Origin of the sequence: Limimaricola cinnabarinus (genome assembly GCF_047631075.1) — a bacterium.
GTDB classification, from domain to species: Bacteria; Pseudomonadota; Alphaproteobacteria; order Rhodobacterales; family Rhodobacteraceae; genus Limimaricola; species Limimaricola cinnabarinus.
Map to the genome: position 1 here is coordinate 1 of NZ_JBLHYX010000016.1, position 98308 is coordinate 98308.

Consider the following 98308-nt stretch of genomic DNA (forward strand, 5'->3'; position numbering starts at 1 on the left):
ACGAGATCCTTCGGGCGACACGGCACTTCGGACGCGCCTTCTGGAAACGCTGGACCGGCTACCACCTCCGCAGCCGTGTCGAAGCCAAGATGCGATGCCTCAAGGCTTTCGGGGAGCGCATCGCCGCGAGAGACCCCGACCGCCAGACCGCCGAAGTCCACATCCGCATCGCCCTCATGAACCGCTTCTCAGCTCTCGGCACCGCCGAGATCGTTCGCCTGGGATGACCTCATTGGGGAAAGGGGCAAATACGACTCAAGCCTGAGTTCTGCAACAACGCCATTCCGAAGATGAAACCCGTCAGTCCGTTTACGCAACAAGGCCCCCTTAATTCATTACGCCGAATCACAAATTACGCCGCGCTCCGCAAATTTTCCCAACAATCCGCCAGTTGCGCTGGTAATGTTGCCAAAATTCGGGTGATTTTCCGCCGTTCCGCCTCTTGGACCATCATGCCGCCGCCGCATCACCATCTGTCTGCCCTCGTGCTGCCCATATTCACGTCGCCGGGTGGCGCATTCGGAGCGCATTGATCTCTTAGGCATATGTACGGTTTCCGAACCGGTGCCAGTGCGGCACAACTGACCTTGCCGTTGCTCGACCATGTGCAACCCGGGCGGATTTTCGCACGTGTTTGTGAATGGCGGCGCTGCCTCGGGGCCCGAAATCCGGCGGAATTGCGGCGATTTACGGGCTGTCGCGGAGCGCGCGTCGAGGACCGCGCTTTGACCGGAATGGTGGGGGAGATAGGTTTGTTCTCAGGCGAAGTTCACGGGGTCGGCCCGGACCGGTGGCCAGGGTGACCGCGATGCGCGAAAGGGACGGGGATTCGATGATCAGAACCATGGCGATCGAAGGCGAGGTCGATGACCGCCGCGGCGAGGCGCGCCGCCCCGCGCTGGCGCGGGACCGCGCGGCCGCCATGCCGGGGGGGCAGGGAGCGATCCGCTGGAACGGGTTCTATCGTCGCCATGCCAAGCGCGGTGTCGACCTGCTGGTCACATCGCTCGTGATCCTGCCGATCACGCTCGTCGTGCTGCTGATCGCCCTCGTCGTCGCCGTCGATGGTGGCCGCCCCTTCTATTCGCAGCGCCGCGTGGGTTTGGGCGGGCGCAGTTTCACCATGTTCAAGATCCGCACCATGGTGCCCGACGCCGAGGCCGTGCTTGAACGGCACCTCGCCACGAACCCGGCGGATCGGGCCGAATGGGAGCATCATCAGAAGCTGCGCCGCGACCCGAGGATCACGCGCGTCGGCCGTGCCCTGCGTCGCAGCTCGCTCGACGAACTGCCGCAATTTTTCAACGTGCTGCTCGGCGACATGACCCTCGTGGGGCCGCGACCCTTCCTGCCCTCGCAACGGAGCTATTACCCCGGCGCCGAATATTACGCGATGCGGCCCGGCATCACCGGTTTCTGGCAGACATCGGTGCGCAACGAGGCGAGCTTCGTGCAGCGTGCCGCCTATGATCGCAGCTATTATCATGCGCTGTCGCCGCTGACCGATCTGCGGGTGCTCGGCCGGACGCTTCGGGTGGTGATGCGCGGCACGGGGCTCTGACCCTGACGCCTCGGGGCTCACTTGCCGGGAGGCCGCGACACGGGGTATCCGGTTCATGCCGGATCGTCGCCACCCGGCCGCCATCGCCTTGCCCCCTCAATGCGGCAGGGTGCGAAGCGAAACGCTGAACGGGGCCTCCATGCCGAACGTCGTCGCCTCGATCGCCCTGCTGATCTGGCCCCTGGTCACGCTCGCGCTGTTCAGCCGGCTCAGCCCCGGGCGCGCGCTGTTGGCCAGCCTGCTGGCGGGTTACCTGCTGCTGCCGCCTTTGCCCGCCGAATTCGACCCGCCGCTTCTGCCCTCGCTCAACAAGGACACGATCCCCAGCCTGTCGGTATTGTTCGCGGCGCTGGCGCTGGGCCGTGTCCGCCTGTCGGAGCTGGTGCCGCGCCACCCGCTGATACGGATTGCACTGGTCGCGTTCCTGCTGTCGCCTCTGATGACGGTGCTCAGCAACGACGATGCGCTGCGATACGGGCCAAGGCAGCTACCGGCGCTGCGACTGGCCGAGGTGCCGGGGCTGGTGATCCTGCAGGCTTTGCTCGTGACGCCTTTTCTGCTGGCGCGGGTGTTCTTGCGCGAGGCCCGCGATCACCGGCTCTTGCTTTGGGCGATGGTGCTGGGCGCGCTGGCCTACACCCTGCCGATCCTGATCGAGATCCGCCTCAGCCCGCAGATCAACATCTGGGTCTATGGCTATTTTCAGCACAGTTTTAGCCAGATGGTGCGCGGTGACGGCTTTCGGCCCATCGTGTTCCTCTATCACGGGCTCTGGGTCGCGATCTTCGTGGCAATGGCCGTACTCGCCGCCACGGGCCTCGCGCGGCAAGCGCGCGGCCGTGAGGCGGTTGGGCTCTGGGCCGTGACGGCGGGGCTCGGTGTCGTGCTGGTCCTGTGCAAGTCCCTCGCCGCGCTGCTCTATACCCTCGTGCTGGTGCCGGTTCTGGCGCTGACGCCGCGCCGGGTGCAGCTGTTCGGCGCGGCGGCGATGGCGGCGCTGGCGCTGGGTTATCCGCTGCTCAAGGGGGCGGAGCTGGTGCCGCAGGACGCGATCCTCGCCTGGGCCGAAAATGTCGATCCCGATCGGGCGCGGTCGATGGGGTTTCGCTTCGACAACGAGGACGTATTGCTCGAACGGGCTTGGGAACGGCCGGTCTTCGGCTGGGGCATCTGGGGCCGCAACCAGATCTACGATCCGCAAAGCGGGCGCGAACTGACCGTCACCGACGGGCGCTGGCTAGTGGTGATCGGCACCTTCGGCTGGGTCGGTTTCCTCGCTGAATTCAGCCTGCTCGCCTTTCCGGTGTTGCTTTTGTGGTCCCGCTCCGGACGCGCGCCACCGGCCCCCGTCAGCGTGACGCTGGCGGTGATCCTCGGGATGAATCTCGTCGATCTTCTGCCCAACGCGACGCTGACGCCACTGACTTTCCTCGGGGCGGGGGCGGTGCTTGGGCTGACGGAGATGCGCGGTGCGCGTCTCGAACGCTCCCGCCAGAGCGGTGGGCCGGCCATGGACACGGCCCCAATTCGGACGGTGCTGTGAGCTGGGCGGTGCGCCCCCTCGGCCTGCGCCCCCTCGCTCTGGCGCTGATGCTCGTACTCTTGTCGGCCTTGTCCCGTCCGGCCGGGGCCGCGCCGGTGCTGGGGATGAACCTCGCCGGCATCTCCGACTGGTCGACCGAGCAGCCGTTTCTCGACCTGATGAAGACCTCGCGCCCATGGATCGGTCATCTGCCCGGCCGCTGGGGTGGGGTGGAGGCCGAGACGTTGCAGGTCGAAGGCCATGTCGATGCCGGCGGCCACCTGCTGTCGCTCCCCGAGGCGGTCGATCGCGTCGGCACGCTGATCCTGACCGATCAGCCCGAGGCCGCGATCTCGCTGGCCGGGCGCTACGTGTTGCGCCACGCCGGGAGCGGCCGGATCGCGGTCGGCGGGCGCGGGCGCGAGGTGTCGCGCGCGCGCGGCGAGATTCGCTTCGATTATGTCCCCGGTCCCGGGGCGGTGGAGATCGACGTCACCGGAATCGACCCTGCCGATCCGCTGCGCGACATCACCGTGGTGCGCGAGGACCGCCTGCCGCATGCCGCCGCGGGGGCGCTGTTCAACCCCGACTGGCTCGCGCGGGTCTCTGGGCTGCGGCTCTTGCGCTTCATGGATTGGATGGAGACCAACGGCGCGGAGGCACGGCGCTGGTCCGAGAGGCCGCGCGAGGGCGATCAACGCTGGACCGAAGGCGTTCCCGCCGAAGTGCTCGCCCGGCTCTCGAACGAGATCGGCGCCGATCCCTGGGTGACGCTGCCGCATCTGGCCGAGGATGATTACGTGCGCGGCTTTGCCAGACTGATGCGCGACACGCTCGATCCGCGGCTCAGGGTTCATGCGGAGTGGTCGAACGAGCTGTGGAACTTCGGCTTCGAACAGGCGCGCTGGGCCGAGGCGCAGGCCCGCGCGCTGTGGGGCGATGCGGCGACAGAGGATGCGTGGATGCAGTTCGCCGGGCTGCGCGCGGCGCAGGTGGCCGACCTCTGGGCCGAGACCTTCGGTGCGCAGGCCGGGACGCGGCTGGTGCGGGTGATCGGGGTGCAGACCGACTGGCCCGGCCTCGAGACAGCCGCGCTCGAGGCACCGCTCGCCGTGGCGCGGGGCGCGCGGCCCCCGGCCGAGAGCTTCGATGCCTATGCGGTGACCGGCTATGTCGGGCACGACGTCGCCAGCGACGACAATCTGGAGGCGCTGCGCCGCGACATCGCGCGGGGCCGGGCGGAGGAGCGTGCGCTTGAGACGCTGCGCGCCGACGCCGCCGATCTGGTCGATCGACTCTGGCCGCATCACGCGCGGGTCGCGGCGCGGCACGGGCTACGGCTGGTGATGTATGAGGGCGGGCCGCACATGGTCGCGGGCGCGGCGGGGCGCGAGGACGAGGCGATCACCGGGTTTCTCACGACAATGTCGCATGCGCCGCAGGTTGCCAAAATCGTCGGGACGTTGTTCGACGGGTGGGCCGGGGTCGGCGGCACGCAGGCCACCGCCTATCTCGACATCGCCGCCCCCTCGCGCTGGGGCAGCTGGGGCGCGCTGCGCCATCTCGACGACGCCACGCCGCGTTGGGATGCGCTGATGCGCTACAACGAGACGGGGCCGGATTGGGAACGCCGTGCGCCGGGCAGCTTCGATGACGGCGTGACCCTTGGGGGGGGTGAGGCCGCCGAGCGGTTGGTGGGTACGCCGGAGGAGGATCTGCTCTTGGGCGGCGGCGGTGACGACGAGATCCATGCCGGCCCCGGCGACCGGGTCGATGGCGGGCCGGGCCATGACCGCGCGGTGCTGCCCGAGGCGCTGCGCGGCGCGGCGATCGTGCCTGAGGGCGACCGGATCGCCATCGGCACGGGTGCCGCGCGGCTGCTGCTGGCCGGTATCGAGGAAATCGCCTATGGCACCGATGACCGGGCCCTGAACGTGACGGAGACGCTTCGATGACAGGGCCAAGGCCGATGCAGATCCTGATCCCCGCCAGCAACGAGGCCGCTCTGATCGACGGCTGCCTTTCCGCGCTGCTTGTCGCCCTGACCCCCACGGGTGCGACGTCAAAGCAGGTGCCGGTCGGTGTCACCGTCATCGCCAATGGCTGCCGTGACGCCACGGCCGCCCGCGCCCGCGCCTTCGGAGAGGCCTTCGCGCGCAAGGGGTGGTCGCTGCGGGTGATCGAGCTGGCGCAGGGCTCCAAGATCGCGGCGCTCAACGCCGGGGAGGCGGATCTGCCGTCAGAGGCGATCCGGGTCTACCTCGATGCCGATGTCACCGTGTCGCCGCGACTGCTTGGCGGGCTGCACGCCGCGCTCGACGGGCCTGCGCCGCTCTACGCCGGGGGACGGCCCCGCATCACCGGGCGGGGGGGTGTCGCGCGCGCCTATGCGCGGCTCTGGGCGCGGCTGCCCTTCATGACCCATGGCGTTCCGGGATGCGGCGTCTTCGCGGTGAACCCGGCGGGCCGCGCCCGCTGGGGCCGGTTTCCCGATCTCATCTCGGATGACGGCTTCGTGCGGCTGCAATTCGCCCCGCAGGAGCGGATCGCCGTGCCGGAACCCTATGACTGGCCGGTGGCCGAGGGGCTGGCGGCGCTGGTGCGGGTACGCGGGCGGCAGGATGCCGGAATGCGCGAGATCGCGCGCCTGCACCCCGAACTGCTCGCGCGCGAGGGCAAGCCGCCCTTGGGCGCGCGCGGTGCCGCGCGGCTGGCCCTGCGCGATCCTTTGGGGTTCGCCGTCTACGGGACCGTGGCGCTGGGCGTGAGGTTGAGGCCCGCGCCCGACAGCTGGAGCCGCGGCCGATGACGGCGGCGCTGATGGGACGGCTGCGGTCCGACGGGATCGGCAGCAGGGCGCTGCGCTCGGCCGGGATCACCATCGCGGGCTTCGGTATGAGCCAGGTTCTGCGGCTCGGCTCGAACCTGCTGCTGACGCGGCTGCTGTTTCCCGAGGCCTTCGGCGTCATGGCCATCGTCATGGTCGTGATGATGGGGCTCAACATGTTCTCCGACGTGGGCATCACACCCGCGATCATGCAAAGCCGTCGCGGCGACGATCCGGCCTTTCTCGACACCGCCTGGACGATCCAGATCTGCCGGGGCTTCGGGCTCTGGCTCGTGGCGCTGGCGCTCGCGGGGCCGGCGGCGGTCTGGTACGATGAGCCTATGCTGACGCAATACCTGTCGGTGGCGGCCTTCTCGCTGGTTCTCAACGGGTTCAACCCGACCCGGCTCGAGACGGCGCATCGGCATCTGCGCGCGGGCCGCGTCACGCTGATCGAGCTCGGCACCCAAGCCACGCAGCTCGTCTTCGGACTGGCGCTGGCCTGGGCCTGGGGGTCGATCTGGGCGCTCGTGGTGTCGGGCCTCTTGGGGGCGCTGGCGCAGCTCGTCTATCTCAACCTCTTCCTGCCAGGGCACCGCAACCGGCCGCGTTGCGAACCCGAGGCCGCGCGCGAGCTAGTGCAGTTCGGCAAATGGATCTTCCTGTCCACGGTCGCGGGCTTTGCCGCGGGCCAGAGCGACCGGCTGCTGATCGGCGGCTACCTGTCGATGTCGGATTTCGGGGTCTACAACATCGGCCTGTTCCTCGCGACATTCCCGATTATGCTGGGCCAGATGGTAACGCGCCGGGTGCTGATCCCGGTCTATCGCGACAGCCCGCCCTTCGAAAGCCGGGCCAATTTCGTCCGTCTGCGGCGGCTGCGGTTGCTGGCCACGTCGGGGCTGCTGGCGGCAACGGCGGCGCTGGGGCTCATGGGCGACTGGCTCATTGGCATCATGTATGACGGTCGCTACGCGGCGGCGGGCGGCGTGGTGGTGCTGGTCACAGTGCTGCAGATCCCGGTGCTGATCGGGTTGACCTACGATCAGGCCGTGCTGGCCTCCGGGCGCGCGCGCAACTTCTTCGCGCTTCAAGCTTCCCGCGCGGCGCTCACGGTGGCGGGGCTCGCGCTCGGGCTTGCTTGGGGTGGGCTGCTGGGGGGGATACTGGGGCAGGGGGTGGCGCAGCTGCTGGCGTATCCGATCCTCATCGTGGTCGCGCGGCGCGAAAGGGCATGGGACCCCTTGCACGATCTCGTGTTCGCGGGCGCGGGGCTCCTTGTCACGGCGACCTGTCTGGCTATGAACTGGTCCGCGCTGATGATGCTCGGGGCCATCGGACCGGGTTGATCGTGTTGCAGCAGTGCCGGGCCGGGGCCGAAAAACCGCCGCATTCCCCGGTTACTATGAAGGGCGGTGCGAGGCAGGCAGGGGGCGTCATGACAGGGCCAAGCGAGCTTGGGGCAGGCGATATCGCCATCGTCGGCATGGCGGTGGACCTTCCCGGTGCGCCCGACCTCGACGCCTTTTGGGCCATGCTGTCCGAAGGGCGCACGGCGATCCGTCGCCTGACGCCCGAAGAGCTGACGCGCGCCGGCGTGCCCGAGGATCTCGCGCGCAGGCCCGACTACGTGCCTTACGGCGCGCCGCTCCAGGGTCACGACCTGTTCGACGCGGGGTTCTTCGGACTGACGCCCAAGGACGCGGCGATCATGGACCCCCAGCATCGCCGCTTCATCCGCGCGGCATGGGGCGCCTTCGAAAACGCGGGCCATCTGCCCGAGAGCTTCGATGGTGCCATCGGGGTCTATGCCGGTTGCGGACCCAATGACTACTACATGCGCAACCTGATGGGGCATGCCGGGCTGGTCGAGGAGACCGGTGCCTTCCTGCTGCGCCACACCGGCAACGACAAGGATTTCCTCGCCACGCGGCTGAGCCACATGCTCGACCTCACCGGCCCCGCGATCTCGGTGCAGACCGCCTGCTCGACCTCCCTCGTGGCGGTGCACATGGCGGTGCAGGCGCTGCTGACCGGCGATTGCGACATGGCGCTCGCGGGGGGTGCCACCATCGAACAGCCGCAGGGGCAGGGCTATGCGTGGCGCGAGGGCGAGATCCTCGCGCGTGACGGCATGTGCCGCGCCTTCGATCATCGCGCCGGCGGCACGGTGTTCGGCTCGGGCGCCGCCGCGGTGGTGCTGCGGCGGCTCGAGGATGCGCTGGCTGCGGGGGATCACGTCTGGGCGGTGATCCGCGGCACGGCGATCAACAATGACGGCGCGCGCAAGGCGAGCTATCTGGCCCCATCGGTCGAGGGGCAGGCCGCGGCGGTGGCATCGGCGCTGCGCATGGCCGGCGTCGGGGCCGAGAGCGTCGGTTTCGTCGAATGCCACGGCACCGGCACCGCGCTGGGCGACCCGATCGAGGTCGCGGCCCTGACCCGCGCCTTCCGCGAGACCACGCAGGCGCGGGGGTTCTGCCGGATCGGATCGGTCAAGACCGGCATCGGTCACACCGATACCGCCGCGGGCGCCGCCTCGCTGATCAAGGCGGCGCTGGCGCTGCACCACCGCACGATCCCCGGCACACCCGGCTTCGAGGCCCCGAACCCGGCGATCGCGTTCGAGGGATCGCCTTTCGATGTCGCCGCGACCACAGCGCCCTGGCCACATGGGTCCACGCCGCGGCGCGCCGGGGTGAACTCGCTCGGGGTCGGCGGCACCAACGCCCATGCGGTGCTCGAGGAGACCCCCGCGCGCGACGTCGCCGAAGCCGACTGGCCGTTCGAGATGGTCCGGGTCTCGGGCCGCTCGCGCGCCGCTCTCGACGCCAATGCCGCCGCTCTTGCCGCCCATCTGCGGTCGCATCCGGAGGTGCCGCTCGCCGACATCGCTTATACGCTGGCCCAAGGCCGCCGCGCCCAGCCGCATCGCCGGGTGCTTCTGGCCGAAAGCCATGCCGAGGCCGCCGATCTGCTCGATGGGTATGACCCGTGCCGCGTCGCCACGCTTCAGGCCCAGCGCGACCCCGAGGTGGTGTTCCTGTTTCCGGGCGGCGGCGCGCAACAGCCCGGCATGGGCCGCGATCTCTACGAGACCGAGCCCGTGTTCCGCGACTGGATCGACCACGGCTTTGCCGCGATGGGGGTCGCCGGAAAGAAGCTGCGCGCCCTCTGGAGCCCGGCACCGGAGGACGAGGCGGACGCGGCCGCGAAACTGCGCCGCCCCTCGCTGCAGTTGCCCCTTCTGCTGATCATCGAGCATGCGTTGGCGCAGCTCTGGATCGGCTGGGGCGTGCGGCCCGCGCGGCTAATCGGGCATTCGATGGGCGAGAACGCCGCCGCGGTGCTGGCGGGGATCATGTCCTTCGAGGACGCGCTCGGGCTGGTGCGGTTGCGCGGCGAATTGTTCGAGCAGACCGCGCCCGGTGCGATGCTTTCGGTGGGGATGCCCGCCGATGCGCTGCGCGCCGAATTGGGCCGAGATCTCAACCTCGCGGCGATCAACGCGCCCGAACTCTGCGTCGCCTCCGGCCCGGTCGAGGCGGTCGAGGCGCTGGCCGAGCGTCTCGCCGCGCGCGGCATCGACAGCCGCCGCATTCCGATAGAGGTCGCCGCGCATAGCCGCCTGCTCGATCCGATCCTGCCGCGCTTTCTGGCGCATCTGCAAGACCTTCGCCTGTCACCGCCACGGATCCCGGTGGTGTCGAGCCGTAGCGGCCACGAATTGAGCGCCGCCGAGGCCACCGATCCGGGCTACTGGGCCGGGCATCTGCGCCATACGGTCGATTTCGATGCGGCGCTGCATGGGCTCGGGGCGGGGGCGCGGATCTTCGTGGAGATGGGACCGGGCACCAGTCTCGGTTCCTTTGCGACGCAGCAGCCCGGCATCGGACCGGGCCGGTCTCTGGCGGGGTTGCGGCCCGCAGCCGATCCGAACGACGACGACCGGCACATGATCATGGCGCTCGGACGGCTCTGGGCCATGGGCGGGCGGTTCGACGAGGCGCAGCTCTCGGGGGCAGGTCGCCGCAAGGTGCCGCTGCCGGGAACGGTTTTTGAGGAGTCGCGCCATTTCATCGCCCCTCCCCCTCGCCGCGCCGCCGATCCGGCCCTGCTCGCTCCGCCCGAGCGCGAGGCGGACATCGCGCGCTGGGCCTGGCGGCCCGACTGGCCACGCCGCTATCCCGAAGGGACGTTCGAGGCCGGAGGCGATCTCGCGGCGCAGCCCGACGGAACCTGGCTCGTATTCCGCGACGCGATGGGGCTCGGGACCGCGCTGGTGGCGCGCCTGCGCGCGGCGGGCCATGCCGTGGCCACCGTGACCCCCGGCCCGCGCGAGGCGCAGACCGGCCCGGCGGACTGGACCATCCGGCCCGAGGCGGGCGAGGCGGCTCATGCATGGCTGCTGGAACAGTTGGCCGAGGCCGATCTGCTGCCCGAGCGCGCGATCCATCTGTGGACCGTGACCGCCGCCAGAGAGGCGCAGGCGGCGCATCACCTGCAAGCGATGCTCGATCGCGGCTATCACAGCATCATGCATCTGGCGCGCGGCTGGCACGCGGCGCAGGGCGACCGGCCGCTGCGGCTTCTGGCGGTGAGCAGCGAGGCCCATGCAGTGCAACCGAAGGACCGGCCCGATCCGGCCAAGGCGACGCTTGACGGACCGGCCATGGTGATCCCGCGCGAGCTGCCCGGCATCGGCCTATCGCGGCTCGACCTCGCCGCGCCGCGCCGCGCCGGCCGCGCCGCGCAGGTCGAGGCGGTTCTGGAAGAGGCGCTTTCGCCACCCGATCCCGTGCCCGTGGCGTGGCGCGACGGGGTGCGGCGTCAGCGCGGCGTGCGGCGCGCGTCGCTTCCCACCGCGCCGGACCTGCCGCTGCGCCGGGGCGGGCCGGTCCTGATCACCGGGGGTCTTGGCGGCATCGGCCTGACGCTGGCCGAAACCCTGATCCGCGACTGGGGCGCCGCGGTGGCGCTGGTCTCGCGCCGGGCTCTGCCGCCGCGTGCCGACTGGCCGGGCCTCGTCGCCGCCGGTGGCGAGGGCGGGTCCCTGCCGGTGCTGCGCGCGTTGTTGCGGCTCGAGGCTCTGGGGGGGCGGGTCATGGTGCTGCGCACCGATGTGACCGACCCTGACCGGATGCGCGATGCCGTCGCCGCCGCCGAGGCCGAACTCGGTCCGCTCAGCGGCGTGATCCATGCCGCCGGACGGCTCTACGACGCGCCGGTGCTGGGCCGCGATCCGCGCGCCGCCGAGGCGGTGATCGCGCCCAAGCTGCGCGGCCTGATGGTGCTCGACGCGCTATTCCCCGACGGGCGGCTCGATTGGATGGCGCTTTGCGCGTCAAGTTCGGGCTGGACCACCCCCGCGGGGCAGGCCGATTACGTCGCCGCCAACGCGGCGCTCGACGCCTATGCATGGTCGCGCAAGGGCGGGGCCACGCGGGTGGTGGCGATCGACTGGGGCATCTGGTCGAACACCGGCATGGCGGCCTCGACGGAGGGCGACGAAGCCGAGGAAGCAGAGGGGCAGGGCACCGAGCTGTCGCTGCCGATGCTCGATCGACGCTCCCAAGACGGCGCTACCGACGAAGCGGCGCTCTTCACCGCCCGCTGGTCCCCCGACGGGCGCTGGTTTCTCGACCAGCACCGCACGCGGGCGGGCGATGCGCTGCTGCCCGGCACAGGCTATGCCGAGATGATGGCCGAGATGATGGCCGAGATCGCCGGGCCGAACGGCTTCGTGCCGTTCACGCTGCACGATCTGCGTTTTCTCGCGCCGCTGCATACCCCCGATGGCGGCACGACCCGTGTGCGGGCGCGGCTGGGGTCGGGTACGCCCTTCGGTCCGGTGGAGATCGAAGCCGCGCCGCCGGGCGCGGGTTTCGCGCCTGTCTCGACCTGTCGCCTCGGCTCCGCCCCCTTGGCGGCCCCGCCATTCGACCCGCAAGGCCTCATGGCCCGGCTGCCAGCGCCTGTGCCGCTGGTGTTGCCGCAGGCCGCGCATCTCGATTTCGGTGCGCAATGGCAGGTGACCGGCGAAAGCCGACAGGGGGCGGGTGAGGGTCTGGCTCGGCTGCGCCTGCCCGCCGGCGCGCAGGGCGGCCTTGTGCTGCATCCCGGGTTACTCGACATCGCCACGGGCTGGGCCATCGGCTTGATCGAGGGATACGACCCGGTCCACCTGTGGGTGCCCGCAGGCTATGCGGAGCTGCGGATTCATGCGCCTCTGCCCTCCGAGATCCTGAGCCATGCGCGGCTCGTGCGGCAGCAGAAAGGGGTCGCTTGGTTCGATCTGGTACTCTGCTCGCCCAAGGGTCAAGTCTGTGTCGAGGTCTCGGGTTTCGAGCTGCGCCGCCTGCCGCAGGGTATGGCGTTCAGCGCGCCCCCGCGCGGGACCGGGCAGGAGGGCCCGCCCGCCACCGCGCAACAGGCACTGCTCCGGGAGACGCGCCGTCACGGCATTCGCCGTACTGAGGGTGGGGCCGCCTTTCTCGCCGCGATGGGGGCGGGCCTGCCGCAGGTCGCGATGACGGCGCAGCCGCTGCCCGACCTGATTGCCGCGGCCGCCGCGATCCGCCCCGCCGCCCCGGTGGAAGCGACGCCCGCGGCCCCCGCCGAAGGGTTCGAGACCGCGACAGAGGCCTGGCTTGCCGGGCAATGGACCGCGCTGCTCGGTGTCGAAGGGGTCGGACCCGACGACAGCTTCTTCGATCTCGGGGGGCATTCGCTGATCGCGTTGCGGCTCTTCGCGGCGATCCGTCGCGAAACCGGCACGGCGCTGCCGATCTCGGTCCTGTTCGAACGGCCGACGATCCGCAGCCTCGCGGCGCGGCTAGACGCGAACCCCCCCGCAGGGGGCTCCGCGCCGCCGCCGAAGACGCCCTCCGAGCAGAACGCGCCCCATCTCGGTTCCACCGGTGACGAACCGGTGCATCTCGTGCCACTAAGCGTCGGGGGCGCGGCGACGCCGCTCTTCATCGCGGCGGGCATGTTCGGCAATGTCATGAACCTGCGCCATCTGGCCGGGCATCTCGGCCGCGACCGGCCGGTCTGGGGGCTTCAGGCGCGGGGGCTGGCGGGTGGCGCGGCGCCGCACCAAGGCTTCGACGAGGCCGCGCGCGATAATCTCGCCGAGATGCGCCGCGTGCATCCGGGCGGGCCCTGGATGCTCGCGGGGTATTCCGGCGGCGGGCTCATCGCACTCGAAATGGCGCGGCAGCTCACGCAGGCCGGGGAGAAGGTGGCGAACCTGATGCTGCTCGACACGCCGCTGCCGGTGCGTCCGGCGCTGACCCGGCGCGACCGGCTGGCGATACAGGCGATCGAGTTGCGCCGGGCCGGGCCGGGCTATCCGCTGCTCTGGCTCAAGCGGCGGCTGCGCTGGGAGATCGACCGCCGCCGCTATGGCCGCGCCGCGGCGCAGCCGACGGCGAACCCGGTGGACATCGTGATGGAAACCGCCTTCTACACGGCCTGCGCCACTTATGACCTGCGCCGCTGGTCAGGGCCGATGACGCTGTTCCGCCCGCCCCTCGAAGGGCGCTGGCGCCTTGCGAGCGGGCGGCTTGTCAATGAGGATCGGCATTACGTGTTCGAGGACAATGGCTGGCGCGCTTGGGCTCCTGCCATGGAGGTGGTCGAGGTGCCGGGCGATCACATCAGCATGGTGGAAAACCTCGAGGCCGAGACGCTGGCGGCGCGGATGCTGGCCCGGATCGAGGCGTTCGAAGCCGGGGTCGGGACGACGGAACTTCATGCCGCGGAGTGAACACGCATGAGCAGCCTGCTGACGGTGATCCTGAACTGGCGCACGCCGGAAATGACGCTGCGCGCCACCCAAAGCGCCCTCGCGGCGATGCAGGGCATCGAGGGCGGCATCGTGATCGTCGACAATGATTCCGGCGACGGCTCGGAGGCGATGCTGCGCGCGGCGGTGAAGGCGCAGGGCTGGGCGCCGCGCGTGCGGGTGATGCAGTCGGGGCACAATGGTGGCTTTGGCGCAGGCAACAACGTGGGCATCCGGGCCGGGCTGCCGGGCGGCGAGCGCGCGGATTTCGTCTATGTTTTGAACTCCGACGCTTTTCCGGCACGGACCGCGATCACGGCCCTTCTGGCGCATATGCAGGCGCATCCCGCTGCCGGTCTCGCCGGAAGCCTGATCGAGGATCTCGACGGGACGGAGCACATGGCGGCCTTCCGGTTTCCGTCGCTTCTCTCCGAGATCGAGGGGCCGATGCGCTTTGGTCCGGTGACTCGGCTGCTGTCGGACCACAGCGTCTGGATGGAGACGCCGGACCGGACGGGACCGGTCGATTGGGTGATCGGGGCGAGCCTGATGATCCGAGGCGAACTGCTCGACGCGATCGGCGGCTTCGACGAGACCTTCTTTCTCTATTTCGAGGAAACAGACCTGTGCCGCCGCGCCCGGCAGGCCGGGTCCGAGACGCATTTCGTGCGGGAGAGCGTGGTGCAGCACATCGGTTCGGTCTCGACCGGCATGGGCGAATGGCGCCGCGTGCCCGATTACTGGTACGCCTCGCGCCGCCACTACTTCCGCAAGCATTACGGCGCGCTGGGTGCTGTCACGGCGACGGCGCTGCACATGGGGGCGGGCGGGCTGCACCGGCTGCGCTGCCTCGTCATGCGCCGCGCGCCGGGCGATCCGCCGCGCTTTCTGCGCGATATGGCGCGCTTCGAGCTGCGCCAGTACCGGCCATCGCGCCCGGCGCGCCGCCCCAAGGGCCACACGGCATGAGCGTGACGCTCGCCTTGATCGGCGACACCGCGCTGACGCTCGAGGCGGCACGCATGGCGCAGGAGGCGGGGCTGCGGCTGTCGCTGGTCGTCACCCGCTTTGCCCCGTTGCGCGCGCTTGCCGCCGAACAGGGCATCGCGCTGCTCGAACCCGAACAGCTGTCTGAACGGCTGTCCGACCTGCCCGGTGGGATCGACTGGCTCGTCAGCGCGGGCAATCTCGACCTGCTGCCCGCCGACCTGCTGGGGCGGTTCACGCGCGGGGCAATCAACTTCCACGACGGACCGCTGCCCGACCGGGCGGGACGCAACGCGCCAGTCTGGGCGCTGCTCGACGGGGCGCGCCGGCATGCCGTGACATGGCATCTGATGACGCCCGAGGTCGATGCGGGCGACATTCTCGTGCAGCGCGGGTTCGACATTCCGCCGGAGACGACCGCGCATGGCCTCAACGCGCTGTGCTTCGCCGCCGCGATCGACAGCCTGCCCGACCTGTTCGAGCAACTCCGAAGCGGGCTGCGCCGCCGTCCGCAGACGGGTGGGCCCGGACGATGCCACTTCGCCGCCGACCGGCCACCGGCAGATGCGCTGATCGACGGGCGCGGGATGATGGCGGCGGCCTTGCGGCTGGTGCGCGCGCTTGATCACGGGGCGCATCCCAACCCGATGTGCTGCCCCAAGATCGCGGGCCCGCGCGGCCCCGTGCTGGTGACACGGGCCGACGCGCTGGAGGCGGCTCAGGCGTCCGAGATGTCCTCCAAGCCGCCGGGCACGTTGCGGGCGGTGTCGCCCGAGGCCATCGACTTGGTGTTCGAAGACGGGGTGCTGCGCCTGTCCGGCCTGCGCCGTCCCGATGGCTCGGCCTGCCCGCCGGAAGCTCTGCCCGCGGCCGGAGCGCGGCTGCCAGAGACCGGCGCGGCCGACGCTCTGACGCGGCGCATGGCGCAGACGGCGCGCGCCGAGCCCGCTTGGCGATCCCTGCTCGAGACGCTGCGGCCGGTTCGGCTCGTGGGGCTGACCGGCGGGACCGGGCCGCAAGGCGGCGGGCCTGACGGCCCGGGCGACAGCCGCGCCCTCAGGCCCGGATACGCGCCCGAACGCCGCATCGCCGCATGGGCGCTTCTGGCGGCGCGTCTGGCGGTTGGCGTGACCGACATCGCCCTCATGCTGCCGCGCGAGGCCGAACCCGTGGCCGGGCATCTGTCGGATTGGGTGCCGCTGCGCGTGAAGACTGATCCGCAAGAGGATCTGGCGGCGCTGGCGACCCGGATCGGCGCGCGTTGCGCAAAGCTGCGGGAGCAGGGCGGTTTTGCCGCCGATCTGCCCGCCCGGCTGGGGACCGCACCCCCCGCGATGCCTGCCCTGGCGCTGGGGTCCGCCTGTCCCGAAGGGGCCATGATCGCGCTCGACCCCGAGGCCGGACGGCTCATCGCCGCGCCTACGGGGCTGATGCCCGGCGCACTCGATCTTCTGGCGAAGCGTCTCGACGCCCTCCTTGAGGCCGATGCGGCGCGGCCCGGCACGGCCCTGTCGGACCTTCCCGCGCTCGGCGCCGCCGAGCGGCATCTCGTGGTCGAAGCGTGGAACGCCACGGACGGCCCGATCCCCGAGGGCACCATCGACGCCGCCATCGCGCACCGAGCCGTGCGCGACCCCGACGCCACCGCCCTGATCTGGGGCGAAGAGCGCCTGAGCCATGCCGAGCTTGACGCCCGTGCCAACCGCATGGCGCGGGTGTTGTGCGAAATGGGTGTCGGACCGGGTCAGCGCGTGGGCCTGCATCTGCGCCGCTCGGCGGGCATGATGGTCGCGGCCCTCGCGGTGCTCAAGGCCGGCGCGGCCTATGTGCCGCTCGACCCGTCCTATCCACCGGAACGGCTGGCGCTCTATCTCGAAGACAGCGGCGCAAGCCTCGTGATCAGCGACGGTGGGGGACCGGCGGGGGACGCACCTGTGATGCGGCTGGACGATCCGCGCATCGCCCGCGCATCGCCTGCGCCTCTCGCCCCGCGCGCCGCGCCAGAGGATCTGGCCTATCTGATCTTCACCTCGGGCTCGACCGGCCGCCCCAAGGGGGTGATGATCGAGCATCGCCACGTAATGAACTTCTTCGCGGCGATGGATGCACGGGTGCCGCATGCCCCCGGCGACGTGCTGCTGGCGGTAACGTCGATCTCCTTCGACATCTCGGTGCTCGAGCTGTTCTGGACCCTGTCGCGCGGGCTGACGGTGGTGATCCAAGGCGAGGCCGAGCGCCTGCTCACCTCCTCGGGCGCGCAGGCAACCGAGGCGGGCCCCTCGCTCAGCCTGTTCTACTGGGGTCACGAAGACAGCGACACGGGCGATTACCGTCTGCTGACAGAGGGCGCGCGCTTTGCCGATGCGCATGGCTTCGAGGCGGTCTGGACGCCCGAGCGGCATTTCCACGGCTTCGGCGCGGCCTATCCCAACCCGGCCGTGACCGGGGCCGCCATCGCCGCCGTCACCTCGCGCGTGGCGATCCGGGCGGGAAGCTGCGTCGCGCCGCTGCATCATCCGGCGCGCATCGCCGAGGATTGGGCCATGGTCGACCGGCTATCGGGCGGACGCGCGGGGCTGGCGATGGCGGCGGGCTGGCAGCCGGACGATTTCGTGCTGCGCCCCGAAAACGCGCCGCCCGACAACCGCGCCGCGCTGCGCGACGGCATCGACGCGGTGCGCAGGCTCTGGCGTGGCGAGGCCGTGGCGTTCCCGCGCGCCGATGGCAGCCTGCAGCAGGTGATGACACGGCCCCGCCCGGTGAGCGCGGAGCTGCCATTATGGCTCACCGTCGCGGGCAATCCCGAGAGCTGGCGCGAGGCGGGGCGCATCGGGGCCAACGTGCTGACCCATCTTCTGGGGCAAAGCATCGAGGATCTGCGCGCCCGCATCGCCGATTGGCGCGCGGCGCTGGTCGAGGCGGGGCACGATCCGGCGGCGTTCCGGGTGACGGTGATGCTGCACGCCTATCTCGACGAGAGCCGCGAGGTCGCGCGCGAGGTCGCGCGCGGGCCGATGAAGGCCTATCTGCGCTCCGCCGCCGGCCTCATCGCCGATCACGCGGCGGCCTTTCCCGCGTTCGGGCGCGACGCCGAGGGGGCGGTCGACCCCGACGCGCTGACCCCCGAGGAGATGGAGGCGGTGCTCGACCACGCCTTCGAGCGGTATTTCGAGGCGCAGGGCCTTTTCGGCACGATCGACGACGGCGCGGCGCGGCTCGCGGAACTGCGCGCGGCGGGGGCTGACGAGATTGCCTGCCTGATCGATTTCGGCATCGCGCCCGAACAGGTGCTGGCGGGGCTGCCGCGCTTGGCGGCGCTGATCGATGCGCTGCCGGTCGCCCCCGCCACCCCCGCCGCGGATGACGCCTCGATCGCGGCGCAGATCCTGCGCCACGGCGTGACGCATCTGCAATGCACCCCCTCGATGGCGCGGATGCTGGTGGCCGACGAGGTCAGCCGCAAGGCGTTGGGCGGGCTGTCGCGGCTCATGTTGGGCGGAGAGGCCCTGCCTGCCGCGCTGGCCGAGGATCTGCGCGCCGCCGGTGTCGGCCATCTCGAGAACATGTACGGCCCGACCGAGACCACGATCTGGTCGACCACCCGGACGGTGACGTCTCACACCTCGGCGTCGGTGATCGGCACGCCGATCCTCAACACCCGCACCTATGTGCTCGACGATGCGATGACGCCGCTTCCGGTGGGGGCCGAGGGCGAGCTGTGGATCGGCGGGGCAGGGGTGGCGCGCGGCTACTGGGCGCGGCCGGTGATGACGGCTGAGCGGTTTCTCCCCGATCCATTCCGGCAAGGCGAGCGGATCTACCGCACCGGCGATCTCGCGCGCTGGCGTGCGGATGGCACGCTCGAATACATCGGCCGCGCCGACGGGCAGGTGAAGCTGCGCGGCCACCGGATCGAGCTGGGCGAGATCGAAGCGGCGCTCGACGCGGTGTCGGGCCTCGGGCCTTGCGTTGTCACGCGGCGCGAGGACAATCCCGGCGACGCGCGGCTCGTGGCCTATCTCGAAACCGAAGCCCCGATCGACGAGGCGGCGCTGCGCGCGGCGCTGTCGGCGCGGCTGCCCGCGATCATGGTGCCCGCCCGGATCGTCGCGTTGTCGCGCTTTCCGCTGACCCCCAACCGCAAGACCGACCGCGCGGCGATGCCGCCGCCGCCCGTGCGGCGCGGCGCGTCGGTCATGGCCCCGCGTGCCGAACCCGCTCCGGCGGCCCCCGTGGTTCCCGCCGGGGCTAGGGCCGGGGCCGGGACTGTGGCACCGGCCATCGTGGCGATCTGGCGCGAGCTTCTGGGTGCGCGGGAAATCGGTCCGGATGACAGCTTCTTCGATCTCGGCGGACACTCGCTCCTCGCGGTGCGCGCCCATCGCGAGATCCGCGACCGGCTCGGCGTCGCGGGGCTGCAGATCGCGGACATCTTCGGCTTGCCGCGCTTGTCCGACCTTGCGGGGCGGATCGAGACCGAACTGAGACCGGAATCGGCGTCGGGGCCAGCCCCCGTGGTGCCGCCTGCCGCCGCCGGGCAGCGCGACGAGATCATGGCGCGCCGACGCGCCCTGCGGGCCCGGCGCGCTGGCCATGTCTGAGTTATCGGCCCGGATCGAGGCGCTATGCGGGCCGGGCGTGGCGGCCTGCGCGGTGCGGGTGGGGCAGGGCGGGCCGCTCGCGGCGGTAGAGCGCCCGGCCATGGCGCGCGCCGTTCCCGCGCGCCGCGCCGAGTTCGCCGCCGGGCGCGACGCGGCGCGCGGGGCGATGCACAGGCTGGGCCTGCCTGCCTGCGCCATCCCCATGCGGCCCGACCGGTCGCCGCTCTGGCCCCATGGGCTCTCCGGCAGCATCAGCCATGACGCGACCCTCGCCGTCGCGGCGGTGCGCCGCGGCGGCAGGGCGCTCGGCATCGACATCGCGTCCGCGACACCGCTAGAGTCCGCGATTTGGGACGAGATCGCCGATGCGGACGAGATTGGCCAGCCTGTGCCGGGGTTCGATCCGGGCCGTGTCGCCGGGCTGGTTTTTGCCGCCAAGGAGGCCGCCTACAAGGCGCAGTTTCCTGCGACAGGCCGCGTGCTGGGGTTCGACGCCATGCGGATCGAAATTGCCGGGAACGACATCGCGGCTCGGTTGCGGCAGACCGTCGGGCCCTATGCGGTAGGCACTGTGCTGCGTGGACGCTGGGCCGTTATCGGCGCGCGTCTTGTCGTGGCGATCGACGCGCCGGACGTCCCTTGCGCCACCGGTCCCGGTTTCAAGCCGCGCAACACTGAGTTGCCTGCCTCGACCGGCATGGTCAGCCGGTCCGGGATGCGCTAGATTATGGCGTGGGCGTGGCGGCAATGGGACCGGCGCGGATGGCGGCGGCCACCGGCGCGCAACGGGAGTCGTTGATGGAATATCTTTCCTCGCTGCGCGATCTGCGCGGGGCGCTGCGCCGCCGGGCTTGGGCCATCATGCTGGTCTGCGCGCTCGGGATTCCCTTCGTGCTGTGGTTCGCCCTGACCCGGCCACCCTCCTTCGAGGCGACGGCGGTGATCCAGATCGAGACGCCGCTGGTCGACGCGGGCGGCGACGCCGCCGCGATCGCGGACACGCAGCTCGACCTGATCGAGCAGAAGATCATGGCGCGCGACCGGCTTCTGGCGCTGGCCGAGAGGTTCGGCCTGTTTGCCGAATTGCCGCCCTCCGAACGGCTGGCCCAGATGCGTGACGCGATCGAAATTACCAAGCTGGTCGATCCGGCGCTGGCCTGGCGGCCCGAAACCGTGCCGTCGGGGCTGTCGATCACCGTCGAGGTCGGTGAGCGGCAGGTCGCCGCCGATCTCGCCAACGCGCTTCTCGACGAAATCGTCACGGCGGCGCATAGCCGCCGCGAGGGGCGCACCGAACGCACGCTGGCCTTCTTCGAGGCCGAGGAGTCGCGCCTTGAAGGCGAGCTGTCCGCCTTGGAGGCCGAGTTCGCGCGGTTTCAGGAGGAGAACTTCCAGTCGCTCCCCTCCAGCGTGGCGGTGCAGCGCGATCAACTGTCCCGGCTCGTGGCCCAGCGGATCGACCTCGAACAGCAGGTCATCGCCTTCGAGACCAGCTCGGACAGACTGCGCGACGACGAGACGGCGCGGCGCCGCTCCCTGCTCGAACAGCAGCGGCAGCTGATCTCCGATAACATCCAGAGCATCGAGGCCGCGCTTGCCGCAGCGCCCGAGACCGAGCGGCGCTACAACGAGTTCGCGCGCCGTCGCGATCAGCTTCAGCAGGCGCTGGCGGCGGTGACGGACCGGCGCACGGAGGCAGCGATGGCACAGCTTCTCGAAAGCCGTGACGAGACCACGCGTTTCGAGATCCTCGAAGAGGCGGTACCGCCCGATTACGCCTCCTCGTCATCGCGCAGCAAGATCGCGGCGGCGGGCGGGCTGGGCGTGCTGCTTGCGGCGCTGGCTCTGGCGCTGTCGCTCGAAGTGGTGAACCCGCAAATCCGCACCGCGGCGCAGCTCGAGAGAGCCTTGGGCGTGCGCGCGGTGGTGGTGATCCCCGAGATCGACCGTCGACAGGCGCGCCGTCGGGCGCGGCAGGCGCGACGCCGCGAGGCACAGACCTTTTCGCGCCAGTGGGAGCGGGTGCGGCGGTTGCGCGGCTTCTGGCGGCGGCCCGCCGCCTGACCTGAACGTTCGGCCGAAAAGCCGGCCCCGCCTCGATCAAAGAATTCAGCCGGTGCCCGTGGCGCGTTCTTCCTCGGCGCGATTGAGCACCATTCCCAAGATCGGCTTGTCGTCGCCGATGCGGCGCACGGCCTCGCGGATCTGCTCGGCGCTGTTGCGCCCGCCGCCCACCACCATCAGCACGCAGTCGTAGCGGTCGCGAAATGCGGTGACATCGTCGTGGTTCAGTGCCGGGGGCAGGTCGAACAGCACCGCGTCGGGCGCCAGCTCCTCCTGCATCTGGTCCAGAACCATGCCGGCCTTGGGGTCCTGCAGAAGCTCGGCGGGATAAGTCTCGGCCCGGTCGTTGAGCCCGACCGCGAGGCCGCCGATGCCGAGCAGGTTCTGCCCGACCCGCTGCAGCTGCGTGCCGCTCGACGTGACGCCGCGCATCCAGTCGGAAATGGGGCCGGGGGCGGTCAGGCCCAGCACCTCCGCCAAGCCCGGCGCGCGCATGTCGAGATCGAGCAGTACGGTGCGCCGGTTCTCGTAGCGCGACAGCGCTATGGCGAGGTTGGCGGCGGTGAAGGTCTTGCCACAGCCGCGCGTGGGCGAGGTGATCGCCACCCGCTTCCAGCCATGTTCGTCGAGCGCCTGCAGCAGCCGCGTGCGCAGCAGGTCGAAGGCGGCATGGGCGGGGTCGCGGCGGCTTGCCGTGATGACGAGGTTGCTCTCGAGCGCCGCCTCGTCGACCGGGACGCGCCGCAGGCTGCCCCACAAATCGTGTAACTGCGGCAGCAGCACCTCTTCGTTGCCGAGCACGGCGGCGCGCAACGCGCGGGTCGTGGAATCGGGCTGCACGGGCTCAGGGGTCTGCTCGGTTCGTTGATCGGGCCCGGCCTTTTCTGGGCCTGGGGCCTTGGTCTGCGGCTCCAGCGCAGAGACCCGGTCGAGAATCGCGGCGCGGGCCCCCGCGTCGAGGCGTCTGCGCCCGTCCCGTCTGCTGCGTTCGCTCATTTCCGCTCGTCCCGTCACACGCTCGATCAAGGCGAGGATAGCCCGGAAAGCGGGGCGAGAATAAGCCCCGATCGCAGCCCTTCCGAGCCGGGCGTCACTTGTACTCGATCAGCCGCATCTCACGGCGGCGCAGGCGGCGCAGGCGATAGGTGATCATGCCTTGAGCGTTGGGCAGCTTGGACAAGGTCAGCAGCGCCGCCAGACCCGCCGCCCGTCGCGCGGGCTGCCCCTCGCCGCGCAGGCGGCGCGCGCTGCGCGCCCAGCTTGCGCCGTAGAGCAGCGCCACTGCCGATGGCAGGGCGGGGCCAAGCGCGATCCCGCCCAGGATCGCCCCGATCGGCAGCGCCATGCCCCAGAGCCGGACCCGGCGCCGTTCGCCTGCGAAATGGCCGGGGTGACGGTCGCCCACCTCGGCAAAGCCATGCCCCGCGCGGACCGAACGCCGCCACCATTGGTCCAGACGGGTCATCGCGATGTCATGGCGGGTCATGGCGCGCGGCAGACGGTGCACCCGCAGGCCGGCGGCGCGCATCCGCAGGCAAAGATCCTCGTCCTCCGAGCAGATGATCGCCCCGTCGAAGCCGTCCAAGGCGTCGAATTGCGCAGCCCGCAGCATCATATCACCGCCGCAGGCCGCGATGTCGCCCGGCGGCCGGTGCCACTCCCATTCGGCCATGGCGTTGTAAAGCGTGGCCTCCGGCGCAGTTTCGGTGCGCCAGCCGGTAACGATGCCGATGCCGGGATCGGCGGTCAACGCCGCCGCCCCGGCATCGAGCCAGCAGGGTTCGAGCGCGCAATCTCCGTCGATGAACTGCACCATGTCGGGCAGGCCCGCCTTCTTCAGGGCCGCGAACCCCGCATTGCGGGCCCGCGCGGCGGTGAAGGGGGCGTCGGTGTCCAGCTTGACGATCTCGGCGTCCGCGGCGCGCGCGATGGCGAGGCTGTCATCGGTCGAACCCGAATCGACATAGACGACGCGCGCGCCCGAGCCTTCGAGCGAGGCCAGGCATTGCGCCAGCCGCGCACCTTCATTGCGGCCGATGGCGACGACGCCGATCCGCGCGCTCATGCGGCGGGCTCGGGGCGGATCGGCCCGCCGGAGCCGTGTCGCAGCAAGGTGAGCATCCGTCTGGCCTCCAGTTTCACGTCGAACTGCGCGATCACCATCGCGCGGCCCTGCGCCCCCATCTGCGCGCGCCGCGTCGCGTCACCCGCAAGCGCCGCGATCGCCTCTGCCAGCGGGGCTTCGGCCCCCGGCGGTACCAAGAGGCCCGACCGTTCGTGCTCGACCAGTTCGGCCACGCCGCCGACCCGCGTGGCGATCACCGGCCGGGCCGCCGCCATCGCCTCCATCAACACCACCGGCACGCCTTCGGCAAAGGAGGGCAGCACCAGAATGCCGGTTTCCTTGAGCATCCGTGCCACCTCGGCCTGACCCCGATAGCCGTGAAACCGCACCGCGTCGGCAAGGCCGAGGTCGCGCGCCAGCGCCTCGAGCGCGCCACGCGCCTCGCCGTCGCCGATCAGGTCGAGGCCGAGGGCGGGGCGCGTCGCGCGCGCCTGCGCCAGCGCGTGCAACAGCACGGCCACGCCCTTGACCGCCGAAAGGCGTCCCACGAAAAGCAGCCGGTCGTCGGGCGTGGACCGGGCCTTGGCATAGAGCGCGGGATCGACACCGCAATGCACCACGTGCAGCTTGTGCCAATGCGCGGGGTCCGAGAACAGCATCGCCTGCGATCGCGCGAAATCCGAGATGCAGGCGACGAAGCTGGCGCGGGCGATCTTTTCGCCCAAGGCCCAATGCTCGGGCGCGAAGAAGATGTCGGGGCCGTGCAGGGTGAAGCTGTGCGGCAGGTCCGCGATCTCGGCGGCGAGCATCGCGACCGTGCCCGACGACTTGGCGATGTGGTTGTGAAGATGGGTGATGCCGCGCGCCTTCATCCGATGCGCCAGCACCAGCGCCTCGCCGAAATAGACAAGGTTGTAGATGCGGCCCCTCAGGCCCTTGGGAGCCGTGCGCCACGCCAGCGCCAGCGCGCGGGCGAAGCGGTGCGGATGGCGCAGCGCCGAGAGTTTGGCACAGGTCATGCGCCACGGGTGGAGCGCGGTCTCCAGAAGGTGGAAGGTGGCGGCGGCCTCGGCGCGCTGCTCGGGGCCGACATGGTGCGACGGGTCGGTGCGCCGCACCGAGGCGGTCTCGACCGTCACGCCCAGCGCGCGCAGCGCTGCCACCTCGCGCTGGATGAAGGTGTCGGTGGCGCGGGGGTATTCGCCGGTAAGCCACATCACCGGGCCGGGCGCGCTCATGCCGCGCCCCGCGCAGCCGCCATCGCCGCCTCGAACCCGGCTTCGGCCCGAAAGCCCAGCGCATGGGCGCGGGCGTTGGCATAGCGCAGCGGCATCAGCCGGGCGCGCAGGGTCTCGCGGCGCAGCAGGCCGGGCAGGCGGGGTCCGAGCGGCGTCAGCAGTCCGGCGGCCGCGTCGAAGCCGCGCCAGTCCAACGGCAGGCCGCGCCGGCCCAGCGCCGTAAGATAGCGCGCCCGGTCGGGCCGGTCGTCGTCGAGAGCGTGGATCACCTCGACCGCCTCCGTCTGCGGCCTCGTCGCGGCGAGCACGAGGATCTGCGCCGCATGCGGCAGCCAGCAGAGCGGCAACTCGCCCGCGTGGCGCGGTCCGAAGGTCAGCGGTCCGAGCGAGAGGCCCATATGCCCGTTCCACAGCCGTCCCGGCCCGAAGATCGCGCCGGGCCGCACGATCCGCAGCGGCACGCCGTGGCGCGCGGATATCTTACGCGCATCGCGCTCCTGCGCGATCTTGGCGCGGGCATAGGCATCACGCGCCTCGGGGCGCGGCTCCGTTGGCGTGGTTTCGTCCACGAGATCGAAGGGCGCGAGAGCGTCGGTTCCCAGCACCGAGATCGAGCCGACCAGCACCAGCCGCGTCCCGGCCTGCGCGGCCTGCTCCAGCAGTGCAGCGCTCGGGGCCACGGTGTTGCGCATCTGCGCCGCGTCGTCGCCCTCCAGCCGCGCCGCCGCGTGGATCACGGCCCCGACCCCGTCGAGAGGGGGAATGTTTCGCGCGAGGTCGGCGCGGACCACCTCGATGCCGGGATCGGCGGCCCAGCCGGTCGGGGCCGCGCCGCGCAGGATCGCGCGCACCGGATGGCCCTCCGCCCGCGCACGGTCCACCACGGCCCGGCCCAGAAACCCGGTCGCGCCGGTGATGGCGATCACATCGCCCAAGGCATCGGCTCCATCGGGTCGCAGCGCGTCGTCATCTCGCGCACGGCTCCTTCCTGTATGGCCAAGGTCACCTCGGTCAGGTGCAGCGCATAGGCCCCCGAAAGGCGGCTTTCGCGGCCCTGCGCGATCGCATCGAGCATCTCGGCCGGGCCCAGCGCGAAATCCATCCGCGCGGCGCCGCGCCGACCGGGCTTGGGTTGAGGCGCGCCCTTGAGCGAAACGTCGCGGGCCAGCGGGCTTTCGAGCAGGCGGCGACGCAGGCGCATCCGGCGGCGGTAGCGCACGGGGGCGTGGTTGTCCCAAGCGCGGGCGACCTCGATCACGCCTTCATCCGCGATCACCCGCAGCCGGTGGTCGTGCGGGGCCGCGATCGAGCAGGTGAGCCGCGCCACGGGGCCGGTTTCGAAGAACAGCGCCGCCACCGAGAAATCCGGCGCCGCATGGCGTACCCCCGGCTTGTCTGGGATCACTTCGGCCGCTGCCGACACCACCCGCGCCACGGGGCCGAAATGCGCGATCAGCCATGACAGCCAGTAGCCCGCATGTTCGAGCGTGCAGCCGGTCGCGAATTCGTCCTCGGCGGGCCATGGCGCGCCGCTTTCGCTGATCCAGTCCTGATAGGGGGCCTGCGGGATGAAGCCGTCGTCGAGCTCGGCGTAGATCAGCCGCGGCGCGCCTCCCAGGCTCATGCGCAGCGCCCGCCCCAGCCCTTGCGCCGATTGCGACAGTACCGAGGAGGGGGCGGTGGCGAGTTGCAGGCCCCGCGCGCGGGCGAGGTCGTGCAGCTCGCGCGCGGTCTCCATGTCGGTGACCATCGGCTTTTCCGACCAGACATGGCGGCTTGCCCGCAGGCAGCCGCGGGTGATCGGGGCATGGCTGCGGGGGTTGGTGAGGTTGAGAACCAGCCCGTCATGCGGCAGGGCCGCGCAGGCGGCCGCCGCGTCAGGCAGCGGCGTCACGCCCCAATGCGCGCAGAATGCGGCCTGCCGCGCGGGGTCACGGTCATGGGCGCCCACCACCCGGATGTCGGGGTGGGCCTTGAGGCTGCGCATATAGAGATCGGCGACATAGCCGCATCCGATCACCGTGACATCTTTCATCGTGGCGCGGCTCCGTCCGGTCAATGAGACACCCGACCGCTTCCGGTCCGGCGCCGAGTGGTACAAAAGGGACGTGGCGGCAATGCGGCGGCCACGAGGTTCTTGGGGCATGGCTATTCCAGCCCGCGGCTCTCGCCAAGGGGCCGGTGCGACACGGGGAACGGAGAATGGAGTTCGATCACGGAGCGGGCCGGGTGCGGGTCAACATGACCGATCGCGCGGCGCTCATCGCCGAAGTGGCGGCGCGGCTGCGACAAAGGAAGGGCTTCGCGCTGGCGACGCTCAATCTCGATCACCTCGTGAAGCTGCGTCACGACGCAGGGTTCCGCGCCGCCTATGAGGCGCAGGATCTGGTGACCGCCGACGGCAACCCGGTGGTCTGGCTGTCGCGGCTGGCGGGCCGCGAGGTGGCGCTTCTGCCCGGCTCCGACCTCGTCGTGCCGCTGGCGCGCGAGGCGGCGGCGCAGGGCGTGGCGCTGGCCTTCATCGGCGGCACCGAGAACAGCCTCGCGCGCGCGGCCCATGCCCTGGAACGGCTCGTGCCGGGGCTTCGGGTCGTGGCGCGGATCGCGCCGCCGATGGGCTTCGACCCCGATGGCGCCGAGGCGCGCGCTGCCCTCGACGCCGTGGCCGAGAGCGGCACGGGCCTCGTCTTCCTCGCGCTGGGCGCGCCCAAGCAGGAGCGGCTCGCCGCGCGGGGCCGGGCTCTGCAGCCCGAGCTGGGCTTCGTGTCGATCGGCGCGGGGCTCGATTTCCTAGCGGGTACGCAGCAGCGTGCGCCGCGCCTCGTGCGCAGGCTGGCGCTCGAATGGCTGTGGCGTGCGGGTTCGGACCCTAGGCGTCTCGCCGGGCGCTACGCGCGCTGCGCCGCGATCCTGCCGGGCCATGCGCTTCGGGCGTGGCGGATGCGGAGCTGATCGGTTCGCGGGATCGCCCCCGTGCAACCGGCCTGTGCAACCGCCCGGTGCAGCTGACCTGTGCAGTGACGCGCCAAGATCGCGGGGTGGGCGGGGTTTCGCGGAGGGCGGGCCACGGCTATCTTCGCCGCGATCCCCAGCAAAGGCGCCCAAGATGCCCCCCATCGTGTCGGTCCGTGACCTGACCAAGACCTATTCGGGCGGATTCACCGCCCTCGACCACGTGTCGCTCGATATCGAGGAAGGCGAGATCATCGCGCTGCTCGGCCCCAACGGTGCCGGCAAGACCACGCTGATCTCCACCGTCTGCGGCATCACCATGCCATCTGGCGGCACGGTCGAGGTGGGCGGCCACGACGTGGTGCGCGACTGGCGCCGCGCCCGCGACATGATCGGCCTCGTGCCGCAGGAAATCTCGCTCGAACCATTTTCGACCGTTTGGAACAACGTGCGCTTTACTCGCGGGCTGTTCGACCGTCCCCGCGACGATGCCTATCTGGAGCGGCTGCTGCGCGACCTGTCGCTGTGGGAAAAGCGCGACGCCAAGGTGATGGAGCTGTCGGGCGGCATGAAGCGCCGGGTGCTGATCGCCAAGGCGCTGAGCCATGGCCCCCGCGTGCTGTTCCTCGACGAGCCGACGGCGGGCGTCGACGTGGAACTGCGCCGCGACATGTGGCGCGTGGTCGCGCGGCTGCGCGAGGAGGGGGTAACCATCATCCTCACCACGCATTACATCGAGGAGGCCGAAGCCATCGCCGACCGGATCGGCGTCATCTCCAAGGGCCGGATCATGCTGGTCGAGCGCACCGAGGACCTGATGGCCCGTCTCGGGCGCAAGGAACTTCGGATCGAGCTGACCGAACCCGTCTCGGAGTTGCCCGAATCGCTCAGGCGCGAGGGCCTTGTGCGGGCCGAGGACGGATCGGCCTTGATCTACACCTACGACACCCGCGCCGAGCGCACCGGCATCACCGCGCTTCTGGCCGATATCCACGCGGCTGGGCTGCAACTGGCGGACCTCTCCACCAGCAATTCCAGTCTCGAGGAGATCTTCGTCGATCTCGTGAAGGAGGACGCGGCATGAATCTCGGCGCCATATCCGCGATCTACAAGGCCGAGATGGCCCGCTTCTTCCGCACCCTGCTGCAGAGCTTCATCTCGCCCGTCATCTCGACCTCGCTCTACTTCGTGGTCTTCGGCTCGGCCATCGGCAGCCGCATGGATCAGGTCGAGGGGGTGGATTACGCCGCCTTCATCATCCCGGGACTGATCATGCTCTCGGTGATGACGCAGGCCACCTCGAATGCCAGCTTCGCGATCTATTTCCCGAAGTTCATCGGCACGATGTACGAATACCTCTCCGCACCGATCAGCTTTCTGGAGGTGACGCTCGGCTTCGTCGGGGCGGCGGCGACCAAGGCGCTGTTCATCGGCCTCGTGATTCTGGGCACCTCGTTCCTCTTCGTGGATTTCACGATACTGCACCCTCTGGCAATGCTGTCCTTCCTGCTGCTGACCTGCATCAGCTTCTCGCTTCTGGGCTTCATCATCGGCATCTGGGCCAAGAACTTCGAGCAGTTGCAGCTGATCCCGCTGCTGGTCATCACGCCGCTGGTGTTCTTGGGCGGCAGCTTCTACTCGATTTCGATGCTGCCTCCGGCATGGCAGATCGTCACCCGGTTCAACCCTGTGGTGTATCTGATCTCGGGCTTCCGCTGGTCCTTCTTCGGGCAGGCCGACGTGTCGATCGGCGTGAGCCTCGCCGCGATCAGCCTGTTCACGGCGATCTGCCTCGGGATCATCTGGCTCATCTTCCGCACCGGCTGGCGCATCCGCTCCTGACCTTGTGATGGGATCGTGCGGGGCCTAGATGTCAGCCATGATGAATTGGCTGCCGTTCCGCCCCAAGGGCCCCGTCGTTTCGGTCATCCGCCTGCAGGGCGCCATCGGCGCGGGCGGCCGCGGTCTCGATGATGCGGGCACCGCCGCGATGATCGAAAGAGCATTCAAGCGCGGCAAGCCCGCCGCCGTCGCCATCGAGATCAACTCGCCCGGCGGCTCGCCGGTGCAATCGGCGCTGATCGCCGCGCGCATCCGGCGGCTGTCGGAGGAAAAGAGCGTGCCCGTCATCGCCTTCGTCGAGGACGTGGCGGCGTCGGGCGGCTACTGGCTGGCCAGCGCCGCCGACGAGATCTTCGTCGATCGTGGCTCGATCATGGGCTCGATCGGCGTGATCTCGGCGGGCTTCGGCGCGCATGAATTCCTTGAGCGCCATGGCGTCGAGCGCCGCGTGCACACCGCCGGGAAATCCAAGAGTTTCCTCGACCCGTTCCGTCCCCAGAACCCGGAAGACGTGGCGCGGCTCGAACGCTGGCTCGGCGAGATGCATGACTACTTCATCGATCATGTGAAGAGCCGGCGCGGCGCGAAGCTCACCGACGACCCGGATCTTTTCACCGGAGAGATCTGGATCGGCACGCGCGCGGTCGAAAAGGGCCTCGCCGACGGGATCGGGCATCTGGTGCCGGTGCTCGAGGCGCGTTTCGGCGACAAGATGCGCCTGCGACGCTATGCCAAGCGCCGGCCGCTCCTGAGCCGCATCGGCGCGGCTCTGGCGGGCGAGACGATGGGCGCCATCGAAGAGCGCGCAAGCTTCGCCCGCTTCGGTCTTTGAGATGCTGATCAAGATCGTCACCCTGTTTCTGGTAGGCATGATCGTGCTTGCCATGTTCGGAAAATTGCGGCTTCCCAAGCCGGGCGGACCCAAGGGGCTGCTCGGCCGGGGCCGCTGCGTCGCCTGCGGGCGACCGAGGATAGGCAAGGGGCCTTGCCCCTGCGGAAAGGACAAGATCTGATGGACTGGCTGATGGTGGCGGCGGGGCTCGTGCTCCTCGTCTTCGCGGGGGATGCGCTGGTGAAGGGGGCGGTGAACCTCGCTCTGCGCCTGGGGATACCGGCGCTGATCGTGTCGCTCACGGTCGTGGCTTTCGGCACCTCCGCGCCTGAGCTTCTGGTCTCCATCGACGCGATCCTCAAGGGCACGCCGGGCCTCGCGCTGGGCAATGTCGTGGGCTCCAACGTCGCCAACGTGCTTCTGGTCCTCGGCATCCCGGCGCTGATCACCACGCTGCACGCCAGCGGCGGCTCCGACACGCGGTCTAGCTTTTTGCAGATGATGGCGGCCACGGCGCTGTTCATGGCGCTGGCCTTCACCGGGGTGCTGAGCTGGGGCGCGGGGCTGGTGCTGCTGGCGGCGCTGACGGCGATGCTGCTTTATGCCGCGCGGGTGGCGCACAAGCACCGCAACGGCGGCACGACGGAAGAAGAGGTCGAGGGCGCGGACCCGAAGATGCGCGGCTGGAAGGTCGCGGCCTATCTTCTGGCCGGTGTCATCGGCCTGCCCGTGGGGGCCGATCTTCTGGTAACCGGCGCGGTATCGATCGCCGAGACCTTCGGCATTTCCGACACCGCGATCGGCCTGACCCTCGTCGCCATCGGCACCTCGCTGCCCGAGCTGGCCACCACCGTCATGGCCGCCATCCGGCGCGAGGCCGACGTGGCGATGGGCAACGTGATCGGCTCCAACATGTTCAACCTGCTGGGCATCATCGGCGTGGCGAGCCTCGTCGGGCCGATCCCGGTGGCCTCCGACGTCATGGGCTTCGATCTTTGGGTGATGCTGGCGGCCTCGCTGCTGCTGGTGCCCTTCGTCTATATGGGGCGCGACGTGACGCGCGGCTGGGGCGTGGTGCTGACCGCGCTCTATGTCGGCTACGGCGCGATGGTGCTGGTATGAGGGCGCGTGCGCTCGTCACCGGTGCCGGCGCGCGGCTGGGCCGCGCCATGGCGCTCGATCTGGGCCGTCGCGGCTTTGACGTGATCGTCCATTACAACACCTCGCAGGACCCGGCCGAAGAGGTTGTGGCCGAGATCCGCGCCATGGGCCGCGAGGCCCATGCCCTTGGTGCGGACCTGCTCGATGAGGCCGCGGTGCAGGGGCTCATTCCGCGCGCGGTCGAGGCTCTGGGCGGGCCGATCACCTGCCTCGTCAACTCGGCCTCGATCTTCGAGTATGACAGCATCGAGAGCGGCACCCGCGAGAGCTGGGACCGCGCCATGGAAAGCAACCTGCGCGCCCCCGTGGTGCTGACGCAAAAGGTGGCCGAAGGCATCACAGCGCCCGCCCATGACGCGCGTGGCGAGCCCGTGGCGCAGGGGCTCGTGGTCAACATCATCGACCAGAGGGTGCGCAAGCTCACGCCCGATTTCATGTCCTACACCATCGCCAAGATGGGGCTGTGGGCCTTTACCCGCACGGCGGCGCAGGCGCTGGCGCCACGGCTTCGGGTCAACGCCATCGGCCCCGGCCCGACGCTGCAGGGCGCGAACCAGTCCGACGCGCATTACGCGGCCCAGCGCGCCAACACGGTGCTGGAGCGCGGCTCCAACCCCGAGGATATCTGCGCGGCGCTGGGCTATTTCCTCGACGCGCCCGGCGTCACGGGGCAGCTTCTATGCGTCGATGGCGGCCAGCATCTAGGCTGGCAGACCCCGGATATCCAAGGCCACAACTGATTCCGCGCGCAGCCTCGGGCACCGGCTCATCCACTCGATTGTCCACCGGGGCTGTGCGCAATCTGTCCCGGAGGAGCGCCGGGATGAAATCTTTGCGATCCGAGGCGGTTTGCGTAGGGAAAACAGGGGGATGGGATGTGCCTAAAAGGCGGGCAAACTTATCAACCCGCTGACTATCCACAAGAAATCCCTGCCGTCCCGGCCCTGCCCACATCCTTATCCCCAGAAACAGTGGACAGCTTTGCATGAGGCGCGGGGATAACTAGATTGCAGGGCCAGCGCCTGATCCCGATATGGACCGCATGACCGACACCCAGACCGCCACGCCCGATGCCCCTCTCACCGGCCACGAGCTGATCCGTTCGCAGCTGCGGCTGATCGACGGTTCGCCGGGGGTCTACCGGATGCTCGATGCCGAAAGCCGGGTGCTCTATGTCGGCAAGGCGCGCAACCTGCGCGCTCGTGTGTCGAGCTATGCCCGGCCCACGGGCCATTCGGGCCGGATCGCGCGGATGATCCGCGAAACCGCGTCGATGATGTTCCTCACCACGCGGACCGAGACCGAGGCGCTGCTTCTGGAGCAGAACCTCATCAAGCAACTCAAGCCGCGCTACAACGTGCTTTTGCGCGACGACAAGTCCTTCCCGAACATCCACATCTCGGCGCATGATTTCCCGCAGATCGGCAAGCATCGCGGCGCCCGCAAGGGCGAGGGGCAGTTCTTCGGTCCCTTCGCCAGCGCGGGCGCCGTGAACCGCACGCTGAACCAGCTGCAGCGCGCGTTCCTGCTGCGCAACTGCACGGATTCGGTGTTCGAGGGCCGCACGCGCCCCTGTCTGCTGCACCAGATCAAGCGCTGTTCGGCGCCCTGCACCGGCGAGATCAGCCGCGAGGATTATGCGCGCTCGGTCGAGGACGCGGTGCGTTTTCTGTCGGGCAAGTCGACGCAGGTGCAGGAGGTGCTGGGCCGCCAGATGGCCGAGGCCAGCGAGGCGATGGAGTTCGAACGCGCCGCCGCCTTGCGCGACCGGATCCGGGCGCTGACGCAGGTGCAGACCGCGCAGGGCATCAATCCGCGGAGCGTCTCCGAGGCCGACGTGATCGCGCTCCATGTCGAGGGTGGGCAGGCCTGCGTGCAGGTCTTCTTCATCCGCGGTAACCAGAACTGGGGCAACCGCGACTATTATCCGCGCGTTTCGGGCGAGGAGGACCCCTCCGAGGTCATGCAGGCCTTCGTGGGCCAGTTCTACTCCGACCGAGAACCGCCGCGTCAGTTGATCCTGAGCCACGGGCTCGACGATCCCGAGCTGATGGCCACGGCGCTGTCGGACAAACTCGGTCGCAAGGTCGAGGTGATCGTGCCCCAGCGCGGCGAAAAGGCCGAGCTGGTCGAGGGCGCGCAGCGCAACGCACGCGAGAGCCTGGCCCGCAAGATGAGCGAGACGGCAACCCAAGGACGGCTGCTGCGCGGTCTGGCCGAAGCCTTCGGCCTCGACGAGGCCCCGCGCCGGATCGAAGTCTACGACAACTCCCACATCATGGGCACCGACGCGGTGGGCGGGATGATCGTCGCGGGGCCCGAGGGCTTCGAGAAGAGCCAGTACCGCAAGTTCAACATCAAGGGCACCGAGATCACGCCGGGCGACGATTTTGGCATGATGAAGGAGGTGCTGACGCGCCGCTTCTCGCGGCTCCTCAAGGAGGATCCGAACCGCGAGAGCCCGTCCTGGCCCGATCTTCTGCTCATCGATGGCGGTGCGGGGCAGGTGAGCGCGGTGCAGGAGATTCTCGACGAACTGGGCGTCGACGACGTGGCGATGATCGGCGTCGCCAAGGGCGTCGACCGCGATCACGGCAAGGAGGAGTTCCACCGCACCGGCCTGCGGCCCTTTGCACTGCCCAGAAACGACCCGGTGCTCTACTTCGTGCAGCGCCTGCGGGACGAGGCGCACCGTTTTGCCATCGGCACCCACCGCGCCAAGCGGTCCAAAGCCGTGGGCGCGACGCCGCTCGACGAGATCGCGGGCGTGGGTGCCACGCGCAAACGCGCCCTTCTGGCACATTTCGGCTCGGCCAAGGCGGTGAGCCGCGCCAACCTTGCCGATCTCAAGGCCGTGCAGGGGATTTCCGAAAGCCTCGCCGAAAAGATCTACGGTCACTTCCACGAACACGGCTGAGGCCGGGCGGGCCACTTTGCTCTGAAAACACTCCCGCCCGAGGCGGACCGCCGGTCGATGCGGGGTGGGCAGGGCGCAGGGTGGACGCTGGCTCTGGCAAGACCGGGGGCGCCGCGCTATCTCTGGTGCATGACATGGACCTTGCCCAACATCCTCACCGTTCTTCGCCTCCTCGCCGCTCCCGGCGTCGCAGTGATGTTTTTGTTCTTTGCCCGACCATGGGCCGACTGGTTCGCGCTGGTGCTTTTCGTCACCGCCGCCGTGACCGATTTTCTCGACGGCTACCTCGCCCGCGCCTGGAAACAGGAATCGAAGTTCGGCGCGATGCTCGATCCGATCGCCGACAAGGCGATGGTGATCATCGCGCTTCTGGTCATTACCGGTTTCTCGGGCATGAATCCGTGGATCCTGTTGCCCGCCACGCTGATCCTGTTCCGCGAGGTCTTCGTTTCGGGTCTGCGCGAGTTCCTCGGAGCCAAGGCGGGGCTGTTGAAGGTGACCAAGCTCGCCAAGTGGAAGACCACGGCGCAGATGGTCGCCATCGCCGTGTTGTTTTCCACCGGGGCCTTCGAGCATTACTTCGTCATGGAGAGCTTCGGCATGGATGAGACCATGATCGATTCGGTTCTGTCGGGTGGCACGCCGGACGAGGTCGGACTTGTCTGGAAATACTGGGGAATGATCATAAGCTGGTGGGCGGGGATCGTGCTTTTGTGGATCGCGGCGGTGCTGACCCTGATGACCGGGTGGGATTATTTCGCCAAGGCGCTGCCGTTCCTGCGCGAGGCGCCTGCACCTGCGCCGGGCCGGAGCCGTGCGCCATGATCGACATCGTCTATTTTGCCTGGGTGCGCGAGCGCATCGGCCTGCCCCGCGAGCGGATCGAGACCGAAGCCGCCACCGTTGCCGATCTGGTCGAGGAGCTGTGCGCCCGCGAGGAGCGTTATGCTGCGGCGTTCTCGGATGTCGCGGCTTTGCGCGTGGCGCTCGATCAGGAACTGTCGGAGTTCGACGCGCCCCTCGCGGGCGTGCGCGAGGTCGCGTTCTTTCCGCCGATGACCGGGGGCTGAGATGCAGATTCGCGTGCAGGAAGGGCCGTTCGACGCGGGCGCCGAACTCGACGCCTTCAGCCATGGCCGTCACGAGGTCGGTGCGGTGGTGAGCTTTACCGGCATCGTGCGCGACCCCGAGGGCGGGCTGATCCGGATGGAGATCGAGCATTATCCCGGCATGACCGAATCCGCGATCACCGCGATTGCCGAGACGGCCAAGGCGCGCTGGGGTCTTGCCGATCTCCTGGTGATCCACCGTCACGGCGCGCTGCCATTGGGTCAGCCGATCATGATGGTGGCCACCGCGGCCGCGCATCGCCGCGCCGCCTTCGAGGCGGCCGAATACCTGATGGACTACCTCAAGTCGCGCGCCCCCTTCTGGAAGAAGGAGGTGACGCGGTCAGGCGCGCATTGGGTCGAGGCGACACCCGAGGACGAGGACGCGCTATTGCGTTGGTAGGGGCATTCACCTCGTCTTAGGGCGGGTGGCGCATGGTTGCGCGATCACCCTCAGACAGGGGTTTTCATGCCGCCCGAGCCTGATCAACCGACCGATCCCTTTGCCCATGCCCAGGCCCTCGACCTCGCCGATGCCCCCCGCCTCGTGCGCGAAGCCTTGGCCGAGCGGCGCACCGAACTGGCCTATCAGCCTGTCATCGTGACCAGAACCGGTGACATCGCCTTTCACGAGGGGCTGATCCGACTGCGCGATCATGCCGGGCGGCGGCTCCCGGCGCGACACTTCCTGCCCGGCGTGGAGGACACGGCGCTGGGCCGCGATCTCGATCGCGCCTCATTGCGCGAAGGGCTCGAGGCGCTGCGCCGCAACCCCGCGCTCAGGCTTTCGATCAACATGTCGGCCCGATCGATCGGCGACGGGCGTTGGCGGCGCGCGCTCGAGGACGGGCTGGCGCGCGGACCCGGCATCGGGGAGCGACTGATCCTCGAAATCTCCGAAACCTCGGCGATGACGCTGCCCGAGGTGGTCTGCCGCTTCATGGCCGAGATGCGGCCGCGCGGGGTGGGATTCGCGCTCGATGAATTCGGTGCAGGACAGACCGCGTTCCGGTACCTGCGCGACTTTCTATTCGACCTCGTCAAGATCGATGCGCATTTCGTACGCGGCATCGATGAAGATCCCGACAACCAGGTGCTCTGCGGCGCGCTCGTCGCCGTGGCACGGCAGTTCGGCATGGCGCATGTCGCCTGCGGGATCGAGACCGAGGCCGAGGCGAAGACGCTCGCCGGGCTCGGTGTGAATTGCCTGCAGGGCTATCTCTGGGGCCGCCCCGCCCGTGCGCCCGGACCAGCCGCCCGAATGCCGTTGCCCTGACGGCAAAGGCTGGTAGGCTCACCCCCGATCCGGGGTTCCGGCGCGTGCCGCCCCCTTTGTCAGGGAGAGTTTCATGACCAATGTCGTTATCGCCTCGGCCGCCCGCACCGCGGTGGGCAGCTTCGGCGGCGCCTTCGCCAACACCCCCGCGCATCAGCTTGGCGCAACCGTGCTCGAAGAGGTCGTCAGCCGCGCCGGTGTCGACAAGGCCGAGGTGAGCGAAACCATTCTGGGTCAGGTGCTGACCGCCGCACAGGGCCAGAACCCCGCCCGCCAAGCGCACATTATCGCGGGCCTGCCGCAGGAGGCCGCCGCCTGGGGCCTCAACCAGGTCTGCGGCTCGGGCCTGCGTGCCGTGGCGCTCGGCGCCCAGCATATCCAGCTCGGCGATGCCTCGATCATCTGCGCCGGCGGTCAGGAGAGCATGTCTCTAGCCCCGCACGCCCAGACGCTGCGGCAGGGCCAGAAGATGGGCGACATCAAGCTCACCGACACGATGATCAAGGACGGCCTGTGGGACGCGTTCAACGACTACCACATGGGCACCACCGCCGAGAACGTGGCGGGCCGTCACCAGATCACCCGTGAGATGCAGGACGAGTTCGCCGTCGCATCGCAGAACAAGGCCGAGGAGGCCCAGAAGGCAGGTCGCTTTAAGGACGAGATCGTCCCCTTCACCGTCAAGACCCGCAAGGGCGATATCGTCACCGACGCCGATGAATACATCCGCCACGGCGCCACCATCGACGCCATGGCCAAGCTGCGTCCGGCCTTCTCCAAGGACGGTACGGTCACGGCGGCCAACGCCTCGGGCCTCAACGACGGTGCCGCCGCGACGCTGCTGATGTCGGTCGATGAGGCGAACCGCCGGGGCATCACGCCGCTGGGCCGCATCGCTGCCTATGCCACCGCCGGTCTCGATCCGGCCTTCATGGGCGAAGGCCCGATCTATGCGTCGAAGAAGGCGCTTGAAAAGGCTGGCTGGTCGGTCGACGATCTGGACCTGATCGAGGCGAACGAGGCTTTCGCCGCGCAGGCGCTTGCGGTGAACAAGGAAATGGGCTGGGACCCGGCCAAGGTGAACGTGAACGGCGGCGCCATCGCCATCGGTCACCCGATCGGCGCCTCGGGCTGCCGCGTTCTCGTGACGCTGCTGCACGAGATGCAGCGCCGGGACGCAAAGAAGGGCCTTGCCACGCTATGCATCGGCGGCGGCATGGGCGTCGCCCTGTGCATCGAGCGCGACTGACGTGACCTGGACCGCCCCCCGACAACTCGTGTTTTCAGGGGGCGGTCTGCGCTGCTTCTGGCAAGGCGGCTTCATGGAGAGGCTCGGCCAGCGCGCCGAGATCGCGCCCGAACGCATCTGCGGCGTCTCGGGGGGGGCCTTGTCGGCCGCGGCCCATGTCGCGGACCGCGAACGCAAACTGCTCGATGCGATGTGCGCGGCCTTCGAGGAGCAGGACAGCAACCTCTTCGACCGCAAGGCGGGCGATATCAGCCCGCACCAACGGATCTATTGCAAGGTCGTCTCGAAGGTGCTCGACGAGGCGGCGGCCCGGGCCGTCGCGCATGGGCCGCGAACCCAGATCCTGATCGCGCACCCGCCCGCCGGGGGCCTGCCCAAGATCAGCGGCGTCGCCGCGGCGCTGGCCTATGAGGCCGAACTGCACCTGATCAATTCGCCGCATTTCTCTTGGGCAAACAAGCTGGGTCTTGAGGTCAGCCTGGTGGATGCGAACGCCGCTGCGCGCGAGGGGCGGCTCGTCGATCTGGTCTGTGCCGCGGCGGTGATCCCCCCGGTGTTCGAGCCGCCCGATTGGGACGGGCGCCCGGTCGTTGACGGCGGCATGGCCGATCAGGCCCCGATGCCCGAGCCCAACGAGGGCGAAACCCTGGTGCTGCTCACCCGGCGCTACCGCAAGTTGCCGAATGTGCCGGGGCGGCGCTACGTGATGCCCTCCGAAGAAACTCCCGCCGACAAGATCGATTTCACCGATCCGGGCAAGCTGCGCCGTACTTGGGAGCAGGGCGCACGCGACGCCGAGGCCTTTTGCAACGAGGTTGGGCTTGTTTGACCCTGCGTGATGCGAGACTGTCGAGACAGGCTGAACTGCATGTGAGGGAGAGAGCAGAGATGGCAAGAACGGCACTCGTGACGGGGGGCAGCCGCGGTATCGGCGCCGCCATTTCCAAGGCCCTAAAGGCGGAGGGCTACAACGTCGTCGCAACCTATGCGGGCAACGACGAAAAGGCAGCGGCCTTTACCGATGAGACCGGCATCGCCACCTACAAGTGGGACGTGGGCGATTACGAGGCCTGCAAGGCGGGCATCTCTCAGGTCGAAGCCGAGCATGGCCCGGTCGAGATCCTCGTGAACAACGCGGGCATCACCCGCGACGCACCGTTCCACAAGATGACGCCGCAGCAGTGGCGCGAGGTGATCGACACCAACCTCACCGGGTTGTTCAACATGACGCATTGCGTCTGGCCCGGCCTGCGCGAGCGCAAGTTCGGCCGTATCATCAACATCTCCTCGATCAACGGGCAGAAGGGCCAATTCGCGCAGGCCAACTATGCCGCCGCCAAGGCCGGCGACATCGGTTTCACCAAGGCCCTGTCGCAGGAGGGCGCGCGCGCCGGCATCACGGTGAACGCGATCTGCCCGGGCTACATCAACACCGAGATGATGAGCACCATTCCTGAAAAAGTCATGAACGAGGTGATCCTTCCACAGATCCCCGTGGGCCGCTTGGGCGAGCCCGAGGAGATCGCGCGCTGCGTGGTGTTCCTTGCTTCCGAACAGGCGGGTTTCGTCACCGGATCGACGCTTTCCGCCAATGGCGGCCAGTACCTCGCCTGAGCCCATCGGGCAGACGGCAAGCCGTCTGCCCGGACCCGCCAAGGGCCTCAGGGGGCCGGAAAGAACGCCTCCGGGCTCCGCATGGCGTCCAGACCCCGCATCCGGCCGAGCCAACCCGCCATCGAAGGCGTCGGCATGACCCCGGCTGCATCGAGCCATTGTGCATAGCCCCAGACCGCGCAGTCGCCCACGCCCGGTCTGTCGCCGTGAAGGAAGGTAGTGTCACCGAGCAGCAGGTCGAACCGCCGGGCATCCGCGGCAAAACGCATGCGCAACCAGTCCAACACGTCGGGGGCGAAAACCTCACCGCCGGGCCTTTGCGCTTCCTTGAGCTGTGGCAGGCACATGCCGATGCGGTTCGCCTCCCAGATCACCAGTTCGCGCGCCCGCCGCATCCCTTCGGCGCTCTCGCCGCCGAGGCAGGCGAATCGGCCGGCGATCTCGAGCAGGATCGCCCCCGACTGAACATGCGCCGCCCCGTCGAGGATAAGGACCGGCACCTCTGCGGCGGGGTTGGCCGCGAGGAACGCGGCCGGGCGCGTCGCGGGGGCGGCCCAGATGTCGACGCGGTGGACCCGGTGAGCGAGGCCTGCCAGCCCAAGCGCTAGCGCCACCTTGCAGGCATGTCCCGACTCCGGGTGACCGTAGAGTTCGATATCCGGCATGGTCCGGCTCCCACTGTGCCCGATTCGGGCCGTGATCTGTTGCACGACACGGAGCAGAGCCCACGCGCCGGGGCCAGCAGGAACTCTGTACCGAATTCATGAAAAAGGCGCCTGACGCGGATGCGGCAGACGCCTTGGACGAAGGGGGCACTGTTCTTGACCGTGCCACTTCGGTGGGGAGAGCCGGGATCATGTCCCGGCATCCGTTCCTTCTAATGTGGGCTGAGTCGCGCGATCTCTTCCTTCAGCATGAGCTTACGCTTCTTCATCTGAGCGATTTCGAAGTCGCTGGTGGCGGGCGCCCTTTGCGCCATCTCCACCTCCTGCGAGAGCGACTGGTGTTTCCTGCGCAGTTCTTCCAGATGCGATGTCAGGCTCATAGGCTGTCTCCTGTGTCTGGTTGCGACGAGTTCAGTCGAGCACGGTTTTACAATTCTGTCACCTGAGAGATGCGACGCATTCGTCCTTTTTGTGCAGGATCGGCGAAATCTTGCGCCGCTAGTTGTGCTAGATGCGCAATTTTCCTCCATGACGGAAAATGACCTCTGCCTCCGGGGTGAAATCGCCTGCATCCGACAGGTGCCGCTCGCCCTCATGAAGCACCAATGGCGCGGCGAGTCGAAAGGCGGCCCGCCCGCTCTGGCGCGCGGTGACGATCACCCTCTCGGCGTCGCGTCCCTTGCGCGACACCAGCGGCTGCACCGCGAGGCCGCCCATGCGCCCATGCAGCGCCGCGACGATCTCGGGCAGGCGGTCGGCCTTCTGGATCAGGGTCAGCCGTCCCAACGGCGCGACCCGTCGCGCCATGGCGTCGATCCAAACCGCCAGCGACACGGGCGCGCCGAATGCGGTCTCCTTGGCGGGATCGGGGGCGGGGCGTGACCGGGCCCGATCGAAATAGGGCGGATTGGCGATGAGGTGATCGAAACGGCGCGCCTTGATCTCGGGCGGCAGGGCGCGAAGGTCGGCGGTGTGGACCGTGACGCGGGCGTCGTTCAGCCCGGCATTGCGACGTGCCAGATCGGCATAGCCAGGTTGGATCTCCACCCCCCACAAATCGAGGCCCGGCACCCGCGCGGCAAGACAGAGCATCGCCGCCCCCGCGCCGCATCCAAGTTCGAGCACGCTCTGGCCCGGCTCGGCCTCGACCGAGGCGGCGAGCAGGACGGGGTCGGTGCCCGCCCGATAGCCGCGCCGAGGCTGCAACAGCGTCACCCGCCCGCCGAGAAAGGCGTCGCGGGTCAGGTCGTCATCGGCCCAGATCAATGTCATTGTCGCGCATCGTACGTTCGGCGGCGGCATGATCCGCGTCGCGCACCATCAGGCGGCGAGGCAGGATGCCGATCGATCCTTCGAGGATGCTCGTGTTTACGTCCCACTCGAAGCAGTCTATACCCTCGCCGTTCAGAAGGGCGGTGGCAAAGGCGAAGACCGTCGGGTCATTGCTGCGCAAAAGCTCTTTCATCCGCAACCAGCTAGGGCGTTTCGGCGCCCTTGTCGAGAAGACCGCCGCCCATGGATCTTGCCACTTCCACCGCCAAGCCGCACGATCGCCTCGCGCAGGCCCTTTCGGGCGACATGCAGGCCGTGAACGCGATGATCCGCGAGCGCATGGCCTCGGAGCACGCGCCGCGCATCCCGGAGGTGACGGCGCATCTGGTCGAGGCGGGCGGCAAGCGGCTGCGCCCGATGCTGACCCTCGCCGCGGCACGGCTATGCGGCTATGACGGACCCTACCATGTGCATCTCGCCGCGACGGTGGAGTTCATCCACACCGCGACATTGCTGCATGACGACGTGGTCGACGACAGCAAGCAGCGGCGCGGCCGCCCGACGGCGAACCTGCTGTGGGACAATACCTCATCGGTGCTGGTCGGCGACTATCTCTTCGCGCGTTCGTTCCAAGTGATGGTCGAGACCGGCTCGTTGCGGGTGCTGGGCATCCTCGCCAACGCCTCGGCCACCATCGCCGAGGGCGAGGTGCTGCAGCTCACGGCGGCGCGCAACCTCGCGACCACCGAGGCAACCTATCTGCGGGTGGTGCGCGGCAAGACCGCGGCGCTGTTCTCGGCGGCCACCGAGGTGGGCGGCATCATCGCCGGCGCACCAGAGCCGCATGTCGCGGCGCTGCGCGCCTATGGCGACGCGCTCGGCATCGCCTTCCAGATCGTCGACGACCTGCTCGATTACGGCGGCACGGCGGCGATCGGCAAGGCGCTTGGCGACGACCTGCGCGAGGGCAAGCTGACGCTGCCGGTGATCCGGGCGCTGGCGCAGGCCGATGTCGACGAGCGCGCCTTCTGGGCCCGCACCATCGGCAAGGGCCGCGTCGAGGACGGCGATCTGGAGCAGGCGCAGGCGATCCTTTCGCGGCACGGCGCGTTGGAAAGCACGCGCCAGACCGCGCTCGACTGGGCCGAGCGGGCGCGCCAGAGCCTGCGCGAACTGCCGCGCCATCCCTTGGGCGACATGCTCGAGGATCTGGCGAGCTACGTGGTCGAACGGATCAGCTGAGTCGAACGGATCAGCTGAGCAGCGGCGCAGGCGCGACCCACCAGCCCATTTCCGACAGCTGGATCGCGCGGGCGACCTGCCGCGCGCGGCCCATGTCGCGGGTCAGGCCGATGCAGGTCGCGCCAGAGCCCGACATCAGCGCGAGATCGACGCCGGGCATGGCGCGCAGCCGCTTGAGTGCGCGGGCGATCTCCGGCGCGATCGCCTCGGCCGGAGCCTGCAGATCGTTGCGCTGGGTTCGGAGCCATTCGAGGAACCCCTCGTAATCGAGGCGGTCCGGCAGTTCCGCCATGCCCGGATTGTCCGAACGCTCCAGCTTGTCGAAGACCCGGCCCGTCGGCACCTCGACGCCGGGATTGACCAGCACCAGACCGCAGGAGGGCAGGGCGGGCACCGCCGTCAAGGTCTCGCCGATGCCGGTCATCCGAGTCGGCAGAGGCGCGTTCAGGCAGACCGGCACATCCGCGCCCAACTCCAGCACCTCGGCGTCGCCGGGGGCGAAATTCTCGACCCCCCAGACCTGCGACAGCAGCCGCAGCGCCGCGGCCGCGTCGGAGGAGCCGCTGCCGATTCCGGCGGCATGGGGCAGCGTCTTGGTGAGCTTGATTCGCGCGCCCTGCGTGACGCTACGCGCCGCCTGCAGCGCCCGGGCCGCGCGCAGCACGCTGTTGCTCTCATCCACCGGCACGCCGGAGGAAAACGGCCCCGTCACCTCGAGCGTCAGATCTGTGGCGGGTAGGGCGGTGAGCTGATCTCCGACGCCGGCGAACGCCACGAGGCTGTCGAGCAGGTGATAGCCCCCCGCCCGAAGCCCGGTGACATGCAATGCGAAATTGATCTTGGCCGGGGCCAATCCCTTGTCGAGCGCCATGATCAGTCGCCCTGCGCGACCTGCTGGAGCGGCGTTCCACCCTCGTCGGTGATCACCGCGTCGAGTCCTTTTTCAAGCTTGGCACGGATCCGCTCGGCCTCATCCGGTGCGGGATCGAAGGACAAGGCGCGCTGCCACTGGAACCGCGCCTCGATGAACCGCCCCACCGCCCAGTAGCCGTCGCCCAGATGGTCGTTGACGATCGGGTCCACCGGCTCCAGCTCGGCGGCGCGTTCGAGATGTCCTACCGCCTCCTCGTAGCGGCCAAGCTTGAACTGGGCCCAGCCGAGGCTGTCGACGATGGCGCCGTTGGCAGGCTGGGCGCGCACCGCCCGCTCGATCATGTCGAGCGCCTCGTCCAGCGCTTGGCTCCGCTCGACCAGCGAATAGCCGAGGAAGTTGAGCACTTCGGCGCGGTCGGGATCGACCACGAGGGCGTCGCGGAAATCGGCCTCGGCTCCGGGCCAATCGTTCTGTGCGTGCCGCGCAATGCCGCGCATGTAGTAGAGCCACCAGGCGGCGTTTTCCCCGGTGAGACGGATCGCCTCGCCATAGGCGGTCTCGGCGGCGGCATCCTCACCCTGTGCCCGGTGCAGATCACCGATCGCGATCCGCACGCCCGGCAGGTCGGGGGCCGTGCGCGTCAGCTGTTCGAGCACCTCGAGCGCGCGAGCCGGCTCACCGGACCGGCGCAGCACCTCGGCGCGGCCCAACTCGGCGGAGACATATGCGGGATCGTCCTTGGGCACGCGCGCATAGGCCGCCTGCGCCAGATCGAGCCGCCCGGTCTGTTCCAGAAGATTGGCCGTCGTCAGCAACCCCTCGACCCGGTCGGGGTCGAGCGCCAGCGCCGCGCGGGCGTAAAGCAGCGCGAAGGAGCCGGGCAGCTCGTCACCCAGAGCGCCCGCGACGGTGATGTAGAGATCCGCGAGGCCCTCGACGGCATTGGTGACGAAGCTCCATTCCGGCTGCGGCGTCGTCGCGATCCGGGCACGCAGCGCCTCGAGGATCGGATCACCCCGTCCGGCCTGATCGAGAAGCGCCAGCGCATCCTCGTGCCGATCGAGCTGTTGCAAAATTTGCGCGTGGGCGGTGACGACCGGGCGGGTGACCGGCAGGCCGTTGCTCGGTGCGGCCCCAAAGATGTCGTCGGCGGCGGCGAAATCGCCCGCCACGGCCAAGGCCAGCGCCTTGTGATAGAGGCCGAAGCCGCGCAGGCCGGGGGTTTCGATCACCTCGTCGAAAGCCGAGAGCGCGAGGTCCATGCGACCCTCTCCGAGCCGGGCCCAAGCGCGGGTCAGCCCGTCGATCAGCGGCCCGACGCCGCGACCTTCCTCCAGAAGCGCGAAGATCATGTCCCAATCGCCGCGCCGCGCCGCGTCGATCTGCAGCACCATGTCGGCGATCTGGCTGCGCGTCTCGATCTCGCGCAGACGCTCGGCCAATGGCAGGGCCTCGTTGATTTCCCCAGTGGCGAGAAGCCCGGCGATCGCGCCTTCGAGCAGATCCGGATTGCGCGGATCTGCTCCGAGAGCGGTCTGAAACCAGTCGACGGCGGCCTCGTAATCCTGTGCGGCGGCGGCGGCGCGAGCGGCGAGATAAGGTCCCGCATCGGTCTGTCGGCTCTGTGCGGTTGCCGACACGGGGCCCAAATGGACCGCGACGAGTCCGGCCATAACGGCCAAGACCCGCAGGTTTCGAGTCACCATCGTTCTGCTCCTGCCGTTCCGGTCATCACATTGGCGGGCACGCTAGTGAACGCAACGTGATCGCGCAACTTGGGTTCCCGACGGCAGGCGGATATCCGCGATCACATATTCGGGTAGTTCGGCCCGTCACCGCCCTGCGGCACCGTCCAGACGATGTTCTGGCTGGGGTCCTTGATGTCGCAGGTCTTGCAGTGAACGCAGTTCTGGAAGTTGATCACGAACTCCGGCCCGTCATCTTTCTCGACCACCTCGTAGACCCCTGCCGGGCAGTAGCGCTGCGCCGGCTCGGCATAGACTGGCAGGTTGCGGTCGATGGGGATGCTCGGGTCCTTGAGCTTGAGATGGCAGGGCTGGCTTTCCTCGTGATTGGTTCCCGAGAAGCTGACGCTGGTCAGCCGGTCGAAGCTCAGCACGCCGTCGGGCTTGGGATAGACGATCTCAGCGTGATCCTTCGCCGGTTCCGTCGCCTCGGCGTCGGATTTTCCATGGCCCAGCGTGCCCAGAAGCGAGAAGCCCAAGGTGTTGGTCCACATGTCGAAGCCGCCCAGCGCCATCGAGGCGGTCAGCCCCCAGCGCGACCAGATCGGCTTCACGTTGCGCACCTTTTTGAGGTCGCGACCGATCGCGCCCTCGCGTACCGCCGCGTCATAGCTTTCGAGGACGTCACCCGTGCGGCCTGCGGACATCGCCTCATGGGCGGCCTCGGCGGCGTGGATGCCCGACAGCATGGCGTTGTGGTTGCCCTTGATGCGCGGCACGTTGACCATGCCCGCCGCGCAGCCCAGAAGCACGCCGCCCGGGAAGGCGGTCTTCGGAAGCGACTGCCAGCCGCCCTCGGTGATCGCGCGCGCGCCATAGGCCACGCGTTTGCCACCCTTGAGCAGCTCGGCCACCATGGGATGGTGCTTGAAGCGCTGGAACTCCTGATAGGGGCGCAGATAGGGGTTGGCGTAGCCCAGATGTACCACGAAGCCGACATAGACCTGATTGTTGTCGAGGTGGTAGATGAACGACCCGCCGCCCGCGTTCTTCTCGAGAGGCCAGCCCATGGTGTGCACGACGCGGCCTTCGGAATGCTTGGCCGGGTCGATCTCCCAGATCTCCTTCATGCCGAGGCCGTATTTCTGCGGCTCGCGGCCTTCCGAGAGGGCGAAGCGTTCGATCACCTGCTTGGACAGCGACCCGCGCACACCCTCGCCGAGGAAAACGTATTTGCCCAAAAGCTCCATGCCCGGCTCGTAGCCCGGCCCCGGCGTGCCGTCGGGGTTGCGGCCGAACTCACCCGCGACCACGCCCGCGACGCAGCCATCCTCGCCCCAGACGATTTCCGAGCACGACATGCCCGGAAACACCTCGACGCCCAGCTCCTCGGCCTTTTCGGCCATCCACCGACAGACATTGCCCAGCGAGACGATGTAGTTGCCATGGTTGTTCATCAGCGGCGGCATCGCGATGTTGGGGATGCGGACCGATCCGCCTTCGCCCAGCATGTAGAAGCGATCCTCGCGCACGGGCACAGTGATCGGCGCGCCCATCTCGCGCCAGTCGGGCAGCAGCCGGTCGAGGCCGCACGGGTCGAGAACGGCGCCCGACAGGATGTGGGCGCCGACCTCGGAGCCCTTCTCCAGCACCACCACCGAGATCTCGGGGTCGAGCTGCTTTAGGCGGATCGCCGCCGAGAGGCCCGCCGGCCCCGCGCCGACGATCACCACGTCGTATTCCATCGCCTCGCGCTCGGGCTTGTCCTGAATCTGGCTCGCGGTGTCGGTCATGTCGGATCCCTGCTGGCTCTCCTGCTCCGGACCAATGGCTATCGCATGCGCCGCGCACGCACAATTGCAACCCCGCGCCACGCTCCCCGAAGCGGCCCTGACGACGATTGCCCGCGCGCCGCCGCGATCGCGCATTGCCTCGCGGCGGCGCGGGCGCTCGGGGGCGGGCTTGACTTCGGGCCGCCCCACGGGGTTAGAACGTCCGGTGTTGCACGGCCCCGCACGGGGGAAAGGCTAGAGAATATGGAAAAGATCCCGCTGACGCGCGCCGGTTTCACCAAGATCGACGCGGAGCTCAAGCACCTGAAATCGGTCGAGCGCCCGGCGATCATCGCGGCGATCTCGGAGGCGCGCGCGCATGGCGACCTCTCGGAGAACGCCGAGTATCATTCCGCCAAGGAAAAGCAGAGCTTCATCGAGGGCCGGATCAAGGAACTCGAGGGGGTGATCGGCCTTGCCGACGTGATCGACCCGTCGAAGATGAAGGGCTCCATCAAGTTCGGGGCCACGGTCAAGCTCGTCGACGAGGACACCGACGAGGAAAAGACCTATCAGATCGTCGGCGAATACGAGGCCGACATCGAGGCGGGACGTCTCAACATCAAGTCGCCGCTGGCGCGCGCGTTGATCGGCAAGGATGAAGGCGACAGCGTCGAGGTGCGCACGCCGGGTGGCGAGAAGTCCTACGAGATCCTGAGCGTCAGCTATTCTTGAGGCCGCAGGCGCGGCAAGGGCGGACGGCATGAGCGACGATTCCGACATCATCCCGGAGGTCCCCGAGGCCCGGCCGGAGCCCGCTGGCGCGCCGTGGGAGCTGATGGGCCGGGCTGAGCGTATCGCCGCCGGGGCGAGCCTCGGCTGGGCGGTGATCGCGGGGCTGGCCATGGCGCTTGGCGGCCAATCGCTGGTGGGGCCGGTGCTGGTCGTCGTGGTGCCGGTGGCGCTGATCTGGATCGGGCTGTTCGCGAGCCACGCATCGCGCAGCGCGCGCGAGGAATCGCACCGCCTCAGGGCCGAGATCCAGACCTTGCAGCGCAGCCTGCGCACGCAGGCGCGCGGCGGCGGCCTGCCCGCCGAGCTTGACCGCCGCCTCGCGGGGATCGAACGCGCCGCGCGGCAGACCGAAACGGCGCTGGCGGGGTTCGGTGTGATGCGCCCCGAGCCTGCGCCCGAAGCCGAGGCCGAGATGCCCGAGCCCACCCCCGCACCGCCGCCGCCCATGCTGGGCCGGGCCGAGATGGCGCGGGCGCTGAACTTTCCCGACAGCGATCTGGATCTCGAAGGCTTCGCCGCCCTGCGCGCGGCGCTGCGCGACACCCGCGCGCGCCAGCTCATCCAGGCGAGCCAGGACGTGCTGACGCTTCTGAGCCAGGACGGCATCTACATGGACGATCTCGCGCCGCCGCCCGCGCCGGCGGAGGCCTGGCGCGCGCTGGCGCGCGGCGAGAGAGGGGAGCCGCTCGCTCCGCTGGCGATCGGGCTCGACGCCGACGGCATGGCCGAGGTCGCGGCGGCGCGGATGGGCAAGGACACGATCTTTCGCGACACGTCGCAGCATTTCCTGCGGCTGTTCGACCGGATGCTCGACGACTATTGCGACGGCGCGCAGGACGAGGAGATCGCGCTTCTGGCCGAGACCCGCACCGGGCGCGCCTTCCGGCTGCTCGGGGCGGCGGCAGGCAACTTTTCCTAAAGGATCAGCCGAGGCGACGGACCATCGTCGTCGCCGCGCGAAACCCGAAGACGACGCGCAGCACCCCGAGCGGCCGACGGCCCACGGCACGAAAGCCGCGCCGCTCGTAGAGCGCGCGGGCGCGCAGGTTCTCGTCGATCACCTCCAGCCGGATCTCGCGGTAGCCGCCGGAACGTGCCTCCTGCGCCAGCGCCTCGATCAGCCGCGAGCCGACGCCGCGCCCGCGCGTTTCGGGCGCCACGAAGATCCCGTCGATAAGAAAGCGGCGGTTGTCCACGTCACTGTCAAGCAGCGCCAGCAGCCCGCCGCGCCACGCCGCGCCCAAAATGCCGTAGGCCGCGCGCATCTCACGCCGCCCGCCCATTACCAGCGCCCCGCGCGCGGTCTTGAACCCGGCCACCCCGAGCAGCGTGCCGTCGGGCGCGCGCGCGCAAAGCGCATGGGCCGGATCGAGAGCGGCGGCGAGGAAGCGCAGCGCGTGGGGGCGCGGCCCGAGGACCCGGCCCAGCTTGGCTCCGAACGCTTCCCAGTAGAGCGCCGCGATCTGCGCGCGTTCGCTCTCCGAAAAGCCATGGGAGATCTTCACCCCACCGCTCCGGGCGGATCGAAATCGGCAGGCGTGTTGAGATTGGCGAAGGGGTCTGGCCAGCCGGTCGGAAATTCCGTTCGGGCCGCACCTTGCAACAGCGCCCAATCGCCGATCCGCCGCGCCCCCGCCGCGAGATCGGCGGCGAGCGTCGCACGCAGCCGCACCGGCCAAAGCCCGCAGACCGGATGCAGCCGACCGCCGGAGGCGGCCACGGCGAAGCCCTCCGTGGCCTCGCCCGCGAGGATCAGTCTCGGCACGAGATCGCCCGGCAGCCAAGGCGTGTCGCCGGGCACGGTGATCACCCAAGGCGCGCCGTGCGCTTCGGCCCAGCCCATCGCCGCCAGCACCCCGGCCAGCGGACCGGGATGGCCCGGCACCGGGTCCGGCACGACCTCGATGCCGAACCGCGCGAATCGGGCCGGATCGCCATTGGCGTTGAGCGCGATGGCAGGAAGCTGCGGCGCCATCCGGTCGATGACATGCGAAAGAAGCGGCCGGCCCGCGAAGGGCACAAGGCCCTTGTCGCCGCCGCCCATCCGGCGCGACAGCCCGCCCGCGAGGATCATCCCCGGTGGCGCATCGAAGGGATCGGGCATCGGTTCGGCTCCCGCCGGGTTCGGGTCTCGCATGGCGCCCGCCGTCGCGGCAGGGCCTCAGCCTTCCAGTTGACGCGCAACGGCGCGGCTGGCGTCGCGCAGGCTGTCGCTGTCGTTCTCATTGTGCTCTGTCGTCACCACGCCGGGCAGCGTGCCGAACCGGGCCATCAGTTTGTCGGGAAACCATGTCGTCCCGAGGCCTTCGAAGCCGGGCAGCTGCCCCAGAAGCCGCGAGGTGGCGCGGGTGCAGTAGGCCTGCGCCGTGGGTCCCGCCGCCAGTGCCAGCCGCAGCGCCGTCTCGGCGGTGGCGGCGGGCACTTCGAGATATTGCTCAACCGTCACGTAGGAGGCGCGCGAGTGATAGGAGACGTAGCTCGCCACCACCTGCGGGGTCATCCCGAACAGCACGTCGTTGCGCTCGGGGATCGACGGGTGAGCATAGCTTCCGGCCGGATCGAACAGCACCCTTTGGCTGGCATTGATCAACAGCGCGGTATGCGCGCCGTTGCCGGTGCCGAGGTTGTTGACCGTGAACAGCGTGAGGGCAGGCGGACCTTCATGCCGATAGCGGGCCCGAAGCACGTCGGCTTCCGGCGCCCAGACAGCTTCGCCGCTGCCGCAGCCTGCCAGCGCCAGCGGCGCGGCCATGAGAAACGCGCGCCGCTGCATATGATCAGGCGTTGACCAGAGCGAGCAGGATCAGGGCGACGATGATCGCGATCACCGTGCGGATCGTCAACTTGACGAAGCCCTCATAGGTTCTTTCCTGATCGGTGATGTCCATGGTTCCGGGAACATGGTGGTGCTGATCGTCGGCCATCTGGGGCTCCTCGCATCTGGCGTATCGGGCCGGGAGTTAGCCCGAATCCCGCCCCTTGTCACGATGTCTCGGGCGCGGCATCGGGTCCCTGTGGCGTCGTCTCCTCCCCGCTCTCGATTTCGTCCTCCTCCAGCTCCCGCGCAAGCTGGAAGCCGATGCGTTCGGGCGGCGTTTCGGGGCGCGGCCGGGGCAGGGCGCGCAAGATCACCGAAAGCTGGGTGACGTGCTGGATCAGCTGCGTCTTGGCCCCGCTTGGGTCAGTGCCATAGAAGGTCACGATGTCGGGATCGAAATAGCCCATGCCCTGAATGCGCAGCACGCCCGAATGCCCGCCGGTCATCGCCATCGCGACCTCCTCGCCCGGCGCAAGCCCGTCCTCGAAGCGCTTGATGTAGTGGATCAGCCGCTCATAGGCCCAGCGCGCCGGGCTCTTGCCCTGCGCGGGTTTGCGCAGCGCGGGCGGCAGCACCTGCGCGTCGGTCTGCGCGCCTTCGCCCGCATGGACCTCGCGCAGCCGGGGCAGGGCCTCGGCCTCCAGCGCCTCGGCGGCGGTGGCGATGATGTCGTCGGCCATGACAGTCCTTTCCTCGGGGCGGAAGCCGTAGGGTGGCACGCCCGCGCCCCGCGTCAAGCGGCGGCGAGTTGCACGGGGCCTCCCGACGCGTCATATACGCACCGACGCGCAACCGCAGGGGCCTTCGCATGACCATCTATCTCGAATTCGAAAAGCCGCTCGCCGAGATCGAGGGCCAGGCCGAGGAACTGCGGGCTCTGGCGCGGCGCAGCCCCGAGATGGATGTCGAGAAGGAGGCCGCGGCGCTCGACCGCAAGGGCCACGACATGCTGGTCCAGCTTTATGGCAACCTGACGCCCTGGCGGAAATGCCAGGTCGCGCGCCATCCCGAGCGGCCGCATTGCAAGGATTACATCGAGCGCCTCTTCACCGAGTACACGCCGCTCGCGGGCGATCGCAACTTTGCCGACGATCATTCGGTGATGGGCGGTCTGGCGCGCCTCGACGGCCGCCCGGTGGTGGTGATCGGCCACGAGAAGGGTCATGACACCAAGAGCCGGATCGAGCGCAATTTCGGCATGGCCCGCCCCGAGGGCTATCGCAAGGCGATCCGCCTGATGGACCTCGCGCATCGCTTCGGCCTGCCGGTGGTGACGCTCGTGGACACGCCCGGCGCCTATCCCGGCAAGGGTGCCGAGGAGCGCGGCCAGTCCGAGGCGATCGCGCGCTCGACCGAGAAATGCCTGCAACTGGAGGTGCCGCTGGTCTCCGTGATCATCGGCGAGGGCGGCTCTGGTGGCGCGGTGGCCTTCGCCACGGCCAACCGCGTGGCGATGCTGGAGCATTCGATCTACTCGGTGATCTCGCCCGAGGGCTGCGCCTCGATCCTGTGGAAGGACGCCGAGAAGATGCGCGAGGCCGCCGAGGCGCTGCGCCTGACCGCGCAGGAGCTCAAGGAGCTGGGCGTCTGCGACCGGATCGTCGCCGAGCCGCTGGGCGGCGCGCATCGCGACGTGGACACGGCGATCGACGCCGTGGGCCGCGAGATCGGCAAGATGCTCGATGAGCTCAAGGGCATGGACGGCAAGGCGATCCGCGCCGACCGCCGCAAGAAATACCTCGATCTCGGCTCCAAGGGGCTGGCTGCCTGAGGCACGCCGCCTAGCGCAAGAACGGCCCGAGGCCCGGCCGGAACGCCGGGCCTTACCACATGGTCGTCTTCGCCCGCTCCGGCCACTCGGTGTCATAGGCCGCGCCGTCGAACCCCGCCTTGGCCTCGGCCACCAGCTCGCCGACGCTGGGCAGCGCGCCGCTCTCGTCGCCGCGGGTCCACAGACCCGCGCGCAGCACCGCGCGGGCGCATTGCGGATAGACCTCGTTCACCGTCACCACGATCACCGAACGCGGATGCGTGTCGCCTTGGGCAAAGCGCCCGGTGATCGCGTCGTCGCAGCTTAGCACAGCGCGGCCATTGACGCGCATGACGCTGGTGGCGCCGGGGACGAGGAACATCAGGCTTACCCGGCCGTCGCGGATGATGTTGCGCAGCGAATCCATACGGTTGTTGCCGCGCCAGTCGGGCAGCAGCAGCGTCTGGCTGTCCATGATCTGCACCACCGGGCCGTCGTCGCCGCGCGGGCTGGCGTCGATGCCTTCGGGGCCCACGGTGCTGAGGATGCAGAACCGCGACGCGGCGATCCATGCCGACTGGCCCGGTGTCAGCCGGTCGGTCACCTTGTCGAGGGCGGCCCCCGAGGGCTTGCGCTCGTAAAGGGCTTCGAGTGCCTCGATGCTTTCGACGATGCGCATCATGCCTCCTTCACCGAGAGGGGAAACCCGGCCTCGGCCATGAGCGCGTTCGAGCGCGGCTCGATCACGGCCTCGAGCTGCTTCATGAATGCGGAGGGCGGCAGTCCCGGCGGGATCTCGGGCAGGAACTCGATGATGGCGGTGCCGGGGCGGCGCAGCACACCGCGCCGGGGCCAGAACAGGCCGACATTGCAGGCCACCGGTACGCAGGGCTGGCCCAGCTCGCGGTAGATGGCGGCGGTGCCCGTCTTGTAGGGCGCGTCGACCCCCGGCAGCACGCGGGTGCCCTGCGGGTAGATGATGAGCTGGCCCGGATCGGCGCGGCCCGCGCGCACCTCGGCCATCATCTGCTTCATCGCGGCGCCACGGCGGCCCCGGTCGACCGGCACGCAGCCCATGCGCAGCGCAATCTGGCCCAGCACCGGCGTGTAGACCAGCTCTTTCTTCATGATGAAGCGCCCGCGCGGCACCGCGCCGTAGATCAGGATGATGTCGAGAAAGCTCTGATGTTTCGCGGCGATCATCACCTCGCCCGTGGGCGGCGCGCCGCGCACCTCGCAGCGCAGCCCGACGAGCACCCGCGCCAGCCAGACGACGAAACGGCACCACAGATGCGCCGCCGCCACCGCGCCGTCGCGGCTCCGGATCGCCCAAGGGGTATAGGCCAGCCCGATCGGCAGCATCGCGGCATAGATCAGGCCGTTGAACAGCAGGCTGCGCAGCCAGCGCCAGCCATAAGCCAACCCGCTCATGACTGACGCTCCAGCATGCGGCGGGCGGCACCGCGCGTGGCGGCGAAGGCTACGGCGGCGGTCAGCGGCGGGATCAGCACGAGCCAGAGCCAGTCGCCCCCCGAAAACCCGATGCCGGTCAGGAAGCTGTCGCCGCCTTGCGCGCCGCCGGGCAGCAGCGCCACCAGCACTGCACCCAGAAGCGTGCCCACCGCCGCACCCGACAGGGCGCGCAGGGTGAAGCGACGCACGAAGGCGCGTGCGATGTAGCTGTCGCGCGCGCCGACCAGCCGCAGAACCCGGATCACCTGCGCGTTGGCCGAGAGCGCCGATTGCGCCGCCAGCGTGATCATCGCCGCCGTCGAGGCGCCGATCAGCACGATCGCGAGCGCCCCGAGGCCCCGCAGCTTGCCGGCGGCGGCGACAAGCGGTTCGCGCCAGCGGGTATGATCGTCGAGCACGGCGCCTGGCACCTCGGCCTGCAGTCGGGCGCGCAGCCCGGTGGCGTCATAGCCGCCGCCCTGTTCGTTGATCTCGATCAGCTGGGGGATCGGCAGCGCGCCGAGCGGCAGGTCCGGTCCGAACCATGGGGTGAGCAAGGCCTGTTCCTCTTCCTGGGTGAGTGCCCGGGCCGAGGCGATGCCCGGCGTGGTGCGCAGCACCTCGAGCGCCGCGGCGGTCTGCGCGGCCATCTGTTCGGCCGGGGCCGAGATCCTGAGCGTCGAGCTTTGCGCCAGATCGTCGGACCAGCGCGCGGCGAGCCGCGCGCTCGCCAGAGACAGCGACAGCGCGAAGACCGCCAGCAGCGCCATGGCGGCGGCGGTGAACAGCGTCAGCCGCGCGGTGAAACCGGTGGGCGGTACGCTGCGATCGGCCTGCACGTCACCTGCCAGAAACGACAGCGCGGTCCAGAACGCGCGCTTCACAGTTCGGCCCCCGCAGCGAGAAGCTGGCGATCCTTGAGCCTGAGCGTGCGCACCGCGACCTGCGCTTTGGCGGCGCGGATCAGGTTCATGTCATGCGTGGCGACCAGCACCGCCTTGCCCATGCGATTGAGTTCGACCAGAAGCGCCAGCAGGCGTTGCGACATCTCCCAGTCGATGTTGCCGGTGGGCTCGTCGGCGATGATCACCTCGGGCGACATGATCACGGCGCGTGCCAGCGCCGCGCGCTGCCGCTCGCCGCCTGAAAGCTCCGGCGGACGGCGGTTCGCATGGCGCGTCAGCCCGACCCAGCCGAGCAGATCGGGCAGGTAGGCCTCGGCCTCGTGGTGACGGCCCGCGACGGTGAGCGGCAGCGCCACGTTGTCGCGCAACGGAAGATGGTCGAGGAACTGACAATCCTGATGCACCACGCCGATGCGGCGGCGGTTGAGCGCCAGCGCGTCGCGCGCCATGCCCGTCGTGGCCTCATCCCACAGCGCGACCTCGCCCGAGGTGGGCACCAGATCTCCGTAGCACAGCTTCAGGAGCGTCGTCTTGCCCGCGCCGGAGGGCCCGGTGAGGAAGTGGAACGACCCCGGCGCAAGCGAGAGCGACAGGCCGGAGAACAACTCTCCGCCGCCATAACTATAGGCCACGTCCCGAAGCTCGATCACCTGCTGCCCCCTGTTGCGTCCCCCTTCTGCCCGACCGGGGCCGGGGTTGCAATTGCAGCGCTGCATCAGCCGCGCCGCCTGCGCATCGCGCGTTCTTGGCGCGACGGCGGCGGGCCGCTAGGTTGGCCCGGCAGTGGCCCTGCCCGGGCGCGAGGGGATGAGACGGATGCGATTGACCTGCCCGAATTGCGGAGCCCAGTACGAGGTGGCCCGCGACGCCGTCCCGACCGAGGGGCGCGACGTGCAGTGCTCGAATTGCGGGCTCACATGGCTCGCCACACCCCAGCCCGAGAGCAAGGCCGATACCGGGGCCGCCGCGCCCGCGCCCCGCAGCACGATCACCCCGGAGATCGCCGAGATCCTGCGTGCCGAGGCCGAGCGCGAGGCCGCGGCGCGCCGCCGGGGAGGGGCCGCGGAGCCGGAAACCGCGGAAGCCGCTGCCGATGCGCCCAGCGTGCCGTTCGAAGCGGATCGAGAAACCGATACGGAACAAGACGATCCAGCGGCGGTCATGGAGGCCGAAGCGGGGCGGGATCTTCGCGAGGCGGGGGAACTGCCCGACGAAGATGACGAGGATGACCCGCAGGCCGAGGCTCCTCATATCGCCGAAGGGACGAAGGAGGGCGCGCCGGACAATTTCGACCGGCATCTGGATGAGGTCACCGAGGCTCTGCGCGCGTCTGACGCCCCCGACGACGCAACGCCCCCGGAGGCCGAGCCACGCTTCGACCCCTTCGACGAGGCGGAGGACGAAGAGGAGATCGACTTTGCCGCGGTCCTGTCGGCAAGCGCGTCTGCGGCCCCCGTTCCATCGCGCATCGACAGCCGCGATCTATGGGAGGAAGACGACGAGATCGATCTGACGCAAATCGCCCACGAGGACCTGCCCGATCCCACGCCCGCCGCATCCCGCCCGGACGAAGCGCAGGAGCGCGACGCCGAAGGTGTGGATGTCGGGGAGGAGGATGATGACATCGGCGAGGCCGACGCGTCGGACGATCCTGTCCCGGACGACTTGATGGAGCAGGGGGAGCCCGGCCTCCGCGATGAGCCGGTCGTGGTTCGAGGCGAAGCCTTGGGCGGGCCGGATGAGGATGACGAGGACTCCGAGCACGGCTTCGAGCGCGAGCGCGGGTATGAGCACGAGTTCAACGACGAAGACGGGTACGAAGACGAGGGGGACGAGGACGACCGGGCGAACGAGGAGGAAGAGGATCTCGCCGATCCGATCCTGATGGCCAGCCTCTCCGCCGAAGATCTGGAAGAGGTCGGCGCGTCGGACCCCCATCGCCCGGACCTGCCTTTGCAGGGTGACGTTGCGCATGGGGCTTTCGATGACGAGGATCGCGAGAATCACGGCGATCTCGCTGATACGGCGGAGGCGCCCACGCCCCCAGCTCCGGTCACCGCGCATGAGACCGCGCGGGAGCGCGCAAGCATGGCCGCCGCCTCGACCGGGGCGGTGACGCGGCGCGACCTGCTGCCCGACATCGAGGAGATCAACTCCAGCCTGCGCAGCACCGCGATGCGAAGCGGTCCGCCCCGGTCGACCGAAAATACCGACGTGCAGCGCGGTCGCGGGTTCCGGCTGGGGTTCGGCACGGTGCTGCTGATCGCAGTGGGTCTGGCGCTGATCTATGGCCATGCCGGGCGCATCGGCGCTGCGCTGCCGCCGCTCGAAGGCCCGCTCGAAAGCTATGCCATGGCGGTCGACGGGTTGCGCGGTCGGCTCGACACGTGGCTGCGCGGCCTGCTCGACACGATCGGCTAAGGCACGCCGGGTCGAGGCGTGTGCGATCAGAACAGGTCGAGCAGCCGTTCGAGGTAATCGCGCTCGGCCTGCGAGCGTTCGCGCTCGGCGGCGCGGCGGCGGATCTCGCCCAGAAGCTCCTCGGCCCGGCGGGCCGGATCGGTCCCGTCGAGCATGTCCTCCTGGGAGCCGACGCCGCCACGGTCGGCGGTGTCACGACCCAGCGGGTCGCGGCCGCCCGCGCCGTCGCCCGGCTGCGCGCCCTGTCCCGGCTGATCCGGTGTCTCGCTGTCGCCGCGCGCCAGCGCCTCGCCCAGTTCGCGCGCCGCGCCGCGCAGCGCCTCGGTGGCCTCGGCCTGCCGGTCGATTGCGCGGGCCAGATCGTCGGCACGCAGCGCCTCCTCGGCCTCGTCCATGGCGCGGCCCGCCCGGTCGAGCGCCGCGCCCGCCCGTTCGCCCGCCTCGCCACCAAGGCGCGGCAAAGCCCCACGCTGGCGCGCCAGCTCGTCGCGCAGTGCCTGCTGGCGGTCCGCGAGGCTGCCCTCGCCGCCGGGCTGCTGGTTCTGGCCTTCACCGGGTTGGCCCTGGCCGGGCTGTCCTTGACCAGGTTGACCCGGCGGCTGACCGGATTGCTGCCCCGGTTGACCCTGACCCTGTTGTTGCCCTGGATCACGGCCGTTGAAGCGGTCCTGCAGCTGACGGAAGGCCTCGTCCGACAACTCCTGCTGGTCACGCAAGCTGTCCTGAAGCTCCTGCATCGAACGCTGGCCCGGCGTCGACGGGCCCGAGCCGCCTTCGCCCTGTGCGACCTGCAGGTTCTCCATCATCCGGTTGAGCTGCTCCATAAGCTCCGCCGCCTCGGCCATGCGGCCCTCTTCCATCAGCTCCTGAATCCGGTCCATCAGCGCCTGCAGCTCGTCCTGCGTGACCTGCATGCTCTCGCCTTGGCTGGCCTGCGGCTCGTCGGTGCCGTCCTCGGGGGGCTGCGCGTTCTGGGCCAGCATGGCGAGGTAATCTTCGGTCGCGGCGCGCAGCTCGTCCATCAGCTCGGCGATCTCGTCGGCGCTGGCCCCGTCGCGCATCGCCTGCGCCAGACGTTCCTGCGCGCGCTGCAGGCGCGCCCGGGCATCCGCCAGCGTGCCGTCCTCGAGCTGCACGGCGAGATCCCACAGCGCCTGCGCGATCTCCTCCTGCGTCTCGGCCGACAGCCCCTCGGGTGCCCGGTGGGCCCGGTCGAGACGGCGCAGCGCCACGCGCAGCCGCAGATAGGTGGCGCGGTCCGGAAACACCTCGTCGGGGCGATGCGACACGGCGCGCAGCAGGTCGACGACGCGGCCCGCATTGGCGCGCGACCACAAGAGATCGCGCCGCTGCTCGGCCACGGCGCGGGCCACCGGCTGAAAGAAGCGGCGACCGGGCAGGGTGGTCGGATAGGGCTCCGACGCGCCGGTCTGGCCCGCCGCGTCGGTCACATCGAGGGTGATCCGCACGGGCAGGTTGGCGAAGGGATGCTCAGAGAAATCGCCCGCGAGGATCTCCTCGAATTCGGCGCGGTCGCCAGTATAGGGCATCGGCAGATCGACGGTCAGCGCAGGGCGTGGGTCCGGGGCGGTGCTCAGCCCGTGGCGGCGCTCGACCCCTTCGGCGTCGAGCGTGATCGTGGCGCTGCCCGAGACGACGCCATGATCGTCGCTCGCCCGGAAGGGCAGGGTCATCTGCCCCAGCCCGGCGGTCTCGACCGGGCCCGCGATCGAGACCCGCGGCGTCGCGTCGGGGATCGCGCGAAGCTGCCACTCCGCGCCACCTGGCCCGTTGACACGGATCTCTCCGTCGCGTGCCACGACAAAGCTCTGGGCCGGGTCGGAGGCGGCCGGAACCTCGTCGGTGCGCCCCGAGACGGTCTCGGACAGGGTCAGCGCCCCGACCTGCCCGTAAAGCCGCAAGGTGATGGTGCTGCCCACCGGGACCGCGAGCGGTCCGGGTGGCTGGTCGGGCAGGTAGAGCACCGGCTGGCCGGTATGAGCGGGCGGTTCGATCCAGCCTTCCCAGACCGGGCCCTGCGCCAAGGCATCACCGCCGCCCGGGGCAAGGCTGCCGACGCTGCCCAGCCGCCAGACCGAGCCGAACAGCAGCGCCACCACGAGAAACAGCAGCGCGATATAGCGCAGGCCGAAGGGATCGCGCGCGGCGAGGCGCAGATCCGGGCGGGCGGCGGGCGCGTCTTCGCTGCGCGCGCGCATCCGCGCCAGATGCGCGGCCCAAAGCGCCTCCGCGCCCACATCGCCGCGCCCGGTCGCCTGCGCATCGGTCAGGGCCGAGACCGGGCGGCCCGGCAAGCTGCGGTCGAGCCGGTCGATGGCGGCGGCGCGCGAGGGCCAGCGAAACCGCCATAGCCCCCAGCCCAGCCCCCCGAGCGCGCCCAAGATCGCCAGCACCCCCCAGCCCCAGAACGCCTCGACCGGCAGCCGATCCTGCCAGCCCGCGATCAGCGGCGCCAGCGCGAGGGCGATCACCGTCCAGAGTGGCCAGAAGGCGCGCAGCAGGCGTTCGGCAACCATCCCGGCGCGGGTGAGCGCGACGGGGCGTTTCAGATGCGACAGGGGATCGCGTGTCTCGGTCAGGGTGCCGGTGCTCCGTGCGGCGCGTCGAGGCGCGGTGGGTCCGTCTCCATCATAGCCATTCGGGAATGCTATCGCGCGCGATCATTTCCTCATAGCTCGGACGGCGGCGAATAACCGCGAATTGATCGCCCTGCACCAGCACCTCGGGCACCAGCGGTCGGGCGTTGTATTCGCTCGCCATGGCCGAGCCGTAGGCCCCGGCGGAGCGGAACGCCACCAGATCGCCTTCGCCCACAGGTGGTAGCTCGCGGCCCCGCGCGAAGGTGTCGCCGGTCTCACAGACGGGGCCGACGATGTCCCATGGCCTGGTCTCGGCCCCGGCCTCGGGTTCGATCACCGGCACGATGTCGTGATGCGCCTCGTACATGGCAGGGCGGATGAGGTCGTTCATCGCGGCGTCGAGAATGAGAAAATCGCGGCCTTCGCCGGACTTGGCATAGGTGACACGGCTCACCAAAAGGCCCGCGTTCCCCGCCACGAGGCGCCCCGGCTCGATCTCGATCTCGCAGCCCAGATGCCCGACGGTGCGCCGGATCAGCGCGCCATAATCGAAGGGCAGCGGCGGCGCCTCGTTCACCCGCTCGTAGGGGATGCCGAGGCCACCGCCGAGATCGAGGCGGCGGATGTCATGCCCGTCGGCGCGCAGCGTTTCAGTCAGCTCGGCCACCTTGGTGAAGGCCGCCTCGAAGGGCGCGAGCTCGGTCAGTTGGCTGCCGATATGCACGTCGATGCCGATCACCTCGATGCCCGGCAGCTTTGCCGCCATGGCATAGACCTCGCGGGCGCGGGCGATCGGGATGCCGAACTTGTTCTCGGATTTGCCGGTGGCGATCTTGGCGTGGGTCTTCGCATCCACGTCGGGGTTCACGCGGATGGTGATGGGCGCGGTCCGGCCCAGCGCGCTGGCCACGTCCGAGAGCGCCAGAAGCTCGGGCTCGCTCTCGACGTTGAACTGGCGGATGCCGCCCTCCAGCGTCATGCGCATCTCGTCGCGGGTCTTGCCGACGCCCGAGAACACGATGCGCTCGCCCGGCACGCCGGCGGCACGGGCGCGGGCGTATTCGCCGCCCGAGACGATGTCCATCCCGGCCCCGGCCTCGGCCAGAAGCTTGAGCACCGCGACATTGCCGAGCGACTTGACCGCGAAGCACACCAGATGCGGCATCCCGTCGAGCGCGTCTTCGAAGAGCTTCAGGTGCCGCAGCAGGGTGGCCGAGGAATAGACATAGACCGGCGTGCCGACCGAGGCCGCGATCTCGGAAATGGCGACGTCCTCGGCCATGAGCTGGCCGTTGCGATAGAGGAAATGGTCCAAGGTCTCGGCTCCGCTGGAATGGGTCCGCCGCGTCTTAGCAGATCGTGCCGCGATCCCAAGCCCCGCGATGGAGCCGGATCAGAGCGGCCGGGTGCGCAGGAACAGGTAGAGCGGCAGGCCGCAGCCCACGCCGATCAGCAGCGTCGCCGGGATCGCCAGCAGCGCCTCCCAGTTGCGGCGCACGCGCACCTCCGACAGGATCCACAGGACGAGCGCCACGGCGGCGATGGTCGCATCCCACAGCAGCCCCGTGGTGGCCGGGTTGGCCCGCCACGCGGAAAAGAGCCCGGACAGGGAGTAGCCGTTCTGAGCGACCCAGACGATGAACCAGCGCAGCGGGTGCAGCGCGCCCCAGACCGCCAGCGCCAGCCAGACCCACCTCACGGCGCGACCCCGAGGCGACGGCCGGTGTCGGTCTCGCCATACTCCAGCACCGCGCCCGGTGCCTCGGGCGCGCCGCCTGCGCCGCAGCCCGCCAGCAGCGCCAGCGCCAGAAGCGCCAGCCTCACTTCAGCGCGTCCCGCCAGCGCGCGATCTGGGCGCGGACATTGGCGGGTGCGGTGCCGCCATAGGCGGTGCGCGAGGCGACCGAGTTCTCGACTGTCAGCACGCCGAACACCTCATCGGTGATGCCGTCATGCACGGCCTTCATGTCATCGAGCGTGAGGTCGGGAAGGTCGCAGCCCTTTTCCTCGGCCCGCGCCACCAGAGATCCGGTGACGTGGTGCGCGTCGCGGAAGGGCAGGCCCAGCGCCCGCACCAGCCAGTCGGCGAGGTCGGTGGCGGTGGAAAAGCCCGAGGCCGCGGCGGCGCGCAGATTGTCGGGCTGCGCGGTCATGTCGGCGATCATCCCGGTCATTGCGGCGAGCGACAGCATCAGGTTGTCGGCGGCGTCGAAGACCTGCTCCTTGTCCTCCTGCATGTCCTTGCCATAGGCGAGCGGCAGCCCCTTCATCACCGTGAGCAGCGCGACATTGGCGCCGAGGATGCGGCCGATCTTGGCGCGGATCAACTCGGCGGCGTCGGGGTTGCGCTTTTGCGGCATGATCGAGGAGCCGGTGGACCAGCGGTCGGACATGGCGACGAAGCGGAACTGCGCCGAGGACCAGATCACCAGCTCCTCGGCGAGGCGCGACAGGTGCATGGCGCAGATCGTCGCCGAGGACAGGAATTCGAGCGCGAAGTCGCGGTCCGACACGGCATCGAGGCTGTTGGCCATGGGCCGGTCGAAGCCGAGCGCCTGCGCCGTCGCCTCGCGGTCGATCGGAAAGGAGGTCCCGGCGAGAGCCGCAGCCCCGAGGGGGCTTTCGTTCATCAGCGCGCGCGCATTGGCGAAACGGGTTCGATCGCGGCCGAACATCTCGACATAAGCCATCATGTGATGGCCCCAGGTGACGGGCTGCGCGGTCTGCAGATGGGTGAAGCCGGGCATCACCCAATCGGCCCCGGCCTCGGCCTGTCCGAGCAGCGCCTCGATCAGCGCGGTGAGCGCGTCCTGCGCGGTGTCGCATTGATCGCGCACCCAGAGCCGCAGGTCGGTCGCGACCTGATCGTTGCGCGACCGCGCCGTGTGCAGGCGCCCCGCAGGCTCGCCGATCAACTGCTTGAGCCGCGCCTCGACATTCATGTGGATGTCCTCGAGCGCGGTCGAGAATTCGAAACTGCCGGCTTCGATCTCTGACAAGACCGTGAGAAGGCCTTCCCTGATCGTTTCCGCATCCTTAGGCTCGATGATGCCCTGCGCCGCGAGCATCGCGGCATGGGCCCGGGATCCTTCGATGTCCTGCGGCGCAAGACGCCGGTCGTAGCCGATCGAGGCGTTGATCGCCTCCATGATCGCGTCCGGCCCGGCGGCGAAACGGCCGCCCCACATCGCGTTGGAGCTCTCGGTCATTCTATCGTCCTTGAAGGAAGTCACATGCGCAGCGTCGTTCTCATCGGTCTTTACATGGCGGCAACGAGCCTTGCAAACGCCGCCCCCGCCGACATCGAGGCCCTGCGCGAGGGCGACATGCGCAAGCTCGCGGTGCATGCCGAACCGCAGCGCGGCTCGGACGTGCCTTTCGAGAGCGAGGATGGCGGTGAGATCACGCTCGCCGATTACGAGGGCAAGCCGGTGCTGGTGAACTTTTGGGCCACGTGGTGCGCGCCCTGCCGGATCGAGATGCCGCAGCTCGCGGCGCTGCAGGACGAATATGGCGGCGAGGATTTCGAGGTCGTCACCATCGCCACGGGCCGTAATGATGCGGCCGGGATGGAGCGGTTCCTCACTGAAATCGGCGCCGAGGCCCTGCCGCGCCACAAGGACCCGCGGCAGGCGCTGGCGCGGGACATGGGCGTGCTGGGCCTTCCGGTGACGCTTCTTCTGGATGCCGGAGGGCAGGAGATCGGGCGGCTTCAGGGCGAGGCCGACTGGTCCTCCGACAGCGCGCGCGCCATCGTCGAGGCGCTGATTGCCCAAGGGCAGGATGGTTGAGGCGCCAGATTCGAGAGTTTCAGGAGTGAAGTGGCCCGAGGTCGCGGCGGCTTCACCCTGAAAATATTCCAGTCGATCGGGCGGAGCCGGTCGCTACTCAGGCGGTGCCCGAGGTGGGCGACAAGCTCAGCGGGTCTATGCCGAGCCCTTTGAGCGCGGCGGACCACTTGTGCTCGTTGGCGCGGCCGAAGACCACCGCGTGCTGCGCCTCGCCGATGAGCCAGCCGTTCTGCGCCAGTTCGTCCTCGAGCTGACCCGGCCCCCAGCCCGCATAACCCAGCGCCAGAAGCGAGGATTTGGGCCCACGCCCATGTGCGATGTCCTCCAGCACGTCGAGCGTCGCCGTCATCGCCGTGCCCTCGTCGACCTGCAGCGTGCCTTGGTCCGAGGAATAGTCGGTCGTGTGCAGCACGAAGCCGCGGCTCTCCTCGACCGGGCCGCCGATATGCACGCGGATGTCGCGTATGCCGGGATCGGAGGCGATTTCCAGCTGCTCCAGCAGATCCGAGAATCGCACCTCGGTTGCGGGCTTGTTGACGATGAGCCCCATCGCGCCTTCGTCGGAATGGGCGCAGATGAAGATCACCGCGTGATCGAAACGCGGATCGGCCATGCCGGGCATTGCGATGAGGAGCTTGCCGCTCAGATCGGGGTTCAGGGCTTCCATGCTTTCAGAATGTGGTGCGCGGGCAGCACGATCAAGGGGGTGCGCACGCGGCTCTCGCAGCGACGTGACTTTCCTTCGCTCCGCACCGGGGGCATCAATGCGCCCATGACCTGTCGCATGCCCCTTGCCCCGCTCGCCATCCTGCTTGCCCTCGCCACGCCCGTCGCAGCTCTTGCCGGTCCGGTGGACGACATCGTGCGGCTCGACATGCTGCCGGGCTGGCGGGCCGAGGATGGCACGCAGATGGCCGGGTTCCGGATCACCCTCGCGCCGGGCTGGAAGACCTACTGGCGCGCGCCGGGCGAGGCGGGAATTCCGCCACAGATAAACTGGAGCGGTTCCGAGAACGTCGCGGGGGTGGCGTTTCACTGGCCGGTGCCCGAGATCTTTCATATCGGCGGCTACGAGACCTATGGCTACTCCGATCAGGTGGTGCTGCCGGTCGCGATCGCGCCTGCGCGGACGGGGGCCCCGATGCGGATCGCGGGCCAACTCGAGATCGGCGTGTGTCAGGATGTCTGCGTGCCGGTGACGCTCGATTTCTCGGCCGATCTTCCGACCGGGGCGCGCCGCGATCCGGCCTTGGCGCTGGCGTTGGCCGACCGGGCGAAGACGCCTGCCGAAGCGGGGCTCGATCCGGCGCGCTGCGCCTTCGCCCCCGGTGCCGACGGCCTGTCGCTCACCGCGACGCTTCCCGCCGGGACCGACGCCGAGGCGGTGGTGATCGAGACAGGCGATCCGTCGCTCTGGGCCGCGCCGGTGCAGTTGCGTCGCGAGGGCGGCGCCATCGTCGCCAGCACGCGCATTTCGCATATCGCCCGCGCCCCGGTGGCGATCGACCGCTCGGCCCTCGTCCTCACGGCGATCGGCGGTGGCAAGGCGGTCGAGTTCCGAGGTTGCGCGCCCGCCTGAGGGCGGGCCGCCTCACTTGCGCCGCAAATGCTCGTCGAGGCGGGGCAGGATCTCTACGAAATTGCAGGGCTTGTGGCGGTAGTCGAGCTGGCGTTCGAGGATATCGTCCCAGGCGTCGCGGCAGGCGCCGGGGCTGCCGGGCAGGGCGAAGAGATAGGTGCCGTTCGCGACACCACCGGTGGCGCGGCTCTGCACGGCCGAGGTGCCGATCTTGTTCATCGAGACGATGGTGAAGACCGTGCCGAAAGCGTCGATCTCCTTTTCATAGACGTCGCGATGCGCCTCGACCGTCACGTCGCGGCCCGTCAGGCCGGTGCCGCCGGTGGAAATGACCACGTCGATGGCCGGGTCGGCGCACCAGTCCCGGAGCTTGGCGGCGATGGCGGCGCGGTCGTCGCGCAGGAGGTCGCGCGCAGCGAGGATGTGCCCGGCGGCCGTCAGCCGATCCACCAGCGTGTCGCCGGAGCGGTCGTCGGCGGCGTCGCGGGTGTCGCTCACCGTGAGGATGGCGATGCGGATGGGGAGAAAGTCACGGTCCATGGTCAGGCCTTGTTCAGGAGAGCGAGCCGTAGCGCCAGCCCGGCGAAGATCGAGGCCGAGACGCGTCCCAGCCAGCGGTTGAACGCCGCCGAGCCGGCAAGGCGGCGGCCGACGCCGCCCGCGAAGACGCCCACCGCGCCATTGACGATGAGCCCGCCCAGCGACAGCACGGCACCGAGAGCGAGGAACTGCGGCAGCACGGGGCGCGCGGCGTCGGTGAACTGCGGCAGGAAGGCCAGCACGAAGAGGATCACCTTGGGGTTGGTGAGGTTGACGACGAAACCTTGCCGGAAAACGCGCGAGGGGTGCATGGTGCCAAGATCCTGCTGCGCCGCGTGGCCGCCGCGCAGCGTGGCGAAGGCAAGCCAGCCCAGATAGGCCACCCCGATCCAGCGGATCGCATCGAAAAGCCATGGCATCGCCGTCACGGCGGCCCCGAGACCCAGGCCCGCCAGCGTCACATGCCCAAGGACCGCCACCGCGATGCCCGCATCGGCGGCAAGCGCCGCGCGCGGCCCACCACGCAGGCCCTGCCCGAGGCAGAACATCATGTCGGCCCCGGGGGTAAGGTTGAGCGCCAGCGCCGCCGGGACGAAAGCCAGAAGCACGAGGGGGTCGATCATCGCGCCTCTCCGTCGAGCAGGGACCTTAGCAGCAGAAGGTCCGCCCAGGCCTCGCGCTTGGCGAGCGGGTTGGCCATCAGATGTGCGGGAGAGAAGATCGGTAGGGCGGGTCGGCCCAGCACCTTGTCCCAGCGGCCCCGCAGCCGGTGCAGCCCGCCGCCCTTCATCAACGCCGCGCAGGCGACCGATCCCATCACCACGAGGATCTCCGGGTCGGCCAGCTCGATGTGCCGATCGAGAAAGGGCCGCATCATCGCGAGATCCTTGGGGTCGGGCGCGCGGTCGCCGGGGCTGCGCCATGGCAGGACCGGGGCCATGTAGACCGCGCTGTCGGTATCTGGCGCCTCGACGGAGAGACCGATGGCGCCGAGCATCCGCTCGAGCAGCACAGCGGCGGGGCCCGCCACGGGCACGCCCGCGCGGTCCTCCTCGCGGTGCGGCGGATCAAGGAGCAGCATGACGCGGGCCTGCACTCGCCCGCCCGCGAAGACGAAGCTGCGCGCGCCGCGCCCGAGATCGCAGAACTCGAACCCTTCCATCGCGTCGGCGAGCGCCTCCAAGTCGGGCGCGGCGTCGGCGGCGGCGCGGGCGATGGCCACGGGATCGGGCTCTTCGAGCCGCGGGGGCGCGTGAGGGGCCGCTTGCTTGGTCGCGGCCATGGCGGGGCGCGCATCGGTGAGCGTATAGCGGTCGAGGGGCGCGTCGAGCATCGCCTCATCCGCGCCCATCTCGATCTGCCAGTCGAGCAGCGCCCGCGCGCTCCAGTAGTCCAGTGCCGATTCCATGCCGCGCAGGCTATGCCGGATCGCGGCGGGATGGCAGGGGGCTGTTGCGTCCCGGCGCGAGCGCGGCCCCGCGAGGACGCATCAGGCGTCGTTGTGCCGTTCGATCCAGCCGCGCAGGTCCTCGGCCTCGTGGCGCGCCTCGCGCAGCGCCTCCATCGCAGCGCGCAGTTCCGCCTCGGACTGGCGCAACTGGCCGGTCAGCTCGGCCTCGCGCTCCTCGACATAGGAGATCGCCTGATCGCGGGTCTCCTCCGCCTCGTGCAGCGATTGCGCCATGCGGTCCAGCTCGCCGATATCGGCGCGGGTGACGCGGGTGAAACGGTTCACCAGCCAGCTGGCGAACCAGCCGAGCGCGAAGGCGGCAAAGAGGATGACCGCCGTGGCGATGATGAACTCGGTTCTGTTCACGTCCTGTCCTTATTCGTCTGAAGCGTCGGACGGCCGCGCCCTCGGGCCGGTCGCGGGCCTGTCCATGACCTGCGGCGCGTCGGCGTCGGCGGTCTCGGGCTCGGGTCTCGTTTCGCCCTCCGGGGCATCCTCGTCGTCGTTCGACGCGGTCTCGTCCTCGCTCTGCGCACCGCTGAGCCGGAACTCGATCCGGCGGTTGGCCTCGCGGCCCGCCGAGGTGTCGTTGTCGTCGATCGGATCGGCTTCGCCGTATCCCACGGGGGTGAAGCCCGCCACCGGCACGCGGGCGCGGCGCAACGCCTCGACCACCGCGTCGGCGCGCTTCTGGCTCAGTTCGAGGTTCATCTCGTCGCGGCCCTGGCTGTCGGTATAGCCCGCCACCTCGATCTCCAGCTCCGGGCAGCGGCGCACGATTTCGGCGATGTCGTCGACCACGGGACGCGCCTCGGCGGTGATCGAGGCCGAGCCCGCATCGAAGGTGATCTTGGTATCGGCGGTGACGAAGGCGATCTGGCGCAGGCATTCCTCGGGGCTGGGCAGCCCCGCGATCGGGTCGAGCGATTCGCGATACGCCACGTCGATGTCGAAGCTGGCCCCTTGGCCCAGCTTGTCGGCCATCAGCCGCGCGATGTCGGCGCTCGCGGTCTTGCGTCCGGTGAGACCGGTGAGCGACACGCTGTCGGGGCCGACCGCGAGCTCGCCCTCGGCCAGAAGCGACAGCGCCTCGAGCCCGGTCAGCACCCGCACCGACCAGTCTCCCGGCAGGCCGCCGGTGACGCGCGTCGCCATCACGAGACCGTCGCCGCCGAACCGGGCACGGGCGAAATTCTCGACCGTGGTGTTGGCGAGCTGGTCGGCCAGCCGCCCCGACAGGCGCAGCTGCTTGTCCTTGGCAAGGGTGGCGGCGAACTCGGGCGCGCCCTCGGGACGGGCCTCGGGGGCCTCGGGCAGCACCGCTTCGAGCGCGAAGAGATCGGGCAGATCGTTCTCGAGCCGCCCCGCGATGCGCTCGAACGCCGCGGCGTCGGTGCCCTGCGCCGCGACGAGGGAGACATCCGCATCCGAGAAGGTGACGCTGCCCGCGCCAAGCTCGGCCAGCGCGGCGATGCCGCGCGCGACCGCCTCGCCCCACTGGCCCGACGGCACGCCGAGCCCGAGGGTGCAGTCGATCTCGGCTTCGGCGCCCGCCGCCTCGGCGGCGCCGGTGATGCGGCCCATCGCCTCGGCCGTGTCGGCCGAGCAGGCGTCGAAGCGCGCGCCGGCTTCGTCGATCACGAAGCGCGCGGTGAACGGCGTGATCACAGGGCGCGGCGCGCTGATCCTGAGCGCGAGCCGCACCGTGTCTGGCTTGAGCCGCGCCAGCTCGGTCTCGAGCTTGCGCTGCGCCTCGGGGCTGTCGGAGATCGCTTCGATGCGGACCCGGCCGGGCCGCACCGAGAGCTTGGAATGCGGCAGCGTCTGGAGCGCGCGGCCCGCGTAGCGCAGCGCCGCGGGCCATTTTTCGGGCACGGGATGGTCGGACACGTCGAGAAGATCCGACACGGGCAGGCCGCCGGCCGCCTCTTCCACCATCTCGATCAGCGCGGCGCGGTCGGTTGCGGCCGGGATCAGCCCGATCAGCGACACGCCGCTGTCGTTGCGCAGGATCTCGATCGCGAAATCGGGCGGCGGCGGGGTCTCGGCTTCGACCACCTGCATGTTGTCGATCACCCGGCTGGCATCGACGATGCCGCTCGCCGCCGAAATAGCGCGGAACCGCACCGCTTCGGTCGGGGCCGCGCCTTCGAGGATCACCTGCAGCCCGTCGGCCTGCACCTTTGCCCAGTCATGGCCCTGCGCGGCGAGGGCATCGCGCACCTGCTCGACCGAGACATCCTCGATCACGACGACGGCGGTGCGGGCGGCGATGGCCGACACCCCGCCGGCAAGGGCGAAGGCGGCGATGGCGGCGGCGAGGGGTGGGAGGCGCATCCGGGCTCCGGAAACTGTTGCGACCCGCGCCTTCTAGGGCGCGGGGGCGGCCAGATCAATCACAGTGCCAGAGCGGCGGCGGAAAACAGCACGGGCAGCAGCCCCGCATCGCGATTCGAACGAAACAGCCGTAGCAGCCCCGCATTGTCCGATGCATCGAATCGCGACAACTGCCATGACATGTGCCAGCCGATCGCCCAAGGCCCGCCCAGCGCCACCACCAGCGACAGCATCGAACGGTCGCGCGCCGCCAGCAGAACCGCGAAACCCATCAGCAGAACGGTCGCCACGAGAAAACCGCGCAGCCATGTCTTCGTGCGGTCGCCGAACAGCCGCGCGGTGGATTTCACGCCGATCAGCGCGTCGTCCTCGGCGTCCTGATGGGCATAGATCGTGTCGTAGAACAGCGTCCACGCGATGCCTGAGAGATAAAGAACGAGCGGCGCGAGGGAGAGCGAGCCGGCCAGTGCCGCCCAGGCCAGCAGCGCGCCCCAGTTGAAGGCGAGGCCGAGGAACACCTGCGGCCACCATGTGAACCGCTTGGCGAAGGGATAGATCGCCACGGGGACCAGCGAGGCGACGCCGAGCCAGATCGCGGCCCAATCGAAGGTGAGCAGGATGACCAGCGAGACCAGCGACTGCGCCGCCATCCAGATCAGCGCCTGCACCACCCGCACCTGTCCCGCGGGGATGGGCCGCGAGCGGGTCCGCGCGACCGCGCCGTCGATATGCCGGTCGGTCACGTCGTTCCATGTGCAGCCCGCGCCACGCATCAGGAACGCGCCAAGCGCGCATCCAAGGGCAATCCATGCTCCCTCCCAGCCGAACCGCCCGGTGGCGAGCGCGGCCAGCGCGAGACCCCACCAGCAGGGCAGCAGCAGCAGCCACGTGCCGATCGGCCTGTCGGCCCGGCTCAGCCGCAGATAGGGCCGCGCGGCGCGCGGGGCCCACCGGTCCACCCAGTTGCCCTGCACCGCATCCGCGACGGCTCCGCTTTCGGCCTCTGGCATCCGATCCGCCGGTTTCATATGGTCCGCCCCATGGCATCAAAAGTCCGGCTGTTTGTAGATCACCCTCTGGCCGAAGGGCAAACCGTTCCGCTGGAGGCGGCGCAGGCGCACTACCTCTCGGGGGTGATGCGACTTCCGATGGGGAGTGTCATCTCGGTCTTTGACGGGCGATCGGGCGAATTCGACGCCACGCTTGCGCAGGCCAACAAGCGCGGCGGCAGCCTCGAGATCGGCGCGAAGACCAAGGCGTTCATGCCGCCGCCCGACCTGTGGCTGTGTTTCGCGCCGATCAAGAAGGCACGCACCGACTTCATCGTCGAGAAGGCCGCCGAGATGGGCGCGTCGCGCATCGTCCCGGTGCTGACCGCGTTCACTAATTCTGAGAGAGTGCGCACCGACCGGCTGCAGGCCCATGCGATCGAGGCCGCCGAGCAATGCGGCGGCACCTATGTGCCGCAGGTGGCCGAGCCGGTGAAGCTGGCCAAGCTGCTCGACGGCTGGCCCGAGGGACGTCGCCTGATGTTCTGCGACGAGGCGCTGGTGGGCGAGAGCGGCGCGCTGCCCGACGCGCCGGGGCCATGGGCGGTGCTGATCGGGCCGGAGGGCGGGTTCTCGGACACCGAGCGCAGCCGGCTGCGCCGCCTCGATCATGCGCATCCCGTGAGCTTGGGCCCGCGCATCCTGCGCGCCGATACCGCCGCCGTGGCGGCGCTGACGCTGTGGCAGATGCGCTTGGGGGACTGGCAGTGACACGTTCTGAGCCGAAGCGCGCGGCCTTGGCCGGGCATGAGTATTTCGAGTGTAAAGTCGGGCGAGGCGATGGCCGATCTGTTGCGCCCTGAGGCCCGCGCGGCGCTGTGGCGCGGGCGCGAGGTGATTGCGGGTCTGGCCGTGCTGGGCCTCGGGCTGTGGTGGGCGCTCACGAGCTTTGGCATCCTGCAATGGCTGGGCTGGGGCCTTGCCGCGCTGGGCGCGGGGCTGATGGTGGGCGGCGTGCAGCGCTGGCGCTTTCGGCAGGAAGGGCGGGGGCCGGGCCTTCTCAGGATCGATGAGGGGCGCGTGGCCTATATGGGGCCGCTCACCGGTGGCACGATGGATCTCGACGCGGTGCGCCGCCTCAGGCTCGATCGGCGCGCCAAGCCCGCGCATTGGCTTTTGGAGAGCGGGAACGAGGTGCTGGCGATTCCGGTGACCGCCGATGGGGCCGAGACGCTGTTCGATGCCTTCGCGGCGCTGCCGGGGCTCAGGCATGGTCGCATGATCGAGCTTCTCAATGGCGAGACGCCGGACGTGGTGACGGTCTGGACCCGGCCCGCCCGGCTCACCGTCGTCTGAGGATCGCGGGCGATCGATGGGGGATTCTGTGCGGGGGCGCAAAGACCCCGCGCGCGAAACCGCGCGGCCTCTCCATTGACTTATGGCCCCATGCGCGACACCTGTAGCCCCGCCTCGCACGATAGGAGCCAGCGCCATGTCCATCCCTCAATCCGGCGGCGGGCCGATCGAGCACCATTCCCAACTCGCCGAATATCTCGCCTCCGGCTGCAAGCCCGAGAGCGATTGGCGCATCGGCACCGAGCACGAGAAGTTCGGCTATTGCCGCGACAGCCTGAAGCCGCTGCCCTATGAGGGGCCACGCTCGATCCGCGCCATGCTCGAAGGGATGCGCGACCGCTTCGGCTGGTCGCCGGTCGAGGAGCAGGGCAAGCTGATCGGGTTGGAGCGCAACGGTGCCAACATAAGCCTCGAGCCGGGCGGGCAGTTCGAGCTGTCGGGCGCGCCGCTCGAGACGATCCACCAGACCTGCGACGAGGTGAACAGCCACCTCGCCGAGGTGAAGGAGATCGCCGACGAAATCGGCGTCGGCTTCATCGGGCTGGGTGCCGCGCCCCAGTGGTCCGAAGACCAGATGCCGATGATGCCGAAAGGCCGCTACCGGCTGATGACCGATTACATGGACCGCGTCGGCACCCATGGAAAGCAGATGATGTACCGCACCTGCACGGTGCAGGTGAATCTTGACTTTTCCTCCGAGGCGGACATGGTCAAGAAACTGCGCGTGGCGCTGGCGTTGCAGCCGGTGGCGACCGCGCTTTTCGCCAACTCGCCCTTCTTCGACGGCAAGCCCAACGGCATGAAATCCTGGCGCTCGCGGATCTGGCGGGGCCTGGACGATTCGCGCACCGGGATGCTGCCCTTCGCCTTCGAGGAGGGCATGGGCTTCGAGCGCTATGTCGATTGGGTGCTCGATGTCCCGATGTATTTCGTCTACCGCGACGGGAAATACATCGACGCGCTGGGCCAATCCTTCCGCGACTTCCTCAAGGGCGAGCTTCCGGCGCTGCCGGGCGAGAAGCCGACGCTCTCGGACTGGGCCGATCACCTGACCACGGTGTTCCCAGAGGCGCGGGTCAAGAAGTTCATCGAAATGCGCGGCGCCGATGGCGGTCCGTGGCGCCGGCTCTGCGCGCTGCCCGCCTTCTGGGTCGGGCTGACCTATGATCAGGGCGCGCTCGACGCGGCGTGGGACATGGTCAAGGGCTGGGACGCCGAGACCCGCGAGGCGCTGCGCGTGGCGGCCGCCGAGCAGGGGCTCCAGGCACGAGTGAACGGCCTGTCCATGCATGATCTGGCGCGGCAGGCGGTCGAGATCGCCGAGGCCGGTCTCAAGGCGCGGGCCCGGCCCGGCGCGGGCGGGCTGGTGCCCGACGAGACGCATTTCCTGAACGCGCTCAAGGAAAGCATCGAGACGGGCCGCACGCCCGCGGATGAACTGCTCGAGGAATACTATGGCGCATGGGGCGGCGATCTGGACCGCATCTATACCGCGCATTCCTACTGAGAGATCCGCGGCCCGTTCCGGCGGGCCGCGCGCTTCAGTTCAGGCGCGGAAAGCCGTGGGTTTCGGAGCGGTGGTCGAGCATGCGCCGCCGGTCGATCGCCGCGTTGTGGCGGCGGATCATCACCGGCAGCCGCGGCAGGTCGATCAAAAGCCACAGCACGGTCACCGCCAACCCCACGACGGTGACGGCCAGCATCAGCATCATCGCGCCTGACCCGGTCCGGCCCATGTAGAATCGATGCGCGCCCAGCGGCCCGAGAAAAATTGCCAGCAGCATGGCAGTGGTGAGGTTCTTGTGCCGCTGCGGCTCCTCTGCCGGGGGAGGCTGTTTCCAGTCCTTGGACATTGCTGGCAAACTCGTGACTATCGTTACCTGTCGTGCGTATGAACGACCTCAGGATCATCCCCCCTTTGCCGGGGAGAGGCAACGCGGCAAGGGTATAGGTCTATTTCCTGCCGATGCGCGGCTCGGTGCCGGCGCGCAGCCGCGCGATGTTGGGGGCGTGCCGGGCGTAGAGGATCAGCGCCAGTACGAGGCTGAGCAGCACAATCCGCCCATCTCCGAAGAGCAGCGAATAGAGCGGCGCGAAACCCGCGGCCAGAAGCGCCGCGAGCGAGGAGTAGCGGAACGCGAAGGCGGCGGCGAGCCACGTGGCGCAGGCCGCGAGGCCCACGGGCCAGCTCAGCGCGATCAGCAGGCCGAGGATCGTCGCCACCCCCTTGCCGCCGCGAAACCGCAGCCAGATCGGGTAGCAATGCCCGGCGAAGGCCGCGGCCCCCGCGATCTGCGCCGCGTCCTCGGCGGCGAAGATCCGCGCGAGGATGACGGCGGCGATCGCCTTGCCCGCGTCGAGCAGCAGCGTCGCGATGGCAGCAGCTTTCGAGCCGGTGCGCAGCACGTTGGTGGCGCCGATATTGCCCGATCCGATGGCGCGCACGTCGCCCAGTCCCATGGCACGGGTGATGATGAGGCCGAAGGGGATGGAGCCCAGAAGGTAGCCGATCACCGCCCAGAGGATCAGCAGGGCGGTCGTGGTCTCCATCACGGGCATCAGCAGGTCTCCGTCACGCTCCGACCTGCAACCCAGGTCCCGAGGACCTTGCCCTCCAGCCGGGCCCCGTCAAAGGGGGTGTTGCGCGATTTCGAGCGGAGTGTGGCCCGATCGAGCACGAAGGGCGCGTCGGGGTCGAACCAGACCAGATCGGCGGGCGCGCCCTCGGTCAGCCGACCCGTCTCCAGCCCCAGCCGCCTCGACGGGTTGAGCGATAGCGCCCGGAACAGGCCGGGCAGGTCGATCACCCCGCCATGCACCAGCCGCATCGAGGCGGGCAGGAGGGTCTCCAGCCCCACCGCGCCCGAGGCCGCCTCCTCGAAGGGCAGACGCTTGCTTTCCTCGTCCTGCGGCGTGTGCATGGAGCACAGGATGTCGATGAGGCCCGAGGCCAGCGCCTCGCCCACCGCCATGCGATCCTCCTCGGCACGCAGCGGCGGCTTGAGCTTGAAGAAGCTGCGGTAGTCGGCGACGTCGAGCTCGTTCAGCGTCAGGTGATGCACCGACACCCCCGCCGTGATGTCGAGACCGTTGTCCTTGGCCCGCTCCAGCGCCGGAAGCGCCCGCGCCGTGGTGATCTGGTCGGCGTGGTAGCGCGCGCCCGTCATCTCCAGAAGCGCGATGTCACGGTCGAGCGCCATGCGCTCGGCCATGGGCGACACGCCCGGCAGGCCGCGCAGCGAGGCGAACTTGCCCGAGGTGACGACGGCGCCCTTCGACAGGCCCGGCTCCTGCACATGCGCCATCACCAGCGCATCGAGCGAGCGGGCATAGGCCAGCGCGCGGGAAAACACCTTGGTGTCGGTGACGACGCGGTCGCAATCTGTGAAGGCCACCGCGCCCGCGTCGCGCAAAAACCCGATCTCGGTCATCTCACGCCCTTCGCGGCCCTTGGTCAGCGCCGCCATCGGCAGCACCCGGACCGGGCTGTCCTCGCGGGCGCGGCGCACCACGAATTCGAGCGTTTCGGGCGTGTCGATGCTGGGCAGCGTGTCGGGGCGGGTGACGATGGTGGTGACGCCGCCGGCGGCGGCGGCGCGCCCGGCAGAGGCAAAGCTCTCCTTGTGCCGCTCGCCCGGCTCGGACACCTTGACCCCGAGATCGACGATCCCCGGCGCGAGGCATTTGCCCCGGCAGTCGATCACCTCCTCCGCCTGTGGCAGATCACCGCTCTCGATCACGGCCTTGATACGGCCATCCTCGACCAGCAGCGCGCCGCGCGTCTCGCCGCGCTCGGGGTCGATCAGCCGGGCATTGGTGAAAAGAATGCTCATGCCATCACTCCGGTCTCGGTCCGCGCCGCGCGCGCGTTGCGTGCCAGAAGGTCCATCGCCGCCATGCGCACGGCGACGCCCATCTCGACCTGCTCCTGGATCACGGAGCGGTTGATGTCGTCGGCGATGGTGCCGTCGATCTCGACGCCCCGGTTCATCGGCCCGGGATGCATCACGATGGCGTCGGGCTTGGCATGGGCCAGCTTTGCGGCATCGAGGCCGTAGCGGTGGAAATACTCGCGCTCCGACGGGATGAAGCCGCCATCCATCCGTTCTTTCTGCAGCCTGAGCATCATCACCACGTCGACGTCGCGAAGGCCCTCTTCCATGTCGTCGAACACCTCGACGCCGAACTCGGCCACCCCCGAGGGCATCAGGGTCGGTGGCGCGATGAGGCGGATGCGGTTTTCCATCTTGCCCAGGAGCATGATGTTCGAGCGCGCGACGCGGCTATGCGCGATGTCGCCGCAGATCGCGATGGAAAGCCGGTGCAGCCGCCCCTTGGCCCGGCGGATGGTAAGCCCGTCGAGCAGCGCCTGCGTCGGGTGCTCGTGCCGCCCATCGCCCGCGTTGAGCACCGAGCAGTTGACCTTCTGCGCCAGCAAGTCGACCGCGCCGGAGTTCGGGTGCCGCACGACCAGCAGGTCGGGGCGCATCGCGTTGAGCGTCAGCGCCGTATCGATCAGCGTCTCACCCTTCTTCACCGAACTGGCCTGCATCGCCATGTTCATCACGTCCGCCCCGAGCCGCTTGCCCGCGATCTCGAAGCTGGCCTGCGTGCGGGTCGAATTCTCGAAGAACATGTTGATCTGGGTCAGCCCCGCCAACACGTCGCGCGGCGCGCGGCCCTGCCGGTTCAGCTCGGCGTAATGCTGGGCGGTGTCGAGAAGCTCGGTGATCTCGGTTGGGTGCAGGGGCTCGATCCCGAGCAGGTGGCGGGCACGGAAGGTCATGGGCAAGGCTCCGGGATGCTGCGCGCGCCTTATAGGGCCGGGGCGGGCGCCGCGTAAAGCGGCGGGGCCGCACTGGGGGGGCGATGCGCGCCAGCGGATCGACAGCATGATCCGCGCGTGCGAGACCTGCGCCGCACCGGGACGGAGCCGGACGGCAAGGGAGACATCGATGCGAGGCAGCCTCAAGACAACGCTGCGGGAGCTTTACGAGGGTGAGACCTCGCGGGCGCATAGCTTTCGCTACTGGCTTCTGGGCTTCGATCTCATGGCGATCCTCTTTGTCGTCGTCACCTCCTTCACGTCTTACGGGCCTTGGATTCAGGTGGTCGATATCGCCTTCGGTCTGGTGATCATCGTCGACCTGGCCGCCCGCGTCTGGCTGGCCCCGCGGCCGTGGCGGTTCCTTGTCTATCCCACGACTCTCGCCGATCTGGTAAGTGCGGTTTCCTTCTTTGCGCCGCTCGCAGGCGAGGGTTTTGCCTTTCTGCGGGTGGTGCGGATGCTGCGGCTCTTGCACATGTACCAGATGCGGGACCGGCTACGGCAGGATTTCCGCTTCTTTCGTGAAAGCGAGCAGGCGTTGGTCGCGGCGACCAATCTCGGCGTCTTCATCTTCGTGATGTCGGGCCTCGTCTTTGCCACGCAGCACCGCACCAGCCCCGATATCGGCAATTACGCCGACGCGCTCTATTTCACGGTGACGGCGCTGACGACGACGGGCTTCGGCGACATCACCCTTCAGGGCACTTGGGGGCGGATGATCTCGATCGCCATCATGATCTGCGGCGTCACGCTGTTTTTGCGGCTGGCCCAGGTGCTGTTTCGCCCGCTCAAGGTGCGCGAACCATGCCAGACCTGCGGCCTCGTGCTGCACGATGCGGACGCGGTGCATTGCAAGCATTGCGGCACCAACATCCACATCGAGACCGAAGGCGAGATCTGAGGCCGGGTCCCACCGTCAGGGCGTGAGGCCGGTGCGCGACAGGTAGATCCGCACCGCTTCCTGCACATGACGGAACCGGTCGCCGCCCAGATGCTTGCCGCCATACCAGCGGGTCACGACGATGATGTGCCCCTCCACCGCGTCGCGCTCCAGCATGCGCAGGATCACCATGCCCGCGCCGCTTTCGCCGTCATCGCCCTTGAGCGGGCCATCCGCCGTCAGCAGCCCCCAGCTGTTATGGGTGGCCTTGGCGAACTTCTTGCGGCGCTGCAGCTCCTTGAGAAACCCCTTGGCCTCGGCCTCCGAGGCGCAAGGGCCGCCGGAAACCGCGTATTTCGAGCCGCGATCGCTGATGATGTTCTCGAACACATGCATGGTGCCGGCCTAGAGGCCGGGCGGGCTTGGATCAAGCGAAGGCAGGGCGGCCTTCAGTCGCGCGGGGCCGCCGCGCGCCGGAGCCGGTCGTTGATCGCGCGGCCCAGCCCGTGGTCGGGGATGGGGGCCACGGCGATCCGCTCAGCCCCCATCGTGTCGAGCCGGTGCAGGCAATCGAAGAGATTGGCCGCCGCCTCTACAAGGTCGCCCGAGCGCGACAGGTTCATGTCCGCCCCGAGCGGGCCGAAGCCGAGATAGGTCTCGCCCGGCTCGGTTTCGGTAGCATCGAGCCGCACCGTGCCGCGCGGCGCGTAATGCGACACGAGCTGTCCGGGGGCGGTGGGCGCGGTAGAGGGTGCGACGGGGCCGAGCGCCAAGGATGCGCCGAGGCAGGCCTCGATCGCCTCCGCCGGGAGCCCACCCGCGCGCAGCAGCACCGGTGCCTCCCCGATGCAGTCGAGGATCGTGGATTCGAGGCCGACGCCGCAGGGTCCGCCATCGAGCACCGCGTCGATCCGGCCCGCCAGCCCCGCCAGCACGTGCGCGGCGGTGGTCGGGCTGATGCGGCCCGACGGGTTGGCCGACGGGGCCGCCACCGGCAGCGCCGCCTCGCGCAAAAGCGCCTGCGCCAGCGGGTGATCGGGCACCCGCACCGCCAGCGTGTCGAGCCCCGCCGTCACCAGTTTCGAGATCCCGGCATAGGGCCGGATCGGCAGCACCAGCGTCAGCGCGCCGGGCCAGAAGGCGGCGGCGAGACGGCGCGCGGTGTCGTCCAGCACGCAATAGGCCTCGACCGCCTCGGCGTCGGGCAGATGCACGATCAGCGGGTTGAAGCTGGGCCGCCCCTTGGCTTGATAGATCCGCGCCACGGCGGCATCGTCGCTTGCGTCGCCGCCAAGCCCGTAGACCGTCTCGGTCGGAAAGGAGACGAGCCCGCCCCGGCGCAGCATTTCGGCGGCACGCTTGAGGCCGGTCTCGTCGGGATCGAGGTGTCGGGTCATGACGTGGCGTCCTGGTTGCGAGGTCGGGGGGCGGCGTATCAGTCTGCGTTTGCAGCGGTATCCGACCCCCGGAATGCCACGCGCCAGAGGAAGCCCGCAATGCCCTTTCATGCCCCAGTCGAGGATTTCCGGTTCATTCTGGAGCACGTGATCGGCTTTTCCGACGTGGCCGCGACCGCGCGCCACGCCGAGATGACCTCCGACGTGACCGACGCGATCCTGACCGAGGCGGCGCGGATGTGCGACGATATCCTCGCGCCGCTCAACCGGGCGGGGGATCTGTCGGGCGCGCGGCTCGAAAACGGCGTGGTGCGCACCTCGCCGGGCTATGCCGAGGGTTACCGCGCCATCGCCTCGGGTGGCTGGGTCGGCATGGCCGCCGACCCCGAGCATGGCGGCATGGGCCTGCCGATGGCGCTGGCCACCTGCGTCAACGAGATGATGGGCGGGGCCTGCCTTGCGCTGCAGCTCAACCCGCTGATGACGCAGGCCGAGATCGAGGCGCTGGAGCATCATGCCAGCCCCGATCTTCAGGCGCTCTATCTGCCCAAGCTGATCTCCGGCGAATGGTGCGGCACCATGAACCTGACCGAACCGCAGGCCGGGTCGGATGTGGGCGCGCTCAGGACCCGGGCCGAGCCGGATGGCGAAGGGACCTACCGGATCACCGGGCAGAAGATCTACATCACCTGGGCCGACAACGACTTTTCCGACAACGTAGCGCATATGGTGCTGGCGCGGCTTCCCGATGGCGCGGCGGGGACCAAAGGAATCTCGCTGTTTCTCGTGCCCAAGCTCATCCCGGATGCGAGTGGCAGGCCCGGCGAGGCCAATTCCTTGCGCGTGGTCAGCCTCGAGCACAAGCTCGGCATCCACGGCTCGCCCACGGCGGTGATGGAATACGACGGGGCCAAGGGCTGGCTGGTGGGCGAACCCCATGCCGGAATGGCCGCGATGTTCACCATGATGAACACCGCCCGGCTCGGCGTCGGCAGCCAGGCCGTGGGCGTGGCCGAGGCAGCGACGCAGGCGGCTTTGGCCTACGCGATGGATCGCAAGCAGGGTCGGGCCGGCGGCTCGGGCGCGATCGTCGAGCATGCCGATGTGCGCGCGATGCTGGCGCGCATGCGGGCCGAGACCTTTGCCGCCCGCGCGATCACGCTGGCCTGCGCCAAGGCGATCGACCTTGGCCGCGAGGGGCGGGCCGCCGAGACGGCGCGCGCGGCGCTGCTGACGCCGATCGCCAAGACTTTCGGCACCGAGACCGGGATCAACGTCGCGGATCTGGGCATCCAGGTGCATGGCGGCATGGGCTTCATCGAGGAGACAGGGGCCGCGCAGTTCCTGCGAGACGCGCGGATCACCGCGATCTACGAGGGCACCAACGGCATTCAGGCGATGGACCTCGTGGGCCGCAAGATGATGGATGGCGGCGAGGCGGCCTTCAGGCTCTTCGACGAGATCGAGGCAGGGGCCGAGGCCGCGCGCGAAATGGTGCCCGATCTGGCCGAGCCGGTGTGGCAGGCCGCCGAGCAGATGCGTGAGGCGACCGAATGGCTCGTGGCGCGCGAGGTGTCTGCGCGTTTCGCCGGTGCGATGCCTTACCTGCGCGCCTTCGCCCGGCTCTTGGGCGCGCATTATCACCTGCAGGCGGCACGGGCCGGCAATGGCAAACGCAAGCGGCTCGCCGCCTTCTACATCCAGCGAATGCTGCCCGAACTGTCGGCGCATCTAGCGGCGCTTCGGGCCGGAGAAGGCTGCGTGATGGCATTGGGGGCCGAAGACCTGACCCCATGAGGCGTCGAAACTCCGGCTCCACCCAGGGCATTGGAACATGAGGCCGCCCAAGGCATCGAGCCGCTGACCCCGCTTGAGCCGTCTGGACGCCGCGGGCGCGCTACGCCATCACGGGGGTCATGACACAGAACATGCGCGCCCGAACTCCGTTCGACGAACCTCCCGTCCCCGGCACCGCGACCGAGGTCGCCCCCGGCGTGCTGTGGATGCAGCTGCCGCTGCCTTGGGCGCTCAACCACGTGAATGTCTATGCGCTCGACGACGGCGATGGCTGGACCGTGATCGACACGGGTCTCGATACCACGAAGATCCGCGAGGTCTGGGAGGCGCTGCTCTCGGGCTCCTTGGGCGGGCGTCCGCTGCGGCGGGTGGTGGTGACGCATCACCACCCCGATCACGTGGGTCTCGCGGGGTGGCTCGCCGCACGCGGGGCAGAACTGGTGATGCCGCGCACCGGCTACCTGCTGTCACGGATGCTCCGGGGCGAGGAGCAGAGCCTGCCGCCCAAACCGGTGGTGGCGTTCTGGAAGCGCGCGGGCATGGATGCCGAGCTTCTGGCGCAGCGCCGCACCGAGCGGCCCTTCAACTTCACCGACTGGGTGGCGCCGCTGCCGCTCTCCTACGCCCGCATCCGCGAGGGTGACCGGCTCCGCATCGGCGGGCGTGACTGGCTGATCCGCATGGGCGAGGGCCATGCGCCGGAGCACGCGACCTTCTGGCAGGAGGGCGGCGATCTGGTGATCGGCGGCGACCAGCTGCTGCCGGGCATCAGCCCCAATCTCGGCGTGCAGCCGACCGAACCCGAGAACGACCCCGTCACCGACTGGATCGAGGCCTGCGAGCGGCTGGCCGCCTTCGCCCGGCCCGATCAACTCGTGCTGCCCGGCCACAAGAAGCCCTATCGCGGCCTGCCCGAGCGGCTGGCGCAGATGGCGCAGGGACATCGCGACGCGCTCGATCGGCTGGTGGGCCACCTCGCCGTGCCGCGCACCGGCGGCGACTGCTTCGCGCCGCTGTTTCGCCGCTCGGTGACGCGCGACAGCTACGGCCTCGCGCTGGCCGAGGCGCTGGGCCACCTGAACGCTTTGGTGGCGCAAGGCCGGGCCCTGCGCGAGATGGGCGATGACGGGGCGTGGCGCTGGAGGGCTGTATGATCGAGATCTTCGATGAAAGCTTTCCGCTCGCCCGTGCCTTCACGATCAGCCGTGGCAGCCGCAGCGCGGCGCGAGTGCTGAGCGTGCGGATTTGCCGCGAAGGCTTCGAAGGACGGGGTGAGGCTGTGCCATACGCGCGCTATGGCGAGAGCCTCGCCAGCGTTCGAGCGCAGGTGGAAGCGCTGCCGGAGGGGGTGTCGCGACAGGAATTGCAGGAGGCCCTGCCACCGGGAGCCGCGCGTAACGCAGTGGATTGCGCGCTATGGGATCTGGAGGCGAAGCGGACGGGCGTTCCGGTCTGGCGGCTCGCCGGACTGACGCGGCCGGAGCCGGTCGTCACCGCCTATACGCTCTCGCTCGATACGGCCGAAGCGATGGAGGCTCGCGCCCGCGAGGAGGCGCATCGCCCGATCCTCAAGATCAAGCTCGGCACGCCCGACGACATGCCCCGGCTCGAAGCCGTGCGGCGCGGCGCGCCCCGCGCCACCATCATCGTCGATGCCAACGAGGGCTGGAGCGCCGCGATCCATGCCGACCTTGCGCCGCATCTGCAACGGCTCGGCGTGGCTCTGGTCGAGCAGCCGCTGCCTGCGGGGGAGGACGCGGCGCTGATCGGCCTCGCGCGTCCGGTGCCGGTCTGCGCGGATGAAAGCTGCCATGACCGCGCCTCGCTGCCGGGACTGGCTGGCAAGTACGACATGGCCAACATCAAGCTCGACAAGACCGGCGGGCTGACCGAGGCGCTCGCCTTGCGCGATGCGGCGCGGGCGGCGGGGTATGACATCATGGTCGGCTGCATGGTCGGCTCATCGCTGGCGATGGCGCCCGCGCATCTGGTGGCGCAGGGCGCTTCGGTCGTCGATCTCGACGGGCCGCTGCTGCTGGCGCGCGACCGCGAGCCGGCGATGCGGCACGACGCGCAAGGGCTGCACCCGGCCGAGCCCGCGCTCTGGGGCTGATCCCTCTGGCATCGCGCCTCCCCCTGCGGCAGAAGGGGGCGAGAGCCAACAGGAGAGCGCCATGACCCGCACCGTCTATGTCAACGGAGAGTACCTGCCCGAGCACGAGGCCAAGGTGTCCGTCTTCGACCGCGGCTTCCTGATGGCCGACGGGGTCTACGAGGTGACGAGCGTGCTTGGCGGCAAGCTGATCGATTTCGAGGGCCATGCGAAGCGGCTCGCGCGCTCACTCTCCGAGTTGCAGATCCGCAAGCCGATGGAGGACGAGGCGCTTCTCGATATTCATCGCGAGCTGGTGGCGCGCAATGACATCGATGAGGGGCTGATCTATCTCCAGATCACCCGCGGTGCGCCGAATGACCGTGATTTCATCTTCCCACCCAAAGACACCGAGCCGACCGTGGTATTGTTCACCCAGTCCAAGCCCGGCCTCGCCGATAGCCCGGCGGCCAAGACCGGTCTCAAGGTGATCTCGATCCCCGACATCCGCTGGGGCCGCCGCGACATCAAGACGGTGCAGCTTCTCTACCCCTCGATGGGCAAGATGATGGCCAAGGCGGCGGGCGCCGATGACGCGTGGATGGTCGAGGAGGGCGCGGTGACCGAGGGCACCTCGAACAACGCCTATATCGTCAAGGGCAACACCATCGTCACCCGGCATCTGGGCAACGAGATCCTGCACGGCATCACCCGCGCCGCCGTGCTGCGTTTTGCCCGCGAGGCGCAGATGCAGGTCGAGGAGCGCGCTTTCACCATCGAGGAGGCGCAGGACGCCGACGAGGCGTTCATCACCTCGGCTTCGACCTTCGTGATGCCGGTGGTGGAGATCGACGGGGCGCAGATCGGTGCGGGCAAGCCGGGCCGGGTGGCGAGCCGCCTGCGCGAGATCTATATCGAGGAAAGCCGCAAGGCGGCGCTCTGACACCGGGGGAGGCCCGCATGGACCATCCGCTGATCGATCATATCAGCCGCGTCATCGCCAAGGCGGAAAGGGACGGGGCCTTCGACAACCTGCCCGGTGCGGGCAGGCCGATCGCCGATCTGCACGCGCCCGGTGACGCGGTGCTCGACCGGTTGATGCGCGAATCGGGCGCCAAGCCAAAGGGCGTCACGCTCAGCCGCGAGATCGCCGAGGCGAAGGCGCGGTTGGCGGAGCTGACCGGCGAGGACGCGAGACGCGAGGAGATGCGCCGCCTCGCCGATCTGGAAATGCGGCTCGCCCTTGAGATGGAGGCGATGCGCCGCCACGGCTGATGGCTCAGCCCTCGCTCGCCTCGTGCTTTTGCGCCGCGTCGAAGGCGGCGCGGGTCGCGTCCGTCGCCTCGGTCTGGTGCCGGGCGCGCCAGTCGTCATAGGGCATGCCGTAATAGGCCTCGCGCGCCTCGTCCTTCGACAGCTCAAGGCCGCGCTCGGCCGCCGCCTCCTGCGTCCAGCGCGAAAGGCAGTTGCGGCAGAATCCGGCCATGTTCATCAGATCGATGTTCTGCACGTCAGGGCGCTCCTCCATCAGGTGCTTTCGCAGCCTGCGGAACGCCGCTGCCTCGATCTCGGTGCGGGTCGTCTCGTCGATCTCGTCCATCCGGCTCATGATCGGTCTCCCTTATAGTCCCGTCTCGCGAAGTATGTCGCGCAGCGCCGGTGCCAAGCGTTCGGCCCATGCGATCTGCCCCGCCTCTTCCTCGATCAGGTCGTTGCGCACCTCGATCAGGACGTTGGGGCGGCCCTCGGAGAGGGCGTGACGGTCGATGGAATCGCCCGGCAGATGGCCCGAATAGGGTTCGTTGTCGCCCACCATCAGCTCCGCGTCCTCGCGCAGCCGCGCGATCAGCGGATCGGCAAGGCGCGAATCGAGATGGCTGTGCAGGATGGCGACCTGCCAGGGGCGGAACGGACGGCCCCGAAGCTGCGAAACATAGCTGTGGATCGCCACCACCACCGTGTCGTCGCGCCGTGTGGCCAGCGCCTCGTAGGCCTCATGGTAGGGCCGGTGCAGCCGCGCCAGCCGCTCTTCGGTTTCTTGGGGTCCCGCATGGCGGTTGCCGGGGATGATCGAGCCGTCATAGAGCTTCATCAGCAGGGTGGGGTCGTCCTCGCCCCGGTTGGGATCGATCACCAGCCGCGAGAATTTCGACAGGATCGCCGGTGCGTCGAGCCGTTCGGCCAGCGCCTCGGCCAGACCTGCGGCCCCGACATCCCAAGCGATGTGGCGCGCCATGTCCGAGGCAGGCAGGCCCAGATCGCCGCCTGAAACCCAAGGCGGCACGTGGTTGCTGGCGTGGTCGCAGGTGACGAGCCAACGGGAGCGGCGCTTCTCGCCGAGAATGTGATAGGCTTCCGAGGTCATGAAATCCAGTGTACTCCGCTGTCGTTCGCTCTGGTGTCGCACGGGCAGTTGTGACGCGGGCCGATTTGCGCAATAACGGCGCCGAACCGGCACTGGTAGCGGTAACGGATATTTCCGCTGCCCGGTCGAACACTTATCGCGTCCATTGGGACAGTCGAGAGGATCCTATCGATGAAGCGCCATCGCAATGTGAAAATCGTGGCCACGCTGGGACCGGCGTCGAGCACCTACGAGGTGATCCGCGCCCTGGTCGAGGCTGGCGCCGACGTGTTCCGTCTCAACATGAGCCATGGCGCGCATGACGAGATCCGCGCGCGCCACGCGATCATCCGTCAGGTCGAAGAAGACCTCGACACGCCGATCGGCATTCTCGCGGACCTTCAGGGCCCCAAGCTGCGCGTCGGCGCCTTCGCCAATGGCGAGGAAGAGCTGGTGCCCGGCGCCGATTTCCGGCTCGACCTCGACGAGGCCGAGGGCGACGTGACCCGCGTGCGGCTGCCGCACAAGGAGATCTTCGACGCGCTGGAGCCCGGCGCCTCGCTTCTGGTCAACGACGGCAAGATCCGCCTCAGGGTCAAGGATTGCGGCGCCGACTTCGCCAATTGCGAAGTGGTCGTCGGCGGCACCATTTCGAACCGCAAGGGCGTGAACGTCCCCGACGTGGTGCTGCCGCTGGCGGCGCTGTCGGAAAAGGACCGCAAGGATCTCGAATTCGTCTGCGACCTCGGCGTCGACTGGCTGGCGCTCAGCTTCGTGCAGCGTGCTGCCGACGTGGAGGAGGCGCGCGAGCTGTGCCGCGGCCGCGCCGCGATCCTGTCCAAGATCGAAAAGCCCGCCGCCGTGAAGGCCTTCAACGAGATCCTGAGCGTCTCCGACGGCATCATGGTCGCGCGCGGCGATCTGGGCGTGGAGCTTCCGGTCCAGAACGTGCCGCCGATCCAGAAGCGCCTCGTGCGCCGCTGCCGCGCCGCCGCCAAGCCGGTGATCGTCGCGACGCAGATGCTCGAATCGATGATCGAAAGCCCGATGCCGACCCGCGCCGAGGTCTCGGACGTCGCCACCGCGATCTACGAGGGCGCCGACGCGATCATGCTCTCGGCCGAATCAGCCGCCGGGCAGTATCCGATCGAGGCGGTCGCGACGATGGACAACGTCGCCCACGAGGTCGAGACCGACAGCACCTACCGCGAGATCATCGAAAGCTCGCGCAAGGTCGCGCACAACTCGGTCGCCGACGGCATCGTCGCCGCCGCGCGCGAGATCGCCGAGACCACCAACGTCAAGGCGATCTGCTGCTTCTCGCAATCGGGCACCACGGCGTCGCTGGTGGCGCGCGAGCGTCCGCGCGTGCCGATCCTCGCGCTGACCTCGATCCGCAGCACGGCGCGCCGCCTGTGCCTGACATGGGGCACCAACTGCGTTGTCACCGGCGAGGTCGACCGCTTCAAGATGGCCGTGGTCAACGCCGCGCGCTGCGCGCGCGAGCAGGGGCTCGCCACCGAGAAGGACCTGATCGTGGTGACGGCGGGCGTGCCCTTCAACACGCCCGGCACCACCAACATCCTGCGCGTCGCACCCTGCGACGAGCGGCTGATCTTCAACGCCGATCCCGAATGAGGGCAGGGGGCAACCCCCCTTGCCTTGATCTCGCGCGCCGCCTATACGGCGCGCTCACCCCGTTCGTCCGGCCTTCTTGGCATGCCGAGGCGAACGGTCCCACCACCGTTCCGGAAGGGAGATGGAAATGCCCAAGATGAAGACGAAGTCGAGCTGCAAAAAGCGGTTCAAGGTGACGGCCTCGGGCCGGATCAAGGCCGGTCAGGCAGGCAAGCGCCACGGCATGATCAAGCGCAGCACGAAGTTCATCCGTGACGCACGTGGAACCACTGTTCTGGCCAAGGCTGATGAGAAGATCATCAAGCCGATGATGCCCTACGCGCGCTAAGGAGACCCGGATATGAGCCGCACCAAAGGTGGAACCGTCACCCATCGCCGTCACAAGAAGATCCTGGACCAGGCGAAGGGCTATTACGATCGCCGCTCCAAGACCTTCAAGGTGGCCAAGCAGGCCGTCGACAAGGCGAACCAGTACGCGACCCGTGACCGCAAGAACCGCAAGCGCAACTTCCGCGCCCTGTGGATCCAGCGGATCAACGCCGGTGTCCGTTCGTTCGACGAGCAGATGACCTATTCGCGCTTCATCAACGGCCTGTCGCTCGCCGGGATCGAGGTGGACCGCAAGGTTCTCGCCGATCTCGCGGTGCACGAGCCCGAGGCGTTCAACGCGATCGTCGACAAGGCGCGCGCCGCTCTGGCCTGATCGGCCGTTCGAGAGCGAAAGAATTCGAAGCCGCGCCACCCCCGACGGGGTCGCGCGGCTTCTTGCGTTTCGGGACGGGGCTGCTAGTCCGGACCGGCAGAAAAGGGTGACGACATGGACGATCTTCGAGACAGGTATCTGGGGCTGATCGCCGAGGCCGGCGACGAGGCGGGCATCGAGGATCTGCGCGTGCGCGCGCTGGGCAAGAAGGGCGAGATCTCGGGCCTGATGAAGACGCTGGGCGGCATGAGCCCCGAGGAGCGTCAGGAGCAGGGGCCGAGGCTCAACGCGCTCAAGACCGAGATCGCCGACGCGCTCTCGGCACGCAAGGCCTCTCTCGCGGACGCGGCGCTGGAGGCGCGGCTCAAGACCGAATGGCTCGACGTGACGCTGCCCACCCGTCCTGCGCGCCAAGGCACGATCCACCCGATCAGCCAAGTGACCGAGGAGGTCGTCGCGATCTTCGCCGACATGGGCTTCTCGGTGGCCGAAGGCCCGCAGATCGAGAGCGACTGGTACAATTTCGACGCGCTCAACATCCCCGGCCACCACCCGGCCCGCGCCGAGATGGACACCTTCTACACGCACCGCGCCCCGGGCGATCACCGCCCCCCGCACGTGCTGCGCACCCATACCTCGCCGGTGCAGATCCGCTCGATGGAAGAGAACGGCGCGCCCATTCGCATCATTTGTCCGGGCCGCGTTTACCGCGCCGATTACGACCAGACCCACACCCCGATGTTCCATCAGGTCGAGGGCCTCGCCATCGGCACCGACATCACCATGGCGAACCTCAAATGGGTGCTGGAGGAGTTCCTCTCGGCCTTTTTCGGCAAGCCGGTGAAGACCCGCTTCCGCGCCTCGCACTTCCCCTTCACCGAGCCTTCGGCCGAGGTCGACATCCAATGCTCGTGGCAGGACGGTACCGTAAAGGTGGGCGAGGGCGACGACTGGCTCGAAGTGCTCGGCTCCGGCATGGTGCACCCCAAGGTGCTGCGCAACGCCAAGATCGATCCGGAAAAGTATCAGGGCTTCGCCTTCGGCCTCGGCATCGACCGTCTGGCGATGCTGAAATACGGCATCCCCGACCTGCGCGCCTTCTTCGAGAGCGACCTGCGCTGGCTGAAGCATTACGGCTTCGCAGCGCTGGATGTGCCGACGTTGAGGGAGTGAAAACGATCTAATGGAGGTTAATCCAATCTACAGTGCGATCCTCCAGTCGGTTGCTACCATAGCTGTGGCTGCCCTAAGCGCTTACTGGGTGACGCGGCGGGAAACTAGGCTGCAAGCGGACCGGCAATTTGAAAAGTTTCGGGACGACCGTTTGGAGCTGTACGTCCAATATATCGCTGCAATGGACGAGGCATATACTAGTTGCATCTTTGCCATTGAGGAGGGCTTCAATAAGCAAGATGACTTCAGTGATGCTTATTATGGCAAAACTAAAGAGAGCGTGCATGCTGTGGTAAGAAACCTTCTGCATCTTCAGGCAATGTCTGATAAAGTCAGAATTAGTGCTCCCTTATCAGTTGGTAGCGCGTGCGATAAAGTCGGGCCCGCATTTCAAGATGTTATTTCTTTTATTGTGGGTGGTGGCGGCGGTGCATTCCATAGGGCTTTAACCGAAGATAGACCGGTTCCTTTTCTAGATCTCAAATCTAAAGCTATTGAGGCGATGTATGATGATCTCAGAGTCATTGAGGGATCTAGTGATCGCAAGAACTATTATTCAAAGGCTTCAAATTTCAATATTCTTGCTAAGTCGCGAGATGGAGTAAACCCATGAAATTCACCCTCTCTTGGCTCAAGGACCATCTCGACACCACCGCGACCATCGACGAGATCGCCGAGGCGCTGACCGATCTCGGGCTTGAGGTCGAAGGCATCGAGAACCCCGCCGCCGCGCTCAAGGACTTCGTCCTCGGCAAGGTCGTCGCCGCCGAGCGCCACCCCGACGCCGACAAGCTGCAGGTCTGCCGCGTCGAGCTGCCCGGTGGCGAGGACCAAATTATTTGCGGCGCGCCCAACGCGCGGCAGGGCATCACCGTCGTCGTCGCGCGGCCCGGAACCTATGTTCCCGGCCCCGACTTCACCATCGGCGTCGGCAAGATCCGCGGCGTCGAGAGCCACGGCATGATGTGCTCCGAGCGCGAGCTGGGCCTCGGCGACGCGCATGAGGGCATCATCGAGCTGCCCTCGGGCGAGGTGGGCCAGAGCTTTGCCGACTGGCTGGCCGAGAACGATCCCGCCAAGGTCGACCCGGTGATCGAGATCGCGATCACGCCGAACCGCGGCGACGCGCTCGGCATCCGCGGCATCGCCCGCGACCTCTCGGCGCGCGGTATCGGCACGCTGAAGCCGCTCGAAGTCAACGCTGTGCCGGGTGGCTATGATTGCCCCATCGGCGTCGAAATCGCGCCCGACACCCGCGACGGCTGCCCGATCTTCGCGGGCCGCGTCATTCGCGGCGTGAAGAACGGCCCCTCGCCGGACTGGCTGCAGGACCGGCTGCGTGCCATCGGCCTGCGCCCGATCAGCTTCCTCGTCGATGTCACCAACTACATCACCTATGACCTGAACCGGCCGCTCCACGTCTTCGACGCCGACAAGGTCGCGGGCAACCTGCGGGTGCACCGCGCGATGGGCGGTGAAAGTTTCCCGGCGCTCGACGACAAGACCTACACGCTCGACCACGGCATGATCGTCATCTCCGACGACAACGGCGTCGAGAGCCTCGCGGGCATCATGGGTGGGGCCGACACCGGCGTCACCGAGGAGACGACAGACGTCTTCGTCGAAAGCGCGCTGTGGAACCCGGTTCAGATCGCGCTCACGGGGCGGGCGCTGCGCATCCATTCCGACGCGCGGCAGCGCTTCGAGCGCGGCATCGACACCGATTTCGTGACAACCGGGTTGCAGATCGCGGTGCGGATGATCGTCGATCACGCGGGCGGCGAGGCGTCGAAGATGGCGATCGCGGGCGCCACGCCGGACACCAGCCGCGCCTACCGCTTCGATCCCAAGGCGGTGACGAAGATCGTCGGCATGGACATCCCCGTGAAGGAGCAGCGCCAGACGCTCGACCGGCTGGGCTTCCGGCTCGATGACGGCATGGCGCATGTGCCGGCCTGGCGCTCGGACATCCAGGGCGAGGCCGATCTGGTCGAGGAGGTCGCGCGCGTGGCCTCTCTGTCCAAGCTCAAGGGCGTGCCGCTGCCGCGTCCCGAGGGTGTGGCCAAGCCGGTGCTGACGCCGATGCAGGCGCGGCTGTCAAAGGCGCGGCGCACCACCGCGGCGCTCGGCTACGACGAATGCGTCACCTACAGCTTCATCGACGCCGAAGCCGCGGCGCTGTTCGGCGGCGGCTCGGACGCGACCCGGCTCGAAAACCCGATTTCGTCGGAGATGAGCCACATGCGCCCCGATCTGCTGCCGGGCCTCTTGCGCGCCGCCGCGCGCAATCAGGCGCGCGGGCAGGGCGATCTGGCGCTGTTCGAGGCAGGTCACGTGTTCTGGGGCGGCGAGCCGGGCGAGCAGCGGCTGGCGGTGGCGGGCCTTTTGACCGGCAAGACCGGGCCTAAGGACGTGCATAACGCGTCGCGCCCCGTGGACCTCTTCGACGCCAAGACCGATGCCGAGGCGGTGCTGGCTTCGATGGGTGCGCCTGCCAAGGTACAGATCCTGCGCGGGGCCGAGGGCTGGTGGCATCCGGGCCGTCACGGGCGGATCTGCCTCGGGCCCAAGAAGGTGCTCGGCGTCTTTGGCGAGTTGCACCCCAAGGTGCTTGCCACGCTCGACGTGAAGGGCCCGGCGGTCGCCTTCGTGCTGTTCCCCGAGGAGGTGCCGCTGCCGCGCCAGAACGGCAACGCGCGCCCGGCCTTCACGCCGCCCTCACTGCAGCCGGTCGAGCGCGACTTCGCCTTCGTGGTCGATGCGCAGGTCGAGGCGCTGACGCTGGTGAACGCGGCTCAGGGTGCTGACAAGGCGTTGATCTCGGATGTGCGGGTCTTCGACCAGTTTCAGGGCGGCTCGCTTGGCGAGGGGCGCAAATCCATCGCCATCACGGTGCGGCTGCAGCCCACCGAGGCGACGCTCACCGAGAAGGAGATCGAGGCGGTGGGCGCGAAGATCGTCGACAAGGTGGCCAAGGCCACGGGCGGAGAGCTGCGCGGCTGATCGCTTTCGCCGGATGAGCCAAGACAGGGGCGGGCCGATGGTCCGCCCCTGTCTTGGCTCAAGGGCCGCGCCCGCCCACCTTCGAGCGCCGTAAGATGCGCCTCTTTCGCCCCTCGCACTATGTATGGGCCGAACCAAGCCAGGAGACACCGATGATCAAGGAATTTCGCAACTTCATCGCCAAGGGCAACGTGATGGACCTCGCGGTCGGCATCATCATCGGCGCGGCCTTCACTGCCATTGTCCAGAGCCTCGTGAACGATCTGATTAACCCGGTGATCGGCCTGATCCTCGGCGGCATCGACTTCACCTCGATGTATGTCGTGCTCTCGGGCGACGTGGCCTCCGGCACCTCTCTGGAACTGGCGCGCGAAAGCGGGGCCGCGATCTTCGCCTATGGCGCCTTTTTGACCGCCTGCATCAACTTCCTGATCATTGCCTGGGTGGTGTTCCTGCTGGTCAAGGGCGTGAACCGGATCAAGGACGCCGCCGTCGAAAAGGGCGAGCCGGTGCCCGCGGCGCCGAAAGGACCGACGCAGGAGGAGTTGCTCACCGATATCCGCGAATTGCTGAAGACACGAAGCGCCTGAGCCAAAATCATGCAAGCGATGTGCGCGGATGCGGAGTTCCCTGGAAGAGGGTACGCCCTTACGTAGGGTGCATCTCCAACCAAGGACGCTTCCACATGACCATCCTGCACATCGACAGCTCCATTCTCGGCGAGAATTCGGTTTCGCGCGATCTCACGGCGGCCATCGTGGCCGAACTGACCGCCAAGGGCGATCAGACCGTTCTGCGCCGCGATCTCGCCGATGCCGAAACCGAGGCCGCCTTTGACGGCGACCCGGTCGAGCAGCTGATGTCGGCGGACACTCTGGTGATCGGCGCACCGATGTATAACTTTGCGATTCCGCACCAGCTCAAGGCCTGGATCGACAGCATCGCGGTGGCGGGTAAGACGTTCCAATACACTGCCGAGGGTCCGCAAGGCCTCGCCGGTGGCCGGCATGCCATCGTGGTCTATGCCTCGGGCGGCGTGCATGACGGCACCACCGACTTCGTCGAGCCTTATCTGCGGCAGGTGCTGGGCTTCATCGGCATCACCGACGTGACGGTGCTGCGGGTCGAGGGCGTGGCGATCTCGCCGGAGGCGCGCAGCAAGGCGATCAATGACGCCCGTGCCAAGGTGCCGGGTCTCGTCGAGAGCATTGCGGCCTGATCTTCCGCCCCCGAACGCAAAACGGCCGGTGCGATGCACCGGCCGTTTTATCGGAAGGCGGAAGCTTCAGGCTGTCTGAGCAGCCTGATCCATCCAGTCCTTGTGCTTGCGCTCATCCGCGAGACCGCGCTGGAACAGCTCTTTCTCGGTGGCGGGCACGGCGGCGTTGTCGACCGCGTGCTCATAGGCGCTGATCGTGTCGATCTCGTTGGTGGCCATCGCCTTGAGAATCGCACCGTCGCCGCCGACCATGTCGGCGAGCTTGATCTTGCCGGTGGTCAGCAGCTCCTTCATGTCGCCCTCTCCGGGGACGTTCGCGCCAACGCGGCCCGCAAGCGCTGTCAAATCCTGCAGGTGGCGCAGGTGGTCTTGACGGAATTCCTCGACCTTGGCCTTGTGCGCGGCGCTTTCGAGCCGTTCGATCGTGGTCTCGTAGGCGGCGATGGCGTCATGCTCGAGAAGAATGAAATTCTCGACCATCTTGGCCATGTCGCTCGATGTGCCGATGGTGGTGACCATGGGTCTTCCTCCGCAATTTGGGGTTGCCGGGGAAAACCGATGCCGCACCGGGGGGTTCCGGTGCGGCATCGCACCCTAGCGGCGAAGCGCCTCCTGTGCGGAGATCGCCTCGCGGCCCAGACCTTCGCCCACGGCGAGATTGGTGATGAGGCCCGCATGCACGTTGAGGCCCTCGGCCAGATGCGCGTCTTCCTCGCAGGCCTGCTTCCAGCCCTTGTCGGCGATCGCCAGAACGAAAGGCATGGTCGCGTTGCCGAGCGCCAACGTCGAGGTGCGGGCGACAGCGCCCGGCATGTTGGCGACGCAGTAATGCATGATGCCGTCGACCTCGTAGATCGGGTCCTCATGCGTCGTGGCCTTGGAGGTTTCGAAGCAGCCGCCCTGATCGATCGCCACGTCGACGATGGCCGCACCCGGCTTCATGGTCGAGAGCTGTTCGCGCGAGACCAGCTTGGGCGCGGCGGCACCAGGCACCAGCACCGCGCCAATCACCATGTCGGCCTGCACCACGGCCTCGGCTGTCGCCCCGGCGCTGGCATAGGTGGTGCGGAAGTCGCGGCCATAGACGTCGTCGAGATAGCGCATGCGCGGCAGCGACTTGTCGAGCACGGTGACGCGCGCGCCCATCCCGGCGGCGATCTTCGCGGCCTGCGTGCCGACGACGCCGCCGCCGATCACCACGACATTGGCCGGGCCCACGCCCGGCACGCCGCCCAAGAGCACGCCGCGCCCGCCATTGGCCTTCTGCAGCGTCCAGGCCCCGACCTGCGGCGCGAGACGGCCCGCGACCTCGGACATCGGCGCCAGAAGCGGCAAGCCGCCCGAACGGTCCGTCACCGTCTCATAGGCAATGCAGGTGGCGCCCGAGCGCACGAGATCCTCGGTCTGCGCCGGATCGGGTGCGAGGTGGAGATAGGTGAACAGTATTTGCCCCTCGCGCAGCATCCGGCGCTCGATGGCCTGCGGCTCCTTCACCTTCACGATCATCTCGGCATTGGCGAAGATCTCCTCGGCGGTGTCCGCGATCTGCGCGCCAGCGGCGCGGTAGTCGTCATCCGTGAAGCCTGCGCCCATCCCGGCACCGGCCTGCATGGTGACGCTGTGGCCATGGCCCACCGCTTCGCGCGCGGCGTTGGGGGTGAGGCCGACGCGGAATTCCTGCGGCTTGATCTCTGTGGGGCAACCGATGTGCATGATACGTCCTCCTTGTTGCCTCCATGCTGCCATCCCTCTCTTGCAATTGCCGACGAGATCGTGGCCTGATCTTCGCCAGTTGTCGCAGGTTCTTGCGTCGAATGGCATCAGCTTCGAAGGATCGTGCATTGGGTGAGATCGACCGCATCGACCGAGCCATCCTCGCCGCGCTGCAGGCCGACGGGCGGCTGTCGAACGCGCAGCTCTCCGAGAAGGTGAACCTGTCGCCCTCGGCCTGCCATCGCCGGGTGCGGGCGCTCGAACAATCGGGGCTGATCCGCGGCTACGTGGCGCTTCTCGATCCGCGCGGTATGGGGCGGCCCGTGACCGTCTTCGTGGAGATCACGCTCTCGGGGCAGGCCGACGAGCTGCTCGATGCCTTCGAGGCGGCGGTGGCGCGGATCCCCGACGTGCTGGAGTGTCACCTGATGGCGGGGACGGCGGATTACCTGCTCAAGGTCGTGGCACGCGACAGCGAGGATTTTGCGCAGATCCACCGCCGCCACCTTGCCCGGCTGCCCGGCGTGCAGACCATGCAGTCGAGCTTCGCGCTGCGCACCGTGCGCCAGACCACGGCGCTCCCCACGTGAGAACGCCGCCCCCCGCGAGGGAAGCGGCGCCTACCGGTGCAGCAGCATCGGATCTCGGTCAGGCGGCGAGCTTGGTGCCGCGGATCGGGTAGTCCTTGTCGCGAATGAACTTCAGCCCGTTCAGCAGGGCTTCAAGGCCCGGCCGCGCAAAGGGGGCGTTGGAGATATCGGCGATATGCACCTTGCCCTCGCCATTGATCACGAAGACCGCCGGTTCCGCGAAGGGGCGGTCGGTCTCCTGCGGGGAGCGCGGCTCGGACACATAGAGGCCGAGATCGAGCATCTGCGCGACGCTCATGTCATAGGCCACGGGTGCCGAGGTGCCGGTTTCCTCGACGAAGCTGCGGGCCTTTTCCTCGGGGTCGGCCGAGACGAGAACCACGTCGATCCCGGCCTCGTGATACTTGGACAAGAGCGGCTCCAGCCCGGAGACGTATTTATGGCAGATCGGGCAATGCTTGCCGCGATAGACCACCACCATCTGCCAGTCGCGCCCTTCGAGGGGACGCCCGAGGGTCAGCTCACCGCCGCCAAGGCGGGGCAGGGTAATTTCGGGAAGGGCGGCGTCGGGGGTCGGTTTGCCGGGCATATAGCCTCCGTCTTGTTTGAAACTCGGGCCATCAACGCGCCTCGGCCCATATGGGTCGGTGCGGTCACGCGGTCGTGTCATGCGGGCCGGGTGGGAGACACGAAAAAACCCCCGGAGCGTCGCTCGGGGGTTTCATCGTGCAAAAGCCTGGCTTCAGGATCTCAGAGGAGACCTTCGCGCTGGGCTTTCTTGCGGGCGAGTTTGCGCTGACGCCGGATGGCCTCGGCCTTCTCGCGTGCTTTCTTTTCGGAGGGCTTCTCGAAATGCTGCTTGAGCTTCATCTCGCGGAACACACCCTCGCGCTGCAACTTCTTCTTCAGAGCCCGGAGGGCCTGATCGACGTTGTTGTCGCGAACGCTGACCTGCATGTGGTTTTCACCACCTTTCTAAGCTGGAGTTTCAAGATTGCAGGAAGCGGCCGTATAGCAAAGACCCGGCAGCTTGTCTAGGCTGGGGTGGAAGGGAGACACCGATGACCAACCCACATTCCGATGCGCCGGAGACCGGGCGGCCCGAGGCGGAAGAGATCGCGGCCCTGCTGGATGCGATCTTGTCGCATGTTGCCTTCGATGGCTGGTCCGACACTGCGTTTCGCTCCGCTGCCCACGACGTCGGGCTGACCTTGCCGCAGGCTCGGGCGCTGTGTCCACGCGGCGCGATCGACCTTGCGGTGGCGCTGCACGACGCGGGCGACCGCGCCATGATCGAGACGGTGCGCGCCGCCGAGCTGGGGCAGATGCGCTACCGCGACCGCGTCGCCTTTGCGCTGCGCGCCCGGATCGAGGCGGTGCGCGACAAGGAGGCGCTGCGCCGCGCCACGGCCCTTTTCGCGCTGCCGCATCATGCCGCCGAAGGCTCACGCCTGCTGTGGCGCACCGCCGATTCGGTCTGGACCGCGCTGGGCGACGCCTCTGACGATGTGAACTGGTACACCAAGCGGGCGACGCTGTCGGGCGTCTGGGCCTCGGTGGTGCTCTACTGGCTCGGCGATGACAGCCTCGAGCATCAGGCGACATGGGCCTTCATCGATCGCCGCATCGACGACGTGATGCGCATCGAGAGCGCCAAGGCCAAGGTGAACAACTCGGTGCTGCTGCGGCCCTTCACCGGGGCGCTGTCGCTGCTGTTGTCGGGCGTGCACGCGCCGAACAACAAACCCCCCATGGACCTTCCCGGACACTGGAGCAGCCGCCGATGAACATGCAGGTGATCGAGATATCCCGCCCCGGCGGGCCCGATGTGCTGGTCCTGACCACCCGCCCGCGCCCCGAGCCGAAGCCCGGCGAAGTGGTGATCGACGTGGCCTTCGCCGGTGTGAACCGCCCCGACGCGCTGCAACGTATAGGCGCCTATGCGCCGCCGCCTGACGCCTCGGATCTGCCGGGGCTCGAAGTGTCGGGGCATGTCGCGGGCCTGGGGGAGGGGGTGATGGGATGGTCGGTAGGAGATGCGGTCTGTGCGCTCACCCCCGGCGGCGGCTATGCGCAGGCGGTGGCCACACCCGCCGAACATTGCCTACCGGTGCCCAAGGGCATGGGCCTCAAGGAGGCCGCCTGCCTGCCCGAGACCTATTTCACCGTCTGGTCCAACGTCTTCATGCGCGGCGGTCTGCAGGGCGGGGAGCGGTTTTTGGTGCATGGCGGCTCCTCGGGCATCGGTACCACCGCGATCCAACTTGCCCGGCATTTCGACGCGCGGGTCTTCGCCACCGCCGGATCGGCCAAGAAATGCGCTGCTTGCGAGCGGCTCGGCGCGGAGCGGGCGATCAACTACCGCGAGGAGGATTTCGTGGAAGTGATGCGCGCCCAAGGCGGAGCGGACCTGATCCTCGACATGGTCGGCGGCGACTATGTCGCCCGGAACATCAAGGCTTTGGCCGATGACGGGCGTCTGGTGCAAATCGCCTTCTTGCAAGGTCCGAAGGTCGGGCTGAACCTCGCGCCCCTGATGGTGCGGCGGCTGACGCTCACCGGATCGACGCTGCGCCCGCAATCGGTATCGGCAAAGGCCGCCATCGCCCGCGATCTGCGCGACAAGGTCTGGCCGCTGCTCGACGCTGGGCACATCGCCCCGGTGATGGACAGCAGCTACCTGCTTTCGGAGGCGGCGGCGGCGCATGCGCGGATGGAAAGTTCTGCGCATATCGGCAAGATCGTGTTGCAGGTCGGCTGACCGGGGCTGCGCTCCAGACAAATCGGACGAGGTTGACGTTCGCGTAACGCGACGTCGCCCGGTGCCGAATGGTCGGTTTGGCCTTGTTGCCGTCGAAACGGGCGCGTTACCAATCTGGCAAACGTCTGAAAGCAGAGGCTGGTTATGAAGATTCTCGTCCCCGTGAAGCGGGTGATCGACTACAACGTGAAGGTCCGTGTGAAGTCGGACGGGTCTGGCGTCGATCTGGCGAACGTGAAGATGTCGATGAACCCGTTCGACGAGATCGCGG

97 protein-coding genes and 2 pseudogenes are annotated in these 98308 nt (G+C 68.9%); 54 read left to right on the top strand and 45 right to left on the bottom strand.

Annotated features, from left to right (window positions below; genetic code table 11):
* The 11 genes and pseudogenes from ACJASC_RS13170 to ACJASC_RS13220 form a co-directional block, all read left to right on the top strand.
* Nucleotides 1-227: pseudogene (locus ACJASC_RS13170) on the top strand (IS5/IS1182 family transposase); the annotation flags it as partial.
* A gap of 605 nt (nt 228-832) precedes the next feature.
* Entirely contained in the window at nt 833-1561 is a 729-nt protein-coding gene (locus tag ACJASC_RS13175; RefSeq protein WP_021694450.1) for a sugar transferase, read from the top strand.
* 139 nt (nt 1562-1700) lie between these two features.
* Nucleotides 1701-3104, top strand: a complete 1404-nt coding sequence (locus ACJASC_RS13180) for a hypothetical protein (RefSeq protein ID WP_415146441.1) — start codon at nt 1701-1703, stop codon at nt 3102-3104.
* Nucleotides 3101-5038, top strand: coding sequence for a hypothetical protein (locus ACJASC_RS13185; protein ID WP_415146442.1), 1938 nt, complete (start codon nt 3101-3103; stop codon nt 5036-5038). The genes ACJASC_RS13180 and ACJASC_RS13185 overlap by 4 nt, the downstream gene beginning before the upstream one ends.
* Nucleotides 5035-5892, top strand: coding sequence for a glycosyltransferase (locus tag ACJASC_RS13190; RefSeq protein WP_021694454.1), 858 nt, complete (start codon nt 5035-5037; stop codon nt 5890-5892). Before ACJASC_RS13185 ends, ACJASC_RS13190 begins: the two co-directional genes overlap by 4 nt.
* A complete protein-coding gene (locus ACJASC_RS13195; RefSeq protein WP_415146443.1) occupies nt 5889-7259 on the top strand; it encodes an oligosaccharide flippase family protein in 1371 nt (456 codons plus the stop codon). The genes ACJASC_RS13190 and ACJASC_RS13195 overlap by 4 nt, the downstream gene beginning before the upstream one ends.
* A gap of 89 nt (nt 7260-7348) precedes the next feature.
* A complete protein-coding gene (locus ACJASC_RS13200) occupies nt 7349-13681 on the top strand; it encodes a type I polyketide synthase (RefSeq protein WP_415146444.1) in 6333 nt (2110 codons plus the stop codon).
* A gap of 6 nt (nt 13682-13687) precedes the next feature.
* Nucleotides 13688-14668, top strand: coding sequence for a glycosyltransferase family 2 protein (locus tag ACJASC_RS13205; protein ID WP_415146445.1), 981 nt, complete (start codon nt 13688-13690; stop codon nt 14666-14668).
* Nucleotides 14665-19287, top strand: a complete 4623-nt coding sequence (locus ACJASC_RS13210) for a MupA/Atu3671 family FMN-dependent luciferase-like monooxygenase (protein WP_415146446.1) — start codon at nt 14665-14667, stop codon at nt 19285-19287. Before ACJASC_RS13205 ends, ACJASC_RS13210 begins: the two co-directional genes overlap by 4 nt.
* Complete coding sequence (locus ACJASC_RS13215) at nt 19280-20011, top strand: 4'-phosphopantetheinyl transferase family protein (RefSeq protein WP_415146447.1); 732 nt, start codon at nt 19280-19282, stop codon at nt 20009-20011. The genes ACJASC_RS13210 and ACJASC_RS13215 overlap by 8 nt, the downstream gene beginning before the upstream one ends.
* A 74-nt stretch (nt 20012-20085) precedes the next feature.
* Nucleotides 20086-21351 (top strand): GumC domain-containing protein, encoded by a 1266-nt coding sequence (locus tag ACJASC_RS13220; protein WP_415146448.1) that lies wholly within the window; start codon nt 20086-20088, stop codon nt 21349-21351.
* A 45-nt stretch (nt 21352-21396) separates the two neighbouring features.
* On the opposite strand, the gene ACJASC_RS13225 is transcribed toward ACJASC_RS13220, so the two are convergent.
* The 5 genes from ACJASC_RS13225 to ACJASC_RS13245 form a co-directional block, all read right to left on the bottom strand.
* Nucleotides 21397-22347 carry a CpsD/CapB family tyrosine-protein kinase gene (locus tag ACJASC_RS13225; protein WP_045320091.1) on the bottom strand — a complete coding sequence of 317 codons (951 nt, stop codon included), beginning with the start codon at nt 22345-22347 and terminating at the stop codon, nt 21397-21399.
* A 94-nt stretch (nt 22348-22441) separates the two neighbouring features.
* On the bottom strand, nt 22442-23416 hold the full coding sequence (locus tag ACJASC_RS13230) for a glycosyltransferase family 2 protein (protein WP_415146449.1): 975 nt from the start codon (nt 23414-23416) through the stop codon (nt 22442-22444).
* Complete coding sequence (locus tag ACJASC_RS13235) at nt 23413-24654, bottom strand: glycosyltransferase family 4 protein (protein WP_415146450.1); 1242 nt, start codon at nt 24652-24654, stop codon at nt 23413-23415. The genes ACJASC_RS13230 and ACJASC_RS13235 overlap by 4 nt, the downstream gene beginning before the upstream one ends.
* Nucleotides 24651-25580, bottom strand: a complete 930-nt coding sequence (locus ACJASC_RS13240) for an NAD-dependent epimerase/dehydratase family protein (protein ID WP_415146511.1) — start codon at nt 25578-25580, stop codon at nt 24651-24653. The genes ACJASC_RS13235 and ACJASC_RS13240 overlap by 4 nt, the downstream gene beginning before the upstream one ends.
* A complete protein-coding gene (locus ACJASC_RS13245; protein WP_415146451.1) occupies nt 25577-26689 on the bottom strand; it encodes a Gfo/Idh/MocA family protein in 1113 nt (370 codons plus the stop codon). The genes ACJASC_RS13240 and ACJASC_RS13245 overlap by 4 nt, the downstream gene beginning before the upstream one ends.
* Nucleotides 26690-26856: 167 nt before the next feature.
* On the opposite strand from ACJASC_RS13245, the gene ACJASC_RS13250 reads away from it, so the two are divergent.
* The 15 genes from ACJASC_RS13250 to phbB all read left to right on the top strand — a co-directional run bounded on the left by ACJASC_RS13250 (nt 26857) and on the right by phbB (nt 39606).
* Nucleotides 26857-27606, top strand: a complete 750-nt coding sequence (locus ACJASC_RS13250) for a WecB/TagA/CpsF family glycosyltransferase (protein ID WP_415146452.1) — start codon at nt 26857-26859, stop codon at nt 27604-27606.
* Nucleotides 27607-27760: 154 nt separating this feature from the next.
* On the top strand, nt 27761-28690 hold the full coding sequence (locus ACJASC_RS13255) for an ABC transporter ATP-binding protein (RefSeq protein WP_415146453.1): 930 nt from the start codon (nt 27761-27763) through the stop codon (nt 28688-28690).
* Nucleotides 28687-29448, top strand: a complete 762-nt coding sequence (locus ACJASC_RS13260) for an ABC transporter permease (protein WP_021694468.1) — start codon at nt 28687-28689, stop codon at nt 29446-29448. Before ACJASC_RS13255 ends, ACJASC_RS13260 begins: the two co-directional genes overlap by 4 nt.
* 37 nt (nt 29449-29485) lie before the next feature.
* Nucleotides 29486-30280 (top strand): S49 family peptidase, encoded by a 795-nt coding sequence (locus tag ACJASC_RS13265; RefSeq protein WP_415146454.1) that lies wholly within the window; start codon nt 29486-29488, stop codon nt 30278-30280.
* Nucleotide 30281: 1 nt separating this feature from the next.
* Complete coding sequence (locus ACJASC_RS13270) at nt 30282-30461, top strand: hypothetical protein (RefSeq protein ID WP_415146455.1); 180 nt, start codon at nt 30282-30284, stop codon at nt 30459-30461.
* Nucleotides 30461-31402: a calcium/sodium antiporter gene (locus ACJASC_RS13275; protein WP_415146456.1), complete on the top strand. Its 942-nt coding sequence runs from the start codon at nt 30461-30463 to the stop codon at nt 31400-31402. The genes ACJASC_RS13270 and ACJASC_RS13275 overlap by 1 nt, the downstream gene beginning before the upstream one ends.
* Nucleotides 31399-32181, top strand: coding sequence for an SDR family oxidoreductase (locus tag ACJASC_RS13280; RefSeq protein WP_415146457.1), 783 nt, complete (start codon nt 31399-31401; stop codon nt 32179-32181). Before ACJASC_RS13275 ends, ACJASC_RS13280 begins: the two co-directional genes overlap by 4 nt.
* 302 nt (nt 32182-32483) lie before the next feature.
* A complete protein-coding gene (gene uvrC / locus ACJASC_RS13285) occupies nt 32484-34358 on the top strand; it encodes an excinuclease ABC subunit UvrC (protein ID WP_415146458.1) in 1875 nt (624 codons plus the stop codon).
* A 129-nt stretch (nt 34359-34487) separates the two neighbouring features.
* Complete coding sequence (pgsA, locus tag ACJASC_RS13290; protein WP_045320084.1) at nt 34488-35183, top strand: CDP-diacylglycerol--glycerol-3-phosphate 3-phosphatidyltransferase; 696 nt, start codon at nt 34488-34490, stop codon at nt 35181-35183.
* Nucleotides 35180-35428: a molybdopterin converting factor subunit 1 gene (gene moaD / locus ACJASC_RS13295; RefSeq protein ID WP_021694476.1), complete on the top strand. Its 249-nt coding sequence runs from the start codon at nt 35180-35182 to the stop codon at nt 35426-35428. Before pgsA ends, moaD begins: the two co-directional genes overlap by 4 nt.
* Before the next feature lies 1 nt (nt 35429).
* A complete protein-coding gene (locus ACJASC_RS13300; RefSeq protein ID WP_415146459.1) occupies nt 35430-35870 on the top strand; it encodes a molybdenum cofactor biosynthesis protein MoaE in 441 nt (146 codons plus the stop codon).
* A gap of 66 nt (nt 35871-35936) precedes the next feature.
* Nucleotides 35937-36743, top strand: coding sequence for an EAL domain-containing protein (locus tag ACJASC_RS13305; RefSeq protein WP_415146460.1), 807 nt, complete (start codon nt 35937-35939; stop codon nt 36741-36743).
* A gap of 73 nt (nt 36744-36816) precedes the next feature.
* Nucleotides 36817-37992 carry an acetyl-CoA C-acetyltransferase gene (locus ACJASC_RS13310; RefSeq protein WP_021694479.1) on the top strand — a complete coding sequence of 392 codons (1176 nt, stop codon included), beginning with the start codon at nt 36817-36819 and terminating at the stop codon, nt 37990-37992.
* Nucleotides 37993-38020: 28 nt separating this feature from the next.
* On the top strand, nt 38021-38821 hold the full coding sequence (locus ACJASC_RS13315) for a patatin-like phospholipase family protein (RefSeq protein WP_415146512.1): 801 nt from the start codon (nt 38021-38023) through the stop codon (nt 38819-38821).
* Nucleotides 38822-38880: 59 nt separating this feature from the next.
* Nucleotides 38881-39606: an acetoacetyl-CoA reductase gene (gene phbB / locus ACJASC_RS13320; protein ID WP_415146461.1), complete on the top strand. Its 726-nt coding sequence runs from the start codon at nt 38881-38883 to the stop codon at nt 39604-39606.
* A gap of 47 nt (nt 39607-39653) precedes the next feature.
* Here phbB and ACJASC_RS13325 read toward each other — a convergent pair whose 3' ends face one another.
* The 4 genes from ACJASC_RS13325 to ACJASC_RS13340 form a co-directional block, all read right to left on the bottom strand.
* Nucleotides 39654-40271 carry a glutathione S-transferase family protein gene (locus ACJASC_RS13325; RefSeq protein ID WP_415146462.1) on the bottom strand — a complete coding sequence of 206 codons (618 nt, stop codon included), beginning with the start codon at nt 40269-40271 and terminating at the stop codon, nt 39654-39656.
* A 212-nt stretch (nt 40272-40483) separates the two neighbouring features.
* On the bottom strand, nt 40484-40651 hold the full coding sequence (locus tag ACJASC_RS13330; protein WP_021693674.1) for a YdcH family protein: 168 nt from the start codon (nt 40649-40651) through the stop codon (nt 40484-40486).
* 127 nt (nt 40652-40778) lie between these two features.
* Nucleotides 40779-41543 carry a tRNA1(Val) (adenine(37)-N6)-methyltransferase gene (locus tag ACJASC_RS13335; RefSeq protein ID WP_415146463.1) on the bottom strand — a complete coding sequence of 255 codons (765 nt, stop codon included), beginning with the start codon at nt 41541-41543 and terminating at the stop codon, nt 40779-40781.
* Entirely contained in the window at nt 41521-41736 is a 216-nt protein-coding gene (locus ACJASC_RS13340; protein WP_415146464.1) for a putative signal transducing protein, read from the bottom strand. The genes ACJASC_RS13335 and ACJASC_RS13340 overlap by 23 nt, the downstream gene beginning before the upstream one ends.
* A 50-nt stretch (nt 41737-41786) precedes the next feature.
* On the opposite strand from ACJASC_RS13340, the gene ACJASC_RS13345 reads away from it, so the two are divergent.
* On the top strand, nt 41787-42785 hold the full coding sequence (locus tag ACJASC_RS13345) for a polyprenyl synthetase family protein (RefSeq protein ID WP_045319856.1): 999 nt from the start codon (nt 41787-41789) through the stop codon (nt 42783-42785).
* Between the two features lie 10 nt (nt 42786-42795).
* Here ACJASC_RS13345 and ACJASC_RS13350 read toward each other — a convergent pair whose 3' ends face one another.
* The 3 genes from ACJASC_RS13350 to ACJASC_RS13360 form a co-directional block, all read right to left on the bottom strand.
* Complete coding sequence (locus ACJASC_RS13350) at nt 42796-43656, bottom strand: 4-(cytidine 5'-diphospho)-2-C-methyl-D-erythritol kinase (protein WP_415146465.1); 861 nt, start codon at nt 43654-43656, stop codon at nt 42796-42798.
* A 2-nt stretch (nt 43657-43658) separates the two neighbouring features.
* Complete coding sequence (locus tag ACJASC_RS13355) at nt 43659-45299, bottom strand: tetratricopeptide repeat protein (RefSeq protein ID WP_415146466.1); 1641 nt, start codon at nt 45297-45299, stop codon at nt 43659-43661.
* A 167-nt stretch (nt 45300-45466) separates the two neighbouring features.
* Nucleotides 45467-47137, bottom strand: coding sequence for an electron transfer flavoprotein-ubiquinone oxidoreductase (locus ACJASC_RS13360; RefSeq protein WP_415146467.1), 1671 nt, complete (start codon nt 47135-47137; stop codon nt 45467-45469).
* A 243-nt stretch (nt 47138-47380) separates the two neighbouring features.
* Here ACJASC_RS13360 and greA point away from each other — a divergent pair, with 243 nt between their 5' ends.
* Together greA and ACJASC_RS13370 are read left to right on the top strand one after the other, a co-directional pair.
* Complete coding sequence (gene greA, locus ACJASC_RS13365; RefSeq protein ID WP_021693667.1) at nt 47381-47851, top strand: transcription elongation factor GreA; 471 nt, start codon at nt 47381-47383, stop codon at nt 47849-47851.
* Nucleotides 47852-47879: 28 nt separating this feature from the next.
* Nucleotides 47880-48830, top strand: coding sequence for a hypothetical protein (locus ACJASC_RS13370; protein ID WP_415146468.1), 951 nt, complete (start codon nt 47880-47882; stop codon nt 48828-48830).
* Nucleotides 48831-48834: 4 nt separating this feature from the next.
* Here the strand turns inward: ACJASC_RS13370 and ACJASC_RS13375 are convergent, their stop codons facing one another.
* Genes ACJASC_RS13375 through ACJASC_RS13395 form a run of 5 tightly spaced genes read right to left on the bottom strand, consistent with a single transcriptional unit; the run spans nt 48835 to nt 51409 of the window.
* On the bottom strand, nt 48835-49416 hold the full coding sequence (locus tag ACJASC_RS13375) for a GNAT family N-acetyltransferase (RefSeq protein ID WP_415146469.1): 582 nt from the start codon (nt 49414-49416) through the stop codon (nt 48835-48837).
* Complete coding sequence (gene mobA, locus ACJASC_RS13380; protein ID WP_415146470.1) at nt 49413-50015, bottom strand: molybdenum cofactor guanylyltransferase MobA; 603 nt, start codon at nt 50013-50015, stop codon at nt 49413-49415. The genes ACJASC_RS13375 and mobA overlap by 4 nt, the downstream gene beginning before the upstream one ends.
* A 57-nt stretch (nt 50016-50072) precedes the next feature.
* Nucleotides 50073-50663, bottom strand: a complete 591-nt coding sequence (locus tag ACJASC_RS13385; protein ID WP_415146471.1) for a hypothetical protein — start codon at nt 50661-50663, stop codon at nt 50073-50075.
* A 25-nt stretch (nt 50664-50688) separates the two neighbouring features.
* On the bottom strand, nt 50689-50835 hold the full coding sequence (locus ACJASC_RS13390) for an aa3-type cytochrome c oxidase subunit IV (protein WP_415146472.1): 147 nt from the start codon (nt 50833-50835) through the stop codon (nt 50689-50691).
* 58 nt (nt 50836-50893) lie between these two features.
* Nucleotides 50894-51409 carry a hypothetical protein gene (locus ACJASC_RS13395; RefSeq protein WP_415146473.1) on the bottom strand — a complete coding sequence of 172 codons (516 nt, stop codon included), beginning with the start codon at nt 51407-51409 and terminating at the stop codon, nt 50894-50896.
* 128 nt (nt 51410-51537) lie between these two features.
* Here ACJASC_RS13395 and ACJASC_RS13400 point away from each other — a divergent pair, with 128 nt between their 5' ends.
* Nucleotides 51538-52500 carry an acetyl-CoA carboxylase carboxyltransferase subunit alpha gene (locus ACJASC_RS13400; RefSeq protein WP_415146474.1) on the top strand — a complete coding sequence of 321 codons (963 nt, stop codon included), beginning with the start codon at nt 51538-51540 and terminating at the stop codon, nt 52498-52500.
* 52 nt (nt 52501-52552) lie between these two features.
* Here ACJASC_RS13400 and ACJASC_RS13405 read toward each other — a convergent pair whose 3' ends face one another.
* Genes ACJASC_RS13405 through ACJASC_RS13420 form a run of 4 tightly spaced genes read right to left on the bottom strand, consistent with a single transcriptional unit; the run spans nt 52553 to nt 55486 of the window.
* Entirely contained in the window at nt 52553-53158 is a 606-nt protein-coding gene (locus tag ACJASC_RS13405; RefSeq protein WP_415146475.1) for a pyridoxamine 5'-phosphate oxidase family protein, read from the bottom strand.
* Entirely contained in the window at nt 53158-53910 is a 753-nt protein-coding gene (locus tag ACJASC_RS13410; protein WP_415146476.1) for a lysophospholipid acyltransferase family protein, read from the bottom strand. Before ACJASC_RS13410 ends, ACJASC_RS13405 begins: the two co-directional genes overlap by 1 nt.
* Nucleotides 53907-54815 carry a cell division protein FtsX gene (locus tag ACJASC_RS13415; RefSeq protein WP_415146477.1) on the bottom strand — a complete coding sequence of 303 codons (909 nt, stop codon included), beginning with the start codon at nt 54813-54815 and terminating at the stop codon, nt 53907-53909. Before ACJASC_RS13415 ends, ACJASC_RS13410 begins: the two co-directional genes overlap by 4 nt.
* Nucleotides 54812-55486 carry a cell division ATP-binding protein FtsE gene (locus tag ACJASC_RS13420; protein WP_021693656.1) on the bottom strand — a complete coding sequence of 225 codons (675 nt, stop codon included), beginning with the start codon at nt 55484-55486 and terminating at the stop codon, nt 54812-54814. Before ACJASC_RS13420 ends, ACJASC_RS13415 begins: the two co-directional genes overlap by 4 nt.
* A gap of 205 nt (nt 55487-55691) precedes the next feature.
* Between ACJASC_RS13420 and ACJASC_RS13425 the strand changes: the two genes are divergently transcribed.
* Nucleotides 55692-57257, top strand: a complete 1566-nt coding sequence (locus tag ACJASC_RS13425) for a hypothetical protein (protein ID WP_415146478.1) — start codon at nt 55692-55694, stop codon at nt 57255-57257.
* A gap of 26 nt (nt 57258-57283) precedes the next feature.
* Here the strand turns inward: ACJASC_RS13425 and ACJASC_RS13430 are convergent, their stop codons facing one another.
* The 5 genes from ACJASC_RS13430 to argH form a co-directional block, all read right to left on the bottom strand.
* A complete protein-coding gene (locus tag ACJASC_RS13430) occupies nt 57284-59836 on the bottom strand; it encodes a TIGR02302 family protein (RefSeq protein ID WP_415146513.1) in 2553 nt (850 codons plus the stop codon).
* A 70-nt stretch (nt 59837-59906) separates the two neighbouring features.
* Nucleotides 59907-61172, bottom strand: coding sequence for a diaminopimelate decarboxylase (lysA, locus tag ACJASC_RS13435; RefSeq protein ID WP_415146479.1), 1266 nt, complete (start codon nt 61170-61172; stop codon nt 59907-59909).
* Nucleotides 61173-61250: 78 nt separating this feature from the next.
* Nucleotides 61251-61556, bottom strand: a complete 306-nt coding sequence (locus tag ACJASC_RS13440; protein WP_415146480.1) for a DUF2834 domain-containing protein — start codon at nt 61554-61556, stop codon at nt 61251-61253.
* The gene (locus tag ACJASC_RS13445; protein WP_021693651.1) at nt 61553-61681 is read right to left on the bottom strand and encodes a hypothetical protein; all 129 of its coding nucleotides are present in this window, start codon (nt 61679-61681) and stop codon (nt 61553-61555) included. Before ACJASC_RS13445 ends, ACJASC_RS13440 begins: the two co-directional genes overlap by 4 nt.
* Nucleotides 61678-63066, bottom strand: a complete 1389-nt coding sequence (argH, locus tag ACJASC_RS13450) for an argininosuccinate lyase (protein ID WP_021693650.1) — start codon at nt 63064-63066, stop codon at nt 61678-61680. Before argH ends, ACJASC_RS13445 begins: the two co-directional genes overlap by 4 nt.
* Nucleotides 63067-63090: 24 nt before the next feature.
* Here argH and ACJASC_RS13455 point away from each other — a divergent pair, with 24 nt between their 5' ends.
* On the top strand, nt 63091-63648 hold the full coding sequence (locus tag ACJASC_RS13455; protein ID WP_415146481.1) for a TlpA family protein disulfide reductase: 558 nt from the start codon (nt 63091-63093) through the stop codon (nt 63646-63648).
* A 97-nt stretch (nt 63649-63745) separates the two neighbouring features.
* Here the strand turns inward: ACJASC_RS13455 and ACJASC_RS13460 are convergent, their stop codons facing one another.
* On the bottom strand, nt 63746-64315 hold the full coding sequence (locus ACJASC_RS13460; protein ID WP_415146482.1) for a YqgE/AlgH family protein: 570 nt from the start codon (nt 64313-64315) through the stop codon (nt 63746-63748).
* 117 nt (nt 64316-64432) lie between these two features.
* Between ACJASC_RS13460 and ACJASC_RS13465 the strand changes: the two genes are divergently transcribed.
* Nucleotides 64433-65227, top strand: a complete 795-nt coding sequence (locus ACJASC_RS13465) for a protein-disulfide reductase DsbD domain-containing protein (protein ID WP_415146483.1) — start codon at nt 64433-64435, stop codon at nt 65225-65227.
* Nucleotides 65228-65239: 12 nt separating this feature from the next.
* Here the strand turns inward: ACJASC_RS13465 and moaB are convergent, their stop codons facing one another.
* The 6 genes from moaB to ubiA all read right to left on the bottom strand — a co-directional run bounded on the left by moaB (nt 65240) and on the right by ubiA (nt 70582).
* Complete coding sequence (gene moaB, locus ACJASC_RS13470; protein WP_415146484.1) at nt 65240-65767, bottom strand: molybdenum cofactor biosynthesis protein B; 528 nt, start codon at nt 65765-65767, stop codon at nt 65240-65242.
* A 2-nt stretch (nt 65768-65769) separates the two neighbouring features.
* A complete protein-coding gene (locus tag ACJASC_RS13475) occupies nt 65770-66390 on the bottom strand; it encodes a LysE family translocator (RefSeq protein WP_415146485.1) in 621 nt (206 codons plus the stop codon).
* Complete coding sequence (locus ACJASC_RS13480) at nt 66387-67175, bottom strand: uracil-DNA glycosylase (RefSeq protein ID WP_415146486.1); 789 nt, start codon at nt 67173-67175, stop codon at nt 66387-66389. Before ACJASC_RS13480 ends, ACJASC_RS13475 begins: the two co-directional genes overlap by 4 nt.
* Nucleotides 67176-67256: 81 nt before the next feature.
* On the bottom strand, nt 67257-67583 hold the full coding sequence (locus ACJASC_RS13485) for a hypothetical protein (RefSeq protein ID WP_021693643.1): 327 nt from the start codon (nt 67581-67583) through the stop codon (nt 67257-67259).
* A gap of 9 nt (nt 67584-67592) precedes the next feature.
* Nucleotides 67593-69554, bottom strand: a complete 1962-nt coding sequence (locus ACJASC_RS13490) for an OmpA family protein (protein ID WP_415146487.1) — start codon at nt 69552-69554, stop codon at nt 67593-67595.
* 59 nt (nt 69555-69613) lie between these two features.
* Nucleotides 69614-70582: a 4-hydroxybenzoate octaprenyltransferase gene (ubiA, locus tag ACJASC_RS13495; RefSeq protein WP_045319853.1), complete on the bottom strand. Its 969-nt coding sequence runs from the start codon at nt 70580-70582 to the stop codon at nt 69614-69616.
* Between the two features lie 12 nt (nt 70583-70594).
* Here ubiA and ACJASC_RS13500 point away from each other — a divergent pair, with 12 nt between their 5' ends.
* The 3 genes from ACJASC_RS13500 (at nt 70595) to ACJASC_RS13510 (ending at nt 73406) form a co-directional block, all read left to right on the top strand.
* On the top strand, nt 70595-71314 hold the full coding sequence (locus ACJASC_RS13500; RefSeq protein WP_415146488.1) for a 16S rRNA (uracil(1498)-N(3))-methyltransferase: 720 nt from the start codon (nt 70595-70597) through the stop codon (nt 71312-71314).
* Nucleotides 71315-71350: 36 nt separating this feature from the next.
* Nucleotides 71351-71899, top strand: a complete 549-nt coding sequence (locus ACJASC_RS13505) for a hypothetical protein (RefSeq protein ID WP_415146489.1) — start codon at nt 71351-71353, stop codon at nt 71897-71899.
* Between the two features lie 136 nt (nt 71900-72035).
* Entirely contained in the window at nt 72036-73406 is a 1371-nt protein-coding gene (locus tag ACJASC_RS13510) for a glutamate--cysteine ligase (RefSeq protein WP_415146490.1), read from the top strand.
* A gap of 34 nt (nt 73407-73440) precedes the next feature.
* Here ACJASC_RS13510 and ACJASC_RS13515 read toward each other — a convergent pair whose 3' ends face one another.
* The 4 genes from ACJASC_RS13515 to ACJASC_RS13530 all read right to left on the bottom strand — a co-directional run bounded on the left by ACJASC_RS13515 (nt 73441) and on the right by ACJASC_RS13530 (nt 76685).
* On the bottom strand, nt 73441-73752 hold the full coding sequence (locus tag ACJASC_RS13515; RefSeq protein ID WP_021693637.1) for a TM2 domain-containing protein: 312 nt from the start codon (nt 73750-73752) through the stop codon (nt 73441-73443).
* Between the two features lie 100 nt (nt 73753-73852).
* Nucleotides 73853-74458: a glycerol-3-phosphate 1-O-acyltransferase PlsY gene (plsY, locus tag ACJASC_RS13520; RefSeq protein ID WP_415146491.1), complete on the bottom strand. Its 606-nt coding sequence runs from the start codon at nt 74456-74458 to the stop codon at nt 73853-73855.
* Nucleotides 74458-75732 (bottom strand): dihydroorotase, encoded by a 1275-nt coding sequence (gene pyrC / locus ACJASC_RS13525; protein WP_415146492.1) that lies wholly within the window; start codon nt 75730-75732, stop codon nt 74458-74460. Before pyrC ends, plsY begins: the two co-directional genes overlap by 1 nt.
* Complete coding sequence (locus ACJASC_RS13530) at nt 75729-76685, bottom strand: aspartate carbamoyltransferase catalytic subunit (protein ID WP_415146493.1); 957 nt, start codon at nt 76683-76685, stop codon at nt 75729-75731. The genes pyrC and ACJASC_RS13530 overlap by 4 nt, the downstream gene beginning before the upstream one ends.
* A 169-nt stretch (nt 76686-76854) precedes the next feature.
* Between ACJASC_RS13530 and ACJASC_RS13535 the strand changes: the two genes are divergently transcribed.
* Nucleotides 76855-77628, top strand: coding sequence for a potassium channel family protein (locus tag ACJASC_RS13535; protein ID WP_415146494.1), 774 nt, complete (start codon nt 76855-76857; stop codon nt 77626-77628).
* 15 nt (nt 77629-77643) lie between these two features.
* On the opposite strand, the gene ACJASC_RS13540 is transcribed toward ACJASC_RS13535, so the two are convergent.
* Together ACJASC_RS13540 and ACJASC_RS13545 are read right to left on the bottom strand one after the other, a co-directional pair.
* Nucleotides 77644-78003 (bottom strand): YigZ family protein, encoded by a 360-nt coding sequence (locus tag ACJASC_RS13540; RefSeq protein ID WP_415146495.1) that lies wholly within the window; start codon nt 78001-78003, stop codon nt 77644-77646.
* Between the two features lie 53 nt (nt 78004-78056).
* A complete protein-coding gene (locus tag ACJASC_RS13545) occupies nt 78057-79004 on the bottom strand; it encodes an L-threonylcarbamoyladenylate synthase (RefSeq protein ID WP_415146496.1) in 948 nt (315 codons plus the stop codon).
* Nucleotides 79005-79103: 99 nt separating this feature from the next.
* Here ACJASC_RS13545 and ACJASC_RS13550 point away from each other — a divergent pair, with 99 nt between their 5' ends.
* The 5 genes from ACJASC_RS13550 to ACJASC_RS13570 all read left to right on the top strand — a co-directional run bounded on the left by ACJASC_RS13550 (nt 79104) and on the right by ACJASC_RS13570 (nt 84168).
* Nucleotides 79104-80801, top strand: a complete 1698-nt coding sequence (locus ACJASC_RS13550) for an acyl-CoA dehydrogenase (RefSeq protein ID WP_415146497.1) — start codon at nt 79104-79106, stop codon at nt 80799-80801.
* Between the two features lie 131 nt (nt 80802-80932).
* A complete protein-coding gene (locus tag ACJASC_RS13555) occupies nt 80933-81955 on the top strand; it encodes an MBL fold metallo-hydrolase (RefSeq protein ID WP_415146498.1) in 1023 nt (340 codons plus the stop codon).
* Nucleotides 81952-82914: an N-acetyl-D-Glu racemase DgcA gene (gene dgcA / locus ACJASC_RS13560; protein ID WP_415146499.1), complete on the top strand. Its 963-nt coding sequence runs from the start codon at nt 81952-81954 to the stop codon at nt 82912-82914. The genes ACJASC_RS13555 and dgcA overlap by 4 nt, the downstream gene beginning before the upstream one ends.
* 61 nt (nt 82915-82975) lie before the next feature.
* On the top strand, nt 82976-83836 hold the full coding sequence (locus ACJASC_RS13565; RefSeq protein ID WP_415146500.1) for a D-amino-acid transaminase: 861 nt from the start codon (nt 82976-82978) through the stop codon (nt 83834-83836).
* A gap of 17 nt (nt 83837-83853) precedes the next feature.
* On the top strand, nt 83854-84168 hold the full coding sequence (locus ACJASC_RS13570) for a DnaJ family domain-containing protein (RefSeq protein ID WP_415146501.1): 315 nt from the start codon (nt 83854-83856) through the stop codon (nt 84166-84168).
* Between the two features lie 4 nt (nt 84169-84172).
* Here the strand turns inward: ACJASC_RS13570 and ACJASC_RS13575 are convergent, their stop codons facing one another.
* Nucleotides 84173-84493 carry a DUF1244 domain-containing protein gene (locus tag ACJASC_RS13575; RefSeq protein ID WP_415146514.1) on the bottom strand — a complete coding sequence of 107 codons (321 nt, stop codon included), beginning with the start codon at nt 84491-84493 and terminating at the stop codon, nt 84173-84175.
* 21 nt (nt 84494-84514) lie between these two features.
* Nucleotides 84515-85258 (bottom strand): N-formylglutamate amidohydrolase, encoded by a 744-nt coding sequence (locus ACJASC_RS13580; RefSeq protein ID WP_415146502.1) that lies wholly within the window; start codon nt 85256-85258, stop codon nt 84515-84517.
* A gap of 171 nt (nt 85259-85429) precedes the next feature.
* Here ACJASC_RS13580 and pyk point away from each other — a divergent pair, with 171 nt between their 5' ends.
* From pyk to ACJASC_RS13620, 8 genes are all read left to right on the top strand, one after another.
* On the top strand, nt 85430-86875 hold the full coding sequence (gene pyk, locus ACJASC_RS13585; RefSeq protein WP_415146503.1) for a pyruvate kinase: 1446 nt from the start codon (nt 85430-85432) through the stop codon (nt 86873-86875).
* Between the two features lie 127 nt (nt 86876-87002).
* Nucleotides 87003-87203, top strand: a complete 201-nt coding sequence (gene rpmI, locus ACJASC_RS13590; RefSeq protein ID WP_021693619.1) for a 50S ribosomal protein L35 — start codon at nt 87003-87005, stop codon at nt 87201-87203.
* 12 nt (nt 87204-87215) lie between these two features.
* Nucleotides 87216-87578, top strand: coding sequence for a 50S ribosomal protein L20 (gene rplT / locus ACJASC_RS13595; RefSeq protein ID WP_021693618.1), 363 nt, complete (start codon nt 87216-87218; stop codon nt 87576-87578).
* A gap of 114 nt (nt 87579-87692) precedes the next feature.
* The gene (gene pheS / locus ACJASC_RS13600; protein ID WP_415146504.1) at nt 87693-88751 is read left to right on the top strand and encodes a phenylalanine--tRNA ligase subunit alpha; all 1059 of its coding nucleotides are present in this window, start codon (nt 87693-87695) and stop codon (nt 88749-88751) included.
* A gap of 10 nt (nt 88752-88761) precedes the next feature.
* Nucleotides 88762-89364 carry a hypothetical protein gene (locus ACJASC_RS13605; protein WP_415146505.1) on the top strand — a complete coding sequence of 201 codons (603 nt, stop codon included), beginning with the start codon at nt 88762-88764 and terminating at the stop codon, nt 89362-89364.
* Nucleotides 89361-91754: a phenylalanine--tRNA ligase subunit beta gene (pheT, locus tag ACJASC_RS13610; RefSeq protein WP_415146506.1), complete on the top strand. Its 2394-nt coding sequence runs from the start codon at nt 89361-89363 to the stop codon at nt 91752-91754. The genes ACJASC_RS13605 and pheT overlap by 4 nt, the downstream gene beginning before the upstream one ends.
* Nucleotides 91755-91906: 152 nt before the next feature.
* Nucleotides 91907-92344, top strand: coding sequence for a large conductance mechanosensitive channel protein MscL (gene mscL, locus ACJASC_RS13615; RefSeq protein WP_021693615.1), 438 nt, complete (start codon nt 91907-91909; stop codon nt 92342-92344).
* A gap of 95 nt (nt 92345-92439) precedes the next feature.
* Nucleotides 92440-92973, top strand: coding sequence for an FMN-dependent NADH-azoreductase (locus tag ACJASC_RS13620; RefSeq protein ID WP_415146507.1), 534 nt, complete (start codon nt 92440-92442; stop codon nt 92971-92973).
* A 66-nt stretch (nt 92974-93039) separates the two neighbouring features.
* On the opposite strand, the gene ACJASC_RS13625 is transcribed toward ACJASC_RS13620, so the two are convergent.
* Nucleotides 93040-93492 carry a ferritin-like domain-containing protein gene (locus ACJASC_RS13625; RefSeq protein WP_415146508.1) on the bottom strand — a complete coding sequence of 151 codons (453 nt, stop codon included), beginning with the start codon at nt 93490-93492 and terminating at the stop codon, nt 93040-93042.
* Nucleotides 93493-93567: 75 nt separating this feature from the next.
* The gene (ald, locus tag ACJASC_RS13630) at nt 93568-94686 is read right to left on the bottom strand and encodes an alanine dehydrogenase (protein WP_021695717.1); all 1119 of its coding nucleotides are present in this window, start codon (nt 94684-94686) and stop codon (nt 93568-93570) included.
* A gap of 101 nt (nt 94687-94787) precedes the next feature.
* Between ald and ACJASC_RS13635 the strand changes: the two genes are divergently transcribed.
* On the top strand, nt 94788-95276 hold the full coding sequence (locus ACJASC_RS13635) for an Lrp/AsnC family transcriptional regulator (RefSeq protein WP_045320496.1): 489 nt from the start codon (nt 94788-94790) through the stop codon (nt 95274-95276).
* A gap of 58 nt (nt 95277-95334) precedes the next feature.
* Here ACJASC_RS13635 and ACJASC_RS13640 read toward each other — a convergent pair whose 3' ends face one another.
* Both ACJASC_RS13640 and rpsU read right to left on the bottom strand, forming a co-directional pair.
* Nucleotides 95335-95865 (bottom strand): peroxiredoxin-like family protein, encoded by a 531-nt coding sequence (locus ACJASC_RS13640; RefSeq protein WP_415146509.1) that lies wholly within the window; start codon nt 95863-95865, stop codon nt 95335-95337.
* A 161-nt stretch (nt 95866-96026) separates the two neighbouring features.
* A complete protein-coding gene (rpsU, locus tag ACJASC_RS13645; protein ID WP_007255353.1) occupies nt 96027-96233 on the bottom strand; it encodes a 30S ribosomal protein S21 in 207 nt (68 codons plus the stop codon).
* A gap of 104 nt (nt 96234-96337) precedes the next feature.
* On the opposite strand from rpsU, the gene ACJASC_RS13650 reads away from it, so the two are divergent.
* The 3 genes and pseudogenes from ACJASC_RS13650 to ACJASC_RS13660 form a co-directional block, all read left to right on the top strand.
* Nucleotides 96338-97063, top strand: coding sequence for a COQ9 family protein (locus tag ACJASC_RS13650; RefSeq protein WP_415146510.1), 726 nt, complete (start codon nt 96338-96340; stop codon nt 97061-97063).
* A complete protein-coding gene (locus tag ACJASC_RS13655; RefSeq protein ID WP_021695713.1) occupies nt 97060-98037 on the top strand; it encodes an NAD(P)H-quinone oxidoreductase in 978 nt (325 codons plus the stop codon). Before ACJASC_RS13650 ends, ACJASC_RS13655 begins: the two co-directional genes overlap by 4 nt.
* A gap of 144 nt (nt 98038-98181) precedes the next feature.
* Nucleotides 98182-98308: pseudogene (locus ACJASC_RS13660) on the top strand (electron transfer flavoprotein subunit beta/FixA family protein); the annotation flags it as partial.

What these genes read in the sequence shown, in the direction of transcription:
- ACJASC_RS13275 (WP_415146456.1), top strand. Translation starts at nt 30,461, where the DNA reads ATGGACTGGCTGATGGTGGCGGCGGGGCTCGTGCTCCTCGTCTTCGCG.
- ACJASC_RS13280 (WP_415146457.1), top strand. Translation starts at nt 31,399, where the DNA reads ATGAGGGCGCGTGCGCTCGTCACCGGTGCCGGCGCGCGGCTGGGCCGC.
- ACJASC_RS13465 (WP_415146483.1), top strand. Translation starts at nt 64,433, where the DNA reads ATGCCCCTTGCCCCGCTCGCCATCCTGCTTGCCCTCGCCACGCCCGTC.
- pheT (WP_415146506.1), top strand. Translation starts at nt 89,361, where the DNA reads ATGAAATTCACCCTCTCTTGGCTCAAGGACCATCTCGACACCACCGCG.
- ACJASC_RS13200 (WP_415146444.1), top strand. Translation starts at nt 7,349, where the DNA reads ATGACAGGGCCAAGCGAGCTTGGGGCAGGCGATATCGCCATCGTCGGC.
- ACJASC_RS13460 (WP_415146482.1), bottom strand. Translation starts at nt 64,315, where the DNA reads ATGGAAGCCCTGAACCCCGATCTGAGCGGCAAGCTCCTCATCGCAATG.
- ACJASC_RS13620 (WP_415146507.1), top strand. Translation starts at nt 92,440, where the DNA reads ATGACCATCCTGCACATCGACAGCTCCATTCTCGGCGAGAATTCGGTT.
- uvrC (WP_415146458.1), top strand. Translation starts at nt 32,484, where the DNA reads ATGACCGACACCCAGACCGCCACGCCCGATGCCCCTCTCACCGGCCAC.
- mscL (WP_021693615.1), top strand. Translation starts at nt 91,907, where the DNA reads ATGATCAAGGAATTTCGCAACTTCATCGCCAAGGGCAACGTGATGGAC.
- rpsU (WP_007255353.1), bottom strand. Translation starts at nt 96,233, where the DNA reads ATGCAGGTCAGCGTTCGCGACAACAACGTCGATCAGGCCCTCCGGGCT.
- ACJASC_RS13325 (WP_415146462.1), bottom strand. Translation starts at nt 40,271, where the DNA reads ATGCCGGATATCGAACTCTACGGTCACCCGGAGTCGGGACATGCCTGC.
- ACJASC_RS13540 (WP_415146495.1), bottom strand. Translation starts at nt 78,003, where the DNA reads ATGCATGTGTTCGAGAACATCATCAGCGATCGCGGCTCGAAATACGCG.
- pyrC (WP_415146492.1), bottom strand. Translation starts at nt 75,732, where the DNA reads ATGAGCATTCTTTTCACCAATGCCCGGCTGATCGACCCCGAGCGCGGC.
- ACJASC_RS13625 (WP_415146508.1), bottom strand. Translation starts at nt 93,492, where the DNA reads ATGGTCACCACCATCGGCACATCGAGCGACATGGCCAAGATGGTCGAG.
- ACJASC_RS13175 (WP_021694450.1), top strand. Translation starts at nt 833, where the DNA reads ATGATCAGAACCATGGCGATCGAAGGCGAGGTCGATGACCGCCGCGGC.
- ACJASC_RS13535 (WP_415146494.1), top strand. Translation starts at nt 76,855, where the DNA reads ATGCGAGGCAGCCTCAAGACAACGCTGCGGGAGCTTTACGAGGGTGAG.
- ACJASC_RS13265 (WP_415146454.1), top strand. Translation starts at nt 29,486, where the DNA reads ATGATGAATTGGCTGCCGTTCCGCCCCAAGGGCCCCGTCGTTTCGGTC.
- ACJASC_RS13300 (WP_415146459.1), top strand. Translation starts at nt 35,430, where the DNA reads ATGCAGATTCGCGTGCAGGAAGGGCCGTTCGACGCGGGCGCCGAACTC.
- ACJASC_RS13360 (WP_415146467.1), bottom strand. Translation starts at nt 47,137, where the DNA reads ATGACCGACACCGCGAGCCAGATTCAGGACAAGCCCGAGCGCGAGGCG.
- moaB (WP_415146484.1), bottom strand. Translation starts at nt 65,767, where the DNA reads ATGGACCGTGACTTTCTCCCCATCCGCATCGCCATCCTCACGGTGAGC.
- ACJASC_RS13220 (WP_415146448.1), top strand. Translation starts at nt 20,086, where the DNA reads ATGGAATATCTTTCCTCGCTGCGCGATCTGCGCGGGGCGCTGCGCCGC.
- ACJASC_RS13545 (WP_415146496.1), bottom strand. Translation starts at nt 79,004, where the DNA reads ATGACCCGACACCTCGATCCCGACGAGACCGGCCTCAAGCGTGCCGCC.
- pheS (WP_415146504.1), top strand. Translation starts at nt 87,693, where the DNA reads ATGGACGATCTTCGAGACAGGTATCTGGGGCTGATCGCCGAGGCCGGC.
- ACJASC_RS13195 (WP_415146443.1), top strand. Translation starts at nt 5,889, where the DNA reads ATGACGGCGGCGCTGATGGGACGGCTGCGGTCCGACGGGATCGGCAGC.
- ACJASC_RS13635 (WP_045320496.1), top strand. Translation starts at nt 94,788, where the DNA reads ATGGCATCAGCTTCGAAGGATCGTGCATTGGGTGAGATCGACCGCATC.
- ACJASC_RS13190 (WP_021694454.1), top strand. Translation starts at nt 5,035, where the DNA reads ATGACAGGGCCAAGGCCGATGCAGATCCTGATCCCCGCCAGCAACGAG.
- ACJASC_RS13330 (WP_021693674.1), bottom strand. Translation starts at nt 40,651, where the DNA reads ATGAGCCTGACATCGCATCTGGAAGAACTGCGCAGGAAACACCAGTCG.
- ACJASC_RS13205 (WP_415146445.1), top strand. Translation starts at nt 13,688, where the DNA reads ATGAGCAGCCTGCTGACGGTGATCCTGAACTGGCGCACGCCGGAAATG.
- pyk (WP_415146503.1), top strand. Translation starts at nt 85,430, where the DNA reads ATGAAGCGCCATCGCAATGTGAAAATCGTGGCCACGCTGGGACCGGCG.
- ACJASC_RS13230 (WP_415146449.1), bottom strand. Translation starts at nt 23,416, where the DNA reads ATGAGCGCGCGGATCGGCGTCGTCGCCATCGGCCGCAATGAAGGTGCG.
- ACJASC_RS13340 (WP_415146464.1), bottom strand. Translation starts at nt 41,736, where the DNA reads ATGAAAGAGCTTTTGCGCAGCAATGACCCGACGGTCTTCGCCTTTGCC.
- ACJASC_RS13255 (WP_415146453.1), top strand. Translation starts at nt 27,761, where the DNA reads ATGCCCCCCATCGTGTCGGTCCGTGACCTGACCAAGACCTATTCGGGC.
- ACJASC_RS13455 (WP_415146481.1), top strand. Translation starts at nt 63,091, where the DNA reads ATGCGCAGCGTCGTTCTCATCGGTCTTTACATGGCGGCAACGAGCCTT.
- ACJASC_RS13475 (WP_415146485.1), bottom strand. Translation starts at nt 66,390, where the DNA reads ATGATCGACCCCCTCGTGCTTCTGGCTTTCGTCCCGGCGGCGCTGGCG.
- rplT (WP_021693618.1), top strand. Translation starts at nt 87,216, where the DNA reads ATGAGCCGCACCAAAGGTGGAACCGTCACCCATCGCCGTCACAAGAAG.
- ACJASC_RS13480 (WP_415146486.1), bottom strand. Translation starts at nt 67,175, where the DNA reads ATGGAATCGGCACTGGACTACTGGAGCGCGCGGGCGCTGCTCGACTGG.
- plsY (WP_415146491.1), bottom strand. Translation starts at nt 74,458, where the DNA reads ATGCCCGTGATGGAGACCACGACCGCCCTGCTGATCCTCTGGGCGGTG.
- rpmI (WP_021693619.1), top strand. Translation starts at nt 87,003, where the DNA reads ATGCCCAAGATGAAGACGAAGTCGAGCTGCAAAAAGCGGTTCAAGGTG.
- mobA (WP_415146470.1), bottom strand. Translation starts at nt 50,015, where the DNA reads ATGCCCGATCCCTTCGATGCGCCACCGGGGATGATCCTCGCGGGCGGG.
- ACJASC_RS13550 (WP_415146497.1), top strand. Translation starts at nt 79,104, where the DNA reads ATGCCCTTTCATGCCCCAGTCGAGGATTTCCGGTTCATTCTGGAGCAC.
- ACJASC_RS13400 (WP_415146474.1), top strand. Translation starts at nt 51,538, where the DNA reads ATGACCATCTATCTCGAATTCGAAAAGCCGCTCGCCGAGATCGAGGGC.
- ACJASC_RS13490 (WP_415146487.1), bottom strand. Translation starts at nt 69,554, where the DNA reads ATGCGCCTCCCACCCCTCGCCGCCGCCATCGCCGCCTTCGCCCTTGCC.
- moaD (WP_021694476.1), top strand. Translation starts at nt 35,180, where the DNA reads ATGATCGACATCGTCTATTTTGCCTGGGTGCGCGAGCGCATCGGCCTG.
- ACJASC_RS13335 (WP_415146463.1), bottom strand. Translation starts at nt 41,543, where the DNA reads ATGACATTGATCTGGGCCGATGACGACCTGACCCGCGACGCCTTTCTC.
- ACJASC_RS13505 (WP_415146489.1), top strand. Translation starts at nt 71,351, where the DNA reads ATGAGTATTTCGAGTGTAAAGTCGGGCGAGGCGATGGCCGATCTGTTG.
- ubiA (WP_045319853.1), bottom strand. Translation starts at nt 70,582, where the DNA reads ATGAAACCGGCGGATCGGATGCCAGAGGCCGAAAGCGGAGCCGTCGCG.
- ACJASC_RS13515 (WP_021693637.1), bottom strand. Translation starts at nt 73,752, where the DNA reads ATGTCCAAGGACTGGAAACAGCCTCCCCCGGCAGAGGAGCCGCAGCGG.
- ACJASC_RS13215 (WP_415146447.1), top strand. Translation starts at nt 19,280, where the DNA reads ATGTCTGAGTTATCGGCCCGGATCGAGGCGCTATGCGGGCCGGGCGTG.
- ACJASC_RS13640 (WP_415146509.1), bottom strand. Translation starts at nt 95,865, where the DNA reads ATGCCCGGCAAACCGACCCCCGACGCCGCCCTTCCCGAAATTACCCTG.
- ACJASC_RS13650 (WP_415146510.1), top strand. Translation starts at nt 96,338, where the DNA reads ATGACCAACCCACATTCCGATGCGCCGGAGACCGGGCGGCCCGAGGCG.
- ACJASC_RS13245 (WP_415146451.1), bottom strand. Translation starts at nt 26,689, where the DNA reads ATGAAAGATGTCACGGTGATCGGATGCGGCTATGTCGCCGATCTCTAT.
- ACJASC_RS13570 (WP_415146501.1), top strand. Translation starts at nt 83,854, where the DNA reads ATGGACCATCCGCTGATCGATCATATCAGCCGCGTCATCGCCAAGGCG.
- ACJASC_RS13310 (WP_021694479.1), top strand. Translation starts at nt 36,817, where the DNA reads ATGACCAATGTCGTTATCGCCTCGGCCGCCCGCACCGCGGTGGGCAGC.
- ACJASC_RS13405 (WP_415146475.1), bottom strand. Translation starts at nt 53,158, where the DNA reads ATGCGCATCGTCGAAAGCATCGAGGCACTCGAAGCCCTTTACGAGCGC.
- ACJASC_RS13575 (WP_415146514.1), bottom strand. Translation starts at nt 84,493, where the DNA reads ATGGACGAGATCGACGAGACGACCCGCACCGAGATCGAGGCAGCGGCG.
- ACJASC_RS13225 (WP_045320091.1), bottom strand. Translation starts at nt 22,347, where the DNA reads ATGAGCGAACGCAGCAGACGGGACGGGCGCAGACGCCTCGACGCGGGG.
- ACJASC_RS13260 (WP_021694468.1), top strand. Translation starts at nt 28,687, where the DNA reads ATGAATCTCGGCGCCATATCCGCGATCTACAAGGCCGAGATGGCCCGC.
- ACJASC_RS13305 (WP_415146460.1), top strand. Translation starts at nt 35,937, where the DNA reads ATGCCGCCCGAGCCTGATCAACCGACCGATCCCTTTGCCCATGCCCAG.
- ACJASC_RS13270 (WP_415146455.1), top strand. Translation starts at nt 30,282, where the DNA reads ATGCTGATCAAGATCGTCACCCTGTTTCTGGTAGGCATGATCGTGCTT.
- ACJASC_RS13555 (WP_415146498.1), top strand. Translation starts at nt 80,933, where the DNA reads ATGCGCGCCCGAACTCCGTTCGACGAACCTCCCGTCCCCGGCACCGCG.
- argH (WP_021693650.1), bottom strand. Translation starts at nt 63,066, where the DNA reads ATGACCGAGAGCTCCAACGCGATGTGGGGCGGCCGTTTCGCCGCCGGG.
- ACJASC_RS13180 (WP_415146441.1), top strand. Translation starts at nt 1,701, where the DNA reads ATGCCGAACGTCGTCGCCTCGATCGCCCTGCTGATCTGGCCCCTGGTC.
- ACJASC_RS13580 (WP_415146502.1), bottom strand. Translation starts at nt 85,258, where the DNA reads ATGACCTCGGAAGCCTATCACATTCTCGGCGAGAAGCGCCGCTCCCGT.
- ACJASC_RS13385 (WP_415146471.1), bottom strand. Translation starts at nt 50,663, where the DNA reads ATGGCCGCGCCGCTGGCGCTGGCAGGCTGCGGCAGCGGCGAAGCTGTC.
- ACJASC_RS13370 (WP_415146468.1), top strand. Translation starts at nt 47,880, where the DNA reads ATGAGCGACGATTCCGACATCATCCCGGAGGTCCCCGAGGCCCGGCCG.
- ACJASC_RS13530 (WP_415146493.1), bottom strand. Translation starts at nt 76,685, where the DNA reads ATGACCTTCCGTGCCCGCCACCTGCTCGGGATCGAGCCCCTGCACCCA.
- ACJASC_RS13510 (WP_415146490.1), top strand. Translation starts at nt 72,036, where the DNA reads ATGTCCATCCCTCAATCCGGCGGCGGGCCGATCGAGCACCATTCCCAA.
- dgcA (WP_415146499.1), top strand. Translation starts at nt 81,952, where the DNA reads ATGATCGAGATCTTCGATGAAAGCTTTCCGCTCGCCCGTGCCTTCACG.
- ACJASC_RS13235 (WP_415146450.1), bottom strand. Translation starts at nt 24,654, where the DNA reads ATGAGCGCGCCCGGCCCGGTGATGTGGCTTACCGGCGAATACCCCCGC.
- pgsA (WP_045320084.1), top strand. Translation starts at nt 34,488, where the DNA reads ATGACATGGACCTTGCCCAACATCCTCACCGTTCTTCGCCTCCTCGCC.
- ald (WP_021695717.1), bottom strand. Translation starts at nt 94,686, where the DNA reads ATGCACATCGGTTGCCCCACAGAGATCAAGCCGCAGGAATTCCGCGTC.
- ACJASC_RS13410 (WP_415146476.1), bottom strand. Translation starts at nt 53,910, where the DNA reads ATGAGCGGGTTGGCTTATGGCTGGCGCTGGCTGCGCAGCCTGCTGTTC.
- ACJASC_RS13250 (WP_415146452.1), top strand. Translation starts at nt 26,857, where the DNA reads ATGGAGTTCGATCACGGAGCGGGCCGGGTGCGGGTCAACATGACCGAT.
- ACJASC_RS13390 (WP_415146472.1), bottom strand. Translation starts at nt 50,835, where the DNA reads ATGGCCGACGATCAGCACCACCATGTTCCCGGAACCATGGACATCACC.
- ACJASC_RS13350 (WP_415146465.1), bottom strand. Translation starts at nt 43,656, where the DNA reads ATGGCGCTCGACAAGGGATTGGCCCCGGCCAAGATCAATTTCGCATTG.
- ACJASC_RS13655 (WP_021695713.1), top strand. Translation starts at nt 97,060, where the DNA reads ATGAACATGCAGGTGATCGAGATATCCCGCCCCGGCGGGCCCGATGTG.
- ACJASC_RS13605 (WP_415146505.1), top strand. Translation starts at nt 88,762, where the DNA reads ATGGAGGTTAATCCAATCTACAGTGCGATCCTCCAGTCGGTTGCTACC.
- greA (WP_021693667.1), top strand. Translation starts at nt 47,381, where the DNA reads ATGGAAAAGATCCCGCTGACGCGCGCCGGTTTCACCAAGATCGACGCG.
- ACJASC_RS13395 (WP_415146473.1), bottom strand. Translation starts at nt 51,409, where the DNA reads ATGGCCGACGACATCATCGCCACCGCCGCCGAGGCGCTGGAGGCCGAG.
- ACJASC_RS13500 (WP_415146488.1), top strand. Translation starts at nt 70,595, where the DNA reads ATGGCATCAAAAGTCCGGCTGTTTGTAGATCACCCTCTGGCCGAAGGG.
- ACJASC_RS13565 (WP_415146500.1), top strand. Translation starts at nt 82,976, where the DNA reads ATGACCCGCACCGTCTATGTCAACGGAGAGTACCTGCCCGAGCACGAG.
- ACJASC_RS13210 (WP_415146446.1), top strand. Translation starts at nt 14,665, where the DNA reads ATGAGCGTGACGCTCGCCTTGATCGGCGACACCGCGCTGACGCTCGAG.
- phbB (WP_415146461.1), top strand. Translation starts at nt 38,881, where the DNA reads ATGGCAAGAACGGCACTCGTGACGGGGGGCAGCCGCGGTATCGGCGCC.
- ACJASC_RS13345 (WP_045319856.1), top strand. Translation starts at nt 41,787, where the DNA reads ATGGATCTTGCCACTTCCACCGCCAAGCCGCACGATCGCCTCGCGCAG.